We start from the raw sequence: 99,341 nt of genomic DNA, 5'->3' as shown, positions 1-99,341 counted from the left end.
GATGCTCGAACAGGTGAGCGGCTTGCTGGTCGATCTCGAAGGGCTCGATGTCATCGAGCGCTTCCAGGTCGAACGCTTCGCTCACACGCCAAGTGTATTACAGACGACTACGCACACAACTGCCGCGCTCCGGTCATGCAGTCCGACGCTCGGGATCAGTCGGTGGAGATCCGCGGTAGGTCTGGGTTGGTGCTCGCTCGAGTGTCTTCGACCCCGTGCTTATTTAGGCCGTCGAGCACTTCCTGGACTCGCCGCTCATGAGCTCGCGTTTTCGCAGCGGCGACGACGTCCTCGGCGACCTCCTGTGCCTGGGCCAGCCACTCCCGCAGCGCCCCGGTATGTGAGTCCGAGGACTGAGCGATCTCCCTCATCCGGGCCGCGACCCTAGGATCTTCTGCCACGCCACTGCTTCGTGCCGGTTCGAGTCGCTCATGCAACCTCGCCAACGCAGTGAGATGCAGGACCCACTCGTCATTGGACATCAAACTCTTGAACCCCCACGCATCGATCCCCCCATCTCCCACGACGACACCGGCAAGGAACTCACCCACCTCAGCCAGGACAGTCTCGGGTTCGGTGAGCCCGGCACTGCCTCGCGCAGGAGCCAGGAGTGTGACGGTCGGTTCCGCGACAGGTTGCCAGACCGGCTCAGCGACACTCCCGAACCGCATCCCGAAAGCCGCGCAATTCACGGCCCGGTGCAGATGGATACACACGCGACCATCGGGCGTCGGGTCGATGCGCAGAAGCGTCACGCTGTCCCTCGGGTCATCGATTAGGGGCAGAAAGAAGTAGTCGTTCACATAGTGGCGATCCGAGTGCTGCTCTCCCATTCCCCCACGATATGGCGCTGACACAAGGGACGCGCAGAGCCCTCGCGTCCGACCCGGACGGGCGCGCAATTGCCGCCGGTCGGCTGCTTCGGCGCTGGTGCAGAGCAAGCATCGCCCTGCAGGCAGTGCCGAGTCATGCTGAAATGTGGGTCTGCCGCCATCGGAGGAAAGCCGCGATGGCCCAGCAGAGGCCAGCGAGGACGAGAATGCTGCCCCCAACCACGCTGCGGGGCAGGGTGATGTCTCCCAGCACGAGAGCAATACCGACGAGCACCGCGGCCACCGCAATGAGCAAGCCCTGAGTCAGATCTACGTCCCGTGGGTTCATGGCAGACACGCATCCCCTCTAGCTAGATGATTCATAGCGGGCCTGGCCCGTCACATGCACACTAATGCTCGGAGCGGACCTGACAGGGGGCTTCCCAATCTCGCGCGCCCAGGCGGCCCACCCCACGATGCAGGACCTCTCGACCAGGCGTCTCGACAGTAGATCCGCCGTTGTGGGTGATGAAGCGACGTGGCAGAGTCATCAGCCCTTGGCTGATGATGCATGGGGCTCCATGATGGGTCGGGTGATGGATCCGGGGCGAGCGAGGTGCTTCACGTGCGGCGGTGTCGACTTTGAGCGCGTTGAGGACGTGTCGGCCCGTGGCGCGGTTCTCGAGGGAGGGTATTACGGGATGGTCGTCCGGCTTGAGTATCGATGCGCCGCGTGCGGTGAGCGAGCGAAATTGATCCCTCCCGGACGAGATGAACCCTTCCCGACCCGAGGCTAGTTTTCTGTGACCGGTCATCCGCTGGTGTGGCGTCGCGCCCCGTGTGGGTGGGCGGGCACGCCGTCTCCCAGGGTTAAGTGCATCGAGCCGTCAGCCATCAATTCCACCACCCCACTCGACGTCGGGGTCACGGTGAGCCAGGACGAGACCGCGATCCTCGGACCCACCTCCGCTCAAGTGCACCAGCAGAGAACGCACCGAGCGGGCCATATTGTGAGCCACCGCGTTCGTGGCCGCGGTCGAACTGTCCAGCGAGCCCAGGGCAGTCGCGACGCGAAGAGGTGGCCCGTCGAACATCCGCCTGGCAACTTGGCTTTGCCGGTCGACGCAGAGCCAGGCGTCACGAAGGCAGGATGGAAGATCGGCGGGCTTAAGGCGTACTGTCATGCCGCGTGGAGGACGGCTACGCTCGTCCGACTTTGCCGCGGTCAGATTGTGCTCCACCAGGGCAACTCAGCCCATCAGACCCCTTTGACGGGCGTTCCTGCGGCGGCGGTCCTGTGCGGGGTCAAGCAGCGAGGCAGGCTCCGAGTTCTCGGCGATCGACCCCATTCGTCGACCTTCCTGACGGCGCCACAACAGGACGATCAAGACCAGACTGACCAGGAACAGCCCGAGGGCTGGGACCGCGACGACGACTAGGACAATCGTTACAGGGTCCACACGGGCAACGTACCGCGTCGCAGCGCGCCGTGGGCAGCATCGTCGCCAGGGCCGCACACACGTCCGACTCTGCCGCGGGGGGGCTTCGTTCGGCCGGAAGTGCTGCGCCCGGGTGTCTGTGGGAAGGGCTAGACAGAACCTGCGTGAAGCCCTCTGATGTTCATCCGGCATAGGCTCGCGATATGCGCCCCCCAGCCAAGGCCTTGCTCGTCGTGGTGGCTGCGGGTGTGTGCGCGTCGTGCACCCCACGCGGGGTAGGTGCCACCGGTGTCGGTGTCACGGAGCACGGCCACCCGGTCGGTTTCCTGCACGTCTGCGACGAGAGCATCGACGGGGTGACCCTATACGCGCAGGACTACGAGGCCGAGGTCGAGGACGAGGCCATGGCCGAGGCCGGGTCCTGGGTCGCCCCGCACCCGGTCCACGGCACCGCTCAATGGCAACTCGACACGACGTCGGACTGGGACGATGCTGCCGAAGCGGTCACCCTGTCCGAAGACGAGGTGTACGCGATGTACGGGTGGACCGACACCAACTCGGCCTCCACAGACCACGTCACCTTCACCCAGGAGGACCTTCAGGACCTACGGCCGGAGCAGGTGCTCTGGGGAGACCCAGGCAGGGTCACATCGCTGAAGGAGTTCAATGATGAATCCTGCGACGGCCGCTGACAGTCACCGATTCTGCTGCGTGCCCTCCTGCTGTCGAGCCGACTCCCATACCGTGTCCGGCAACAGGGTGGTACGTGTTCTGGACTGCGGGGGATTCGATCGATGCAGCTGACAAGACGACAGGTTGGGGCCCTGCGGCGAGTGCAAGCTGAGCTTGCGGCTGAACCGGACGCCGAAGACCGGCCCGAGACTGACGACGCCCGCACCCGGGCGGCCCTCGATTCCTGGGTCGCCGGGGTCATCAGCAGCAAAGGTCGAATCGAGGACTCCAGCCTCGACGAACTGCTCTACCTCGGACGCGACGCTTCTGGGGACAGGAAGGGGGGAAGTTATGTCGCGCGAATGATCGACATCGTCATGCCCTACCGACAGGAACAGGTGCTCCGGGCACCGTTGGCGGCCGTTGTCGAACAACACTGCTCGCGGCGCGGATATCGCATCCGAACCCGGACACCGAACTACCCCGGAGGCCTCGCGTGGACTATCCAGGTGCCGCACCGTGAGGGCGAGGTCGACCTCTGCCTGGACGGGGAACTGTTCGAGCTGACCTTCCCCGGCGGCTACCTATGGATCGACTTCACCTACAGCCCCGAGGACGACAGCCAGGTCCTCGACGAACAACTACGCGTCCTGGACGCGTACGCCCACATCGATACCAGGGTCGTCACCGTCAAACGCGCGTTGCGCCGCCCTCGGACCGAACTGCACCTCAGCAACGGCACGAAGCTATGGCGCCGCGGACGGACGTTCGGGAGTTACTAAACCCCGCACCGCCCTCACCCACCCAACGCCACACCCGCAACCCGCACCCCATCAGGACCATCGGGAATCCGCACATGCCGCCTATGGGGTACGCGACGTCGGAGCGTGAGACCAAGACCCGCTGTCCGAGGTGCGGTTACTGAGATGTCGTCGTCACCTCGAGGACGCTCAGGGCGGCGGTTGTCGTGCTGCTGTCATCGTCCGTGCCGCCACCTCCATCGCGAGGCGAAAATAGCACCACGGCTGCCGCGATCACCAGCACGTAGAAGCCAGTTTGCAGCAAGGCGGAGCCGAGTGCTTGCATCTGCCGACGACGTGTGCGTGCCCGCAGAACCGCCGCATAGAGCTTGTCGATTCGAGTCAACAGCGCCTCAATGAACTCCCTGAACCATGACTGGCCAGCGACGGCACGCTCCCCCTCGCGCGGCATGAAGATTCCGACCAGCAGGATGACAAGGCCGACTGCCATGAGCGCACCGCCGATCCAGACCAGAAGTATGCCCACCGTACTTACCTCCTCCCACGTGCTCAGGCGATGCCTGAGTTTGCTCCTCGACGCGTAGTTTGCGCAAGGCAGCATCATCGACACAGTCAGGCGACACGCGATTACTCATTCATGTGTCCGCAACGGGTTCCCCGACGTCGTCTAAGGGGCGTCGCGTACGCACGCTCCTGCCGCGTCGGGGTAGTCTCTGGATCGCGGCCGGGCAGCCAGTAAGGCACCACACGGGTCGTCCCTCACGGGTTCGAGAAGGGCTGCAAGTAGACCCCGGTGGTGCGCCGCCAATCGCGCGCTTCTGCCGCCGATCTGGCCGCGCACCGACGCTGACGCCGCAGTCGCCGGTCGTTGCTAGTGGAGGAAGTAGGCGAGGATCTTCTCTTCGGAATCGAGGACGTCTTCCGAGGCGACGCCGACCTGCAGTGCTAGCTCGACCGATCCCAGGAGCGCGACACCGATGTCGGGAGAGAAGGCCCGTTGGAGTACGTCAACGTAGTGGGTCATGCTCGCTTCGAGGGTGTCGATGAGTCTCTGGTATTCGGCGGCGAGCTGCTTGTCGAGCGCGAGGTGTTCGTGCAGGTAGCGCTCGATCAGCGCCACTTCGCGCTTGGAAAGCGAGGAGGAACACGCCTTGTACATCACGATGCCGACGCTGTTGCCGATGACTGCGCCGAGGACGGGCACGGGGATGAGTGCCTGTCCGACGAAGGAGGACAGGGCGCTGACTGCAGCTTCGAGAGCGACGAGCTCAGCGTTTTCGATGAACCCCAGCTCGTTGATCTCACCGCGACGCAGTCGGTGCGCCTGTTCCGCGATGCCGAACGCTGCGGTGACGATCGAGCTGGCGACGGCTGCGGGCGTGGCCGTGCAGTTCGTGAGCGAGTAGATGCTGAGGCCGCGGACGCTGCCTTTGACGAAGCCGAAACCGGTGTCGCCGGCGATGTCGGCCCAGTCCTCGCTCGTGAATTTCGTTAGTGTCTTCCCTCCGCAGCGCTTTTCCACTACAGCCAGCACGAATGCGGTCCCGCCCTCGATGGCAGCGGCCGTAGACGTAGCCTTGGCGCCTTCGCGCGGCGTCGGATGGCTCTCCTGGTACGCGTTAGCCCGCAGGGACTGGTCGGTGGAGCGAAGCTTCTCCGTCTCCGCGCCCAGGGTTGAGCCGTAGGCTCCTCGCTGCACTTCGTGGTATCGCAGGTCTGAGGGTTCGAGAGACTCGAGGCCAACGGAGCCCTCGTCCAAGAAGGAGCGCACCCTCTCCCAGTCCCGGAGTGACGGGCCGCCCATGCCGCGTGTCAACTGCTTGCCCGCCTCCTCCAAGTCCATCGTGTGCAGTTTCTGGATCATCTCGAAGTGGTCCGCGGGGATCTGGTACCGTCCGCCGTTCTTGACGAAGTCGGGGTACTTGTGGACGTGTTCTGTGATCGCGCCAAGGCTGAAGCGACCTCCGGCTGCCACGAATTTCTGCTGGATCTCCACACCGCTGCGGACCAGGTCCACGGGTCCGTTGTCGTTCACCCACTCGTAGACGGTGCCCTCTCCGAGGACCTGGCTCCGAGCGTTACCCACGCCGACTTGGGCCACTTCGGCGATGAAGCCGTGCATGCCCTTGGCTCCGCCCCTGTTGGTAGTGACTACTTCGAGGTCAATCTCTCGGAGCGCCTCGTCAAGGCTGCTGAGCGCGCTCTGGAGGTTCTCGTCCTGGCGCGCGAAAGCTGCAAGCAGGTTGTCGAGCCGCAGCTGGTTGAGGTAGTTGACCCACGAAGCGACCGCTTGCTCTTGGTTGTTCTTGGCATGCCGCACAGTGTCACTCATTGGTTGCAGGTTGCTCGATGTGCTCGCTTAGCAGGGCACCGCAGGCCCTCGTGTTGTTAACCAATGCGGCGAGCTGAGACTGCTCCGTTGCGGACAACGTAGTGAAGTTCGCGCCCGACAGTTCCATGACTCCGCCGTAGCTCTTCATAAGGTGCTCGTTCAACGATGCGGTGCGCCAAAGTAGATGGTCGATCTGAGCTTCCAGACCTTTGACGAGCGCAATGTTCTGCTTCACAGCAGTCAGTTCCTCGTGCTTTGCTGCTCGGGTCTTGATCTTCTTCGTGGCGAAGAGCGTTACTGATGTGAAGAGCGTGACGCCGGCGACGGTCCAGCCAATGGGCCCCGCGAGTGCGAGTAGTGCACTGCCCGCGGCGGTGCCTCCGCCTCCAGCTGCCATGGCGCCGCCGCCGAGCCAGGCCAAGGCGGCGTTGGTCGCAGCGGCTCCGGAAAGGGTGGATATGGCGGTGCCGGTGGAGGCGGTGCCAAAGGTGGTGGCTGCTCACATGGCGGCGGTCGGGGTCATAGTCGCGATCGCGGCTCCTGCAGTGAGTCCGGCGCCCGCGCGGCCGGCCGACCTGCGCGCGGCCTCAAGGTCCTTGCGGGCGAACTCCTTCGCGTCGACGAACTTGGTCTTACGGGCGTCGATCTCCTTGAAGGCAGTCGCGAATGCCTTCGGTGTCTTGGCGATGCTGTTCACCAGTTGCTCCACCAATTCGATCAGATCCGTCGAGCGCTCACGCTCGCGGAGCAAAGACAGGCCCTTATCGTTCATGGCGGTGAAGGCGCCGTTGTACTCGGCTATCGCGTCCTGGTAGGGGTCTAGCTTCTTCGAGCTTCGCTTCCCGGAGGTGTTCACGGCGGTGCGCCGAACATCGCCAGCCCGCCCGACGATTTGGGCAGACCTGGCGCGCACGAACTTGTCGGTGCCATGGACCGCCCTGCCGAGGCCCTGCTTAGCCCTGCTCATCCCGAGCGGTCCGCCCATCGCGACTCCTAACTCCAGTGCTTTCCCGCCGCCGAGAGGGTATCGGTCATAGGGACAACGTGATTCAGCGGCCGCTGGTGTCCGCCACTCCCGGGCCTGGAGTCTGCGGCAAAATGCACAGGCGCCCGCATCTCACGAACCGGCTTCTGCATCGTTTCAGACGTGATCGCACTCTTCTGCCGCCCTCAGGGCTCGATGAGTTCCACTTGTTGTGGGGTGCTGCCGTCGGCGGGTGTCCAGTTCATCGGCGGCATCGGCTGGTGAGGCGTCAGGCCGGTCAGGGTCACCAGCTCGGCGTGGACCGGTTCTTCACCCACGAAGGACTGGCCCGATAGCGGCACCGTCTCGATGAGCTCCCACGCGTCACCGGCGCTCTCGCCGGGTGGCGGGTCAGGGTCGTCGAGCGACACCATGCCGGGCTTGGGTCCGACGACCAGCAGCTCGACCTGACCGTCGAGCGAGGTGTCGAACCGGACCGCGACCGGGTCGCCGTCGGCGTCAACGGGTCCGGTGACCTGCCCGAGCCGCATGAACCATAGGTTGCCGTCGGATTGCTGCCCGACCCACGACTGGGTGGCGCGGACCCCGGGAACAGCGTCCTGGTCTCGTGCCTCGGACGTCACGGAGCGGGGGGCGACGTGGTGGAGTCCGTCACGGCTGCGCCAGGTGGTGGCGATCTCCGTGGCCTCAGCGGCCGGCCCCTGGATCAGGTAGGTGACCATGTCGGTGCCGGGGACCGGCACGATCTCATCCTGCGGCACGGCGGTCACACCATCCGTGGTCAGGACCGCCAGCTGCTCGACGTTCGCCGTCGTCATTCGACCGATGACGGGCCGGTCACCGACCCGCAGGACGCCTTCGAGCCCGATCAACTGGTCGGAGGAGTCCGCGTCCGCACCTATCGCCGTCTGGACGTCGAGCTGCTCGGGCAGCGAGTCAGGCCCGGCCGTCGAGGTAGCGAACATCATGACGCCACCGCACCCCTGGACCTCAGCGGCGACCACGGTGCCGCCGCCCTCGACGGGGAAGCATCGCGCCGTCGACCTGGTCAGTAGCTATGGTGCCGGCGCCCATCTCGTCGCCGCTGCGGGTGATAGGGCAGGTCCAGGGCGAGGCCGGCAGCGCACTCTGCGCATCGCCCGGCAACCATCCCCCCGCCCAGGCGCCCGCGGTGAGCACGGCCAGCGACGCCATACCCCCCGCGAGGACCCGCCTGGTGCGGCGGCGCCCGTAGGAACGTGCCGAGAGACGGGTGACCTCGGCGGGGTCCAGCACCAGATCGACCGGGGTCGTCGCCTCAGCGAGACCCTGCCGGAGCTGCTGCTCGATGTCGGTGCTCATGGATGGACCTCCTGCATCACGAGGTGTTCCCGCAGGCGGGCGAGCCCGCGCTCTTCACGGCCCCGCTACATATTCCCAGCTCGTCGGCGCACTGCTGCTCGGACAAGTCGCAGTAGTAGCGGAGTACGACCACGGTCCGCTGCCTCAAGGGAAGCTGCCGCAACCCACGCACCAATCGGTCCTGCTCCCCGGCAGCGTCCGCATGGTCCGGCGCCGGCGCCAGCAGCTCTCCCGTGCGTTCGCCGAGGAGCACGCGCCCGGCTCCGCCGCGCCGCCATTCCTGACGGGACAGGTTGACCATGACCCTGCGCGTGTACGGCACTGCCCGTGGAGGATCGACCCGACGCCAGGCGCGGTACGTGCGCAGCAGCGCGCCCTGCACCAGGTCCTGGGCCGCGTGCACCTCACCGGTCAAGAACCACGCGAAACGCAACAGCTCAGGGCCCGCCTGCTCCACGAACGCCGTGAACTCGGCGTCGCGCTGCCGCCGTGCACCCGCACCCACCCAAACCTCCTCGTCGAACCCTCGTCTATGAACTACTAGCCGGACTCGTCCGAAAAGGTTGCCCCGTTCTCTACCCGCGATTCGGATAGGGGTGCCTATCCCCAGCATCGCAGTGCCGTGAGACATGGGGAGCAGCCGGCGTCACGCGAGGATCGGGTACCACCAAAACCTCCACGCAAGGCCTCCACCGTTGCCGTCTGACCCATCCAGTCGAATGCGCCGCTGGCCATCACCACGGACACCCTCAGCGTGACCCCACCCAGGAGCACGCCGCAAACATCCGCTCTCGCCACAACCGGGCTGTGCGCTCTCGCGCGCCCTGTCGATCGCGATGCTGGAGCAGGTGATCCTTGGCCTTCCTCCCTGGTAGCTTGTGCAGCATGGTATCTGGCGAGGGACTCATCCTGACCCAGCTGCGACGCGGTGCACTGGAGTACTGCGTCCTGGCGATGCTGCAGGGTGGGCGGCTCTATGGTCTCGATATCGCTCGGCGACTCGCGGCCGGGCAGGTCCTGATGTCCAGTGAGGGCACCTTGTACCCGCTGCTGGCCAGGCTGCGTAAGGCCGGCTTGGTCAGTACCACGTGGCAGGAGTCCACCGAGGGCCCCCCGCGCCGCTACTACGAGCTCACCGGTGCAGGTGTTGAGGCGCTTGCAGCATTTCGTCTGGCGTGGGTTCCGTTCCGGGACGCGGTGGACGCGGCCCTCAGAGATGGAGAGGCATGATGGCCACCGAGCACCCGCTGTGGATCAGCTACGAGCAGGACCTTCGCAATCTCCTGGGCGATCTCGACCCCGGAGAACGAGCCGAAGTGCTGGCCGGAGTCCGAGAACACGTCCACGCCTCGCTGGCAGGCAGAGCGGAACCCGGCACCGACGACATCCAGGCCGTGCTCGACGAACTGGGTCCGCCCGAGGCGGTGGCACAAGAGGCCTACGCAGACCACCGGCCAACCTCCGGCTCGCCCAGGCGCCGTGCCTCATCATCCCTGGCCCGCCCCTGGGTGCCCGTGGTGATCATCCTGCCCCAGATGTTGGGCCTACTCGCGCTCCTGCTCCTCTCATTCGCATGGGGTGCCTACACGGTCGTGGAGACCAGTGGTCCCTCTGGCGTCGTGAGTCGAACCATCAACTACGCCAGCTCCGCGCTGCCCCTTCTGATGGCCTCGATGATGAGCGTGCTGCCCATGTGGATACCCGTCTTCGTACTCGCCGTCATCAGTAACCTCTGGGGCCGACGACACACGCTCATGCACATCCTCTTGCTGCCCGCCGCAGCCGTGTTGCTCGCCGTGACCCCCGACGTCGCGTGGGTCCTGGGCGGTCGGGCCGGCCTACAGGCCGGGGCCTGGATCTCGATGGCCCTCGTCCTCCTCGGCTCTACATGGGTCCTGTGGCACCTCACCGCCCGGGGGCTCAAGCGGTCTCACGAACTGCGCACATGACATGGGGAGCCTGGCCTCAAGCTCAACGGACGAAGGTCCCGCTAGATCGAGGATGCCATCGCGTGGAGGTGCCCGATGGCCTCTGCAGTGCTCATGACGCGGGCGAACTCCCCGTCCAGGCTCGCGAGGGCAGTTCGGTGCATCGTCTCGGCGTCGAAGTCGGCCCGGGCGTGGGTGGCAGTCGCGTCTGCGACGAACCACGTCTCGAACCCGAGGTTGCTGGCCATACGCGCCGTGGTCGAGCAGCAGTGGTCGGTGGTCAATCCGACGATGACCACGTGCTCGGCCCCTGTGCTCCGCAGATGCTCAAGCAGGTCGGTGCCGATGAACGCGCTGTTGACCCGCTTGTCCAGGATCGTCTCGCCCGGCAGCGGTTGCGCCTCTGGCTTGAACTCGAATGCTGACGTGCCGCGGCGGAAGAGCCCAGTCGGCGAAGCGCTCTCGTGGCGTACGTGCACGAGGGGTGCGCCCAGCTCGCGCCATACGGCCAAGATCTCACCGACGTGGGCCTCGGCATCCTGGTTGTTGCGCTCTCCCCACGAGGAGTCGTCGAAGGCCCGCTGCATGTCAATCACGAGCAGAGTCGGAAGCGGCACACCCCTGATCGTACGTGGCGGGCATCCCGTTCAGAGCCGGTCCGGTCGCATCTGGCCATGCCGCTGACCCACCACGTGCCCGATGAGTTCACCTCGGACGGCGGGTCAACTATGCCGTGACGTAGTCAGACGAGCGGATCGAGGAGCTTGCCGTGAAATGGACACTGGAAGTTGTGGTCGTGCCGGTTGCCGATGTCGACCGGGCCAAGGCGTTCTACGCCGACAAGCTCGGCTTCGCTGTCGACCACGACACCGTGCTTGGCCAGGGTCAACGAGTCGTCCAGCTGACGCCGCCGGGCTCCGGCTGCTCGATCGTCATCGGCGAGGGCGTCGTTGCGCACATGCCTCCGGGCTCGCTCCAGGGTATGCAGCTGGTCGTCGCTGACGTCGCTCGGGCGCGCGCGCAGCTCGCCGAGCGCGGTGTGGCGGTCAGCGAGATCAACGTCGTGGGCGGCAACGCGGATGCGGTGCGGCAGGGTGGGACGGCGCTGGACAACGTCGGGTTCGTGTTCTTCCGCGACCCGGATGGCAATGGCTGGGCCGTGCAACAGATCTCTGCCCGTGCCTCAGCGTCGGCCTGAACGGGCCGCCGTCACGGCCTGAGGACCTTCCACATTCCTCGCATCTCGTGCTCCCGCCATCCCAGCTTCTGGTAGAGCGACTCGGCGTCGGCCGTGGAGAACAGACCGACGAAGCAGTGACCAGGCGCCTGGTGCGTGATCTGATCGACGAGCTCGTTCACGATGGTTCGTCCTAGTCCGCGGCCTTGGTGCTCTGGATGCACAGCCACGTCTTGGATGTAGAAGTAGAACGCCCCACCCCCGACCACCCGTCCCATCCCCACAAGATCGCCGCTGGCGTCCTCATGCACCACCACCCCGCAGATCGAGCCGAGAAGGGATGCGGGCATCGCCTCCCACCAGAAGGCGTCAGCCCAGCCCACAGCATCAGACAGCTGGCGGTGTTCCTCGGGGGTCGGTATGCGGCGCGCGACGGTGTAGGACATGGCGCATGAACCTAGCCTGAACCCCCGGGACCTCCCGAGACGCAGGCGGTCCCGGCGAGGAGGCACCGGCCTGTCGACCAGCCTCCTAGCGCTCGCTGCCGGGAATATCGAGCACGGCATGCACCTTGGTCCCTTGGTGAGACCAGCCCCCGTCGCAGCGCCCACCGCACCTTCTCAGACCAGCACCGAGCCCTCCCCGGTGGGCCGGCTGCTGCTCTTCGGGGCGCTTGTGGCGATCGGGCCGCTGACGATCGACATGTACCTCGCCGCCTTCCCGGCCGTCGTCGAGGACCTGTCCACGACCGAGGCCACGGTGCAGCTCACCCTCACCGCGACCCTGGTGGGGCTCGCTACCGGTCAACTCTTGATCGGGGCGCTGTCGGACTCCTTCGGCCGACGCCGACCCTTGATCGCGTCGCTGACTGTGTACGTCCTGGTGTCGGCGGCCATCGCGGTCTCCTCCTCGATCGAGGTGCTGCTGCTGCTGCGCTTCGTGCAGGGCTTGACCGGCGCGGCCGGCATGGTGCTGTCCCAGGCCATGGTCCGCGACCTCTACAGCGGCTCCCGGCTGGCGACCTTCATCTCCCGGCTCTTCCTGGTGGTCGGCGTGGCCCCCATCCTGGCGCCGACACTGGGCGCTCAGTTCCTGATCTTCGGCAGCTGGCGGACCATCTTCTGGGCACTGAGCGCTTTCGGGCTGCTGCTGGCGGTGCTGGCGCTGGTCCTCGTCAAGGAGACCCTGCCCCCGGAGCGACGGAGCCACTTCGGTCCGCGGACCCTGTGGGCCAGCTACAAGGTGCTGCTCTCAGACCGCCGCTACATCGGTCTGGTCCTGACCGCGTGCACCGCGATGGGCTGCCTGTTCGCCTACATCTCCAGCGCGACCTTCGTCTTCCAGGGGCTCTACGGGATGACCACGCAGCAGTATGCCTTCGTCTTCGCCGCCGGCGCAGGAGCGCTCACCGTCACCAGCCAGATCAACGGGTCTCTGGTGCGCACGGTGCACCCGGCCGCGGTGCTGCGGGTGGCGCTGCCCTCGATGCTCGCCATCGCCCTGGCCCTGCTCACCGCCGCGCTGGTGGATCTCAGCGTCTGGGCCATCGTCGGCGGCATCGTCCTGCTGATGGGGTCGGTGGGCTTCGTCATGCCCAACAGCCCGAGCATCGCGCTGGCCGATCACGGTGAGCGCGCCGGAGCGGCTGCCGCCCTCCTGGGGGCGTCGAACTTCGTCTTCGGCGCGCTCATCTCGCCGGTCAGCGGGCTGTTCGGTGTCGACTCAGCGGTGCCGATGGCGGCCATCATGGTCGCCTGCGCCACGGCCTCGTTGTTCTTCTACACCGTGCTGGCGCGCCCGCAAGACATCCTGCGGGACATGCCCTGGGAATGACCCTAGCCCCGCACCCCGGTCACCTGGCGAACGCGCGAAGACGTGACACCGCCTCATCCGCGGTCATGACCTCGGCGAACTCCCCGTCCAGGCTTGCGAGGGCAGTCCGGTGCATCGTCTCGGCGTCGAACCCCGCCCGGGCGTGGGTGGCCGTGGCGTCCGCGATGAACCATGTGTCGAACCCGAGGTTGCTCGCCATCCGCGCCGTCGTCGAGCAGCAATGATCGGTGGTCAGGCCGACGATGACGACGCAGTCGGCCCCGGTGGCCCGCAGATGCTCGTGCAGGTCGGTCCCGATGAACGCGCTGTTGACCCGCTTGTCGAGGACCACCTCGCCGGCTAGCGGCCGCGCCTCCGGCTTGAACTCGAAGGCCGTCGTGCCACGTCGGAACAGCCCCGTGGGCGAAGCGCTCTCGTGGCGGACGTGCACGACGGGTGCGCCGAGCTCACGCCACACGGCCAGGAGCTCACCGACGTTGGTCTCGGCATCCGGGTTGTTCCGCTCTCCCCACGCCGGGTCGTCGAAAGCTCGCTGCACGTCGATCACCAGCAGGGTCGGAAGCTGCACGCCGCCGATCGTACGCGGCGGCGGCCTCGGCGGGGGAGATCAGACGGGGGCCAGTGCGCGGGCTCGGCCAGACGGCTAGGTTGAGGAGGTGTGGACCCTCCTCTCGACTGGACTCGTCCATGAAGGTGACGTCCCCGAGCTTCGGGTGGGGCAGGTGCTGCACCGCACGGGAGTGTGCATGTCCTGCACCTCTCTCGGTCCGACGTCAGACGACGGCAACACCGTTCTGCGCGCCGTCGGTGAGGTCGTCGACGGTGACAACACCTACCGGCTGCAAGGGCAGGTGATCGCGACCTGGCGGCAGAGCGCAGTCATGGACACCAGCGTCGGCCTGCTGCTGCTCCAGCCCAGCACCAGCTGGCCGGTTCGCACTGTCGATGGTCACGAAGGACTCGAGAGGTACTCCCCTGACTTCGTCCAGGTCGACCTAGGAGCGGCATACGCAGCGGTAGGCCGCCCGGCTGTGGTGCGCCAGTATGAATGGGACGCGTTCTACCCCCTCGACCTACGCCGCGACTGGCGACTCACAAGCGCCCTGCTCGTAGATCGCCGGGGCGCACCGAGCACCCGACCGATCGAGCGGCTCGATGCACGCGACGACCGCGATCGCCACGTGCACTACCTGGTCGATCTGGAGGCCATCGACGCCCCCACGCCCGCCGCCGCACCAGAGTCGACGCGCCCGACGGACCACTCTGTCCCGGCCGTCGTGCGCAACTGGTTCCCCGACCAGGGGTGGGGCGTCGTGGACTCACCACACACACCAGGTGGTTGCTGGGTCCACTTCAGCTGCATCCAGTCGACAGGGCTACGAGAACTCGTGCCCGGAGAGACGGTGGGGCTCGAGTTCGAGCATGCAGACCAGCACGGGTTCCCCTATCGCGCCGTCACCGCACGACCCCGATAGCCAACCGGGACGTCGACACCACAGACGCCTGGGGTCAGGCCTCCGGTCGAGGATCGGTCAGGACGTCGCGCCACGAGTGCTGCGGCGCATACCCGAGGAGCTCGCGGGCCTTGGCGATGGAGTAGAAGGTCTCGTCCCGCCCCATCTGTCGGTTCAGCGTCACCCCGTCGTAGAAGCGGTCTTGAACCTCCTGCGCCGTCAGCGCGACGGACATGTCCGCGTTCGCGACGTTGAAGACCTCGTAGCCGAGCCCGTCGACGTCCAGACACCGCTGCACCATCTGGCCGAGGTCGCGGGTGTCGATGTAGGCGAAGATGTTGCGCCGCCTCAGCGACGGGTCGTCGAGGAAGTCGGGGAACATCTCGGCGTACTCGTGCGGCTCGATGACGTTGTTGATGCGCAGGCCGTACACGTTGGCACCGGTGCGCGCCTGGAAGGAGCGGGCCGTCACCTCGTTGGCCACCTTCGACATGGCGTAGGAGTCCTCCGGCACCGTCGGGTGGTCCTCGTCGACCGGCACGTACTGCGGTCGCCGCTCGCCTTGGGCGAAGCAGATGCCGTAGGTCGTCTCCGAGGACGCGAACACGACCTTGCGGACACCCAGCCGCGTCGCGGCCTCGAGCACGTTGTACGTGCTCAGGACGTTCGTCGCGTAGGTGCGCGCATCGGAGGCGATCAGGATCGCCGGCACCGCCGCGAAGTGGACGACAGCGTCGTAGGCAGGCTTCTTCTCCAGCTCCAGCTCGTCCATCGTCGCCGCCCCTGCCAGCGCCGAGTAGGTCTCGCCGGCGTCGGTGAGGTCGACCCGCAGGTCGGCGACGTCCGGATGGTTCAGGCGGACGAGGTCGGCGTTGGTGACCTGGTGACCCTGCTCGGCCAGGTAGGGCGCGACGTGCTTGCCGGCCTTGCCGCTGCCCCCGGTGAAGAAGATTCGCATGGGGCGATTACACCACCCGCCCGGTTCTGGCACTGCGCGGACCACCTCGCGCCACCCGTGGCCCGGCCGCACCACCGACCTGGTCGCGGTCGCGCCACCGGCGTGCTCATGGGGCATCCTCGAGGGATGGCGAAAATCAACGTCCTCGGCTACCCCAGCAGCGCGGCTGCCTACTGCGTCGGCGTCGAGCACGCGCCGGCCGCTCTGCGCGAGGGCGGTCTCGTGGCTGCGTTGGAGGCCGCCGGGCACCAGGTCGACGACCTGGGTGACCTCCCGGTCCACCTCTGGCAGCCGGACCAGCAGCGCCCGCGGGCCCAGAACCTCGACGAGGAGGTCGAGGCCCTCCGCGCGCTGGCCGACGCGGCGGCTCCTCTCGTCGCTCCCGACGCCCGCCTGCTGATCCTCGGCGGGAGCTGCACGGTGGCGCTCGGGCTGTGCGCGGCGGTGGCCGACGCCGGGATCGAGCCCCACCTCGTCTACGTGGACCGTCACCTCGACCTGAACACACCCGACTCGACCATCGAGGGGTCGCTCAGCTGGATGGGTATGGCGCACGCGCTCGGCATACCGGGTGCTGAGCAGTCGCTGGTCGCGCTGACCGGCCGGTCCCCGCTCCTGGATCCGTCGCACCTGAGCTACCTCGGAGTCGAACCCGCCGGCGAGGCCACCGAGTGGGAGCGCGAGCAGGTCGACCGGCTCGCGCTCCCGGTGACCACCCAGGAGGAGCTGGTGGCGGACCCCACGGCGGCCGCGCGCAAGGCCAGGGCCGCTCTGCCTGACGGGCCGTTCGTGGTCCACGTCGATGTCGATGTGCTGGACTTCCTCGACGCCCCCCTGGCCGAGAACGTCAACGGCCGCAACTCAGGCCCGACCGTGGAGCAGCTCGGCGAGGCCCTGAGCGCGCTCTGGCGCGAGCCCGGGTGTCTCGGTATGTCGATCGGTCAGCTGGTCCCCGCGCACGCCGCAGCCGACCCGACCTCCCTCGCGCGTTTCGTCGACGCGCTCACGCCGCCACGGGACACCTGACCCGCGGGCACACGGGGGCGAGTCGGCCCGGGGCGCCGTCCTCGCTCCGACCGGCCGAGCGACGAGCAAGCCGCCTCACGCGTCAGACGGGGCGCACGCTGCTATAGCGTGCGGTCTGTGACGGAGAACGACCTTCGCATCAAGGGGCTCCTGGGGGAACCAGACGTCGGTCCCTGGGGGATCGCCACGTTCACGGTCGAGCTGAACCGCTGGCCCTCCGCCGAGGAGACGCACGGGGTGCGTGCCCTGGCGCACCGGATGACCCGGGCAGATGTCGAGGTGCCCTCGGGCGACCGCACCGAGACGCCCCACCTCGTGGTCCACCGCGCGCAGTCGAGGAAGCTCGCCAAGGTGGTGGAGGACCTGCAGGACCTCCTGAACCGGGTGAACGCCGGCGAGCGGGGTCGCGGCCGCAGACCGCGCCGAGAACAGCGGCCGAGCGTGACGAGCGAGCTGCACCGGCTGCTCGGCTCGAACGAGCCACCGCCGCCGCCGACCTGATCCCACCGACCGGCCGGTCCTCGGTCCGCTCAGCGGTTGGCGGAGAAGTCCGGCACAGGGCGCTGCTCTGCTTCCTGCGGCGAGGTGACCGCGCCGTTCCTCTCGATGTCGTCCAAGAGCCACTTCATCTCGGCGATCTCGCGACGCTGCGCCTCGAGGATCTCGTCGGCCAGCTCCCGCACCCGGACGTCGTCGATGTCGGCGCGCTCGCTGGTGAGGATCGCGATCGAGTGGTGCGGGATCATCCCGGTCATGTAGGCCTGGTCGTCGACGAAGGTCTGCGAGCGGGAGAGCCACAGCGCGCTCACGCCCAGGACGAGGGCACCGGCGATGATCGCCAGGTTCACCCTCACGTTCCTGTACATCATTCCCCACATGAAGCCGAGCATGATGATAGCCATCGCCGAGCCCATGAGCAGCGCCATGTAGACGCGTTCCTCGCTGAACGTCATGTGCGCCCACGTCCAGGCATTGGTGTAGGTGAGCAGGAACATCGTCACCGTCGAGGTAGTGATCATCGCGGCGAAGATCAGGTACATCTTGCGCTCGTCGGTCTTGCTCTGCTCGGTGTGCTGGTCCCCGGTCGTGCTGCGACATGATGGCCCTTCCTCACAAGACGCCGATAGGTGGGCAGTGAGGCTAGTTGCTGGACCCGCAGCAGGCTCGTCGAGGAGCCGGGGTGGGACGCCGCCCGCCCTGCGGCAGCGGATGCTGGCCGTCAGGCAGGCAGGCTAGGAGGGGAAGACGCCGCTGGACAGGTAGCGGTCACCGCGGTCGCAGACCACGAAGACGATCGTCGCCCCCTCGACCTCCTCGGCGACCCGGAGGGCGCTCCAGCAGGCGCCGCCCGCGGAGGGACCACCGAAGATGCCCTCCTCGCGGGCCATCCGGCGGGCCGTCTCCTCGGCGTCCGCCTGGGCGACCTCGATGGTCTGGTCCACGCCTGAGGGGTCGAAGATCCGCGGCACGTACTCCGGCGGCCATGCGCGGATCCCGGGGATCCTCGAGCCCTCTGCCGGCTGTGCCCCGACGATCTGCACCGCGGGGTTGCGGGACTTCAGGAACCGCGAGACTCCGGTAATGGTGCCGGTCGTGCCCATCGCGGAGACGAAGTGCGTGATCCGGCCGCCGGTCTGGCGCCACAGCTCCGGGCCCGTTCCGTGCTCGTGGGCGCGAGGGTTGTCGGGGTTGCCGAACTGGTCCAGGACCCGGCCCCGCCCCTCCTGCTCCATCCGCGTCACGACGTCGCGGGCCTCCTCCATGCCACCCCCGGCCGGGGTGAGCACCAGCTCGGCTCCATAGGCCTTCATCGTCTGGATCCGCTCGGTGGACGCGTCCTCGGGCATCACGATGACCAGGGGATAGCCGCTGATCGCCGCCGCCATCGCCAGGCCGATCCCGGTGTTGCCGGAGGTGGCCTCCAGGAGGGTGTCGCCGGGTGCGATCTCCCCCCGCTCCTCAGCGCCCCGGATCATGCTGATCGCCGGCCGGTCCTTGACCGAGCCAGCAGGGTTGTTCCCCTCCAGCTTGGCGAGCAGCACGTTGCCGCGGCGTTCGTTCTCGGCGCCCGGGAGACGCTGCAGACGGACCAGCGGGGTGTCGCCGATGACGTCTTCCATGGTCAGGTACGGCGCAGGGGTGCTCACCTGTCGAGTCTACGGTGGCCTACTCCTGCTGACCGGGTGCGGGAGCGGCGGGCCCGCCCGCGAGGGTGGCGGACGGAGCTCCTAGCCGGGTGTCTGGGTCGAGGAGTGCTGGGTGCCCTCCGGGTCCTCGGTCCTCTCGAGCGACTCCTCGAGGATGGCCTCCGCCTGGTCGCGCGGAGCGTCGCTGCCTCCGGCCTGCTCCTCGGGGAGCAGCTGTGCGCGGGTCTCGACGTCGCGTTCGTCCGGGGTCTGCGTCATGGCTGTGACGTTACTCGCCGCGTTGAACGTCCTCCTCCCGCGTCTGCAGCGCTGTGATCATCGAAAACCCGACGGCGACCATGAGCACCAGGAACGTCACGAGCAGCGCGTAGGCCGGCACCAGCGTCCAGATCCCGGCCTCCTGCTCCGCCGACCAGGTCAGGGCGTAGAAGCCGACAAGACAGAATGCCGCGAGGACGCTCAGGTGACGGGCGCGAGCCCTCGCTCCGGTGGTCGACCCGCCAACCCCGATCCACCTGCCCGTGAGCCGCCGTCGCTGACGGAGAACGAGCACCAGATCGGCCGAGAAGAGTACAGCAGCGAGGAACAGCAACCATCGGCTTCGACCGCTCTCAGCAGCCAGAAGCAACCCCAGCACGCACAGAACAACACCCACCAGGGGCGCGATGAAGGCCCAGAGACCGGTCATGGACTCTTCCATGGTCTGCCGGTGCGCTGGCGTCACCCCGTCGGCCGACATCCGACGAACGACCATCAGACGCCCCGCCAGAAGTCCGATTGCCACCACGATCAAGAAAACCGGACTCACGGGTGACCCCTGTAGGTTGACGGACGACCTGGCGTCGACGTGATCAGTTCAGGCTGCGGTCCTTGACGCTGCCAGCGAGAGACATATGACGCGCTTCATGCTGAAACAGACAATAGGCCCCGGCCCGCGCTGCCGTGCAGACGGTCGACAACGCTGACGAGCCTCCCTAGGGTCACACTATGCGCCGCGCCGGGTCCATCGCCGTAGCAGTCCTTTTCGCGGGCGCCTGTGCTCCGGGAGACGAACCCGAAATGGTCGGCCGAACCGGCGTCACGTCCCTCGATGGCGACCTGATGGTCGTCTGGGACAGCTGCGGTGAGGACGACATCGCCACCGTCAGCATCCGGCAGGCCGAGGGCGACGGGGCCGCCGACCCTGACGCAGGCACCCTCGTCGGCGAGTGGGAGACGGGCCAGCGCAACCGCGAGGAGAAGGTGCTCGGCCCCTACGCCTCCGACGACCCACCAACTCTCGAGGAAGGCCGTGGCTACGTCGCGCTCGCCGAGCCCGCGGACTCCACCCAGCAGCTGTCCCCGGTGGAGTTCACCGTCGACGAGGTCGCTGATCTGAGCCGCGACGGGGTCCTCATCGGCGACCAAGACGACCGAGTCGTCGGGGACCTGCGGGACCTAGCGGACTGCTGACCACGGACGCGCCCGGCATACCTCTGCATCGACCCTCGTCGAGCACGACCACGTCGGGTCGGCTAGTGACCGCGCAGCCCGAAGCCGACGACCCACGAGATCACGAGCACCGACGTGAGGCTCAGAGCCACGACGCAGACGAAGACCGCCCTGAAGACCTGCGCCACCGAACCGTCGTCCCAGACCCAGGCTGCCGCACCCTGGCTGTCCGTCGTTCGGAGAGACCGGTAGGTCCACACCCCCATGCCCAGCATCAGCACCGGGACGACGACGAGGTAGAACACCTCCCCCACGACCCCTCCGATCCATCCATGACGACGGGCCCCGCGGCACGAACCCGTGGTGACGAGCGCCAGAGTAGTGCAGCCGGGGGGCAGGCTGGCGGACGAGCGAGTCCCTCACGTCCCTGACGACCGCCTCTCGATCTGGTGCAGCGTGACGTCGCTGAGCACGCCGTCCGCGACGGTGCAGGTCAGGTAGGTGCAGTACGGCTGTCGCCGCCGGTCGGTCGGTGACCCGGGGTTGAGCAGCCGCAGCCCCTCGTGCTCGGTGTCCCAGGGGATGTGGCTGTGCCCGAAGACCAGGACGTCCAGGTCCGGGTATGCCGCTCGCATCCGCTCCTCGCGACGCGCCTTCGCGCCGGTCTCGTGGACGACGCCCCACCGCACACCCTCCAGCTCGACCCGGGCCACCTCAGGAAGCCGACGCCGCAGCTCCGGCCCGTCGTTGTTGCCCCACACCGCGACGAGCCGGGCCGAGCGCTCCTCCAGCACGTCGAGCAGGTCCGGCTCGACCCAGTCTCCTGCGTGCACGACGACGTCGGCCGCCGCCACCTGCTCCCACACCTCGGCAGGCAGCTCCCTGGCCCGGTTGGGCACGTGGGTGTCGGCGAGGAGCAGGAGCCGCAGGCCCTGGCTCACTCCACCTCGGGGGTGCCGGTGCTGCCCTCGTCGTGGATGTCGTCGGCCATCTGGTCCAGCTCGTCGTCGTCGACCTGCACCTGCGCCTCGTCCATCCCCTCCTCCAGGTCCTCCCGGATCGTCTCGGGCTCGGCCCCCTCGTCCCAGCTCTCCACGCGCTTCACGACATACCCGGCCGCCTCCTGCCGGGCCTCGGACTCCTCGGGACCTGCGTTGCTGCTCTGCTGCTCGCTCATCCCGTCACGGTAGTAACTGCCCGCGTGACGCGCCTGCCGGGGCGGTCCGGCCGACGTGAGCTCGATCGGCTTGTGTCGTCGTGCAGAGCCGCCCGTTCGTGAGGTCGTACGGACAGATCCTGTGGGAGGGTGCGAGGACCATGACCCGGCCGAGGATGTCTTGCCTAGTGACCGCCCGCCGGCGGACGGTGGTCGGTGTGTCAGCGGCTGCACTGGTCCTCTCCGGGTGCGGGGTGTGGGCAGGCACGGCCGAACCTCCCACGGTGCAGCCAGGAGAGCTGGCGGCCGCGGACGGACGTCCTTGCCCGACGGACCTGCCCCTCGGGGAGGACCCTTCCGGGCTCGGCTTCGGCACAGAGCGCGCTGCAGCGCAGCTGCCGCACCTCCTCGAGCCGCAGGAGGCCTGGGTGTGCCAGTACGACTACGTCGACCCCACCGTCGACGCGGGCGTCACCGAGCGCGGGTGGCGGCTGACGGGGGACCCCCGGCCTGTCGCGGCGGAGGACCTGCCGGCCCTGCGTTCGGCGCTGGACAGCCTGGCCCTGGTCGACATGAACCAGGCCTGCACGTCGGACCTCGGCCCGCGCTGGATGGTCGCCTTCAGCCACGACGGCGACCTCACCGGCGTGGTCGTGGACGACTACGGCTGCAGGTCGGTCCGTCTCACCGACGACCCGCACGCCACGCCGCCCGGGGCCGACGACCAGGACGGCACGGTCGGCGGCGTCCTCGACGGTGGGAGCGCCGTTCTCGAGGCTGTGCAGCTCGGTCGCTGACGGTCTCCTCGCGCCGCCTGCCGCGTCGACGGCCTTCCACTGCCTATGCTGCACGGCATGGGTGGACGGGGAGGGGGTCGTGCCGCAGGTGTCGTGCTGGTGGCGGTCCTGGGGCTGACCGGGTGTGACGGGGGCGTCCTCAGCACCAAGGGTTCGTCGGCAGAGCCTGGGCCGAGCGGCGTATCGGAAGATGGGGATCTGGAGGTCAGCGACGAGCAGGTCGACGAGGCCCTGCTCGCGATGGACGACGCCCTCCAGTCCGGTGACGTCGAGGCATACCTGGCCTTCGTCGGTCCTGAGCTGCAGGATCAGCAGCGCGCCTGGTTCGACGGGGTGCGGACCGCGCCGCTGGAGATGCGCGAGCTGCGTCTGGACGGGGTGGTCTCCCGCACGCCGTCAGAGGGCACCGTGGCCCATGTGGGGCTGCGTCACCAGTTCACGGGCGCGGACCCCGTGCCGGTGCTGCAGCAGTACCGGTGGGTGTTCGCCGCGGCTGACGACGGGGCGCCCCTGCTCGTCGCGAGCGACGGGCGCAACGGCGAGTTCTTCGGGCACCCCCAGCTGTGGGACCTCGGCGAGGAGCTGGTCGTCCTCACGGGGCACAGCGTCCAGGTGCTCGCTCAGCAGTCACGTGCCGGGGATGCCGAGAGCCTCCTGGACCCTCTCGACCGCGCCGCGGAGGCGAGCCTGGCGACGCTGCCGCCGGTCGCAGAGGGCCGGGAGCGTCTCGTCGTGCAGATGGTCCCCGGCGAGACGGTCATCGAGCACGGGTGGTCGCAGAGCCCCGGGTCCGCGTCGATGCTGAAGGTCTCGCCGGACCCCCTGCCCCGCGAGCCCGGCCGGCTGACGGGGTTCCGGACCCCGGTGCAGAGCCACCTCTTCCTCGACCTCGACCTGGCCCTGGACGACCTGCAGGAGTACGGCCAGAGCCCGGGTGGCCAGACCGAGCTGCGCTACTTCGCCGCCTATGCCGGCCTGTGGGGTGAGGACCCGGACACCTGGCCGGAGGACTGGGTGCTGGAGGGTATGGCGTACTGGTGGAGCTCCGTGGACGACCCGGCCTACTCCGCCGGCTTCCTCAGCGAGGTCGGCGACCACTTCGCTGTCACGGGCCCCCCGACGGCGCTGCCCGCCCTGCCGCGGGACCCCGACGACCTGGACGGCTTCGAGAGCTACGTGCAGGAGTCGGTCGCCCTGGCCTACTACGTCGAGGAGACGTACGGACAGGAGGCGCTCATCGACCTGGCCGGGCGGTTGACCGACCTGGACCAGCGCCACGACGAGGACCAGATCGAGCAGGCCTACCGCGACACGATCGGGGTAGGCCGGGACGAGCTGCTGGACGGCTTCGCGCGGTGGACGCAGACCTCTCCTGCTCTCGACGTGGAAGCGCAGCAGTCTCTGTCGGGGTAAGGGTGGACAGCACGCGATGAGGGTCGGGGGTGCTACTCGGACAGGGAGATCCGTTGGCCAGCGTTGAAGCTCGCGACCTCTCCGTAGGCGTTCGTCGGGCAGTCGGCCAGCCTCTCGGCGAGGTCAGGCCCCAGGTCGGACAGGTAGGGATATCCGCCGCCCCCGCTCACCCGGTCACCCAGGGCGACGACACGGCCGTCCGACAGCCGGACGGCCCCCAGGTCGTCGTCCCACCTGGTGCCGTGCGGCCAGATGACCGGGAACTCGCCGACCATGAGACACCCCTCGGACAGCACCAAGGGCCCCTCGACCAGGGCCTCCATGCCACCACCGTCCCCGGCTTCACGATGCGCCACCACCGGGCCGGTCCCCATCCACTCAGCAGCGGCGTCGGTCTCCTCAGCCTCGCCACAGCCCGAGGCCGCAAATGTGAGGAGCCCGACGGCCATCAGGCCGGCCAGCGTCAGCGGTCTCATGGCTGGCGGGGCTTCGCAGGCATGATGGTCGGTCTTCTCTCGTTTTCCGGGCCGCCCCCCCGCGCGTCGAGCGGGACGGCCGGCAGCCGGACCTCGCTGCCGTCCCGCAGCGCGGCCACCAGCGACCAGGAGAGTCACGACGAGCTGCACCCACCGGCTCCGTGGCCCGCCCAGCATCCAGCGTTCTCGGTGCTCGTCCCGGCGGTGCGTCGGAGACATCAGCCGCTGCCACAGGCTCTGCCGTTCTGCGCTCACGACCACGTCACTCATCGGCGTCCTGATGGCCCGGTCCGAGACGTCATGGGGGTCAGTCCCGCAGCGGCGACCCGACGACGTCGAAGCGGAACCCGCCCATCTGGCCGGACAGCAGCGGGCGTGCCTCCTGGATGGCCGACTGCACGCTCTCCAGGCCCAACGAGGCCTGGTGCGCGTCGGCGGAGGCCTACAGCTCGACGACGAAGACGGTGTCCGGGTTGTCGTCGCTGACGCCGACCTCGTACATCAGGCAGCCGACCTGCTCGAGCTCGGGCGAACGGCGCACGAGGATCTCGACGAGCTCGTCCCGCTTGCCGGGGACCGCGTCGATCGTTCCGACGTTGGCGAAGGTCATGGGCCAGACGGTACCGGCGGATCGTCGAGTTGGGTGGGTGGAACGCTCTGCGGTGTCCGCGGTGACGTCAGGAGGCCTCGGCCGGTCCGTCGACCCTGGTCACCGTCGTGCCGTGGCGCAGCGCCCGCGGGATCTCCGCGACCTGCGTCACCCGCTCGAGGAGCGCGGCCTGGTCGGCGGCGGGGGCGGTCGAGTCGAGCTGCACGGCATACCTGACCCCGGTCGAGCGCCACTCCTCGTCGAAGCCGCCGTCGGCGGTGACGACGATGCCGTCCACCCTGGTGCCGAGGGCTTCGGCCTCGCGGTACGTGTCGTTGAGCACGCAGAGCGCCACCGACAGGTGCAGCAGCTGCGCCCCGTTGGTCGCCGGGCCCGCGACGACACCCTCGTCCGTCCACACGTGGGGCAGCACGACCCCCTCCGCAGCGCGCAGCGAGCCGGCCGTCGCACGAACCCCGAGGGGCGACAGGTCCACGGGGCGAATCTACTCCTGGGTCCTCGGCACCGGCGTGGAATGCGAGGGCAGCCTGCTGGCCCGCCCCTGCGAGGATGGGGGTATGCGGATCGCGATCCTGGCCGGGGGCAGCCGGGGTGACTACCAGCCGGTGCTCGCGGTGGGGCGGGAGCTGCGCTCGCGCGGGCACCAGGTGGGGGTCACGGCGTCCACCGACTACGCCCAGAGCATCCACGAGGCGGGGTTGGCCGTCGAGGAGGTCCGGGTCGACGCCATGCGGATCTACCGCGAGGGCACGGTCGCCCAGATCATGGCCGGCGCGGACATCGGTCAGCAGGTCGCGGCGCTGCGGCACCAGGCCGAGGCGATGGCCCCCGAGCTGGCGCGGGTGCTGCTCGACCTATGGCCCCGCTACGACGCGGTCGTCTCCACCGCGCTGACCTTCGGGTGGGCCGGGCAGCTCGCCGCCCGGGACCCGCGGCCCCACACCCTCATGCTCTTCGTCCCGGCGCTGCCCTCGACCTGGGGCGATGCCAGCATGTTCGCGTCCCGGCCCGGCCGGTCCGCACGCAACCTCGTCGACGGTCTGCGGGCGCTGCGCCCGGCCATGGCCATGGGCTCGCCGGTCTCCACCGCGCTGGCCGAGCACGGGGTGCCGCGCGCTTCTGGGGTGCGGGCGGCACGGCATACCCTCGGGGTGGAGACGTTCATCGCCCACACCCCGCAGCTCATCGCGCCGCGGCGGGTCAGCGGCCGGCGGATCGTGCTGACCGGCTACCCCTTCCACGACTCGCCGGCGGGCAGCGCGCTCGACGCGTCGATCGAGGACTTCCTGGCCGCGGGGGAGCCGCCGGTCTACGCCGGCTTCGGCAGCCAGAGCCTGCCCGAGACGCGCGAGGCGCTGCAGCACGCCGTCGAGGGCGCGCTCGCCGCGGGCCTGAGGGTCGTCGCCCTGCGCGGCACCGGGCTGGAGGAGAGGTATGACGACCGCGTCCTCTTCATCGACGGCGCGCCGCACGACCTCCTCTTCCCCCGCACGGCCGCGATCGTCCACCACGGGGGTGCGGGCACGACCGCCGAGGCGCTGCGCTCCGGGGTGCCTCAGGTCGTCGTGCCTTTCGCGCTGGACCAGCCGTTCTTCGGGCGCCGCGTGCACGAGGTGGGCGCAGGGGCGCAACCGGTCGCGGTGGGGCATACCTCGGTCGAGGCGCTGCGGCAGGCGTTCACCGCCGCCACCGGCTCCCAGCTGCAGCGCCAGGCCGCGGTGGTCGGCGCGCGCGTGCGGACCGAGCGGGGCGTCGAGCGCGCGGCCGACCGGATCGAGGCGGCCTTCGGGGTCTGACCGCGCGTCCGGTGTGGTCTGACGGCGCGTCCGGTGTGGTCTGACCGCGCGTCCGGTGTGGTCTGACCGCGCGTCCGGTGCGGCCCTAGCGCGCGTCCGGTGCGGGGGTGACGCGGAGGACCACGTCGCCCTCGCCGTTCGAGGTCGTCACCCAGAGCGCGCCGTCGTCGTCCAGGGTGAGCGAGCGCAGCCGGCCGTAGTCGCCCTCGAGCTCGGCCATCCGCGCCTCGCCGACCACCTGCTCGCCGTCGACCTGCAGCACCGTGACGCCCTCGTCCTTGAGCTCGGCCACCGCGAGCGCGCCCTCCCAGGCGCCCCACCCCTCGCCCTCGAGGAAGGCCGCGCCGCTGGTCGCGTGCGTCCGGTCGCCGGTGCTCCACGCCGGCTCGACCGCGTCGGGGAAGCGCTCGGTGTCGGTCATCGGCACCGACTCGTCGTAGCCCGGCCCCGGAGCCCACCCGTAGTTCGCCCCCGGCTCCAGCACGTTGACCTCGTCGTCGACCGACGAGCCGTGCTCCACCGACCAGATCGTCTGGCTGCCCGGCTGCGCGGCGAGCCCCTGCACGTTGCGGTGCCCGTAGGTGAGGATGCGCGGGTCGCCGTCGACGAAGGGCGCGTCCGGCAGCGGCTCCCCCTCGGGCGTCACCGCCAGCACCTTGCCGCCGAGGGAGTCCAGCGACTGCGGGTTGGCCTCGTCGGCCGCGTCGCCCGTGCCGACGTAGAGCGTGCCGTCCTCCAGCAGCAGCCGACACCCGCCGTGCCGCCCGGAGGTGATCGGCATGCCGTCCACGACGACGCCGTCCGCGCTCGCCCGGGTCGCGCCGTCGTCCAGCTGCCAGCGGGTGACCCGGACGTCCTGCGGCTGCCCGCCGGACTGCGTCGCGTGGCAGAGGTATGCCGTGTCGCCCTCCGGCGACAGCGCCATCCCCATCAGCCCGGACTCCGACCCGACGAAGAGGTCGGGGATGTCGATGGCCACCTCGCGGACCACGCCGTCGTCCAGCGCCAGCAGCCTGCCCCCGCGCTCGGTCACCAGGGCCGTGCCGTCGGGCAGCAGCTGCACGTCCCACGGCAGCGCGAGCCCCTCGGCGACGACCTCGACCTCCAACGCCGGGACGCCCTCGCCATCGACGTCGTCCCCGGACGAGCCGGCCTGCGCGGCTGACCCCTGCTCGGAACCACCCTGCCCGTCGTCCCCTGTCGGCGCATCCTCGTCGGCCCCGCCCGCGCACCCCGCCAGCACCAGCGCCAGCGACACCGCGGCGGCGAGCAGCGGACCACGGCCCCGGACAGCGTGTCGACCCATCCTTCGACGGTACCCGCGCGGGCCCGCCCCGGCCGGTCGAGCACCTGCGGCCTGGGAGCGGGTCGCCGGGCGCTGGGCGCGCCGGCGGGCACGGCATACCCTGAGGGGCGTGAGCACCCACATCGCCGCCGAGCCCGGCCAGATCGCCCCCCGTGTCCTGCTGCCCGGCGACCCGCTGCGCGCCCGCTGGATCGCCGAGAACTTCCTCGACGACGCCGTCTGCTACTCCGAGGTGCGCGGCATGCTCGGCTTCACCGGCACCTACCGCGGCGAGCGCGTGTCGGTCCAGGGCACCGGCATGGGCCAGCCGTCGGCGTCGATCTACGTCAACGAGCTGATCGACGAGTATGACGTGCAGCAGCTCGTCCGCGTCGGCTCCTGCGGGGCGCTCACCGAGCGGCTCGCGGTGCGCGACGTGGTCCTGGCGCAGGCGGCGGCGACGGACAGCTCGATGAACAGCCTGCGCTTCGGCGGCTACCACTACCCGGCGACGGCAGACTTCGGGCTGCTGCGGGCCGCGGTGGAGGCGGCCGAGGCGGCCGAGGCCCCGCACCTGGTGGGCACGGTCTTCTCCTCGGACAGCTTCTACCACTCCCGGCCAGAGCTCACCCAGAAGGTCGTGGAGTACGGCGTCGTGGCGGTCGAGATGGAGGCCGCCGAGATCTACACCCTCGCCGCGCAGCACGGCCGGCAGGCGCTGGCGGTGTGCACCGTCTCCGACCACATCGTCACCGGTGAGGAGACCAGCGCTCAGGAGCGCGAGCAGACCTTCGCCGACATGGTCACCATCGCCCTGGACGCCGCGCTGGCGACGCCGCTGCCCTCCTGACGAGGGGCATACCCCCGACCCCTAGCCGCCACGCTCTGGACACAGCTGCCCCCGCGTTCTGGACATCGGTTTCTGGGCGACGGGTCCCAGAAACCTATGTCCACACAGGCAGGTCAGCCCTGCAGGAAGGCCCGGACGTCCTGGGCGAAGCGCTCCGGGTGCTCCAGGTGGGGGCTGTGCCCGCAGTCCTCGTAGACCACCTCGGTGAACGCGCCCGCCCGCTCGAGCACCGCGCGCACCTGGCTCACCATCGGCTGCGTCGGGCAGACGTCCTCCCCCGGGTAGCCGGGCACCGCGCCGAGCTTGCCCAGCTGGGCGAGGTCGAACATCGAGGTGTCGGAGACGATCTGGTCGGCGTCGCCGCGGATCCACAGCACCGGTGGGGCGGGGTCGAGGTCGGCGAAGCCGGACTGGTCGAGGTACTTCGGGGACAGCGCGTTGTTCATCCCCGTCGTGCCGGGGGCCACGCCGGGCCAGTTCTCGCTGGTCGTCGTGTCGCCGGGGTAGACGTCGTCGCCGACGGAGGTCTGCAGCATCGCGTCCAGGTATGCCTCCTCCACGTCGGGCGCGAAGGTGAACCCGGGCTTGACGTAGAACGTGCGCAGCGTGGTCCGCGGGCTCGTCGGCTCCTCGCCGCGGTCCCCCGCCTGGAGCGCCTCGCAGAAGGCCGGGTTGGCGGTGCCGCCGCCGCTGCCGGCGAAGTCGTCGGCCACCGGGCGGCCGTCCAGCCCGGTGCTGCCGCCGAAGCCGAACGGGCTGCCCGGGGCCTCCAGCACGAGGCGGCGCACCCGGTGCGGGTGGTCCATCGCCAGCTGCAGCGCGACGTTGCCGCCGGCGGACCAGCCGAGCACGTCCACGGCGCCCTCGACGCCCAGGGTGTCGAGCAGCGCCGCGACGTCGTCGGAGAGGTCGGCCATCCCGCGGGTGGCGTCGATGGTCGCCCGCGCGGAGTCGCCATACCCCCGGTAGTCGGGCGCGATCACCCGGAAGTCGGCGGAGAGGTCCTCGATGAGCCGGTCGAAGAAGGCCGAGGACGAGACGTTGCCGTGGATGAGCAGCAGGGTCGGCGCGGCGGGGTCGCCCGCCTCGCGGACGGCGGTGGTGGTGCGGGCGGTCTGCACGGGACGCGCGGCGGTGGTCATGCGCGCATCCTGCCAGCCACCGGCCGCGACCGCACCCCTCAGATGGGAGACCGTCGTCGGGCCGCGTCGTCCTGACGCCGACCCGCGCGCCTGCTCAGACGGGCAGCCCGTCCTCCAGCTCGCCCGGGCCGTCGGCGAGCACCGAGTGCAGGTGCCGCGCGACGTAGGGCGCGACGTGCTGGTCGACGTCCTGCGGCCGCACCCAGTGGACCGCCCGGAGCTCGCTGCGCTGCAGCTGCGCGCGCTCCGCGAGGTCCGGGTGCGTGCCCAGGTCGTGCACGAGCAGCAGCGCGTCGTCCCACTGCTTGTAGGGCGGCAGCCAGTTGACCGTGAGCAGGTCGCCGACGGGCAGGTCCACGCCCAGCTCCTCGCGCAGCTCGCGCTGGATGGTGTGCCGCGGCGACTCGTGGGGGTCGACGACCCCGCCGGGCAGGTCCCAGTCGGTCTTGTAGGTCAGCTCGCAGAGCAGGACCCGGCCCTGGTCGTCGCGGATGAGGCCCTGCGCGATGAGCCTCTTGCGCGGCAGCGTGGCGTTGAGCATGCCGAGGAAGGCCCCCGGCTCGCCCGGCGCCGGGTCGTCGACGAGGCGCGCCAGGCGCAGCAGGTCGACCGGCACGCCGCTGCCGTTCGTGCCCCGCCCGCGGCTCACACCCTCGGGGCGCAGGCCCGCTCGCTGCAGGGTGCGCCGGGTGTCGACGTCGTCGGCCCGGACCTCCGCCTCCACCCGGTGCCGCCCGGCGGCGAACGCCTGCTCGACCAGGGCCAGCAGCGCGAGGACGGCCTCGTCGGGGTCCCGGCCGCGCAGCCCCGACAGGCCGGCGAGCATGACCACGCCGTCGGTGACGGCGCGCAGGCGGACCGCGGCCGGCTCGACCTCGACGCCCCCGTCGACGGACGGTGACGCGGAGGGGCGGTCGGCGGTCGGCATACCCTCAGGCCTCAGACGTGGCGCCGGCTGGTGATGACGCGGAACCGGTTGGAGACGAAGGCGGCGTCCGAGTAGGCGGCGTTGGCCGCCGGGTTGGCGCCGGTGCCGTGCAGGTCCGAGAACGCGGCCGTCTGGTTGACGAAGACCTGGCCCGTGAGGTTCTCCGAGAGCGCCACCCCGGCGTCGGCCGCGGCCTCGCGCGCGTCGTCCAGGACCTGCTCGTCGGTGGAGTAGACCGCTGCCGTCATCCCGCCGTGCTCGCTGACGGTCTGCGCGAAGCGGCCCAGCGACTCGCCCGTGTCCGCGGTGCGCACGACGAAGGCGACCGGGCCGAAGCACTCGTTGGTGTATGCCGCCTCGTTGCCGGCGTCGACCCCGATGAGGGCGGGGGTGCGCACGACGGCGTCGGGGTAGCTCGGGTGGGTGACCGCGCGGGAGTCCAGGACGACGTCGCCGCCGAGCTGCTCGGCCAGGGCCGGGATGTCGGTGACCCGGCCGCGGACCTCGTCGTTGACCGTCGCGCCGAGGATCTCGACCGCCTTGGCGTCGTCACCGTTGAACCGGCTGATCGCCTCGCCGAGGCGGCCGGCGAACTCCTCGGCGCTCAGCTCGCCCTCGTCGGTGCGCACCGTCGGAGGGACGTAGACGTTCTGCGGGGCGGTGCACATCTGGCCGGAGTAGAGCGAGAAGGAGAAGGCGAGGTTGCCGAGCATGCCGCGCAGGTCGTCGGTGGAGTCGACGACGACCGTGTTGAGGCCGGCCTTCTCGGTGTAGACGAGCTTGCCGGCGCCGGCCGCCTCGGTCTCCAGCCAGTGGCCGAAGCCGGGCCCGCCGGTGTAGTCGATGATCTTCACCGCGGGGTGCAGGGCGAGGTCCTTGGCCAGGGTGCCGCCGTCGTCCTCGGCGGCCAGCTGGACCAGGGCCGGGTCGAAGCCGGCCTCGGCGAGCACCTCGCGGGCGATCTGCACGGTGAGCGCGAGGGGCAGGATCGCCTGCGGGTGCGGCTTGACGACCACCGGGTTGCCGGTGGCCAGCGAGGCGAAGATGCCGGGATAGGCGTTCCACGTGGGGAAGGTGTTGCAGCCGATGACGAGACCCACGCCGCGGGGGACGACGCGATAGTCCTTCTGCATGCGGATGGGCTCGCCCTTGGCCGGCTTCTCCCAGGTCACCGACGCCGGGACCCGCTCCTGCTCCTCCAGCGCCACGACGACCGCCTCGAGCGCGCGGTCCTGGGCGTGCGGGCCGCCGGCCTGGAAGGACATGACGAACGGCTGGCCGGAGGTGTGCATGACCGCGTGCGCCATCTCGTGCGAGCGCGCGTTGATCCGCTCGATGACCTCGGTGAGCACGGCCGCGCGGACCTGCGCGCCGGCGTCCCGCCAGGCGGGCACTGCCTGCTGGGCCGCCTCCATCGCGGCATCGACGTCGAGCTCGGGGTAGCGCACGCCCAGCGTCGGGCCGTACGGGCTCCTCTCCGAGCCGACGCTGCGGCCGGTCGTGGGCTGCTCCGCGAGGCCCTCGAAGTCCTTGTTGAGCGCCTCCTGGTGGGCGAGCTGACCGCGCTCCGGCGCGTCCTCGCCATACACCCGGGGGCTCGGGGACTCGGGGTAGCGGCTGAAGTAGCTGCGCTCGCGCCACGCCCGGGTGGCGGCCTCCAGGGTCTCGCGGTGGGTGTCGAGCAGCGGGTGCGCGGAAGACGTCGTCGCGGTCTCAGCCATGATCCTCAGCGTAACGACGAGGACGACGCGGTCGCACGGCGGCGTGGCAGCAAGGTCGCGGGGCTGCCATGCGGTGGGTTGCCACCGTCCCCGCGTCGTCCGGAAGGTGGGCCGGGCGCGACTGGGTCGCCCGACAGGTGGGCTGACGAGACCGGCTCGCTCGGCAGGCGGGCGGACGGAGGCTTGCTGCAGGTCAGGTGACCCGACCACAGCTCACGCCGCCCATCCTCCACCTCGGAGTGCGGCGTCGATCTGATCGAGGAAGACCTCGGGCTGCAGACGCCAGCCCAGGACCGGGATCTGCAGGCTGACGACACCCCGATCCGCCACCGCGACCGCGTTGCCGCGCACCGCGTCGTCCACCCCGTTGAGGCCCCACAGGTGATGGGCGCCCTGGACCTCCGCGTGCACGTCGTAGTCGTCCCAGAACAGGTCGAGATAGACCGTGCCCCCGGAGATCGACCGCACCTGCTGCCGCGAGGGCTCAGGCAGCCCGCGCCGACGACAGGCCCGCACGACGTCGAGCTCGTTGATGGAGTGAGCGCCGTCGCAGACGTCACGGATCACCGTGTCGAGCAGCGCCCGCCGCCTCGAGCGCCTGGTCTGCGACCAGCGCTCCAGCACGGAGCCAGGAGCGACCAGGCGCTGCTGCACCGTCATGGCGACCAGGGTGGTAGCGGCGCGGTCGGACGTGGCCCACTCCGCCGCGCGGATCACGGCCACCTGGGCTCTCGTGCGGCGTAGCCCGACGGGGATGACAAGGCCGATGTCTCTCAGGTGGTGGTGACGCACGCCCGGCACGTCGGTGACCGTGGCGTTGCGGGGCATCGACACGTGGACGAGCGGCTCCTCCCAGTGCGCGAGCCCGGCAGCGATCAGGGCGCTCGGGCCGTCAAGGAATCCCCGTGGGCCGGACTCCCACACCGCGCGCCACAGCAGCCCCTCGCCCTGAGGCTGCTCGGTGCCGACGCAGATCGTGTGCCGGCCCGCGTCGTGCCACACCCCGCGGTCCACCTCGGCACGGATGTCGTGGTCGGTGAGGCCGGCGGCGAGCAGGTCCGCTCGCCGGACGACCCCGGCATACCTGCGGGCCAACTGTCTCCCCACCCCCTGGCGCCACGCCCGCCGCTGCGCAGCGACGGACCTCTTCTGTCCTCTCACGCGTCCCCTCCGTGCCCTCGCGCCCTCGTGGGTCACCCTCTCCGTGCCCTCGAAGCAGCAGGCGCTCACGCCAGCCGGCCGTCCCCGGGCAGCTCCCAGCCTGGCACCCCATCCGCTGGCCATCGCCGCGCTGTCCACAGCCGAAGAAGGTCCCGTGGACGTCGGCACCCTGCCCGACTCCCACGGGACGCTTTTCCAGCGCGCCGGACCCCAAAGCCCCGATGGTCGCCACGAGCACCGGCCCCGACCTCCGGGCGGTGAGCGAGGGAGGGCGCGCCGTCGCTTTCCCGCAGTGGATAGCGGGAGCGCGCGGCTGCTCAGGCGACCGGCTGCTGCAGGTCCACCGACCAGCCGGCGCCCGCACCGTCGAAGGGCGTGACGTCGTACACCTCCCGGCTCGTGCCCGTCGGCGTGAGGCCGCGCACCTCCATCTCGGCGACGAGCCCTTGCCACGCCTGCTGGATGCCGGACAGGTCCCGGCCGGTGTAGCGCACGGTGAGCGCCCGCGGGGCCGGCGGGACGGTGGCGGCCTCGAGGCCCTCGGGTGTGGGCGCGTCACCGATCTGCTCCGCGGCGGCGGCGACCATGCCGTCGCCGTCCAGGGTGTAGGTGGCGACGCCGGGCCCGCTGCGGGGCAGCGCCCCGACCGCCTCGTTGACCCGCTGGAACATGCCGCTGATCTCCTCCTCGATCTGCGCCATCTCCTCGATGTGCACGGACAGCTGCACGAGGCTGAGCCCGGGCAGCGACGTCTCGACGTAGTCGGACATGGGGTTCTCCTTCTCGATCGATCGGAGCCTCGCCTCGATGGCCGCGAGCCGCTGCTCGTCGGCCGCGATCTGCCCGCGGAGCTCGTCGCGGCGGGCGCGCATCAGCGCGACGACCTCGACCTCGCTCAGCCGGCCGTCCAGCAGCACCCCGACCTGCTCGAGGGTGAACCCGAGCTCCTTGAGGCCGACGAGCTGGTTGGCGCGGCCCAGCTGGGCGGCGGCGTACGAGCGGTAGCCGGTGAACGCGTCGACCCGCTGCGGGCGCAGCAGCCCCAGCCGGTCGTAGTGGCGCAGCATCCGCACCGAGACCCCGGCCAGACGGGCGAACTCTCCGATACTCAACATGACAACCCCACTCCAGAGCCTGACACCGTGTCAGGGTCAAGCCCTCCGTCTCAGCCCTGCCTCAGCGGCCGAGCAGCCGGTCGAGGAGACCTCTGCGTCGGCCCGTCCGGCCCGACGGCGCCGCGCGCCCCACCCGAGGCTCCGGACGGCCCGGCGCCGGGGGCGCGGTCTGCCTGAGCCCGCCGCCGTCATCGTCCTGGCCCGGACCGCCCGTGGCCAGCACCTGCCAGTCCTCCCGAGCGAACACGTCCCAGACGTCCACCCCCGTGACCTCGGCAGCGAGCCCCAGGGTGGTGTCCTCGGTCAGCCGCTCGACCCCGGCCTCCGCGGGCAGCGCGGCCCCCTCGTCCACCACCCGCTCGCCGGAGGAGTCGACCACATGCCGACGGGTGCCGTCCGGATCGCAACGGGCGAAGGAGAAGGTGTCGCTGGTGCCGCCGAGCATGGCCGCCACCACCTGTCGGTCGAGTCCCCGGGCGATCATCTCGTCCTCGAAGCCGATGAGCAGCTCCGGCCCGACCAGCAGGAGCCAGTCGCCGGAGGCCCGGGCCACGACGAGATCACGGTCCGCCGAGACCGACGCCACGTCCGCGCTCGTCCGCTCCCCGGTCGGGACCAGCCCGATCGCGGCGAGGTCCTGGATCGCGGCACCACGGACATACACCAACCCCATGTCGAGTCCCATGCCGCCCGAGTATGTCAGCGCACGTCCCGGGAGTCGGCTGTCTCCCCGCCCACCGGTGACCTCTCGACGAGACCTCGCGGCGCACGGCCGCCTGCGTCGGTCCTCGTCCGCAGCCCGCAGGAGGGCTGGCACCATGGGTGCCGTGATCGACGTCGACGCACCCGAGCCGCACCGCGACAGCGCCGCCCCGTCGGCCGAGGGCACCGCCGCCCCACCGGCCGAGGGCACCGCCGCCCCACCGGCCGACTCCACGGCCGCGCCGGCCGACTCCGCCTCACCGCACCCTCTCCTCGACCCGCCCGACCAGGTCGCGGTCGCCGTCGTCGGCGCGGGGGCGATGGGCGCCGGCATCGCGCAGGTCGCGGCCCAGGCCGGGCACCCGGTGGTCCTCGTGGACGCCCAGCCCGGCGCGGCCGAGGCCGCGGTGGACCGGCTGGGCCGGACCTTCGACCGGCTCGTGGCCAAGGGCAAGGTCACCGAGGACGACGCCCGGGCCACCCTGGGCCGGGTCACCCCGCACACGACGTCGGACATGACGACCGTGCCCGGCGTCCGCCTCGTCATCGAGGCGGTCGTCGAGCACCTCGACGTCAAGCGGGCGATCTTCCGGCAGCTGGAGAGCGCCCAGGACCCGCGCACCGTGCTGGCCAGCAACACCTCCTCGCTGTCCATCGACGACATCGTCGGGCGGGCGACCACCGGCCACGACGCGGCGATGCACGGCGGCACGTCGCCCGCCCTGACCCACCCCGGGCGGGTCGTGGGGCTGCACTTCTTCAACCCGCCACCGCTGATGAGGCTGGTCGAGGTCATCACCGGGCGCGCCTCGGACGCCGCAGTCCTCGACGCCGCGTCCGAGCTGATGCGCCGGTGGGGCAAGGTGCCGGTCCGCTGCACCTCCACCCCCGGCTTCATCGTCAACCGGGTCGCCCGCCCGTTCTACGGCGAGGCGCAGCGCATGGTGGAGGAGGGCGTCGCCGACCCGGCCACCATCGACCTGGCGCTGCGGGACGCCGGCTTCCGCATGGGCCCGTTCGAGCTCACCGACCTCATCGGCCAGGACGTCAACTTCGCCGTCGGCGAGTCCGTCTGGCGGCAGACGGGCGAGGACCCGCGCTACGAGCCCACCGACTGGCAGCGCCGGCTGGTGCGCGAGGGCCGGCTGGGGCGCAAGAGCGGGCAGGGCGTCTTCACGTATGCCGACGGCGCGGCGGTCGACGCCGAGCCCGACGCGCGGCGCGCGTCCGAGCTCGTCGGCGGGCCGCTGCGCACCGACCCGGTCGCCCGGACCCTGGCCATGCTCGTCAACGAGGGTGTCGACCTCGTCCACCGCGGCGAGGCGACCGCCGAGGACGTCGACACCGCGATGACGCTGGGCACCAACTACCCGTGCGGGCCGCACCAGTGGCTCGACCAGATCGGCGCCGAGACCGTGCGGGCCCAGCTCGTCGAGCTGGACCGGCTCTACCCCGGTGGCCGCTACCGACCGAGCGAGGCGCTGTGAGCCCCGCCCGCACCCTCACCGAGGGCTGTGCCTCGTGACGGCCCCTGACCTCACCCACGTCCGGCGCATGTGGGAGCAGGACAAGGCGTCGGCGGCGCTCGGCATCGAGCTGCTGGACCTCGACGTGGAGACGACGGGCTCCGGGCGGCGCCTGGGCCGCGCCCGCACCCGGATGACCGTCACCGACGTCATGGTCAACGGTCACGCCATCGCCCACGGCGGCTACGTCTTCGCCCTCGCCGACTCCACCTTCGCGCTGGCCTGCAACGCCACCGGGCGCACCACGGTCGCCGCCAGCTGCGACATCACCTATCTCCTCCCCTCCCACCTCGGCGACGTCCTCGTCGCCACGGCCGTCGAGCGCGTCACCTACGGCCGCAGCGGCATCACGGACGTCACGGTATGCCGCGCCACCGACAACGCCGTCGTCGCCGAGTTCCGCGGGCACTCCCGCGCGGTGCGCCCTCAGCCGGGGCGCTGACCGCCGCGCCGGGCGGCATACGGACCACCACGAGCGACGGTCCGTCGCGCGAGAGACGTCCACCGGCGACGCCCGGTGGGAGCGGGTCGCAGCGACGGCATACCCTGCCGTCATGGCGTCGCCGCAGCTGCCCGAGATCGCACCCCGACCCGACCTGCACGACGAGGCGGAGACCTGGTCGGTCGACCAGCTCCGCGCGACCCAGCTGACCCGGCTGCAGGAGTGCGTCCGGCGTGCCTACGACGGGGTGCCGCACTACCGCCGGCGGCTCGACGAGCGCGGTGTGCACCCCGACGACATCCGCAGCCTCGACGACGTGCGCCTGCTCCCCTTCACCACCAAGGCCGACCTGCGGGAGAACTACCCGTTCGGGATGTTCGCGGTGCCCCGCGAGCGCTGCGTCCGGGTGCACGCCAGCTCGGGCACCACCGGCCGCCCGACCGTCGTGGGCTACACCCAGGGCGACATCGACACCTGGGCCGGCCTCGTCGCCCGGTCGCTGCGCGCGGCCGGCACCCGCCCGGGCGACCTCGTCCACGTCGCCTACGGCTACGGCCTGTTCACCGGCGGACTGGGCGCCCACTACGGCGCCGAGCGGCTGGGCTGCACCGTCGTCCCGATGAGCGGCGGGCAGACCGAGAAGCAGCTGCAGCTCATCGAGGACTTCGGGCCCCGCGTCATCATGGTCACGCCGTCCTACTTCCTCGCCCTCGTCGACGCGATGACCGAGCGCGGCGTCGACCCGGCCAGCACCTCGCTGGAGGTCGGCGTCTTCGGGGCCGAGCCGTGGACGGAGGCCATGCGCGCCGAGATCGAGCAGCGCTGCGGCATGCACGCGACCGACATCTTCGGGCTCTCCGAGATGATGGGGCCCGGCGTCGCGCAGGAGTGCGTCGAGACCAAGGACGGGCTCACGCTGTGGGAGGACCACTTCTACCCCGAGATCGTCGACCCGCTGACCGACGAGCCCGTCCCGGACGGCGAGGAGGGCGAGCTCGTCCTCACCGCGATGACCCGTGAGGCGATGCCGGTGCTGCGCTACCGCACGCGCGACCTCACCCGGCTGCTCCCCGGCACCGCCCGGCCCGGTATGCGGCGGCTCGCCAAGATCACCGGCCGCAGCGACGACCTCATGATCGTCCGCGGGGTCAACGTCTTCCCCACGCAGATCGAGGAGCTGGTGCTCGCGCTGCCCGGGCTGACGCCGCACTTCCAGTGCGTCCTGTCCCGACCAGGACGGATGGACCAGCTCACCATCAACGTGGAGGGCGAGCCGGGGCTGGGCAGCGAGGAGCGTGAGCGCCTGGGCCGCGAGCTCGCGGCCCAGGTGAAGTCGCGCATCGGCACCAGCGCGCAGGTGGTCGTGCTCGCCGAGGGCGGGGTCGAGCGCTCGGTCGGCAAGGCGCGCCGCATCGTGGACCAGCGTCAGGGCTGACCCCCGGCCGACATGACGGCCGGTGTAGGTCGTCCTCGCGTGGCCGCCTAGGGTCCACGGGTATGACGTGGGCGAGCTTCGCGAGGGCGCGGGCACGGTCCTCCCTGGGGCTGGTGCTCACGCTGCTCGCGCTCGTGACCGTCACGACGGCGATCATCGCGGGGACGGTCGGCTACTCCGCCGCCGCGGCCAGCACCGCCGCCCGCGGCGCGCTGACCGAGGGCGAGCCCACCGAGACCGGGGTGCAGGTGCAGACCCGGCTCGCCGAGAACCCGGGGCGCCAGGACGAGCAGGCGCGGCGCACCATCACGCAGGCCTTCGCCCCTGCCCCGGTCACCGTCGGCCGGCTCGTGGTGACCGAGCCACGCCCGGCCGCCGTCGACGGCGCGGAGGTGGACGGCGAGCTCGTGCTCGTCGGCGGCCCGGAGCTGGCGCCGGGTGAGGCACCCGGCGACCTGGTCACGGTCCTGGAGGGGACCTGGCCCGTGGGGGACGAGGGTGGCGGCGAGGACGCCGCGGCGCCGGGCGCCCTGCACGTCGGGGCCGCGCGGGCGCTGGACGTGTCGGTCGGCGACACCCTCACCGTGGACGACCGCACCGTCGAGGTCACCGCGCTCTGGCAGCCGGTCGACCCCGCCGACGCCTTCTGGTTCGGCGACGAGCTGGTCCGCGCCGGGGCGGCCGACGACGGGGCCGTCCTCGGTCCGCTCGTGGTGGACGAGGCGCTGGCGCAGCAGCTGGGGTCGCCCTTCGTGCGCTGGCCGGTGCGGCCCGACGTCGACCGCATCACCCCCGACGACCTCGGCGTCCTCGCGACCGGCGCCGCGAGCCTGCGCTCGGACCTGCGGGACGCCGACGGGGTGGCCGTCCGGGGGGTGCAGGTCGAGGGCGACCTCGCCCCCACCGCCGGCCAGGCGTCGACCAACCTCGCCACCGCCCGGGCCCTGGGGGTCATCCCGCTGTCGGTGCTCGTGCTCGTCACCGGGCTCGCGGTCACCCAGCTGGCCCGGCTGCTGGCCGCCACCCGGGAGCCGCAGGCCCAGCTGCTCGTCGCGCGCGGGGCCTCCCGCCGGCAGGTCCTGCTGACCGGTCTGGTCGAGTCGGTGCTCGTCGCGGTGCTCGGCGCCGTGCTCGGCACCCTCACCGCCTGGGCGGCGATGCAGGTCGTGCCCGGTGGCGAGGGGCTGCTGGGGCGGCTCGTCGTCGCCGCCCTCCTGACGCTGGGCGGCATCACCCTGACCCTGTGGCTCATCGCGGCGCTGCAGGCGCGTCGCCTCTCCGGCGGCGCGGCGGTGGCCGACCGGTCCGGTCGGGTCCGGGCCGCGACCACGGTCGCCGCCGTCACCCTCGTCCTCGGCGCGGCCGCGCTCAGCTGGTGGCAGCTGCGCCGCGCGGGGTCTCCGCTCACCCGCACCGCGGACGGCTCCCTGGGCACCGACCTGGTGGCCGGGGCCGCCCCGGCGCTGCTCCTCGCCGCCAGCGCCGTGCTCGCCACCGCCCTCCTGGGCCCGCTCACCCGGCTGCTCGAGCTGGGCACCCGGCCCGCCCGGGCCGCCGCGCAGCACCTCGCGGCCGCGCAGGTCAGCCGCCGGCTCCAGGTGTATGCCGTGCCCGTCGTCCTCGTCGTGCTCGCCGCGGGCGCGACCACCCTGGCGGCGCTCTTCTCCGGCACGAGCGCGCAGCTGCGGGACGACCTCGCGGCCGTGCGGGAGGGCGCGCCGCTGCGGGCCGACCTGGTCCGCCCGCCCGCCACCGTCGCACCGGGCGTCGTGCCCGAGCCGCCCCCGGACCTCTCCGCGCTGCCGGAGGTCGACGCGGCAGCCCTCGTCTGGTCCGACCCGGACGCCCGCATCGGCGACGTCGACGTGCCCCTCACCCTGGCCCCCACCGGCACCGCCGGTGGCGGGCTCGGCGCGGTCTCGAACGTGCCCCAGGGCATACCGGGTGGTCTGGTGCCTACCGGGCTGGACCGGGCGGTGGGCGTCGACGGGGAGCCCCTGGCCGACTCGGCCGTCACCGTGCCCGAGGACGCCGACGAGATCACCGCCGAGCTCGTCGTCGAGCGGGGGACGGACGCGTGGGAGCTGGCCCGGCTCGAGCAGCTCCCGGACACGCAGGAGAGCCTCGTCCAGGGCCTGGCCGCCGTCGGCTGGGACCCGGCGCAGACCGAGGCGGCCGGGGGGTCCTTCATCTACGCCCTCGACGACTCCCGGGCCGCGATCCGCCAGACGCTCGACAGCGAGGTGGCCGCCGCCGCGGTGCCGGTCGAGCTCCGCGTGACGCTGCTGGTCGAGGATGTCGCCACCGGCCTGACGTCGTCCGTCACCTCCGAGGCGGTCCGGGCCGACGGCCCGCAGCTGTCCTACGACCCGCAGGCGCTGGGCGGCTGGACCTCCACCCCCGCCCGGACGACCGCCGACCTGCGTTTCGCGCTCCCCGAGGGGCGCGGGCACCGGATCCGCTCGGTGACCGTCAGCACGCCGGGGACGGCCGAGGACGTGCCGCCCGACCTCTTCTCCGGCTACAGCTCGACCACCCTCGACCTCGACCTCGGACTGACCGCCGGGGGTGAGGAGCTGCTCACGGGGACGGACGCGTGGGGCAGCTCGTCCGCGGCGAGCCGTGACCAGGTCGCCCCGCTGCTCGAGGAGGCCGCGGCGGTCGAGGACCCGTCCTTCGAGACGACGATCGAGGTCGTGGAGCGCTCCCGGGGCACGGGCCTGCCGTTCATCGACCCCGAGGTGACCACCGACGAGGTCGACGTCCCGCCCTGGGTGGACACCACCGCCGCCACCTGGCACCTGCAGGTCCCAGACCTGCGGCAGGACCCGCTCGAGGTCGCCGTGGCACCGGACGTGACCTACCGCGCCGCCCCGGTGCTCGGGCAGGACGCCGGGACGACCACCCCCGAGGACGATCCACCGGCCGCCACCGTCCCCTTGGCGCTGACCCGGCAGGCCGCCGACGCGGCCGACCTGGGCGTCGGCGACCCGGTGGCCCTGCGCCTCGTCGGCACCACCGTGCCGGCGGTGGTCGCCCAGGTCGTGCCCGCACTCCCCGGCCAGCAGGGCGAGACCGCCGCCCTCGCGGACTCCCGGGTCGCGACCCGCGTCCTCGCCGAGAAGCAGCGCAGCCTCACCTGGCCGGACGAGGTCTGGGCCGCCCCCTCCGCCGGGGCTGAGCCCGCCGTCGAGGCCCTCGCCGCCCGCGAGGACCTGCGCGCCGTCACCGGGCCGGGGACGGTCCCGGTGACGGACGCGACGAGCGCGGCCCGCCTGGTCTTCTGGGTCGCCTCGGCCGGCGCGGTCCTGCTGGCGCTGACCGGGGTCGCGGCCGTGGCGGCCACCCTGCTCTCCGCACGCCGCGCGGAGGTCGCGGTGCTCCGCGCGCTGGGGATGCCGCCCGCCGCCCAGGCGCGCTCGCGCGCCCTCGAGCTGGCCGGGGTGGTGCTGGTCGCGGCGGTCTTCGGCCTGGTCGCCGGCTGGCTCGTGGGCGGGGCGGTGGTGCCGGAGCTGGCCTCGTCGACCACGGCCCCCGGCCGGCTCCGGCTCCCCGCGGCGCTCCGGCTGGAGGCGCTGCCGTGGGCGGTGCTGCTGGCCGTCACCCTGGTCAGCGCCGGTGTCCTCACGCTCCTGGTCGCGCGGCGCGTCCGGGCTCAGGCCCTGGACCGCGGCTACCGGGAGGAGATCCGGTGAGCCCGCGGCACCGCATACCCCGGGCCCCGGGCGCGGGCCGGCTGGCCCGGCGCCAGTTCGCCGCCGACCCCTGGGTGTCGGTCGGCCTGGCCCTCCTCATCGGCCTGGTGGCCCTGCTGCTCACGGCGGCGCCGCGCGGCCTCGTCGACGTGCAGGGCCGACAGCTCGAGCAGGAGATCGGCGCCCTGTCCGCGGCGCAGCGCGACCTGCGCGGCGACTGGCAGCGCACCGTCTTCTTCGGCAGCGCCGAGGACCTGACCGGCGACCCCGGCGCCGACGGGTGGGCGCCCCTGGTCGAGGGTGCGGAGCGGGTCCGGAGCGAGCAGCCCGCACCGCTGCGCGACGTGCTGGGCCCGCCGCAGTTCCTGGCCCGGCTGCAGTCGGAGGTGCCCTTCACCCCGGACATCGAGTCCGGCTACTACACCGCGACCCTCAGCCTCGCCGTCGACCCCGACCTGCGCGAGCACGTGGAGCTCGTCGAGGGTGACTGGCCCGAGCTGGTCGTCGGGCCGTCACCGCTGGTGGGAGCGGGAGAGCCGGCGGACGATCCGCCGCCTCCGGACGGACCGCAGGAGCCCGAGGACGCCCCGGAGGTGCCGGTCGTGCTCCTCGAGGAGACGGCGCAGGAGCTGCACCTCGGGGTGGGCGACACGGTGCCGCAGACCGACCTCGTCGTCAGCGGCACCTACGTCCCCCGCGACCCCGACGACCCCCGGTGGCAGCACGTCGACAACGCCGCGGTCATGGGCACGCTCTACGACCCCAACCGGGGCGAGGCCGCGTTCCTCACCGGCTTCCTCTCCCCGGACAACCGCGGCAGCACCGGTCCGCCGGCCACCGTCGCGATGCGCGTCTGGTACCCCGTCGACCCCTCCGCGATCACCGGCACCACCGGCCAGGTCGAGGCGCTGACCGCGCAGGTCAACGGCTTCCTGGCGGCCCAGCACCCGCTCGCCACGGCCGACCAGCTGGGCGATGCGCGGGCCGCCCAGCTCCCCCTCTTCACCACCGACCTCACCGAGGCCCTCGACCGCATCGCCGGCCAGCAGCGGGCGACCAGCTCGATGCTGGCGGTCGTGGCGGCCGGCCCACTCGGGGTCGCCCTGGCCGTCGCGGCGCTGGGCGCCCGGCTCGTGGTGCAGCGGCGTCAGCAGAGCCTGGCGATGACCCTCGCCCGGGGCGCCTCCCCGGCCCAGCTGCGCCGGCTCATCGCCGCCGAGGGTGTGCTGCTCGGGGTGCCGGCCGCCGCGCTCGGGCACCTCGCCGCGATGCTGCTCGTGCCCGGGCCGACCCCCTGGTGGCAGTGGGTGGTCTCGGGGGTGGTCGCGCTCGTCCCGTCGCTCGCGCTGGCCGTCTCGGTCGACGACGCCTCGCTGCTGACGCGGCGCCAGGACCTCGCCAGTCGCAGCCGGAGCCGGTGGCGCTGGGTGGTGGAGATCGCCGTCGTCGCGCTGGCCGGGGTCGCGACCTGGCGGCTGCTGGGGCGCGGGGCGCGCGGGGACGATGCTGCCGCGACGGGCATCGACCTGCTGGCCGCGGCCACCCCGGTGCTGCTCGCGCTCGCCGCGTGCCTCCTCACCCTGCGCCTCTACCCCCTCCCCCTGGCCGCGCTGACGAGGGTGCTGCGCGGCCGGCCCTCGCTCACCCCGTTCCTGGGGTCGGCCCGCGCCCTGCGCGACCCGGCCGGTGGCCTCGTCCCGACCCTGGCCGTCGTCCTCGGCACCGCCGTCGCGCTCGTCAGCGCGGTGCTGCTGTCGACCGTGACCCGGGGCGCCCAGGTCGCCGCATGGCAGGAGAACGGCGCCCCGGTGCGGCTCACCGGTCCCGTCCTCACCGACGAGCTGCGCGCCGAGATCGGGGCCGTCCCCGGGGTCGGGGCCGTCGGGGGCGTCGCCGACAGCGGCGCGACCCAGGACCTGGTCGTCGACGGTGAACGGGAGGCCGTCCGCGTCTGGGTGGTCGAGCCGCAGGTGGAGCAGGTGTATGCCTCCTCCGACCTCGTCGACGGCCCGCCGTCCGCGTTCTGGTCGGGCGACGGCATACCTGGGGTGATGACGCTGCGCTCGGCGGACGACGTGGTCCCCGACGCCGCGACCGAGGTCGCCGTCTCGGGCCTCGGGCAGGTCGAGGTGCTCGGCCACCTCGACGAGGTCCCGGGCGTGCGGGTCACCGGAGCCGGGGTGCTCGTCGACGGGGACCGGTGGGTCGCGGCCGGGGGGAGCTTGCCCAGCGTGTCGACGACGCTCATCGGGGTCGAGGACGGCGCCGACCCGGAGGCGGTCGCCGAGGCGGTCCGGGAGGTCGTCGGCACCGGTGGCGTGGTGACGACGGTGTCGTCCCGGCTGGAGACCTTCACCGAGGCACCGGTGACGACCGGGCTGCGGCAGCTGTTCGTCGGGGCGACCGCGGTCTCCGCGCTGCTGACCGTCCTGGCGGTGGTCGTGGTGCAGCTCACGGGGTCCGGCGCGCGGACTCGGCTGCTCGCGACCCTGCGCACCCTCGGGCTGGCCCCGGGGCAGACCCGGGCGCTCACGGCCTGGGAGCTCGCCCCGCTGCTGGTGACCTCGCTCGTCGTCGGGTCGCTGCTCGGGCTCGCCGTGCCGTGGGTGCTGCTGCGCGGCCTCGACCTCACCGGGCTGACCGGCGGCACCGCCCAGCCCGCCCTCCACCTCGACCTGCCGCTGCTGGCCGCCGTGCTCGGCGCGGTGGTCCTGACCGTCCTGACCGCCGTCACCACCAGCGCCTGGCTCGCCGGGCGCACCAACCTCGCGCAGGCCCTGCGCGTCGGGGAGGACCGATGAGCACGACCCCTCAGACCCACGACGACCGCGCGCCGGAGGATCGCGACGCCCCCACGACGGGGGACGACGACGCCACGCCCGCGACGGCGTCCGACCGTCCCGCGCTCGGGACGGTGCGCGAGCACCAGGGCCCGGACATCTGGTGCGAGGACCTGGTGCGCATCTACTCCACCGAGGGGGTCGAGGTGCAGGCCCTCCAGGGGCTCAACCTCGTCGTCGACCCCGGCGACGTCGTCGCGCTCGTCGGGGCCAGCGGCTCCGGCAAGTCGACCCTGCTCGGCATCCTCTCCGGGCTCGACCGGCCGACCGGCGGCCGCGCCCGGGTGGCGGGGGTGGACCTGCTGTCCATGAGCCGCGCGCAGCGGGTGGACTACCAGCGGCACACCGTCGGCTTCGTCTGGCAGCAGACCTCCCGCAACCTGCTGCCCTTCCTCACCGCGGCCGAGAACGTCGCCCTCCCCATGGTCATCTCCGGGCGGCGCGAGCGGGCCCGCCGGGTCGCGGACCTGCTCGACCTGCTCGGCATCGCCGACTGCGCCGCGCGGCGCCCGACCGAGCTGTCCGGCGGGCAGCAGCAGCGGGTCGCGATCGCGACCGCCCTCGCGAACTCCCCGGCGGTGCTCCTCGCGGACGAGCCGACCGGCGAGCTCGACGACGCCGCCTCCGCCCAGGTGCTGGAGGTCATGCGGGAGGCCGCCGGCAGCCTCGGCACCACCGTGCTCGTCGTCACCCACGACCCGACCGTCTCCGACCACGTGCGCCGCACGGTCGCCATCCGCGACGGCCGCACCTCGACCGAGGTGCTCCGGTATGTCGTGACCGACGAGTCGGGCGAGCAGCGGCAGGTCGCGCGGGAGTACACCGTCATCGACCGGGCCGGGCGGATCCAGCTGCCGAAGGCGCACGTCGAGGGGCTGGGCCTGCGCGACCGGGTGCGGCTGGAGCAGGAGGACACCCACGTGCAGGTCTGGCCGGACGACGAGGAGCACCAGACGGGGCAGGGGTCGCAGTCGCCGGACGACGGCGGCGCGACGCCGGCGCCCCGCACCGGGCGCGCGGTCGACACGCAGGAGGACGACGATGAGTGAGCCGACGGCATACCGGACGGACGAGGAGGTCGAGGGGCCGCGCGCGGTCCTGGTCGGGGCCGGGCTGCGCCGGACCTTCGGGAGCGGCGCCACCCAGGTCCACGCCGTCGCGGGGGTCGACCTGGACGTGCCCGCCGGGCGGCTGACCGTGGTGCGCGGCCCGTCCGGGTCGGGCAAGACGACCCTGCTCAACCTGCTGGGAGGGCTCGACCGGCCGGACGCCGGGCAGGTGCTGCTCGACGACGGGAGGGTGCTGTCCGAGCTGCCGGAGAAGGAGGTCCTGGCGGTGCGCCGGGAGCGGATCGGCTACGTCTTCCAGAGCTTCGGGCTGGTGCCCGTGCTGTCGGCGGCCGAGAACGTCGAGGTGCCGCTGCGGCTACGGCGGACCGCGGTGGGCGAGCGGGCCCGCCGGGTCGAGGAGGCGCTGGAGCTCGTCGGGCTGGCCCGGCACAGCAGGCAGCGGCCGTACGAACTGTCCGGCGGCCAGCAGCAGCGCGTCGGGATCGCGCGGGCCCTCGTCGGCGAGCCGGACATCCTCGTCGCCGACGAGCCGACCGGGCAGCTGGACTCCGACACCGGCGCGATGATCATGGACCTGCTGGTCCGGCTGACCCACGAGCGCGGCATCGCGTCCGTGGTGTCCACCCACGACCCGGTGCTCATCGAGCGGGCCGACCAGGTCGTCGAGCTGCACGACGGCCGGCGGGTCTGAGCCGACCGGCGGTGGACCGGCGGATCGTCGCCGGGGCGGCACTCCCACGGTCGACCTGCCTCCGTTCCTGCGGTCGACGGCGCCCCGGACCCGAACTACGGTCGTGACCAAGGGCGATGCCCGAGCCGGGGCGAGGAGTGATGATGCCGGGAGAGGAGCACCCGTCGGACCAGCCGCAGGGCGAGAGTCTTCTCGGGCCGAGGCCGGGCGGGGCGAGCAGCCGCACGCCGCCCTCGCGTCTGCTCGGGGTGGGCTGTGCGGCCCTGGCGGTCGTGGTGCTGGTCGTCGGATTCCTGACCAACTGGTCGCTCTCGGCCATCGGTCTGGCCGTGGTCGCGTCAGTCGGGCTCGTCCTGCTCGCCGTGCTGATCCGACGGCCGCCGCCCACCCGTCTCGAGACACGGGAGAAGAACAGGACGCGCCGAGACCGGTGGTGACCCCCACGTCCAGCCGACCGGCGAACCGTCGCCCGGGCAGCACTCCCACGGTCAGCAGCGCCGAGCCCCCCACGCCCGACCGGCACATCCTCGCCGGGGCAGCACTCCCCCGGTCAGTGGCGCGGACCGAGGACGCGCGTCACGGCATACCCGTCAGGACCCGGCCTTGCGGGCGTGCAGCGCCCGGACCCGCTCGGCGAGCTCCTCGTCCGGGCCGGCGACGACGGCGTCCGGGACGAGGGTGGTGATGGGCAGCGGCGCGACCGGGCCCGGCTGCCGCCCCAGCTCGGCGCCCCACCTCGTCAGCTGCTCGGTGGAGGAGGCGTAGACGATGCGGCCCAGGCCCACCCAGCCGTGCGCGGCGGCGCACATCGGGCAGTGCTCGCCAGAGGTGTAGACCGTACTCGCCGCGCGCTCCTGCGGCGAGAGGTGCTGCGCCGCCCACCGGGCGATCGCGAGCTCCGGGTGCTGGGTGTGGTCGCCGCCGGACACGTGGTTGTGGTCCTCGAGGAGCACCTCGCCGTCAGCCGACACGAGCAGCGAGCCGAAGGGCTCGTCGCCGGCGTCGACCGCGGCCTCGGCCAGCTCGACGGCCCGGAGGAGGTGGGTCCGGTCGGTCTCGGAGATGCTCGTGCGCTCGGCCATGTCCGTCAGGGTATGCCGCTGCCACCACCCCGAGCAGGGTCCAGGGAGCCGTTCTATCCTCGACCTCACCCCCGAGGAGGCGTCGCATGAGCTGGTCACCCCCACCGCCACCCGACCACGGCCGGGCCGACGGCCCCACCGACGCCGCGCCGTGGGACTCCGCCCCGCCGCTGCCCCCCTACGTCCCCGGTGCCGCCAGCGCGGCGGGCCCGCAGGACGTGGCCCCCGCACCGCCGCCTCCCCCGCGGCTGCGCTACGCCGACTGGGGGGAGCGGGTGGCGGCCACCACGATCGACGGCGTCGTCGCGTTCGCGCTGCTCATGGTTCTGGCCGTGCTGTCGGACGTCGTCGCGCCGCTCGAGCACCTCGCCGGGTTGGTGTGGTTCGGGGCGGTCGGCTACCTGGGCTGGCTCAACGGGTCGAGGGGCCAGTCGCCCGGCAAGGCGGTGCTGGGGCTGAAGGTGCTGCGCGACGAGGACGGCACCTGTCTCGGCGGCGTGGTGGGGGTGCTGCGCACGGGGACGCTGTGGTTCCTCGCCGTCCTGACCGGCTTCCTCTTCCTCCTGGTCAACAGCCTCTGGCCGCTGCGCGACCACCAGCGCCGGGCGGTGCACGACCTGATGTTCGGCTCCGTCGTGGTCTCGGGCTACCCCAAGGCGCGCCCCGGGCTCCGTCTGCTGCGTCCCTGACCCGTCCGCCGCGGGCGGAACCACGGACCGGGTGAGTCACGGCATACCCGCTGGGCGGTCTGACACGATGACGCCATGCGCGTTCTCGTCACCGGCGGCGCCGGCTACATCGGGTCCCACACCGTCATCGCCCTGGCCCGCGCCGGGCACGAGGTCGTCGTCGTCGACGACTTCTCCAACAGCAAGCCCTCGGTGACCCCGCGCCTCGAGGAGCTGGCCGGCATCCCCGTGCCGGTGCACGCCTTCGACCTCGCCGACGGCGACAAGCTCGACTCGCTGCTGGCGCAGGAGTCCTTCGACGCGGTGATCCACTTCGCCGCGTTCAAGGCGGTGGGTGAGTCGGTCGAGAAGCCGATCGACTACTACCGCAACAACATCGGCGCCACGCTGCGCCTCGTCGAGGCGATGGTCGACCGCGGTGTCCCCCACCTGGTCTTCTCCTCGAGCGCCACCGTCTACGGCGAGGACGCGCCGGTCCCGATGACCGAGGGGCTGCCGACCTCGGCGACTAACCCCTACGGCTGGACCAAGGTCATGAACGAGCAGATCCTGCGCGACGTGACGCACGCCTACCCGCAGCTCAAGGTGGCGCTGCTGCGCTACTTCAACCCGGTCGGCGCGCACCCCTCGGGGCGGATCGGCGAAGACCCGAGCGACATCCCCAACAACCTCATGCCGTTCATCGCGCAGGTCGCCGTCGGGCGGCGAGAGCGGCTCTCGGTCTTCGGCGACGACTACGACACCGTCGACGGGACCGGCGTGCGCGACTACATCCACGTCGAGGACCTCGCCGAGGGCCACGTCGCGGCGCTGGAGTGGATCAGCACGCACGACCGGCCGCTGTCGGTGTGGAACCTCGGCACCGGACGCGGCACCTCCGTGCTCGAGCTCGTGTCGGCGTTCGAGCGGGCCAGCGGCCGGGAGATCCCGTACGACGTCGTCGCGCGCCGGCCGGGTGACATCGCCAGCTCGTATGCCGACCCCTCGCTCGCGGAGTCCGAGCTGGGCTGGCGGGCGACCCGGTCGGTGGAGGACATGTGCGCCGACACGTGGCGGTGGCAGCAGGCGAACCCGCAGGGCTACCCCGACTGACGGCATACCGGTGCGACCGGCCCGAGCACGCGTCCGGTGCGACCTGACCACGCGTCCTGTGCGGCCCGAGCACGCGTCCTGTGCGGCCTGAGCACGCGTCCTGTGCGGCCTGAGCACGCGTCCGGTGCGGGAACGAGGGGCGACTCCCAGGGAGGGGGCGTAAACTCGCGAGCATGCCCCTTCGCAGTTCCTCCCTCGGCGACCTGGAGCGCGCCGTCATGGAGATCCTCTGGTCCGACGACTCCGGCCTGTCGGTCCGGGACGTCCTGGACCAGCTGGAGCGGCGGGAGCACCACAAGGAGCTGGCCTACACGACCATCATGACCGTGCTGGACCGGCTGGCCAAGAAGGGCATCGCCGAGCGGACCCGCGAGGGGCGGGCATGGCAGTACTCCGCCGCCGCCAGCCGCGAGCAGCTCGCCGCGACCGCGCTGCGCTCCGCCCTCGACACCGTCAAGGCGGACCGCACGGCCGCCATGCTGCACTTCCTGGACGACGCCAGCGCCGGCGAGCTCGACGACCTGCGGGCCGCGCTCGCCGAGGTCGAGCGTCGACGCGGCGCCTGAGCCGACCACCCCGCAGCCATGGGCGGCCCGCTGCTGACCGCCGCGGTCGTCGCCCTCGCCCTCGTCCTGGTCCTCCTCGCCCCCCGTGTGCTGCCCTCGTGGACCGCGCTGCGCCGCATGCCCGGGCCGGGTCTGCTGCTCTGGCAGTCCATCAGCGTGGCCGGTGCCCTCTGCGCGCTGCTGGCCGCACCGACGGCCGTGCTCACCACCGGCCTGTCCCAGCCGCTGCTCCTGGGCCTGGCGCTCGTCGTGTCCGGCGTCATGCTCGTGCGGCTGCTCACCGCGGGGCACCGGGTCGGCACCGACCTGCGCCGCCGCCGCGCCCAGCACCGGGAGCTCATCGACCTCGTCGGGGACCACCTCGACGACACCCTGGCCCGTGACGCCGCCGGCATCGCCCGGCCCGACGTCACGGTCCTGGCGCTGGGCAACCCCAGCGCCTACTGCCTCCCGGGGCGCGGGAACCGCATCATCCTGACCCGTGCCGCCCTCGACCGCCTCGGGACCGTCGAGCTGCGCGCCGTCCTCGCGCACGAGCAGGGCCACCTCGACGCCCGCCACGACCTGCTGCTCGAGCTGTTCACGGTGCTGCACGAGGCGGTGCCCTCCGGCCTGCGGGTGCCCGCCGCCCTGACCGAGGTGCAGCTGCTGACCGAGGCGCTCGCGGACCGCATCGCCGAGCAGCGCACCGGGCACACCGACCTCGCGCGGGCCCTCGTGGCCATGGCCCCGGCCGCCACCCCCGAGATCACCGCCCGGGTCCGGCTGCTCAGCCGGCCGCCGGCGCCACGGCATACCCGGATCGGCGTCACCCTCCTGGCCGCCGGCGTGCTCGCCCTCCCCGTCGCCACCACCGTGACCCTTCTCACGCTCTCCTGGTGACCGCGCCCGCTACGACGAGGAGTAGCATCTACGACGTCACGTAGTTCGACGTCCGCGCAGACTGGAGGCGCCCGTGGAGGCACTCGACCTGGCCCGGTGGCAGTTCGGCATCACGACCGTCTACCACTACTTCTTCGTGCCGATCACGATCGGGCTCAGCCTGCTCGTCGCCATCATGCAGACGCAGTGGATGCGCACCCGGGACCCGCGGTGGCTGCGGCTGACGAAGTTCTACGGCAAGCTCTTCACCATCAACTTCGCGCTGGGCCTGGTCACCGGCATCGTCCAGGAGTTCCAGTTCGGGATGAACTGGTCGGACTACTCGCGCTTCGTCGGTGACATCTTCGGCGCCCCGCTCGCCATCGAGGCGCTGCTGGCCTTCTTCCTCGAGTCGACCTTCCTCGGCCTGTGGATCTTTGGGTGGGGCCGGATCCCGGAGAAGCTGCACGCCGCCGCGATCTGGCTGGTGCACATCGGGACGCTGCTGTCGGCCTACTTCATCCTGGCGGCCAACTCCTTCATGCAGAACCCGGTCGGCTACGAGCTCAACCCGGAGACCGGCCGCGCCGAGCTCACCGACTTCCTGGCCGTGCTCAACAACCCGGTGCAGCTCGTCGCCTACCCGCACGTCGTCACCGCCGCCTACATGACCGGTGGCGCCTTCGTCCTCACCTTCGCGATGTGGCACCTGGCCCGGAAGGCGACCCCGGCGACGGACAAGCCGATGTACCGCAAGGCCGCCAAGCTCGGCGCGGTCACCGTCCTCGTCGCCTCACTCGGCGTCATCGTCACCGGCGACGTGCAGGGCAAGGTGATGACCGAGGTGCAGCCGATGAAGATGGCCGCCGCCGAGGCGCTCTACGAGGACGTCCCGGAGGGTGAGGGCGCCCCCTTCTCGATCATCACCGTCGGCACCCTCGACGGGAGCGAGGAGGTCTGGGCGCTCACCGTGCCGAAGCTGCTGTCCTACCTGGCCACCGGCAGCCTCGAGGGCGCCGTCGAGGGCATCGACCATATCCAGGACCGCTACGAGCTCACCTACGCCGGGTCCGAGCTGACCGCCGCCGAGGACTACCGCCCGGTCATCCCGGTCACCTACTGGAGCTTCCGGCTCATGATGGGCCTGGGCTTCGCCGCCATGGCGATCGCGGCCGCCGTCCTGTGGGTGCTGCGCGGGCGGGGCAGCGAGACCGAGGAGACCCGGATGAGCCACCCGCTGTGGGCCTGGGCCGGGCTCGCGGTGCTGCTGCTGCCGCTGCTCGCCAACACCTTCGGGTGGGTGTTCACCGAGATGGGCCGCCAGCCCTGGCTGGTCATGGGGCTCATGACGACGCAGACCGGCGTCTCCCCGGGCACCACCGCGGGCGAGGTGCTGACCTCGATGACCGTCTTCACCCTCCTCTACGGCGCACTCGCCGTCGTCGAGGTCGGTCTCCTGCTCCGCTACGGCCGGGCCGGCGCCGAGCAGGTCCCCGAGGACGCCTCCTACGACCCACGCCACCGCGACGACGACGACGCCTTCGTCTTCACCTACTGAGACCGCGAGAAGGACTGCCATGGAACTCACCACGATCTGGTTCATCCTCATCGCCGTCCTGTGGATCGGCTACTTCTGCCTCGAGGGCTTCGACTACGGGGTCGGCATGCTGCTGCCGGTCCTGGGCCGCGACGAGACCGAGGGCGAGACCCCGCACACCGGCGAGACGCGCAAGCGGCAGATGCTCTCGGCCATCGGCCCGTTCTGGGACGGCAACGAGGTCTGGCTGCTCACCGCGGGCGGGGCGATCTTCGCGGCCTTCCCGCACTGGTACGCCACCCTCTTCTCCGGGTTCTACCTGCCGCTGCTGCTCATCCTCGTCGGGCTCATCCTGCGCGGGGTCGGGCTGGAGTACCGCGGCAAGGTCGACTCCCCCGCCTGGCGGGCCCGGATGGACGCCATGGTCGTCGTCGGGTCGTTCGTCCCGGCGCTGCTGTGGGGCGTCGCCTTCACCAACATCGTGCTCGGGGTGCCGATCGACGCCGACATGGAGTACGTCGGCGGCTTCTGGAACCTCCTCGGACCGGTGGCCCTGCTGGGCGGGCTGACCACGCTCACCCTCTTCCTCACCCACGGCGCCCTCTTCGTCGCGCTCAAGACCGACGGGCAGCTGCGCCACGACGCCCGCGCGCTGGCGCTGCGGCTCGGGGCCGCGAGCGCCGTGCTGGCGGTCCTGTGGCTGGGCATCCTGCACCTGCGGACCGGGACGACCGCCTCCTGGCTGGTCGCCGGGGTGGCCGCGGCCGGCCTGGTCGGGGGCCTGCTCATGGCGGCCCGGGGCCGCGAGGGCTGGGCCTTCACCGGCACCTTCGTCGCCATCGGGCTGGCGACCGCCTCGCTCTTCCTCGCGCTCTTCCCCGACGTCATGCCCTCCAGCCTCGACCCGGCCTGGTCGCTCACCGCGGAGAACGCCAGCTCCAGCCAGAAGACGCTCGGCATCATGACGGTCGTGGCGCTGGTCTTCACGCCGATCATGCTGCTCTACACCGCCTGGAGCTACTGGGCGTTCCGCAAGCGGGTGTCCGGCCACCACATCCCGACCGAGGTCCACCACGCGGCGGTCGTCGACAACGGCGACCGGGCCGGGGCGGGTCGCTGACGTGGGCGCCCAGGAACGCTGAGCCGCGTGCGGCCCTTCGACCCCGCCCTGCTGCGGGCCCTCCCGGCGACCCGCGGCCCGGTGGCCTCGCTGTCCGTGGTCGGCGTCCTCTCGGGGGTCGTCGCGATCGCGCAGGCGGTGACCCTCGCCCTCGTCGTCGGCGCGGTGGTGCGGGGCGAGCGCGAGGAGCTCACGGCATACCTCGCCTGGCTGGTCGCGCTGCTGGTGATGCGCGGGCTGCTCGCCGGCGCGGGCGAGCTCGTGGCCCGACGCGCCGGGCTGCGCGTGGTCGGGATCGTGCGGGAGGCGTTGCTGCGGCACTGGCTGGCACGGCCGGTGGAGGGGCGGCCGGGCACCGAGGTCGCGCTGACCCGCGCCACCGACGGGGTCTCCGCCCTCGAGCCGTATGTCGCCCGCTACCTCCCCGCGCTCGTCACCGCGGCCGTGGTGCCGGCGCTGGCGCTGGTCGCCCTCCTGGTGGTGGACCCGTGGAGCGCGCTCATCGTCGTGCTGACGCTGCCGCTGCTGCCGGTCTTCGCGGCGCTCATCGGCATGCACACGCGTGACGAGACGGCGCGGCGGTGGGGTGCGATGGAGCTGCTGGCCGGGCACTTCCTCGACGTGATGCGGGGCCTGCCGACGCTGGTGGCCTACGGGCGGGCGCGGGCGCAGGTGGACGTGGTGCGCGAGGTCGGGGAGCGGCACCGGCGGGCGAGCGTCGCCACGCTGCGGACGGCCTTCCTGTCGACGGCCGCACTGGAGCTGCTGGCGACGATCTCGGTGGCGATGGTGGCGGTGGCGGTCGGGCTGCGGCTGGCGCACGGCGGGATGGACCTCGTCGTCGGGCTCACCGCGATCCTGCTGGCGCCCGAGGCGTACTGGCCGGTCCGCCGGGTCGGCGCCGAGTTCCACAACGCCGCCGACGGGGCGCAGGTGCTGCAGGAACTGGCCGACGACGGGGTGCTGGGGGAGGCCCGTGGTGCCCGTGGTGCCCGTCCGGCGACACCGGCCGGGGGGTCGATCGGCCTCGGCGGGGTGTCCTACGCCCACCCCGGCCGGGTCCGCACCCTGGACGGGCTCACCCTCGCGACGTCGTCCGAGCCCGGCCTGACCGTGCTGACCGGGCCCAGCGGGGCCGGCAAGACGACGGTGCTGGAGCTGCTCGCCGGGCTGCGCACCCCCGCGTCCGGGACGGTCAGCGCCCCCGCGGCGCACCTGGCGACGCAGCGGCCGCTGCTGCTGCCGGGCACCGTGCGCGACAACCTCGCGACCGCCGCCCCGGACGCGACCGACTCCGCGATGACCGCGGCGCTGACCGAGGTCGGGCTGTGGGCGCAGCTGGCCGACCGGCACGGGCTGGACACCCGGCTCGGGGACGACGGGTTCGGCCTGTCGGCCGGTCAGCGGGCCCGGCTCGCCCTCGCCCGCGCCACCCTCTCCCCGGCGCCGCTGCTCCTGCTGGACGAGCCGACGGCCAACGTGGCGGTGGACGGCATACCCGTCCTGCACCAGGTCATCACCGGGCTCGCCCACACCCGGCGGCTCGTCGTCGTGACCCACGACTGCTACCTGGCCGCGCTCGCCGACGACCGGTGGCGCCTCGACGCCGCAGCGACGCCGGCTCAGCAGGCCGGCCATCGGGGTGGGCCGACCGTTGCGACCCCGGCTCCGCAGGAGGGCCGTCCGACCGACCCGGTCGCGGCACCCCACCCGACCGGGGCTGACCAGGAGCCGACGAACGGTCACCGCCCCGGCGAGGTCGCGCCCCTGCGCACCCCGCGCGGCCGCCGCGGGCTCGCGCTGGCCTGCCTCCTCGGCGGTGCGTCGGTCGGCTGCGGGGTGGCGCTGACCGCGACCTCGGGGTGGCTCATCGTGCAGGCCTCGACCATGCCCGTCGTGCTGACCCTGCTCGTGGCGATCGTCGGGGTGCGCGCGTTCGGCATCTTCCGGCCGGTGTTCCGCTACGCCGAGCGGGTGGTCAGCCACGACGTGGCCCTCGACGACCTGTCCCGGCGGCGGGCCGACCTCTACGCCGCGCTCACCCCGCTCACCCCCGCCCGGCTGGGGCGACGCAGCCGGGGGCAGGTGCTCACCGCCGCCGCCCGCGACCTCGAGGACGTCGTCGACGAGCACGTGCGGGTGAGCGTGCCCGCCTGGTCCACCCTCCTCGCCACCCTCGTCGGGGCGGTCATCGCGGGCTGGCACCTGCCGGCCGCCGGTCTGGTCGTGGCCGCCGGTGGTCTGGTCGTCGCCCTCCTCGCCGTCCTCGGGTATGCCGTGGAGCGCCCCGCGCAGGACGCCGCCGTGGCGCAGCGCGGCGAGGTCCGGGACCGGGTCACCGCCCTGGTGGCGAACCTGCTCGCGGTCCAGGCCGTCGCCGGGACCGCCGGTGGGCACCGTCAGCTGCTCACCCCGGTCCTGCGGGCGGAGGGGGCGCAGCGACGCAGCGAGGCCCGGCTCACCCGGGCCCGGGCCGCCGGGCTCGCCGCCACGTGGGTGGTCGTGGCCGCCACCGCGACGCTCGTGGGCCTGCTCGTCTGGGGTGCGCGGGCGGAGGGGACGCTGAGCGGGCCCTACGCCGCGCTCGTCGCGCTGGTGCCGCTCGCGCTGGCCGACGCCCGGGCCGGCCTGCCGGAGGTGGAGGGTGCCCGCGCCCGCGCCCGGTCGGCGGCGGCACGCCTGGACGCGCTCGTCGGTCAGGAGCCGGCCGTCGCCGGCCGGGGCACCGCCCCGGTGCCGGCCGCACCGCCCGTGCTGGAGCTGCGCGAGGCGTCGGCCCGCTGGGTGCCGGGCGCTGGCGTGCCCGACCTGCACCTGCTGGACCTCGTCGTGGAGCCGGGCGACCGCATCCGCCTCAGCGGACCCAACGGCGCCGGCAAGTCGACCGCGCTCGCCGTGCTCGCGCGCCACCTCGACCCGAGTGGCGGGGACTACCTGCTGGCCGGCGTGGACGCGGATCAAGGGTGCCGGTGCGGCTCGGACGTGCGCGCCCTGGACGTGGAGCAGACCCGAGCGCTGATGGCCGTCGTCGACGACGAGCCGCACGCCTTCGCCGGGTCGGTGCGCGCCAACCTCGCCCTCGCGGCACCGGGCGCCACCGACGAGCAGCTGCTGGACGCCGTCGAGGCGGTCGACCTGGGCGGGTGGTTCGGCACGCTGCCGCAGGGCCTCGACACCCCGCTGACCGGGCTGTCCGGCGGCGAGCGGAGCCGGCTCGCGCTGGCCCGGGCGCTGCTCTCGGGGCGGCCGGTCGTCCTGCTCGACGAGCCGGCGGCGCACCTCGACGACGCGACGGCGCAGCGGGCCCTGGGCGGCCTGTTGGACCGGGTGGGCGGTGGCCGGGCGGTCGTGCTCGTCAGCCATACCGAGCCGGTGACCGGGCGCTGGACCGAGCACCGGGTCGGCCGCGGCGCCGCGGACGCAGCGGACGGCCGAGCGGTCCCGCACTACATCGGCTAGGTTTCCGGTCATGGACACCTCGACCATCGTCTGGATCGTCGTCATCGCCGTCGTCGTGGTGGCGGCGCTGGCCGTCTGGGCGGTGATGGCCCGCAACAAGCGGCTGGCGGCCGCCCGCGAGGAGGCGGCGGGGCTGCGCGAGAAGGCGCAGTCGGGCGAGTCGTACGCCCAGAGCGCGGAGGATCGGGCGCGCGAGCTGCAGGCCAAGGCGCGCGAGGCTCAGCAGCACGCCGACAAGCTGCACCAGGAGGCCGAGGAGGCCACCCGCATCGCCCGCGAGCACCGCGACCGCGTCACCGGCGACTACGTGAGCGCCGACGAGATCGACCCGGACGCCAAGAAGCGCTGACCGCGCCGCCGGCGGCTCAGGTGGGGTCGCCCACCGGCCGCCCGGTGTCCCGCACGAGATAGAGCCAGGGGAACGCTCGGGCCCCCACCTGCCACCCGTCGACGAGGTAGCTCGAGGTGGTGCGCGTCCACAGCACCCGCCGGTGCTCCCAGCAGGTGGGGGTCCGCACCATCCGGTGCCGGAACATGCCGGCCTCGACGGTGTGCCAACCGAGCTGGCCGGCCAGCTCCAGCTCGCCCAGCTCGTCGACGGCGGTGACCGGACCGAGCCACCGCTCGTCCCGACGCTCCGGCGACTCGGTGTCGGTGTCGGCGTCGGCGTCGGCGTCGTCGGCGGCCGTGGTCCGACGCCCGGCTCCACCGAAACGCTGCTGGGCGCCCTGCCTGCTCAGCCCCAGCTCCTGACCGAGGGTGGCCCAGCTCTGGCCGCCGGCGCGGGCGGCGGTCACCGCCTGCTGCAGGAGCTCGCCGCTGACCTCGTGGGCCAGCGCGGCGCGGCGCACCAGGCGGAGGTGGTCGTCGGCGTCCAGCGTGTGTCCGACAGGCCCGTGTCCCTCGTCGAGGATGATGTGCCCGATCTGGGCGGCGAGGTCGCCCTCGGCGTGCGCCTGTTTCACCGCGGGCCCCGGTGCTCGGCGGCGGGCCCGTCGCCGGCGCCGTCGCGGCTGGGCAGCCAGTGCCGGTCGTCCTCGACCTGGCCCCGGCTGCGTCGGTGCCACACCGCGGCCCCGACCAGGTAGGCGCCCGCGACCATGAGCGCCAGCGTGGCGCCCTGCAAGAAGCCGTGCACGAAGCCGGAGTCGACGACGCGGCTGAGCCAGAAGGTGACGAAACCGACGGCGATGGCGCTCAGGCCGGCGGTGAGGCGGACCTGAGCCATGGCCGTGGCGGTGCTGGAGGTCATGCGTCAACAATATGTTGACATCACCGTCTTGTCAACGTCGTGTTGACAGGACACCGGTGTGCCGCACCGTTCGGCGTCCTGCCGGTCCCCTGCCAAGATGGGCGTATGCCGCTCCCCGCTGCCCGCACGCCGCTCGCCGAGCTCTCCCCCAGCATCGCCCTGGGTGCCCTGGACGGGAGGTACCGCGGGGCGGTCGCGCCGCTCGTCGACCACCTCTCCGAGGCGGCGCTGAACCGGGCGCGGCTGCACGTCGAGGTGGAGTGGCTGCTGCACCTGGTGGAGCACGAGGTGGTGCCCGGCGCCCCTGGCCTCTCGGCGCAGGAGCAGGAGGCCCTGCGGGCGCTGGTCGTCGACTTCGACGCCGACTCGATCGGCGAGCTGAAGGTCATCGAGGCCGAGACCGTGCACGACGTGAAGGCCATCGAGTACTTCCTGCGCGGTCGGCTCACCGACCTGCTGGCCGGGGCGGACGCCGGGAGCGAGGGCGGCGGCGGGAGCGCCGAGGGGACCGCCAGGGCCGACGCGCTGGGGCAGCTTATCCACTTCGCCTGCACCAGCGAGGACATCAACAACACGTCGTACGCGCTCATGGTGCAGGGCGCGGTGCAGGAGGTGTGGCTGCCGCGGGCGCGCGCGCTGGTCGACCAGCTGTCGGCCATGGCGCGCGAGCTCGCCGAGGTCCCGCTGCTCGCGCACACGCACGGGCAGCCGGCCACGCCGACGACGATGGGCAAGGAGCTGGCGGTGCTGGCGCACCGGCTGACGCGACAGCTGCGCCGGGTCGACGGGGCGGCATACCTGGGCAAGCTCAACGGGGCGACCGGCACCTACGGGGCGCACGTCGAGGCGGTCCCGGGCGCGGACTGGCAGCAGATCAGCCGTTCCTTCGTCGAGCACCTCGGTCTGGAGTGGAACCCGCTCACCACCCAGATCGAGAGCCACGACTGGCAGGCCGAGCTGTACGCCGACGTCGCGCGCTTCCAGCGCATCCTGCACAACCTGGCGACGGACATGTGGACCTACATCTCCATGGGCTACTTCGCGCAGGTCCGCGGTCAGGGGACGGTCGGCTCGAGCACGATGCCGCACAAGGTCAACCCGATCCGGTTCGAGAACGCCGAGGCCAACCTGGAGGTCAGCAACGCCCTGCTCGACGTGCTGGCCACGACCCTGGTCACCAGCCGGCTGCAGCGCGACCTCACCGACTCCTCCATGCAGCGCAACATCGGCTCCGCCCTCGGGCACGGGCTTCTGGCGCTGGACAACGTGAGCCGCGGTCTCGCCGGGCTGGACGCCGTCCCGGAGGCCATGACCGCCGACCTCGACGCCAACTGGGAGGTGCTCGCCGAGCCGGTCCAGTCGGTCATGCGGGCGCTGGCGGCCCGGGGTGTGGAGGGGATGAGCAACCCCTACGAGCGGCTCAAGGAGCTCACCCGCGGGCGCCGGATCGGGCAGGACGAGCTGGTGGAGTTCGTGCGGGGGCTGGGGCTGCCGGCGCAGGAGGAGGAGCGGCTGGTGGCGCTGACCCCGGCGACCTACGTCGGGCTGGCGCCGCAGCTGGTGGAGCACCTGGGGGACGCGTGATCATCCTCCCGGCGGAGCGTCTCGAGGACGCCCAGGGGCACTTCGCCCAGTCGGGGTATGCCGTCACCGAGGCCACCACACCCCGCGGCGGTGGGCTGCGGGAGACGCAGGCGCAGCTCTGCGCGGCCCTGCGGCTGCCCGAGCCGGCGTCCACCAACCTGGACGCCATGGCCGACGCGCTGCGGGACCTGCGCGAGCTGTGGGACGGGCGCGACGTAGCGCTGCTGTGGAGAGAGGCCGGTGCGCTGGCGGCCCGCGACGGCCGGGCGTGGTGGATCCTGTCGGAGATCCTCGACGACGCCGAGGCGCTGGCCGTCGTGGCGCTCGGACCGGCCCGGGACACCGACCAGCCGTGAGCCGGTCGCAGGCGCTCTCCGCCCTGGCCCTGGCCCTGCTGGCCGCCCTGGTGCTGTGGCTCGTCGTCGGCGAGCAGGGCGGTGGGGGCATGCCCGCGGGCGGAGCGTCCTCGCCGACGGGCTCTGCCGCACCCTCGGGACCCACGCCGGCGTCCGGGGCCGCGGAGGGCGCTCGCGGTGCCGACACCCGCGACTGGGACGACGTCGACGCCTGCGACGACAGCGCCCTGCCCCGGGAGCTGGACCCGGTCGTCGACGACATCGAGGACGACGGGCCCTACGCATACCCGGACCGGGACGGGTCGACCTTCGACAACCGCGAGGACCTCCTGCCGCAGGAGGACCGCGGGTACTACCGGGAGTTCACCGTGCAGACCCCCGGCCTGGCGACCCGCGGCGCCCGGCGCGTCGTCACCGGGGGCGAGGTCGACCCTGAGGTCTGGTACTTCACGGACGACCACTACCAGAGCTTCTGCGAGTTCGCCCCGGCCGGCTGACGCGTCCTGCTGGTTGGATGGGAGGGTGGCACGCCGCGCGACGTGGTCGCAGTACAGGGAGTCCATCGGGGACCGGTCCGAGCTGTTCGCCGCCATCGCCGACCTGGTCCAGGTCGACCACGCCCTCTATCCCGGCAGCTACGTCGACCTCTCGCCGTCCACCGCCTTCGCATCGGTCACCTACGTGGACACCGACGACCGTGCGGCCAGGTTCTTCGCCGATCGCGACCTCGTCGAGCAGGAGCTCGCGGGCCGCACACGCCAGGGCGCGGGGAGGCAGGTGGAGTTCCTGCCGGCCGACTACACCGCGCCGCTCGATCTGGAGGTCGCGAGCACCGACCTGCTCATCTCGCTCTACGCCGGGCCTGTCTCGGACCACACCCGTTCCTACCTGCGCCCGGGTGGGTGGCTGCTGGCCAACACCAGCCACGGTGACGCCAGCCTCGCCGCACTGGACCCGGCGTGGGAGCTCGTGGCCCTCGTGCACCACCGCGACCGTCGCTACCGCGTCACCACCGACGGGCTGGACCAGCATCTCGTCCCGAGGCGCCCCGAGCTCGCGGACCCCCGCCGCATCCGCGCCACGGGTCGGGGGATCGCCTACACGCGAGAGGCCTTCGCCTACCTCTTCCAGCTGCGATGACGCCGACGGAGGGGCGTCAACCCGCGGCGGTGTCGCGCGCCCGCCACGCGGCATACGCGAGCGCGAGGGTGGTGGGCGTCCAGATCGTCCGCTCCAGCCGAGAGCGCGAGATGGCATTCGGGACGGCAGCCACCGACATCAGCCCGGCCACCGCGGTGAGGACGCCGCGCCGCACCTGTGGTGACGTCCGCTCGCTCGCGACGGTGACCGCCAGCGCGGCGTAGGCCACCACGGCCCCGGCGCTGACCATCCTGAGCCTCTGCGGCAGCACCCCCTCGTGCTGGCCGCCGTAGCTCGCCCGGCCCCACGGCGCACCCAGCGCGAGCGCCAGCTGGAACGCCGCCACCCCACCAAGACCCACTGCGGTGACCGTCCTCGCAGGTGTCGACATCGCCTCTCCTCTCGACGTGGTCCTCGATGCTCGACCGGGTGGCGCCGGACACCGTGATCCGCGCCCATGACTGACGCCCACGCCCTCTGCTTCTCGTCACTGTAGTGCCCCGCCCGGACCTCTGGCCTGCCTCTGCCTGGCCCGCCCGCCTGGCCACCCCACACAGGTTCGCGAGCACCTGCCCCTGCCGTGACTCGCCCTCGGTCCGACGACCGGTGCCGGCTCTCGTCCGGGACCCGGGGCGGCAGCACGACCGTCCGGAGACGTGACATTGAGTCACCCACCGAATCAGCCCGCCCCTGAGTCTGTGCTCGACTCACCGCGCGGCTGAGTCACCACCCGACTCAGTCCGCCGCTGAGTCACCCGGCGCATCAACGGCGGACTGATTCAGTCGGTGACTCAGTGTGACGTGTCCGGGGGTTGAGGGACGAGATCGCGCTCCGGTCCTGGCCGGGGCTGGGCGCCTGCGCCGGGCCGTCCCGTCGCTGAGCCACCGTCAGTGGCGCGTGGCGTAGCGGGTCATCAGGACGCCGCCGGGGAAGGTCCTGGTCTCGACGAGGTCCAGCTGCACCCACCCGTCCAGGGCCGCGAAGAAGGGTCGTCCCCCACCCACCAGGACCGGCACGGTGACCAGGACGAACTCGTCGACGAGGCCTGCTCGCATGGCGGCGCCGGCCAGGGTGGCGCCACCGATGTCCATCGGCCCGCCGTCCTCACCCTTGAGCCGCCGGATCTCGCTCACCGCGTCCCCCGTGACCAACCTGGTGTTCCCGTCGACCGGGAGGCTCGTCGACGAGAAGACGACCTTGGGCATGGCGCGCCAGCGGCGCGCGTACTCGCGGTGCGTTGGGGTGACACCGGGCTGCTGGTCGGCGGTGGGCCAGTGGGAGCTCATGTCCTCCCACAGCCGGCGCCCGTAGAGGGACAGCTCCGTGGCCCCCACCCGGTCGGACCACCACTGGAACAGCTCGTCGCTCGGTGCGCTCCAGCCGAGGTCTCCGTCGGGCGTGGCGACGTAGCCGTCCAGGCTGACGTTCATCGCGAAGGTCAGGGTGCGCACAGTGGTCCACTCTCCTCGGGCCGGTTCTCTGGTGGTCGGACCGCGCCCGCCCGCCATCCTCATCGCCCGGCCCCGCCGCTCGGTGCGGCCTCCGCCGACCCGGCCACCATCGACCATCTCCGCGCACCGATGAGTCGCGCCCCATGGCGAGGTCACAGGAGACGCACCCCCGGGTATGTCGACTCCGAGGCCCCCACTCGGCGGTCCGCCCCCTGACGAGGAGAACCCATGCTGCAGCAGGTCACCGATGACGTCCTGGTCCACCAGAGTGAGCTGCTCCGCAACAACACCGTGGTGGTGCGCGGCCTCTCCGGGGTGCTGATCGTCGACCCCGGCATCACCGACGCCGAGCTGCGCTCTCTCGCCCGGGACCTGCGCGACCTCGGCGACCCGGTGGTGGCCGGCTTCGCGACCCACCCCGACTGGGACCACGCGCTGTGGCACCCCGAGCTCGGCGACGCGCCGCGGTTCGGCACCGCCCGGTGCGCCGCCTTCCTGCGCGACCTGCGCGCGCAGCCCGACTGGCAGGCCCAGGTCGTCGAGGGCCTGCCGCCCGAGATCGCCGACGAGGTGCCGGTCGAGCCGTTCGGCCTCATCACCGGGCTGCCCGAGGGCACGACCCACCTGCCGTGGCAGGGGCCGACGGTCACGGTCCACGAGCACCGGGCGCACTCCGTCGGCCACGCGGCGCTCGTCGTCGTCGACAGCCGCGTCCTCGTCGCCGGCGACATGCTGTCCGACCTCTTCGTCCCCATGCTCGACCATGCCCGGGAGGGCAGCGACCCGGTCGAGGACTACCTCGCCGGGCTGCGCGTGCTCGAGTCCGTCGCGGACCGGGTCGACGCCGTCGTCCCCGGCCACGGGTCGGTCGCCCGGGGGCCCGAGGTGCGCGCCCGGATCGAGCGGGACCGCGCCTACCTCCACGCCCTGCGCGACGGGGTGGAGCCCGACGACCCGCGGCTCGGCCCCGACGTGCCCGAGGGCTGGGAGTGGGTCCGCGACATCCACGCCGCGCAGGCGCGGGGCGTGGCGCAGCGACGCGCCGCCGCCGAGCCCGAGAGCCACGAGCGCACCGCCGAGCCAGCAGTCCACGGAGACGTCCGGTCCGCCCGCTAGGGGCCGGGCCGCACCGAGGGCGTCAGCCCGGCAGCTGCTCGCGCAGTGCGACGACCTCGTGCGCCACGGCCGCCGGATCGACGAGCAGGTGCAGGTGGCCACCGGGGATCTCCCGGTGCGGCCACCCCCAGCCGCGCGCCGCGGCGAGCTCGTCGGCATACGTCGTCCCGAACGCCAGGTATGCCGACGGCTCGCCCACCCAGCCGCGCGGCGGCGTCAGCTCGGTGTGGAAGTAGCCCACCGGCAGCCGCGGGCACTCACGGTCGAGCTCGGTGAGACGGCCGGCGGGGAGGATCTCCTCCAGCGCCTCCCGGGGCCACCAGCGGGTCCACGGGGGCAGCACGCCGTCGGCGTCCGCGAGGCCGGCGAGGTGCTCCCGGAAGCGCGGCGGGGCCAGCGGGGCCGGTCCGGACTCCGGCGGCAGGGCGGCGTCCACGAAGACCACCCCGCCGACGTGACGGCCCGCGGTCGTCGCCGCGGCCCTGACGGCGGGCGCGAGGTAGCCGGAGTTGCTGTGCGCGACGAGGGTCGCCCCCGGTTCGACCAGCGCAGCCCACGCCTCGACGAGCTCGTGCGGGTCCAGGTCGGGCCCGGCCTCGACCGGGGCCACCCGCGCCGACGCCCCCAGCCGCCCGAGGGCACCGGCCAGGTCCGAGTACGCCGCCGCCGGCAGCAGGGGGCTCGGCAGCAGCACGAAGGTCGGCACGCTCCGACCCTACGGCGCGCGACGCCTGGGACGATGGCACAGGTGGCCCGGCTTCTGAAATACCCTCAGGGGGTATGCTGTTGGCATGGCTGTGAACGGGTACACCGGGTCCAAGGAGGACTACCTCAAGCGGCTGCGCCGCATCGAGGGCCAGGTCCGCGGCATCGCGCGGATGGTCGAGGACGACACCTACTGCATCGACGTGCTCACCCAGGTGAGCGCGGCCACCAAGGCGCTGCAGTCGGTGAGCCTCGGCCTGCTCGAGGACCACATCAGCCACTGCGTCGTCGACGCCGCCGCGGAGTCCGAGGAGGCCAAGGACGAGAAGGTCCGCGAGGCCTCCGCGGCCATCGCCCGGCTCGTCCGCAGCTGACCCAGCACCCACCCAGGCGCGCGTCCTAGCGTGCCGGCGCACCGCATACCGAGGAGAGCACCATGACCGACACCCCGCTGCAGAACCAGACCACCAAGGTCGTCGTCTCCGGCATGACCTGCGAGCACTGCGTGGCCTCGGTCACCGAGGAGCTCCAGGAGATCGACAACGTCCTCGAGGTCCGTGTCGAGGACCTCGTCAAGGGCGGCGAGACCGACGTGTTCGTCGTCTCCGACGGCCCCCTCGACCTCGGGGCCGCCCAGTCGGCGGTCGAGGAGGCCGGCTACACCGCCAGCGTCTGACCCTGCCCCACCCCCGCTCCAGGAGGAGCCGATGAGCACCACCGAGACCGCCACCCAGCACGTCGACCTCGCCATCACCGGCATGACGTGCGCCTCCTGCTCGGCCCGCATCGAGCGCAAGCTCGGCAAGCTGGAGGGTGTCGAGGCCAGCGTCAACCTCGCCACCGAGAAGGCCAGCGTCACCTTCCCGTCCGAGCTGTCGGTGGCCGACATCGTCGCGACCGTGGAGAAGACGGGGTACGGCGCCACCCCCCTGGCCGACGGCGCGTCCGGGCCGGGGCGGGGACCGGCGATGACCCACGACGTCGTCGGCCACGACTCGCTGCGGCAGCGGATGGTCGTGGCCAGCGCGCTGGCCCTCGTCGTCGCGGTGCTGCACATGGTGCCGCCGGCGCGGGAGGCCCTGGGGGCGGTCGGGCACTGGCTGCAGCTGGTGCTCACGCTGCCGGTCTACCTGTGGGCGGCCTGGCCGTTCCACCGGGCGGCCGCGATCAACGCGCGGCACGGGGCCTCGACGATGGACACCCTGGTGTCGGTCGGCACCACGGCGGCGATGGGCTGGTCGGTCGTCGCGCTGCTCACCGGCTTCACCCACGACCTGTACTTCGAGGTCGTGGCGGTGGTCACCGCGTTCCTGCTCATCGGGCGCTACATCGAGGCGCGCGCCAAGGCCCAGGGCCGTTCCGCGCTGACCTCGCTGCTGGAGCTCGGCGCGAAGGACGTCGCCGTCCTGCGCGAGGACGCCGGCAAGGGCGGTGCCCTGTCCACCACGGAGCACCGGGTGCCGGTCGAGGAGCTCGTGGTCGGCGACCGGTTCGTCGTGCGTCCCGGCGAGAAGATCGCCACCGACGGCGTCGTCCTCTCCGGCCGGTCGACCATCGACGCGTCCATGGTGACCGGCGAGTCCATGCCGGTCGAGGTCGGCCCCGACGACCAGGTCACGGGCGCCACCGTCAACGGCCACGGCCGGCTCATCGTCAGGGCCAGCCGGGTCGGCGCCGAGACGACGCTCGCGCGGATCACCCAGCTCGTCGAGCAGGCGCAGACCGGCAAGGCCCCCGTCCAGCGGCTGGCCGACCGGATCTCCGCGGTGTTCGTGCCGGCGGTGCTCGTCGTCGCCGGCCTCACCCTGCTGCTGTGGCTGGCCACCGGCAACCCCTTCACCGATGGCCTGGCGGCCGCCGTCGCGGTGCTCATCATCGCCTGCCCGTGCGCGCTCGGGCTGGCCACGCCGACGGCCCTGCTCACCGGCACCGGCCGGGGGGCCCAGCTCGGCATCCTCATCAAGGGCCCCCAGATCCTGGAGTCCACCCGGGCCGTCGACACCGTCGTGCTCGACAAGACCGGCACCCTGACCACCGGGCGCCCGGTGCTCACCGACGTCCGCGTCGCCGGGTCGCTGCCCGCCGACGCCGCCCTCAAGGCGGCCGCCAGCGTCGAGGCCGGCAGCGAGCACCCGGTGGCCCAGGCGGTCGTCGCCGGGGCCCGTGAGCGCGGCGTGCGCCTCGCCCCGGCCCAGGAGTTCGTCAACCTGCCCGGCGAGGGCGTGCGCGCCGACGTCAACGGCATGGTCGTGACGGTCGGCCGCCCGAGCCTCTTCGACGTCGTCCCCGAGGTCCTGCACGAGGCGCTGGCCCGCGCCGAGGGCACCGTCGTCCTCGTCGGCTGGGAGGGCACCGCCCGGGCCGCGATCACCGTCGCCGACACCCCGCGGGAGACCAGCGCCGCGGCCGTGGAGCGGCTGCGCGGGCTCGGCCTCACGCCATACCTGCTGACCGGCGACAACGAGCGCACCGCCGCCGCGGTCGCCGAGCAGGTGGGGATCGACCCGGAGCACGTCACCGCCGGCGTGCTGCCGCAGCACAAGTTCGACCACGTCCGGGCGCTGCAGGAGCAGGGGTATGTCGTCGCGATGGTCGGCGACGGCGTCAACGACGCCGCGGCGCTGGCCCAGGCGGACCTCGGGATGGCCATGGGCTCGGGCACCGACGTGGCCGCCGAGTCCGCCGACATCGTGCTCATGCGCCCGGACGTGCAGACCGTGGCCGACGCGATCGGGCTGTCCCGGCACACGCTGCGCATCATCAAGCAGAACCTGGTGTGGGCGTTCGGGTACAACACCCTGGCCATCCCGCTGGCCGCCTTCGGGCTGCTGACGCCGGTCATCGCCGGCGGCGCGATGGCGATGAGCTCGGTGCTGGTCGTGCTCAACAGCCTGCGGCTGAAGGGCTACACCCGCGGGTGACCCGCCGGGTCGCAGCCGACCCTGGCCGGTGACCGACGACGGCCGCGGCTGAGCCGCGCGTCGCGTCGGCCCGCGGGGGTGGAGCCGCGAAGGCTCAGATGGTGACCGGCCCCTGGGGCGTCTCGAAGGAGACCTCGACGAGGCAGGGGCAGTCGTCGTCCTCGAGGAAGCCGAACTCGATGTCGCTCTCGAAGGACCCCTGCGGCTCGCCGGTCAGACCGAGCCACTCGCGCACCTCGGGGACGTCCCCGCCGATGGTGAGGCCGGTGAGCCGGGTCGCCGACTCCGCCAGCCGGGAGGGGTGGTGGTCCGCGTCGGAGTCCCAGTGGACGAAGAACGGGCGGTTGCCGTGGTCGATGACGTTCTTGACCCCGATCTGACGCCACCTCAGCTGGATGCCCTCCGGCGTGTGACGGTGCCCCTCGACCGCCGGCCGCCCCAGCCGCTCCTCGACCGGGCCGAGGTCGTCGACCGCGACGACCCAGGCCATCCAGCCCCCGCCGGCGGCAGAACGGGCGCGCACGGCCTGGCCGAACGGCGCCTTGTCCGAGGCGGGGTGGTCGAGCACCTCGACGACCTCGACGTAGCGCTCCTGCGCGAGCGGGAGGACGACGTTGCGGGTGCCGAACCGAGGGTGGACCCCGCCGTCGTGCGGCGTGACCCCGAGCTGCGCCGCGAGGCGCTCCGCCGTGGCCGTGAGCCCCTCCGGCCCGGCCGCATAACTCACGTGGTCGATACGCATGGCGCTCATCGTGACACACCCGTGTTTCGGGGAGGTCATCGACCTCGACCCCGCTGCCGGACCGCCTCGTAGACGATGATCGCGGCCGACGTCGCGACGTTGAGGGAGTTGACGCGGCCGGCCATGGGGATGCGCACCCGGTGGGCGGCGCGCTCCAGGACCAGGTCGGTGAGACCGGTCTTCTCGGTGCCGACGGCGACCGCGACCGGGCCGCGGTAGTCCACCGACGTGTGCAGCAGCTCGGTGTCGGGGGTGGCCGCGACGAGCGGTATGCCGTGCCCGTCCAGCCAGTCCAGGGTCGCCGCGGTGCCGTCCGCGGCGACCGGCACCGAGAAGACGGTGCCCTTGGAGGCCCGGACCGTGTTGGGGTTGCCCCAGTCGGTCACCGGGTCGGCCGCCACCACCGCGTCCACCCCGGCGGCGTCAGCGGTCCGCAGCACGGCGCCGAGGTTGCCCGGCTTCTCCACCCCCTCGCAGACCAGCACCAGCGCGTCGGGCGGCAGGGTGAGCTCGGCGGGCCGGCGCCGCGTGGTCGGCACCACGGCGAGCACCCCGTCCGGCCCCTCGCGGTAGGCCGCCTTCTCGAAGGCCGCCCGCGAGGCCTCCACCGTCTCCACCCCCAGCGCGCCGGCCCGGGCCAGCACGTCCTCCAGCACGCCGTCGGCCATGAGCTCGGGGCAGACGAGCAGCAGCTCGGGGACGACCCCCGCCTCGAGCGCCAGGCTGAGCTCCTCGTGGCCCTCCACGACGGTGCGCCGCTCCAGGTCCCGGGCCCGGCGTCGGCGGAGGCCGGCGACCGCCTTGATCCGGGGGTTCGCGGGCGAGGTGACGATCATGGTCAGGCCAGCTCGGCCAGGACCTCGTCGAGGGCGTCGGCCAGACCGTCCTCCTCGACCGCCCCGGTGGTGCGGTCCGCCACGCGGATCACCTCGTCGGGGGCCTGGCCCATGGCATACCCGACGGCCGCCCAGTGCAGCATCTCGAGGTCGTTGCGCTGGTCGCCGACGGCGACCGTCCGGTGCGGCTCGACGCCGAGCCGTCGCCGCACCAGCTCCAGCGCCGACGCCTTGGAGACGCCCTCCGGGGCGAGGTCCAGCCAGGCGCTGTAGCCCACGGCGTAGGACACCCCGTGCAGCCCCATCCGCTCCACCAGCGCGGTGAAGTCCGTCGAACTGAGGGTCGGCTCGCGGAAGGTCACCCGGGTGGCGGGGCGGGCGCTCAGCTCCTCGACCGGCACGACCCGCTCCTCGCCCCACAGCTCCCCCGGGGGGAACGGGGTGCTGACCTTGAACCCGACCCCGATCTCCTCCACCGCGACGAGCGCTGAGGGCAGGTGGGTGTGCACCAGGGCGATGGCCGGGGCCGGGTCGAAGGTGACGATGTCGACCAGCTCGTAGCCCTCCGCCACGTCCGGGGCCGCGCTGATCGTCACCGCACCGTTGGAGCACACCGCCGGCCGGCCCGGGGTGGTCAGCCCGAGCTCGTCCATGACCGGCAGCGTCGAGAGCACCGAGCGTCCGGTGGCGATCATCACGGTCACGTGCGGGAGCGCCGCGAGCGCCTGGACCGCCTCCCGCACCCGGGGCGCCAGGTAGCCGTCGTGGTGGACGATCGTGCCGTCGACGTCCAGGGCCACGAGCAGCGGCGACGCGGAGGCGGAGGCGGGGTCGAACGGGTCGGGGTCGCTCACGCCGGCCAGCCTAGCCACCGGCCCCGCGCCCGCTCCGCGCAGGCTCAGTCCTTCGACAGCTGCATGGCCTTGCGCCACGACAGGCTGCCCGAGGTGTGCAGCAGGGCCCGCTCGTAGAGCCGCGACCCCAGGACGATGGTCAGGGCGCAGAACACCACGACCAGCGCCAGCGCCAGCACGGGCTCCCACAGCTGCGTGTCGCCCTCGAGGATGCGCATGGGCATGACCAGCGTCGAGGCCACGGGGACGAAGGAGAAGACCTGCCGGGCGACGCCGTCGAGGTTGATCCCGACGATGAAGAGCACGACGAGGACCATCGTGAGCGGCATCGTCGTCTGCTGCAGGTCCTCGGTCCGCGAGGCCAGCGCCCCGGCGGCCGCCCAGACGCAGGCCAGGGCCAGGAAGCCCAGCAGGAAGAACGGGAGGTACCACGCGATGGCCCCGGCGATGCCCGGCAGCGCGACGTCGAGGTCGACGAAGGTCATCCCGACGAGGCTGACCGCGGCGATGAGCGCGAGCTGGCCGAAGGCGAGGACGGTGTTGCCCAGGACTTTGCCCAGCAGCAGCTGGCGGGTGGGGATCTTGGCGGCCAGGATCTCGATGATCCGGGACTGCTTCTCCTCCACCACGCTGTTGGCGATCTGCATCCCGAACATGATGGCGGCGAAGTAGAACAGCGCCGCGAAGGCGAAGCCCAGCACGTAGGCGAGCACCGGCGGCATACCGCCCTCCTGCTCGGCGACGTCGACGACCCCGACCTCGGCGCCGGCGGTGAGCTCCTCGACCGTCGTGCCGGCCGTGCGGGCGTTGTCGGCGAGCGCGTCGGCCCGCACCTGCTCGGTGAGCAGCGGCTGCAGCTCGCCCAGGTCGGGCCCGTCGGAGAGCAGCTCCCACCGGTCGTCGCCGGCGACCAGGCCGGCGTCCACGTCACCTTCCAGGACCGCGGTCTCCGCGGCGTCCCGGTCGGCCACCCGCACCGCGGTCGCCGAGCTCTCCTCGTCCTGCTCCCGCAGGGTGGCGTCGACCTCCCCCACGACGGCGGCCCCGCGGTCGTCGGTCACCGCGACGTCGTAGTCGGCCGACGACGACCCGAGGAAGCTGGGCACGACCAGCACGGCCAGCAGCAGCAAGATGGTGAGCCCGGTGCCGATGAGGAAGTTCTTGTCGGTGAGCTTGACCTGGATCTCGCGGGCGGCGACCAGGGTCCAGGGGGCGCGGGTGCTCATGCGGCCACCTCTCGGTAGATCTCGGACAGGGTGGGGCGGATGCGGCTGAACTCCCGGACCCCGCCGCGGGCGACGGCGTCGGCGAGCAGCCGCTCGGCGGTCTGCTCGTCCTCGGGCTGCACGAGCGCGGTGGGCCCGTCCAGGTCGATGACGTCGACCCCGGTGCTGCCGCGCACCCACCCGGTGTCGCCGGTCATGACGAGGCGGTAGCGCAGCGGGGCGCTGGCCCGCAGGCCCTCCGAGGTGCCCTCGGCCACGACCCGGCCCCCGTGCAGGACCACGATGGAGTCGCAGAGCCGGTCGACGAGGTCGAGCTGGTGTGAGGAGAAGAGGACCGGGGTGCCGGCGGCGGTGTGCTCGCGCAGGAGCTCGCTCATCTGGTCCACGGCCGCGGGGTCGAGGCCGCTGAACGGCTCGTCCAGCACGAGCATCTTGGGCTCGCCGAGCACCGAGGCGATGATCTGGGCGCGCTGCTGGTTGCCCAGCGAGAGGGTCTCCACCTTGCTGGTGAGCCGCTCGCCGAGCCCGAACCGGGTGAGCAGCTCCTCGGAGCGCTGCCGGGCGCTCGACTGCGTCATGCCGTGCAGCTGCCCGAGGTAGGTGAGCTGGGCCAGGACCGGCTGCTTGGGGTAGAGGCCGCGCTCCTCGGGCATGTAGCCGAAGCGCACCCGGTCGGCCCGGGTGACCGGCTCGCCGTCCCACCGCACCTGACCGGCGCTGGGGGCCAGCACGCCCATGATCATCCGCATCGTCGTGGTCTTGCCGGCGCCGTTGCCGCCGACGAAGCCCACCATCCGGCCGGCGGGGACGGTGAAGCTCACCTCGTCCACGGCGAGGTGGTCGCCATACCTCCGGCTCAGTCCGTCCAGCTCCAGCACGTGCTCCCCTTTCGTCGGCCGCGACCCGGTGGGGCAGCGGCTGGTATGCCGCTCACGCTAGTCCGCGCCGCGGCGCCGGGGATCGGTCGCGCCGCCGATCCTGGGCTCCTCCTCAGGACGGAGACGACTCCCCGGGCCGGACCAGGCCGGCCTCGTAGGCGGCGACGACGGCCTGCACCCGGTCCCGGACGAGCAGCTTGGCCAGGACGTTCGACACGTGGGTCTTCACGGTGGCCTCGCTGACGAAGGCCTCGGCCGCGATCTCGGCGTTGGACAACCCGCGGGCCATCATCCGCAGCACCTCGCGCTCGCGGTCGGTGAGCTGCGGGAGCGCCGTCGCCGGGTCGGGCGCGGCCCCGGTGCCGTCGGCACGCGGGCCGGTGGTCATCCGGTCGATGACCCGCATCGTCACCTCGGGAGCGAGCAGGGCGTGACCGTCGGCCGCCGCCCGCACGGCGTCGACGAGGTCGTCCGCCTCGGCGTTCTTGAGCAGGAAGCCGCTGGCGCCCGCCTCCAGCGCGTCGAAGAGGTAGTCGTCGCGGTCGAAGGTGGTGAGGATGACGACCTTGACCTGCGGGTGCTCGGCCACGATGCGCCGCGTCGCCTCGATGCCGTCCAGCACCGGCATCTGCACGTCCATGAGCACGACGTCCGGCCGCTGGGCGGCCACCGACGCGATGGCCTCCAGTCCGTTGCCGGCCCGGCCGACCACCTCGACGTCGGGCTCGGTGGACAGGATCATCGAGAAGCCCTGCAGGAGCAGCGGCTGGTCGTCGACGAGCAGGACCCGCAGCCGGGTGCCGGTCACCGGGGCATCCCCGCGGAGGTGTCGACGGGGGCGGTGCGGTCGGCGTTGCCTGCCTGGGCGGCGGTGCCCCCGGAGGCGGCGGTGCCGGTGGCAGCGGTGCCCGCGGGGACCGGGCGACGCCCGTCCAGCGGCAGCCACACCCGCACCCGCCAGCCCTGGCCGCCGGCCCGGGGCCCCGCCTCGACCCCACCACCCAGGTAGGCGGCCCGCTCGCGCATCCCCTGCAGCCCGAGCCCGGTGCCGGACGTGCCGACCCGGGGGGACCCGTCGTCGACGACCTCCACCTCGACCGTCTGGGCGTCCTCGTCGACCCGGACGGTGGCGCGGGCGGTCCGGGCCGTGGAGTGACGACGCACGTTGGCCAGCGCCTCCTGCACGATCCGGTAGGCGGACAGCTGCAGCGGCGGCGGGACCCGGCCGGCCGCGCCCGGTGCCGACTCGACCACCTGGCCGGTGACCTGGCACAGCGGGGTGCTGGCCTGCTCGACGAGGTCGGGCAGGGTCGCCAGCGTCGGCTGCGGTGCCCGGTCGGCACCCTCCTGGGCAGCAGCGCCCGCCCCGGCGCCGGCGTCACCGTCGGCGACCCGCAGCGTGCCCAGGAGGTCGCGCATCTGGCCCACCCCGTCGCGGGCGGCCCGCTCGATCGCGGTGAGCGAGTCGCGCGCGGCCTCGGGGTCGCGCTCCATGACCCGCCGGGCGGCGGCCGCCTGCACCCCCATGACCGAGACGTGGTGGGCGACGACGTCGTGCAGCTCGCGCGCGATCCGCAGCCGCTCGGCCACCACCGCCTGGTCGGTCAGCTGCGCCGTCTGGGCCCGGATGGTGGCCGCCTGCTCCTCCACCTGGGCCTGGCGCATCGCCCCGCGCCAGGCCACCTGGCCCAGCCCGATGGCGAAGCCGAAGAAGATGGTGTTGCCGAGGACCGAGAAGAGCACCACCGCGAGCACGGTCGGCAGCGGCCCCACCTGCTCGACGTCCGACTCGCCGAGGTTGCGGCGGATGTCCTCGATGCCGGAGCCGAGGGCATACGTCCAGGCGAAGAGCAGGACCAGCAGCACGAGCACGACGGCCACCGCGCCGGCGAGCGCCCGCCGGTTCCGCGCCCAGGCCATCCCGGAGAAGATGAGCAGGAAGTAGGCCATCTGGGTGGGCAGCTGCATCATCGTCATGGGCATGACCAGGGACATGACGATCATGTGGATGCCCGCCGTGAGCGTGACGAGCACCGGGAGCCGGCGCCGCACGACGACCATGGCGCAGAGGGTGAGGATGCCGGCGTACTGCCACACCGGCCCGTAGCGCTCGTCCTGCAGCAGCCCGATCGACCGGGTGAGCTCCTGCGACGCGACGATCGTCAGCAGCGCCACCAGGGCCCACCGGACGTCGGTGCGCAGCTCGCCGGGGCCGGGGGCCGGGCGCACCCAGCGCTCGTCGACCCCGAACCAGACCTCCACCGCCCGGATCACGGCCGTCCCGTCCCTCGCTCGTGCTTCACCACGGCACCAGCCTAGGCAGGCGCGTCGCTGCCGCGCCTCCGCCGCACGGCGGAGATCCTGGTCGGGCCCGGGTCGAGGTCACCCGCGTGGGGTGAGCGACTCCATACCGCCGAGGAACGGGCGCAGCGCCTCGGGCACCCGGACGCTGCCGTCGGCCTGCTGGTGGTTCTCGAGGAGGGCGACGATCGGGCGGGTGCTCGTGGCGACCGTGCCGTTGAGGGTCGCGACGGCACGGGTCCCCGAGCCGTGCGGGTCGCGCTCGCGGGTGCCGAGGCGGCGCGCCTGGAAGGTCGTGCAGTTGGAGGTGGAGGTGAGCTCGCGGTAGCGCTCCTGCGTCGGCACCCACGCCTCGCAGTCGAACTTGCGCGCCGCCGGACCGCCCAGGTCCCCGGCCGCCACGTCGATGACGCGGTAGGGCAGCTCGAGCGCGTCCAGCAGGCGACGCTCGATGCGCAGCAGGTCCTGGTGCTGGGCCTCGGCGTCCTCGACGCGGCAGTAGACGAACATCTCGGTCTTGGTGAACTGGTGCACCCGGAAGATGCCCTTGGTGTCCTTGCCGTAGGAGCCGGCCTCGCGGCGGTAGCAGGTGGAGGTCGCGACGTAGCGCAGCGGGCCGTCGCTCAGGTCCAGGATCTCGTCGGCGTGCAGCCCGGCCAGGGCGACCTCGGAGGTGCCGGTGAGGTAGAGGTCGTCGGCCTCCAGCCGGTAGACCTCGTCGGCGTGCGCGTCGAGGAAGCCGGCGCCGGCCATGGTCTCCGGACGGACGAGGTTGGGGACGATCGCCGGCACGAAGCCCTCCTCCTGGGCGATCTGCTGGGCCAGCCCCATGAGCGCCTGCTCGAGCCGGGCGCCGTCACCGAGCAGGTAGTAGAAGCGGGCGCCGGCGACCTTGGCCCCACGCGCCATGTCGATCGCGCCCAGGCCCTCGCCCAGCTCGAGGTGGTCGCGGGGCTCGAAGCCCTCGGCGGCGAAGTCCCGCCTCGTGCCGACCTCCTCGAGCGTGACGAAGTCGTCCTCGCCGCCGACCGGGACGCCGTCGATGATGACGTTGCCGATGCGGCGCATCGCCGCGTCCCGCGCGGTGGCGGCCTCACCCGCCTCCGCGTCCAGGGCCTTCACGCGGGCCGCGAGGTCCTTCACCTCGGCGAGCAGCGCCTGCTTCTCCTCGCCCTGCGCCTGGGCGACCTTCTTGCCGAAGGCCTTCTGCTCGGCCCGGGCCTGCTCGAACCCGGCGAGGGCGCGGCGGTGGGTCTCGTCCGCGGACAGCACCTGGTCGACGACGGAGGGGTCCTCACCACGGGCCTGCTGGCTGGTGCGGACACGGTCGGGGTCGGTGCGCAGGTCGCGGAGGTCGATCATGCGGCAAGCCTAATGGCGGGTCTGTAGGGTCGCGGCATGGATTCTGCAGGCCGCGCGGCCGTCATCGTCAATCCCACGAAGTTCGGGGACGTGACCCGCGTGCGCCGCCGGGTGGAGGAGGTGTGCCGTCGGCACGGCTACGCCGAACCGCTCTGGCTGGAGACCACGGCGGAGGACCCGGGGCCCGGCCAGACCGCAGAGGCGCTGGACGCCGGGGTCGACGTCGTCTGCCCGCTCGGCGGGGACGGGACGGTCCGGGCCGTCGGCGCGGCGATGGCCGACTCGGGGGTGCCGGTGGGGCTGCTGCCCGGGGGCACCGGCAACCTGCTCGCCCGCAACCTCGAGCTGCCGGTCGAGTCGCTCGACCGAGCCCTGGAGATCGCCCTCACCGGGCGCACCGCCCCCATCGACACCTGCCGGCTCGAGCTCGTCCGGCCGACGACGCCCCAGCTGGAGGCGAGGCTGCGCGACGAGGAGGGCCAGCCCTCCAAGAGCGTGGACCTCGACGACGCCGTCGACGACCGGACCAGCCCGGACGTGCGCGAGGAGCACCGGTTCCTCGTCATGGCCGGGCTGGGGTTCGACGCCGAGGTCATGGCTGCCGCACCGGAGAAGCTCAAGGCCAGGGTGGGCTGGCTGGCCTACCTCGTCACCGGGCTGCAGCACCTCAAGGGCCCGCAGTTCACCGTCGACCTGCGCATGCCGGACTCCGCCCCGGTGCGCCGCCGGGTCCGCTCGGTCATGGTCGGCAACGTCGGCAAGCTGCAGGGCGGGATGGAGCTGCTGCCCGACGCGCTCGCCGACGACGGCACCATGGACGCGGTGCTGCTCTCCCCTGAGGGCGTCGTCGGCTGGGCGGCGACCGTCGCCCAGCTCACCACCCGCCGGCGGGTCGGGCACAAGCGGGTGGAGCACTTCCAGGCCCCCGAGGTGCGCATCGTGTCGGACAAGCCGGTGGAGCTGGAGATCGACGGCGACACCATCGGCTCGGTGTCCGCCATCCGGATCCAGGTCGACCCCGGGAGCCTGCTGGTCCGCCTCCCCCAGGAGTCCCGCACCCGCCGCCACGACCTGCGCTCCCTCGGCCGCGAGCTCCGCCACGCCACCAGCGGCTCCGGCTCCTCCGCACCGGACGCGCGCTAGGCATACACCGGACGCGTCCTCAGCACACACAGAACGCGTCCTCAGCACACACCGGACGCGTCCTCGGCACACACAGAACGCGTCCTCGGCACACACCGAGGCACCCTGGGCGGTTCTCTGCGGCCAGACGGCGCGTCCGGTGCGGCCAGACGGCGCGTCCGGTGCGGCCAGACGGCGCGTCCGGTGCGGCCCGACGGCGCGTCCTGTGCGGCCAGACGGCGCGTCCGGTGCGGCCAGACGGCGCGTCCGGTGCGGGGGCTGTCAGGTGTCCTGGCCGGTCCGGGCGGCGTCGAGGGCCTGTCGCTCCTCCGGGGTGAGGACGATCTCGGAGTCGCCGCCGACGATGCCCTTGGCGTAGGTGCGGCTCTCCCCGCGGGCGTGGATCGAGCTGATGACCATGCCGTCGCCCGTGTCGTCGACCACCGCCGCCGAGAAGCTCATGCGCCCGCCCATGTCGCCGAAGGCGTCGTAGCGCACCACCGCCACGTGCCTCAGCGCCTGCGCGAGGTCACCCCGGACCCCGGCCAGCTCCCCCTCCAGCGCCTCGATCCGGGCGCGCTCGGGCGTGGTGGGCGCGCCCGCCTCGACCAGCTGGGCGAGCCGTCGGTCGACCACCCGCAGACGCCGCCAGACCACGGCCGTGACCAGCAGCGCGAGGAGCGCGACCGCGGTCGCGGTCCAGGCGACGAGCTCGGGGTCCAGGCGTGCGGCATCCACGCGCTCAGGGTATGCGGTCGCGTCCCGCCCACCCGCCGCGCACGCCCTGCCGCGCCGCCGCGCACGCTGGTGCGTCTCCTCGCGACCCAGACGTGCCCGGGAGAACGCCCGGGTCACGACCTCCTGCACGACACGATGCACGAGGATGCTCCAGGACGGCTCTCAGAGGCCCGGGTGGTGCCCGTGGGACCATGCAGCCGGGAGGTGCACCATGGGAGACGTCGGGCGGCCCGAGCCGGGTGACGCGCCGCAGCCGCGCGCCACGGCACAGGGCGTCGCGAGGCATCGTGCCGACGACCCGCTGAACCGGGACGCCGAGGAGCAGGCTTCGGACGCCCCGCCGCGCCCGGACGCCGGGGAGCACGGTGCGGGCGGCCGCCTGCGCGGGGTCACGTGGGGGCTGGTCGTGGCCGTGCTCGGGTCGTGGTGCCTCGCCGCGGCCGCCGTGGTGGCGGGCGTCGCTCCCGCCCACGCCCCCGCCACGAGGCCGCTGCCGACGGCGACGGACCCGCAGGTGGTGGTCGTCGGCATACCGGGGCTGACGTGGGACCTCGTGGACGACGACACCCCCACCCTGCAGGCGCTGGCGCGGACCGGGGGCACCGCGGCGCTCGTGGCGCGCGGGCCGGACGAGGTGACCTGCGCCCCCGACGCGTGGCTGACGCTGGGCACCGGCACCCGCACCGACCGGGACGCCCTGGGCTGCGGCCCGGACGCCACACCTCCCTGGGGGAGGGAGGACGCCACCGAGCCCGACCTGGGCGCCCTGACCGGGCCGCTCGAGGAGGCCGGGGGGTGCGTGGCGACGTACGGCCTCACCGCGGCCCCCGACGCGAGCGGTCGCCCGCAGCTCGACACCGAGGCTGCGGGGCTGCTCGCCGGGCCGGCCCTCGACCCCGCCTGCACCGTCCACCTCGTGGCCGCGCCGGCCGTCCTCGAGGGTGACCGCTCGGACGTGCTGGAGGCCGCCGACGCCGCACTCGCCGAGCTCGTCGCCGACCTCCCTCCCGGCAGCACGCTCGTAGTCAGCGGTATGGGGCAGACCGCCGGCCGGGCGGAGGCGCAGGCGCTCGTCGTCCACGGCCCGACCGGCCAGGAGTCCGCGGCGCCCGCCCAGCTGACCTCGGGCTCCACCCGGCAGACCGGGCTGGTGCAGCTGCTCGACCTCACCCCGACCGTGCTGTCCCTGGCGGGGGTGGCCGGCGGCGCCGGCAGCACCGCCGACCTCCCCGGCTCACCGGTCACGGTGGTGCGCACCTCCGCGGCCGCCCCGGCGCAGGAGTCCGCGGACCTGGCCGCCGCGGTGAGCGAGGCGAAGAGACTCGCGCCGTGGACCCTGGGGGCCCTCGCCGCCGTGCTGCTGCCGCTGCTCGGCCTCGCGGGGCTGCTCGGCAGCCGTCGACTGCTCGTCGGGACCACCGCGACGGTCATGGCGGTGCCCGTCGCCACCTTCCTCGCCGGTCTCGTGCCGTGGTGGCGGGCGGGGCAGCCGTGGCCGGCCCTCACCGTCACGGTCCTCGCGGTCGCGGCGGTGGTCGCCGCTCTGGCGGTCGCCCTCACCCATCGGGTCGACCCGTCGGCGGTCGGCCGCCGACGCCGCTCGCTGCTCCTGCCCGCGGTCCTCGCCGCCGCCACGATGGTGGTGCTCGGGGTCGACACCCTCTGGTCCTCTCGACTGGGTCTCGTCGGCGTGCTGGGCCTGCAGCCGGTGACGGCGGGTCGGTTCTACGGGCAGGGCAACGTCGGCTTCGGCATCCTGCTGGGTGCCCTGGTCGTCCTGCTGGCCGCCGTCCTGAGCTGGCTCCCCCGATGGTCCGCCACCCTCGCGGTCGCCCTGCTCGGTGGCGGGACGCTGCTGCTGGGGGCCGCTCCCGGAGCCGGTGCCGACTTCGGCAGCGTCCCGGCCACCGCGGTGGTGAGCGGGATGCTGCTCCTCGCCGCCCTGCGGGTCCGGTGGACCTGGCGCTCGCTGCTCCTGGTGGCCGGTGGCGCGGTCGTCCTCGCGCTGCTGGCGATGGTGCTGGACTGGCTGCGCGGACCGGACCGTCGCACCCATCTCGGCGCCTTCGTGCAGTCGGCGCTGGACGGCGAGGCGTGGGGCGTCGTCGCCCGCAAGCTCGACCAGAGCCTGGGCATCCTGGTGGGCTACCCCCTCTCGTGGCTCGCGGTCCTCGCTCTCGCGGGGCTGGCCTGGGTGGCGCTCCGTCGCCCGGCGTGGAGCGCGCCGCTGTGGCGCGAGCCGGGCGTCGGGCCCGCCGCGGCCGCGGCCCTGGTCGGTATGACCCTCGCCTGGCTCCTCAACGACTCCGGGATCGCGGCGCTCGCCCTGTGCCTGACCATGCTGCTCGCGACGGGCATCATCGTGCTGGCCCCCGAGGGGGAGGTGGAGGCCCGCTAGCTCCGGTGCCCGACACCGCCGGGGCGGCGCAGGAGACCGCTGCCGGGCTGGTGCTGGGCCGCACGCGGTCGGTCAGGCACGACGAGCCGGAGCCGGCTCAGGCGTCCGGCCGCCTCCGGGCACGCTCCTCGTAGGCCGCCCTCGCCCGGTCGAGCAGCGGGCGTCCGTGTCGCTGCACCTGCTCGCCCACCTGGCTGGCGGTCCGCCGCGCCAGCGGCACGCCGCGCTCCCGCGCCGTCTGGGCGAGCCTCGCCCCCTGCTCCCGGGCGATGCGGCTGCCCTCGATGCCGCCCTCGCGGACCTTGTCAGGCACCCCGGAGCGCTCGGCCAGGGCCAGCGAGACGTCGGCCAGCTGCCGGGCCCGGTGGGCCTGCGAGGACAGGTCCCGCCCGGTGGCGCGGTGCCGCACCTCGCAGGGGATCTCGAGCACCCGCCGACCGGACCGGATGACGTCGATGGTCAGGCCGACCTCGGCGCCCCACCCGCGGGCCAGCGGCATCGCGTCGAGCAGCGCCTCCCGGGTGAGGCAGCGCTGACCGGACAGCGGCTGCGTCGGCTCCCAGCCGGTGAGCCGGCGGATGCCGGAGGCGGCGGTCCGCACCACCAGCCCGAGCCCGGCCGCCCCGGTCTGCGGGGGCAGGACCGCGATGGTCATGTCGGCCTGGCCGACGAGCACGGGCGTGATGATCGGGCCCAGCTCGGCGGCCGAGTCCTCCAGGTCGGCGTCCACGAAGAGCACCGGGGCGCCGGGCCGCAGCTCCTGCGCCCGCGCGGCACCGGTCGTCATGGCGGCGGCCTTGCCACGGTTGCGCTCGTGCCGGACCACCTCGACCCGGCCGGCCCACTCGGCGACGTGCGCCGTCTGGTCGGTCGAGCCGTCGTCGACGACGACCACCGACCCCACCAGCGGCAGCCGCTGCAGCGCCGCGACGGTGGCGCCGATGCGCGCCTCCTCGTCCTTGGCGGGCACGACGGCCACGACGAGCTCCTGCGGAACCCCCTCCAGCGGCTGCGGCGCGCTCATGGCGGTCAGCGCAGCGTGACCTGGCGCGAGACCAGGGCGTTCCTGGCCCGGCGCTCGGGCTCGGTGAGCGGCGCGTCCTGGCCGAGGGCGGCGGCATACCGCTCGTGCAGCGCGGTCAGCGCCTCGGCGTGGTCCTCGGCGGTGCTGTCGGCGGGCACCTCGAGGACGGGCACGAGCACCCCGCAGGCGCGGAAGGCGCCGATGAGGTCGGTGCCCTCCCCGAGGGTGTGCTCGTGGGCGGCCTGCAACCGCGCCAGCGCCTGCAGCGCGGTGTCCTCGTCCTCGTCGAGGATCCACCGGATGTAGGAGCGTCCCGACATGTGGCACCAGAACGCGGTCGGCACCCCCTCGACCCGGGCCATGGGCACGGCCGACTCGTTCATCTGCTCGAGGGCGGCCGTCATCTCCTCGCTGGCGTCCTCGCCCAGCCAGAAGCCGAAGTCCTCGTGGACCTCGACGTCCAGCTGCTGGCCGTCGGCGAGCACGTCCTGCAGCCGCGGGGTGTCGGTGGTCGCGGGGCGGACGGAGTTGACCGACGTGCCCGCCTCGCTGGCGAGCGCCGTGAACGCCGCGGCGACCACGTCGCGGGAGGCGTCACCGCTGCTGGTCCGCGACTGCAGCGCGACGAGCACCTCGCCGTTGTCCCGGTGGATCGCGGGCATGGCCGCCGGCAGGACGGTGACGAGGGTGACCTCGTGCTCGCCGGCGGGCACCTCGCGACCGGAGACCGTCGTGCCCTCCGGCACGGTGAGCGTCACCGGCGCCGAAGCGGCCGGGAGGATCTCCCGCATCGCCACCCACTCGCTCTCGCCCTCGAGCCCCTCGAACGGCCGGGAGACGAAGGGCGCCGGACGAGCCGACCCCTGCGCCTGCGTGCCGCCGGCCTGCCGCTTCCTGCGTGATGCCTTACCCATAGCGGGCGAGTCTACGTGCGTCGTGAGAGCCTGCCAGCATGCGCGACGACGCCCCCCTGACCTGGCAGCCGGCCGAGGGCCACGGCGACGGGGTGGTGTATGCCGTCGACGGCCCGCTGGGCCGGGTGCGGCTCGACCGGCCCCGCGCCATCAACGCGCTGGACCGGGCCAGCGTCGACTCGCTGCTGCACCAGCTGCGGGCCTGGGCCGACGACGACCGGATCCACGCCGTGGTGCTCGACGGAGCCGGGGAGCGCGGGCTCTGCGCCGGCGGTGACGTCCGCGCCCTGCGCGAGGCGGTCCTCGCCGGCCGGCAGCAGGAGGCGCTCGACTACTGGGAGGCGGAGTATGCGGTGGACGCCCTCGTCGCGGCCTACCCCAAGCCCTACGTCGCCTGGATGGACGGCATCGTCATGGGCGGCGGCGTCGGCATCTCGGCGCACGGGTCGGTGCGCCTGGTGACCGAGCGCACCCGGCTCGCCATGCCCGAGGTCGTCATCGGCTTCTTCCCCGACGTCGCCGGTCTGCACCCGTTGTCCCGCGCGCCCGGGGAGACCGGCACGCACGTGGCGCTGACCGGGGCGCCGGTCGGCGGCGCGGACGCGGTGCTGCTCGGCATGGCCGACGCGGTGGTGCCCAGCGGCGAGGCGTCCCAGGAGCGCGTCCTGGCCGCGCTGCGCGAGGACCCGACCCGGGACGCCACCGCCCTGGCCGCGGTCGCGGCGGGACGCTCCGCCACGGGCGGCAGCGAGCCGCCCACCGAGCCCTCCCCCGCGGACGAGGCCGCGTCGGTCCAGGCCTCCTGGCTCGGGCAGCAGCGGCACTGGATCGACGAGTGCTACCGCGGGGACGACGCCGGGGAGATCCTGCGCCGGCTGCGCGAGCACCCCGAGCCGGCCGCCCAGGAGGCGGCCGAGCTGGTGGGCTCGCGCTCCCCGCACTCGGTGGCGGTCACCCTCGAGGCGCTGCGCCGGGCCGGCTCCATGACCGTGCCCGAGGTGCTCGCCCAGGACCTGCGGCTGGGTCCGGTCTTCGCCGCGCACCCCGACTTCGTCGAGGGCGTCCGCGCCCAGCTCGTCGACAAGGACCGCCAGCCCCGCTGGCAGCACGCCTCGCTGGCCGACGTCACCCGGGCCGAGGTGCTCGCCGCCTTCGGCACCTGAGCCGTCCCGCGTCCGCCGGCCCCGCCGCCGCGGCGGACGCGCTCCGACCCGGCGACGGGCGGCATACCCAGGCCCACCCGATATCGTCTCGGGCGTGCCGACCCTGACCGACCTCGCCCTGCTGGCCGCGAGCGCGTCCGGCGACGACTCGCCGCTGCGCTGGGAGGACCTGGGGCTGTCCCAGGGCATCGAGCTCGGGCCCTTCACCCTGCGCTACTACGCGCTGGCCTACCTCCTCGGCATCCTGCTCGGCTACTGGCACTTCGTGCGCATGGCCAAGGCGCCGGGCAGCCCGATCACGCCGCGCCAGGTCGACGACCTCATGATCGGGGTGACCTTCGGCATCATCATCGGGGGACGGCTCGGCTACGCCACCTTCTACAACCCGTCGCTGTGGACGTCGTGGGAGCTCCTGCAGCCGTGGAACGGGGGCATGAGCTTCCACGGCGGCCTCATCGGGGTGCTCGTCGCGATGGCGTGGTTCACCTGGCGCCACCACCTCAGCCCGCTGCGGGTCACGGACTACATCGCGGTCAACGTGCCCATCGGCATGATGCTCGGGCGCATCGCCAACTTCATCAACGGCGAGCTGTGGGGGCGGCCCGGCGACGTGCCGTGGGCGATGGTCTTCCCCGGGGCGGGCGAGCAGCCCCGCCACCCCAGCCAGCTCTACGAGGCGGCGCTCGAGGGGGCGCTGCTCATCCTCGTGCTCTTCTGGCTCTTCTGGCGGACCCGCGCACGGTGGCGGCCCGGCCTGCTGGCGGGCGTCTTCGCCATCGGCATCGGGCTGTCCCGCTTCGTCGTGGAGTTCTTCCGGGAGCCGGATGCGCAGCTGTCCGAGTTCGCCGAGGCGACCGGGCTCAACATGGGTCAGTGGCTGACCATCCCGCTCGTCGTGGCCGGCGCCGTGCTCGTCGTCCGCGCCCTGCGCCGGCCCGAGGTGGAGACCGCCGAGCCGGTCGAGGAGCCGGCTAGCTGACCCGCGCGTCGCGCCGCGCCGCCAGGGCGCGGCGGGCCTCGTCGACCTCGTCCCAGGGCACCAGCTCGGTGCCGCGCTCCATCGTCTCCTCCGGCCCCTTGCCGGCGAGCACGACGGTGTCGTCCGCGGCGGCCTCGCGGACGGCATACCTGATCGCCTCGGTGCGGTCGCCGATCGAGACGAAGTTGTCGCGGCCTGCCTCCCGGGCGCCGCGCTCCATCTCCTCGAGGATGTCCTGCAGCGGGGTGGTGCGGTGGTCCTCCTCGGTGAGGACGACGTGGTCGGCGAGCTGGGTGGCCACCCGACCGAGGGGCGCCCGCTTGGAGGGGTCGCGCGGACCGCCGGCCGATCCGAGCACGACCCACAGCCGGCCCCGCGTGGTCACCCGCACCGTCTCCAACGCCTTCTCCAGGCTCGGCGGGGTGTGGGCGAAGTCGACGATGACCCGCGGGTCGCCCTCCCCGCGCTCCACCATCTCCATCCGCCCGGCGACGCCGCCGAAGGTCGCCAGCCCGGCGACCAGCTGGTCCAGCGGCACCCCCGTGGCGGCGACCCCGGCCATGGCGGCCAGCGCGTTGGCGACGTTGAAGCGGCCGATCATCGGCAGCCGCGCCGCGGCCTCACCACCGGGTGCGTGGACGGTGAAGGTGATGGCCTCGGCCCCCTCGACCACGTCGGTGGCGCGCCAGTCGGCCGGGCTCCCCTCCGCGGAGTAGGTGCTCACCCCGTGCCCGTCGGCGGTCGCCATCGGCAGCAGCTGCTCGACCCAGGGCCGGTCGTCGACGTTGAGGACGCTGTGCCGGGCACGCTGCACGAGGCGGGCCTTGTCGGCGAAGTACTGCTCCATCGTGCCGTGGAAGTCCAGGTGCTCGCCGGTGAGGTTGGTCCACACCGCGACGTCGTAGTCGACGCCGCGGACCCGGTCCAGCGCCAGCGCGTGGCTGGAGCTCTCGACGACGGCGTCGGTGGCCTCGGCGTCGACGAGGTCGCGCAGGATCTGCTGCACCTGGGGGGCCTCGGGGGTGGTGAAGTGCGACGGCGGCTGGCGCAGCACCCCGTCGGGCAGCTGGTAGCCGATCGTCGAGAGCAGCCCGGTGGGGCGGCCCGCCTCCCGCAGCAGGTGCAGCGCCAGGCAGGAGGTGGTGGTCTTGCCGTCGGTGCCGGTGACCCCGATGACCCGCAGCCGGTCGCTGGGGCGCCCCGCGAGCGCGGTCGCGGCGTCGGCCAGGGCCGGTCGCACCGCCGCGACGCGCAGGTAGGGGACGGGGCAGGCCGCTCCGTCCGGCAGGCCCTCGCCGATGACGGCGACCGCACCGGCCTCGACGGCCTGGTCGATGAAGGTATGCCCGTCGAAGCGGGCACCGCGGATGGCCACGAACGCGTCCCCCGGCCGGACCCAGTCGGCCTGGTGGCTCACGCCGGTGACGAGGACGCCGTCGGCGCCGGGGGCCGGGTCGGGGGTGGCCCCGAGGGTCGCGGCGAGGTCGCTCAGCTGCATGCCGCCACCCTATGTCCGGTGCGTCGCAGACCCCACGAGCTCACCGGGCACACGCCGGGGTGGGACGCCGACCGCCCGTCGCGACAGGGATGGGGCGAGGGCGGCCGGCGTCGGGACCGCGCAGGGGATCGCGGTCGTCAGCGGCCGAGGAGGCGCGTGAGCAGACCCCCGGCGGGCTGGGCGGCACCCTCGTGCCCGCCGCACCACTGCCCCGCCGGCACCCCGCGCCGGACCTGGTCGACGTGCTGGCCGCAGCCGGCCCAGGTGGTCCTTCCGCAGGTCTGGCAGGTGACGGCTCGGCACACGGTGGCTCCTCGGTCGGTCGGCGGACGCCGGGGTGGCGTCCCACGCTCCACCCTAGATACCCCCGGGGGTATATGTCAAGAACGGACGAGCCACACCGGCTGGTAGGTGGACAGGTAGACCGACCCGTCCGCCGTCAGGCTCGGCGGGTAGCCGTTGAGCGCGTCGACCGTCCGGTCGACGGACAGCCCCAGCTCACGCACCCACCACCCGGGCACGGTCCGCGGCTCGGCGGTGAGGTTGTAGAGCTGCACCATGACCCCGACCGGGTGGCGGCGCACGACCACGAAGACCGCGGCGTCCGGGGCCGCGACGACCTGGGCCCCCACGCTGGCGTGCAGGTGCGGCAGCGACGCACGGGTGCGGGCGAGGTGCTGCATGCCCCGCAGCACCCGGCCCGGTGCCGAGGTGGGGTCGGCCAGCGCGTCGGCCACCTCGGCCGGGTCCAGCCGCGGGCGGTGGACCCAGCGGTTGTCGGCGGCGTGCTCGGGCACGGAGGCCCAGTCGGGGTCGCCGAGGCTGGCGACCTCGTCACCGGACCACACCACCGGGATGCCGCCGAAGCCGTAGACCACGGCATACCCCAGCAGCAGCCGGGCCACCGCCTCGTCGACCGCGCGCTCGGCCTCACCGGCGGCCTCCTCGTCGACCGCGCTGTCGACCAGCTCGAGGGCGCGCTCGAGCCCCGTGAGGGCGGCGGCCGACCCGGAGATGCGCCGGTCGCCGGTCGCGGGGTTGTGCTGGAAGACCAGCCCGCTCGCCCCCGAGCCGGGGAAGACCCCGGAGTAGTAGTCGGACAGGAACGAGCGGTGGGCGTGGCCGTCGACCATGACCGAGCGCGCGTCGTCGTCGTCGATGGCCCAGCCGATGTCGTCGTGGCAGCGCAGGTAGGTGATCCAGGCGGTGCTGGACGGCACCACCGGGAAGCGGCCGAGCGCGTGCGTGGCCAGCCGGGCGTCCCCGGCGGCGAGCATCGACCAGATCTGCACCATGAGGCTGTTGTGGTAGGCGAGGTCGGAGACCTTGCCGTGGTGCTGACCCTGGCCGAGGTAGTGCACCACCTCGTTGGGGCCGACGATGGCCTCCGCCTTGAACACCAGGGCCGGGGCGACCATCCGGGCGAGCGCTCGCAGCGCCTGGGTGAGCTGGTGGACCTCGGGCTCGTTCTGGCACTGGGTCCCCATGCGCTTCCAGAGGAAGGCGATGGCGTCCAGCCGCAGGATCTCCACACCCTGGTTGGCGAGGAAGAGGATGACGTCGGCGAGCTCGGCGAAGACGTCGGGGTTGTCCCAGGCCAGGTCCCACTGGTAGTCGTTGAACGTCGTCCAGACCCAGCCGTCGAGGTCCTCGTCCCAGGTGAAGTTGCCGGGCGCGAAGTCGGGGAAGACCTCCAGCAGCGAGCGCTCGTAGGCGTCGGGCACCTCCCGGTCGGGGTAGACGTGGAAGTAGCGCCGGTAGTGCTCGTCGCCCTCCCGCGCGGCCCGCGCCCACGCGTGCTCCCGGGCGACGTGGTTGAGGACGAGGTCGAGGCAGACGCTGATGCCGCGCTCGCGCAGCCGGGCGGTGAGCTCGCGCAGGTCGTCCATGGACCCGAGGTCCGAGCGCACCGACCGGTAGTCGGCGACGGCGTACCCCCCGTCGTTGGGCGCCGGGCGGGGCTGCAGCAGCGGCATGAGGTGCAGGTAGCGCACCCCGAGCCCGGTGAGGTGGTCGGCCAGCCCGGCGAGCGCCGTGAGGGTGCCCTCCTCGGTGAGCCGCTCGGCGTAGCCCGCGTAGCCCACGACGTCCGGGCGCTGGAACCAGTCCGGCTCCAGGGAACGGCGCTGGTCCAGCAGGTGCAGCTCGTCGTCGCGGTCGCGGTATGCCGTCGCCGCCAGCTCCAGCGCCCGCGCCGCCACGGCCTCGGGGTCGGGGTAGGGCGCCAGCCCGTCGACGAGGTCGTCCCACCACCGGGCGACACGCAGGGCGAAGGTGGTGCGGCGGTGCTCGGGCAGCGGGGCCAGGACGGCCTCGGTGCGGGCACGGGCCTCCTGCGGCAGTGCCACGGGCCAGGGCAGTTCACGTGTCACGGGTCACATCCAATCATCGGGCCGGGAGGCGGGACCACCCACGGCGCCCCGGACAGCCCCTCCTCGCCGTGGGCGGCCGGGACGTGACGAGCGGGCGGGAGCCCCAGGAGGAGGGGGCTCCCGCCCGCTCGTCGGTGAGCCGGGCCGGGGAGGTCAGCCCTTGACGGCGCCGCTCGTCATGCCGCGGACCAGGAAGTTCTGGAGCGCGAAGAAGACGATCATCGGCAGCACCATGGAGATGAAGGCGCCCGCGGTCAGCAGCTCGGCGCCCTGGCCCTGGGTGCCCAGCAGCTGCTGGAGCTTGACGATCACCGTGGTGTTGTCGTTGCTGAGGAACAGCTTGGCGATGAGCAGGTCGTTCCACACCCAGAGGAACTGCAGGGTGGCGAAGGCCGCCATCGCCGGCATGGCCATCGGCGCCACCAGCTTCCAGAAGATCTGGAAGTTCGAGCAGCCGTCGATCCGGGCGGACTCCACCACGCTGTAGGGCAGCGAGGACATGTAGTTGCGCAGCACGTAGATGCACAGCGGCATGCCGAACCCGGTGTGGAGCAGCCACACCGCGAGGTACTGGCCCGCGATGCCCAGGCCGTTGGGGCCGAAGAGGTTCAGCAACGGCTGGAAGGCCACGTGGATGGGGACCACCATGACCGCCACGATGATGATGAACAGCGTCTCCTTGAACCGGAACTGCAGGAAGGTGAACGCGTAGGCGGCGAAGGCGGCGAACATGATGGGGATGATCGTCGCCGGGACCGCCACCACGATGCCGTTGAGGAAGGCGTTGCCCATGTCCGCCCGCTCGAAGACCTCGGTGTAGTTGCTGAAGGTCCACGAGGTGCCGAAGGGGTTGACGATCGCCGACCACCAGCCGCTGTTGAGGGCGTCGTCGCGGCTGCGGAAGCTGGTGACGAGCAGGCCCAGGGTCGGCAGCGTCCACAGCAGGGCCAGCAGCAGCATGGTCACCATCGAGACGGGGCTGCGCTGGCGCCCGTCCTTGAGCCGTCCGGCGTTCATCGCATGGCCTCCTGCTTGCGGAAGTCCCTGACCTGGTAGATCAGGATGGGGATGATGGCGACGAGCAGGACGACGATGAGGGCCGTCGCCCGACCGGCGTCGCGGTTGGTGAACATCTCCCGGAAGAACATGTTGGCGATGACATCGGTGTTGTTGCGCCCGTTGGTGAGCACGTAGACGATGTCGAAGACCTTCATCACCAGGATGAGCACCGTGATGAAGACGGTGACGATGGTGCCCCAGATCTGCGGGATGGTGACCTGCCAGAAGATCTGCCACTCGGACGCGCCGTCGATCCGGGCCGCCTCGAGGGTGTCCTCGGGGACGCCCTTGATCGCCGAGCTCAGCAGCACCATGGCGAAGCCCGTCTGCAGCCAGATGAGGATCACCATGAGCAGGATGCTGTTGAGGCGGGCGGTGTCGATGTCCAGCCAGCTGGCCGGGTCCTGGCCGAACCAGTTGACCCAGATGGCGTTGAGCGCCGCGGTCTGCGGCTCACCCGGGGGACGGTAGCCGTAGACCGTCGTCAGCCAGATCGCCGAGGCGGCGACGAAGCTGATGGCCATCGGCATGAAGATGAAGCTCTTCGACCACTTCTCGCTGGCCGACGAGAGCTTGTCGGCCAGCACCGCGACGACCACGCCGAGGGACACCGTGACCGCGGGCACGATGGCGATCCACAGCAGGTTGTTGAACATCGCCGACCAGAAGTCGCCGCTGCGGAACAGGCTGGTGAAGTTCGCCCAGATGGGGTCGACGTAGGCGGTGGAGTCCCGGTTGGCGAAGCTGTAGTGGATCGTCTGCACCGTGGGGAACAGCAGCATGAGCCCGATGAGGGAGAAGCCCGGCAGCAGGAAGGCGTAGGGCATGACCCCGTGCTCCAGCCGCCGCGGCAGCGCCTCGATCGCCATGTTGAGGAACCAGAACAGTAGGGCGGCACCACCCACGCCCACGACCAGGCCCAGGACACCCATGAGGATCTTGCTGTCGAAGAACCACTGCGGGTACCACGCGAACGCGAGGAACAGGTTGCCGATCAGCCAGACCGAGACGGCGATGCCGAGCACGCCGAGGACGAGCCTGGCCGGCTGGAGCCCGGCGTCGGAGGGTCCGACGTTGCCCGCCCCGCCCGGGCCCTCGTCCGAGGGCGCCTGGGGTACCTCCTCCCCGACGGGAGGGGTCGATGACGTCGTGCTCACTGGTCCTCGCCCTCCTCGCTCGCGTCGGCCGACTCCGGCCAGCCTTCCTCGATGTCGTCCGCGACCTCCTGGGGGGTCTTCTCCCCGCTCTGGAACTCGACCATGCCGGTCCAGAAGGAGCCCGAGCCCACCTCACGGGGCATGACGTCCGAGCCGTCGTAGCGGAACACGTCCGAGGTGTAGCCGAACTCGGCGATCCGCCGGGTGACCTCGTCGGGGTAGAGGTCCATGTCGAAGCTGGTGTGCGGGCTGAGCCACCCACCGGCCTCCGCCCACGGGCCGCCGAACTCGTCGGAGGAGAGGAACTCCATCACCGCGGCCACGTCGGTGTCGTAGGTGAACGCCGCCGCGAGGTCGCCGCCGCCCAGGATGGGCTGGCCGTCGTAGCCGTCCGCCGCCGGCGGGAAGACGAAGATGCCGACCTCCTCGTCGAGGTTGTCCTGGACGTCCTGGGGGAAGAACGTGGTGGCGAAGTTGCCCTGCCGCATGAGGTAGCAGCCGGGGTCGTCGTTGAAGGCGGGGTTCATCGCCTCGGCGAACGGGGTGTTGAGGATGCCCCGGGAGCCGCCGAGGACGTTGCCCTCCTCGTTGGCGAGCTGGCCGTAGGCCTCGATCGCCTCGACGACCCGCTCGTCGTTGAACGGGATGCGGTGGTAGATCCAGTCGTCGTAGACGTCCGGGCCGTGCAGGCGGAGCATGTACTCCTCGACCCAGTCGGTCCCGACCCACCCGGTCGCCTGGTCGGACTGCCACCCGATGCACCAGGGCGGGGTGTCGGCGTCGGTCCGGATCTGGTCGGCGACCTGGTCCAGCTCGTCGAGGTTCGCCGGCTCGGTGTTCCAGCCGCCCTCCTCGTAGGCGCCCTTGGGGTACCAGACGATGGACTTGACGGCCATCCGCATCGGGGCGGCGTAGACGCGGCCGTCGAACCGGGCGGAGTCGAGGAACCCGTTGACCAGGGTGCGGTCGATCTCGTCGTAGTCGAGCATCGCGTCGATCGGCACCAGCTCTCCTCGCTCGGCGAGGTTTAGCACACCGCCGGGCTGCGGGAAGAGCCCGATGTCCGGCTTGTCACCGGCGTCGACCCGGACCTGGATGGTGTTGGTGAAGTCCTGGTCGGAGACGTAGTCGATGCTGATGCCCGACTCCTGCTCGAACTCCTCGAGGGAGGCGTTGAACAGCTCCTCCTCGGCGCCGCCGAAGGCGCCCAGGATGCTCACGCTCCCGTCACCCTCCTCGGGCTCGGCACCCACCGCCCCGACTGCACCCCCCGACCCGGCCTCGGGGTTCTGCAGACATCCCGTCAGGGTCAGGCCGAGCGCTGCTGCGAGCGCTGGGATCGTGGCATGTCGCCACCTCGTCGTCGCCACCATTGGCTCCTCTCTCCATCAGCGCCCACGGCCACCGCCTGACGGAACAGGGGTGCATCACATGAGCAACTCACTGGCAAACTAGCGCAGACACAGGGAGCATTCAGCCCGGGAGAGGTCACGCTTTGGTCACGGACCGGACCGTCGGACGCCCCCGTGGAACGTCCCACCTGCCGCTACGTCAACCGCTCGAGCTGCCGCATCACCGCCCGCACCTGCGGGCCGAGCTCGTGGTCGTCCACGGTGCGCCCGTCGAGCCGCCACCGGATGACCCGCTCGAGCGTCGGGACCCCGCGGCAGCGCGTGCAGACCAGCACCCGGGTCGGCCGTCGGTGCCGCTGGACCACGTGCCCGGCGGCGCACCGGCCCTCCCAGCGGCCCGGCACGGCCGGCCCCTCCGCCCCCACGGCGTAGCACCGCTCGCCGCTCGCCCCGAGGGACCGGGCGCGGGCGCGCCAGACCGCGTCGTGGCCGTGGCCGGGGCCGACGAGCGCGTGCGCGACCTCGTGCAGCACGGTCTCGCGGACCTGACCCTCGTCGTGCACCGCCGTGATCGCCCGGCTCAGGGTGATCCGCCGGTCGGTCCAGTGGCACGCCCCCGCCCGGACCTTGGCCCGGTCGAAGCCGAACCCCCAGCCGGCCAGCCCGTGCCGGCGCATCAACCCCCGGGCCAGCGCCCCCGCCTCCTCGAGTTCCATGCCCGTCATCCTAGAAAGCAGCGCCGACAGACCCGCGGCGTTATCGTCGTGGCTGTGAACCTTGAGAAAGTCGTCTTCGGCTTCTTCGTCCTGCTGGCGGCGACCCTGAACTTCGGGTACGTCCTCGGCGACATCGACAACCCCAAGCTCCACAACGTCTACGAGCTGTACGCCGCGGTCGTGGTCAACATCATCGCGACCATCCTCAAGTTCGGCGACCGCACGCAGATCGGTGCCGTCCACCTGGCCACCTCGCTGGTGGCGAGCATCCAGCTCATCGTCGCCGCGCTGGTGTGGATCTGGGCCCGCCACGTCGACCCGGGCGGCCTCACCGGGCAGCACATGAGCAGCGTCGTCTCCATCGCGGCCGGTGCCCTCCTGGCCAACATCGTCTCCATCGTGCTGCTCGTGATCGAGACGGTCTCCTACCGCCGCCGCTGAGCGGCCGCCCCACGATGGCCAACCTCCTTCAGCTCCTGGCGCGCGGCAAGCCCGCCCGCCCGCGCCCGGACTCGCTGCGGCGCTACCGCGTCGACGTGCCGGCGGACCTCCCGACGACCGACGCCGTCTTCCTCGTGCTGCGCCGGATGCGGACGCCGCTGGTCGTCATCGTCAGCGTCTTCGCCGTCATGACCTTCGGGCTGAGCATGATGCCGGGCACCGAGGAGAACCCGGAGCGGCTGGCCGTCTTCGACAGCTTCTACGTCATCAGCTACACGGGCCTCACCATCGGCTACGGCGAGGTGCCGCACGAGTTCAGCTACGCGCAGCGCATGTGGGTCACCGCCACCATCTACGCCTGCGTCATCGCCTGGTCCTACAGCATCGGCGCCCTGCTGTCGCTGTCGCAGGAGCAGACCTTCCGCCAGGCCATCCGGCTGCAGCGCTTCGGCCGCAAGGTGCGCGGCATCCAGAACCCCTTCGTCCTCGTCGTCGGCTACGGCCAGGCCGGCGAGGCGGTCTGCCGGGCGCTGGAGGACCAGGGCCGCGACTTCGTCATCCTCGACGAGGACCCGGAGCGGGTCCAGCAGCTCGCGCTCGACGGCTACTCCAGCGACCACCCCGGCTTCGCCGCCAGCGGGCGCGACCCGCGCATGCTCGGCCTGGCCGGGCTGGGGCACGACCACTGCGAGGCGGTGCTCGCGCTCACCGACAGCGACGAGACCAACCTGTCGGTCGTCATGTCCGTCAACCTGCTCCGGCCCGAGCTCATGGTCATCGCCCGCTGCAGCGACCGCGAGCACGCCCAGCAGATGCACGACTTCGCCGCCGACGTCATCATCAACCCCTTCGACCGCTACGGCGCCTACCTCGTCATGGCGCTGCGCCGCCCCGCCGGCTTCCGCCTGGCCTCCTGGCTGATGAGCAAGCGCGGCTCCAACCTGCCGCACCGGCTCTCGCACCTCACCGACGGGCAGTGGGTGGTCTGCGCCGACGGCACCTTCGGCTTCGAGGTGACCCGTGACCTCGAGAGCGCCGGGCTGGACGTCATCCTCGTCGACCCCGCGGACGGACGCCCCGACGTCTCGGACGCGGTGGGGTTCATCGCCGGCGCCGAGTCCGACATCGTCAACATGGCCAACGCCGCCCACGCCCGCATCGAGAACGACCAGCTCTTCATCGCCGTGCGGCAGAACTCCGCGGTCAACGCCGCGCCGCTGCAGGCCTTCGACGCCGACTCGGTCTTCATCCCGACCGAGCTGCTGGCCCGGGAGGCCGTCGCCCGCATCACCTCCCCGAACTACTGGAGCTTCATCGACCACGTCCTGCACGAGGACGACGAGTGGGACCGACGGGTCATGGACGAGATCGTCGCCGTCGTGGGCGACGAGACCCCGATCTCGACCCGGCTGGACCTCGACTTCACAAGCGCCCCGGCCGTGGTGCGCTGGCTGGCCGAGCACGAGCTGACCCTCGGGGACCTGCTGCGCGACCCGGACGAGCGCGACGTCCGGCTCGCGGTCTACCCGGCCGTGCTCGTGCGCTCCGGGCGGCGCGTCTTCACCCCGGGCATGGACGAGACCCTCAAGGAGGGCGACACGCTCCTGCTGCTGGGCCGGGAGCTGGACCTCGCGGTCGTGCGCTCCACCGTCTTCCACGACTCGGCGGTGGAGTACGTCGCGACCGGGCGGGAGGTCGCCACGGCCTGGGTCTTCCGCCAGCTGCAGAAGGTCACCGGCCGGCCCCAGGACCCGGCCTCGCGGGGGCCGGTGCCGCCCCCGGACGCGGACTGAGGCACCGGGACCGGGGGGTCAGCGGCTGCGCACCTCGACGATGTGCCCCACGACCTGGGGGACCCACCCCCGCTCGCGCCGCATCCAGCGGACGGCGACGAGGTTGCCGGGGACCACGACGAAGTCCCCCGCGGCCACCGCGAGGTCGGTCCCGAAGACGTCGGTGACGACCTCCCAGGCCAGGTCGGTGTGGCGGTGCAGGTGCTCGCCGACGGCCACGGCATACCGCTCCACGATCTCGTCGTGGTGCTCGTCGGCGCCCTTGCTGGCGAGCCAGGCGACGAGCGCCCGGTCCAACCCGGCCCCGATGGAGGCCAGGTCGTCGATGTCGACCCCGTCCTGCTGCACCGCGGCCACACCGGCGTCGATCCGGGCCCGCTCCTCCTCCCCGATCTTGCGCGACTCGGGGGTGAGCGGCAGCTCGGCGACCGAGCTCTCCCCCGGGTCCGGGAGGGTGCGCACCCGGGGCTCGTCCCGCTCCGACCGCGACCGGCCCAGCAGGGTGCGGACCTTGTCGAGGCCCGCGGAGACACGGCGTCCACGTTCGCTCATCGGGGAAGCGTAGCGCCCGGCGTAGGATCCACGGGGACCACGACGATGCGGGGGCACGGCTCGATGCGCGCAGATATCCAGACCCTCCGGGCGGTCGCGGTGGCGCTGGTGCTGCTGTGGCACGCGGGCCTCCCGGGGCTGGCCGGGGGGTATGTCGGGGTCGACGTCTTCCTGGTCGTCTCCGGCTTCCTCATGACCCGGATCCTGCTGGCCGAGATCACCGAGCACGGCCGGCTCGACCTCCCGCGGTTCTACCTGCGACGCGCCCGGCGGCTGCTGCCCGCCGCCGGGGCGACGGTCCTCGGCGTCGTGCTGATCACCCTCACGCTGCTGCCCAGCACCCGGTGGCGGGACGTCGCGGGCGACATCGCCGCGAGCGCGGTCTACCTCGTCAACTGGCGGTTCGCCGAGCGCTCGGTGGACTACCTCGCCGCGGACGCGGCACCCTCGCCGCTGCAGCACTTCTGGTCCCTGGCGGTGGAGGAGCAGTTCTACCTCGTGTGGCCCGTGGTGCTGGCCCTGGCGGTGGTGTCACCGGTGCGGCGGGGGCGCGGGTCGGCGGCGGCCCGGGTGGCCCTCGTCGCCGGGGTGGCCGGGACGCTCTCGCTGGCATGGTCGGCGTGGCTGTCGCAGGCGGACCCGGGTCGCGCCTACCTCGTCACGACCACCCGCGTCTGGGAGCTCGCGCTGGGTGCCGTCCTCGCGGCCCTCTGGCCGCGGTGGGTGGCCCGGCGCCCGGGCCCGCGGGCGGCCGCCGTGCTCGTGCTCGCCGGGCTCGCCGCCGTCCTCGGCTCCGCCGTGGTCCTCGACGCGCAGACGGCGTTCCCGGGCACCGCGGCCCTGGTGCCGACGCTCGGCACGGTGGGCGTCCTGCTCGGCGGCCCCTTCGTCCGCCCCGGCGGCGTGGTCGAGCGCGGCCTGGACCTGCGGCCGGCCCGGTGGCTGGGGGACGTGTCCTACTCGCTCTACCTCTGGCACTGGCCGCTGCTCGTCGCGGCCACCGCGGTGGTCGGCGCCGAGACCCTCCCGTGGGCCGTGGGCCTGCTGGTCCTGACCCTCACCCTCCCGGTGGCATGGTTGTCCTACCGCTTCGTCGAGGCCCCGTTCGGCGGCCGCGTCGCGAGGGCCCCCGTGCGGGCGACGGCGCGGGCGCTGCTGCGCCCCGTGACCGGGTATGCCGTGAGCTGCGCCGCGGGGGTCGGCGCGGTGCTCGTGGCGCTGGGCACGCTCGCACCGGGAGGGGTCGCGTCCAGGGTCCCGGCGCAGGCGCAGCAGGTCAGCCCGGCCCCCGAGGTGGCGCGGGACGACGTCTACGCCCCCTTCTACGACGGCTGCGCGGGGCTGGCGGGCACCGAGCGGGCCACGGTCTGCGTGGACGGGGACGTCGACGGCGACACCCGGGTGGTCCTCGTGGGCGACTCGCACGCGGTGATGTGGATGCCGGCGCTGGCCGCCGCCGGTGCGCAGCGCGGGTGGCGGGTCGAGCTCGTGGCGCGGACGTCCTGCCCGGCCGCGGACGTCATACCCATGGCCGGGACGGACCCCCGGGAGGACTGCCTTGACTGGCTGGGGGAGGTCACCGAGGCGCTCGCCGCCGACCCTCCCGACGCGGTGGTGACGGCGCAGGTGCCCATCCCCCGGCTGTGGGTCGACGGCGAGGTGGTCCGGTCGGACGACGGCCACCCGCTCATGGCGGCCGGGATGGTGCGGACCTGGGAGCGGCTGGGCGCCGCCGGTGCGCCGGTCCTGACCGTCGCCCCCACGCCGCGCATGGGAGCGGACCCGCCCGAGTGCGTGGCCGAGCACCGCGACGACCCGGTGTCCTGCGGCGAGCCGCTCGAGGAGGCGCTGGCGCGGACGTGGGCCCCCGTGGGGCTGGCCCTCGAGCAGGCGCCCGAGGTCGGGCTGCTCGACCTCACCGACGAGCTGTGCCCGGACGGCTGGTGCCCGGCGGTGGACGGGTCCACCCTGGTGTGGGCCGACGGCAACCACCTCAGCCGGACCCGGTCCCTGGAGCTCGCGTCGCCGCTGGGCGAGGCCCTCTCCGCGTCCCTCCCCGGTCGGCGCTGAGGGGCGATCGGTTGGTCACGACCGGCCACCCGCCCCTATGGTCAGGGGTATGCCTGCACAGACCGAGTCCGTCTGGGACTACCCGCGACCCCCGGCGGTCGACACCTCCGGCGGTGAGCACGTGGTGATCCGGGTGGGCGGGCAGACGGTGGCCGAGACGGTGGCGGCCATCCGGGTGCTGGAGACGTCGCACCCGCCGACCTACTACCTGCCGCTCGGCGCCTTCGTCACGGGGGTGCTCCAGCCGGCCCGGGACAACCGACGCACGACGTGCGAGTTCAAGGGCTCGGCCACCTACTTCGACCTGGTCGTCGACCAGACCCGGTTGAGCCGGGCGGCGTGGACCTACCCCGACCCCACCCCCGCGTTCCGGGAGATCGCCGACTACGCCGCGGTCATGCCCAGCGCCATCGACGGTGCGATCGACCCCGAGGACGGCTGCTACGTCGACGGCGAGCGGGTCCGACCGCAGGAGGGCGGGTTCTACGGCGGGTGGATCACCTCCCGGGTGCAGGGCCCGTTCAAGGGCGCCGAGGGCACGCAGGGCTGGTAGCCCCGAGCTGCCCGACCCCGGCCACGGCTCCGCCGGGACCGTGAGGCAGGATGGAGGTCCGCGCGTGACGGTGCCTGGGGGGCGCCGTGGCGGGCGGCTCGTGCCGTCCAGGTCGGACGGCGACCATCCACCCAAGGAGGAATGACCTGATGCGACGTGCCCTGACCATGGCCACCGTGATGAGCCTGGCGATCCTGACCGCCGCGTGCTCGGCCGAGGACGAGGACGCGGGCAGCACCGCCGAGACCGCCTCCGAGCAGGAGGACACCCAGGACCAGGAGATGGAGTCCGGCGAGGAGGGTATGGCCGTCGCCGACGACCCCGCCTGCCAGGGCTTCTTCGCCGGCCAGGGGACCCCGCTGAGCGAGCGCGCGGCGACGCAGCGCGACGTCGTGGGCTCCGGCGACGACCTCGACCCGGTCGCGTTCTCCGAGGTCACCCTGCTCTCCGGCCGGATCATGACGCTGGCCGAGGAGGCGGACGAGGACCGGGCGACCCTGCTGGAGCGCATCAACGCCCCGTTCGAGGAGGTCAACGACGCGGTCGTCGAGGAGGGGACGCGCACCGAGGACGTCATCCCGATCCCCGACGTCGACGTGAGCGACTCCGAGGCGGCACAGACCGAGCTCGAGGAGGCCTGCGCGGCCTGACCTCAGGCCCGGACAGACTGGTGGCCCGGGTCCCGACCTCCTCGCACGAGGGGTCGGGACCCGGGCCACGGTGCGTCCGTCAGTGGATCGACAGGGTCTGGCCCGTGATGATCAGGTCCGGGTCGTCCAGGTCGTTGGCCTGCGCCAGGGTGTGCACGTCGGTGCCGTGCTGTGCGGCGATCTCCGACAGCGTGTCACCGTGCTGCACGGTGTAGCTCTGCGCGGCCGTAGGAGCGCCGCCCGCCGGCACGAGCATGACGTCGCCGGCGTAGATCAGCGCACCGCCGTGGGCGAGGTCGTTGATCCCGACCAGCTCGCCGACCGTGGTGCCGTGGTGGCGCGCGATCTTCGCGGTGGTCTCGCCGCTCGCGATGACGTGCTCGGCCAGGTCGGCCGCCGGAGCCTGCTGCGGCGCGGCCTGCTGCACCGGCTCCTGCGGGGCGGCCTGCTGCACCGGCTCCTGCGGGGCGGCCTGCTGCGCGGGCTCCGGCTGCGCGGGGGCCGCCGGGGCC

General features: G+C 72.6%; 102 protein-coding genes. 47 read left to right on the top strand and 55 right to left on the bottom strand.

All coding sequences use genetic code 11. The features are described 5' to 3' along the window. Positions 1-155: 155 nt before the first annotated feature. The gene (locus EUS26_RS12795) at positions 156-833 is read right to left on the bottom strand and encodes a hypothetical protein (RefSeq protein ID WP_130014212.1); all 678 of its coding nucleotides are present in this window, start codon (positions 831-833) and stop codon (positions 156-158) included. Positions 834-2,454: 1,621 nt separating this feature from the next. Here EUS26_RS12795 and EUS26_RS12790 point away from each other — a divergent pair. Both EUS26_RS12790 and EUS26_RS12785 read left to right on the top strand, forming a co-directional pair. Then, positions 2,455-2,943: a hypothetical protein gene (locus EUS26_RS12790; protein WP_130014211.1), complete on the top strand. Its 489-nt coding sequence runs from the start codon at positions 2,455-2,457 to the stop codon at positions 2,941-2,943. Positions 2,944-3,045: 102 nt separating this feature from the next. Then, the gene (locus tag EUS26_RS12785; protein ID WP_130014210.1) at positions 3,046-3,705 is read left to right on the top strand and encodes a hypothetical protein; all 660 of its coding nucleotides are present in this window, start codon (positions 3,046-3,048) and stop codon (positions 3,703-3,705) included. A 136-nt stretch (positions 3,706-3,841) separates the two neighbouring features. Here the strand turns inward: EUS26_RS12785 and EUS26_RS12780 are convergent, their stop codons facing one another. From EUS26_RS12780 to EUS26_RS12755, 7 genes are all read right to left on the bottom strand, one after another. Continuing rightward, positions 3,842-4,210 carry a hypothetical protein gene (locus EUS26_RS12780; protein WP_130014209.1) on the bottom strand — a complete coding sequence of 123 codons (369 nt, stop codon included), beginning with the start codon at positions 4,208-4,210 and terminating at the stop codon, positions 3,842-3,844. A 345-nt stretch (positions 4,211-4,555) separates the two neighbouring features. After that, positions 4,556-6,016 (bottom strand): hypothetical protein, encoded by a 1,461-nt coding sequence (locus EUS26_RS12775; RefSeq protein WP_130014208.1) that lies wholly within the window; start codon positions 6,014-6,016, stop codon positions 4,556-4,558. Further along, positions 6,009-6,437, bottom strand: a complete 429-nt coding sequence (locus tag EUS26_RS17145; RefSeq protein WP_202865145.1) for a hypothetical protein — start codon at positions 6,435-6,437, stop codon at positions 6,009-6,011. The genes EUS26_RS12775 and EUS26_RS17145 overlap by 8 nt, the downstream gene beginning before the upstream one ends. 78 nt (positions 6,438-6,515) lie before the next feature. Then, positions 6,516-7,001: a hypothetical protein gene (locus EUS26_RS17140; protein ID WP_202865144.1), complete on the bottom strand. Its 486-nt coding sequence runs from the start codon at positions 6,999-7,001 to the stop codon at positions 6,516-6,518. 185 nt (positions 7,002-7,186) lie between these two features. Continuing rightward, complete coding sequence (locus EUS26_RS12765; RefSeq protein ID WP_130014207.1) at positions 7,187-7,969, bottom strand: hypothetical protein; 783 nt, start codon at positions 7,967-7,969, stop codon at positions 7,187-7,189. 22 nt (positions 7,970-7,991) lie between these two features. Beyond that, the gene (locus EUS26_RS12760; protein WP_130014206.1) at positions 7,992-8,342 is read right to left on the bottom strand and encodes a hypothetical protein; all 351 of its coding nucleotides are present in this window, start codon (positions 8,340-8,342) and stop codon (positions 7,992-7,994) included. Between the two features lie 16 nt (positions 8,343-8,358). Beyond that, a complete protein-coding gene (locus tag EUS26_RS12755) occupies positions 8,359-8,847 on the bottom strand; it encodes a SigE family RNA polymerase sigma factor (RefSeq protein WP_238148973.1) in 489 nt (162 codons plus the stop codon). A 380-nt stretch (positions 8,848-9,227) separates the two neighbouring features. Here EUS26_RS12755 and EUS26_RS12750 point away from each other — a divergent pair, with 380 nt between their 5' ends. Both EUS26_RS12750 and EUS26_RS12745 read left to right on the top strand, forming a co-directional pair. Next, positions 9,228-9,572: a PadR family transcriptional regulator gene (locus EUS26_RS12750; RefSeq protein WP_130014205.1), complete on the top strand. Its 345-nt coding sequence runs from the start codon at positions 9,228-9,230 to the stop codon at positions 9,570-9,572. Then, complete coding sequence (locus tag EUS26_RS12745) at positions 9,569-10,291, top strand: HAAS signaling domain-containing protein (RefSeq protein ID WP_130014204.1); 723 nt, start codon at positions 9,569-9,571, stop codon at positions 10,289-10,291. Before EUS26_RS12750 ends, EUS26_RS12745 begins: the two co-directional genes overlap by 4 nt. Positions 10,292-10,332: 41 nt before the next feature. Here EUS26_RS12745 and EUS26_RS12740 read toward each other — a convergent pair whose 3' ends face one another. Beyond that, positions 10,333-10,887 carry a cysteine hydrolase family protein gene (locus tag EUS26_RS12740; RefSeq protein WP_202865143.1) on the bottom strand — a complete coding sequence of 185 codons (555 nt, stop codon included), beginning with the start codon at positions 10,885-10,887 and terminating at the stop codon, positions 10,333-10,335. 152 nt (positions 10,888-11,039) lie between these two features. Between EUS26_RS12740 and EUS26_RS12735 the strand changes: the two genes are divergently transcribed. Then, a complete protein-coding gene (locus EUS26_RS12735; RefSeq protein WP_130014202.1) occupies positions 11,040-11,468 on the top strand; it encodes a VOC family protein in 429 nt (142 codons plus the stop codon). An 11-nt stretch (positions 11,469-11,479) separates the two neighbouring features. Here the strand turns inward: EUS26_RS12735 and EUS26_RS12730 are convergent, their stop codons facing one another. Then, positions 11,480-11,893: a GNAT family N-acetyltransferase gene (locus EUS26_RS12730; protein WP_165368611.1), complete on the bottom strand. Its 414-nt coding sequence runs from the start codon at positions 11,891-11,893 to the stop codon at positions 11,480-11,482. 136 nt (positions 11,894-12,029) lie between these two features. Between EUS26_RS12730 and EUS26_RS12725 the strand changes: the two genes are divergently transcribed. Next, on the top strand, positions 12,030-13,280 hold the full coding sequence (locus EUS26_RS12725) for a multidrug effflux MFS transporter (RefSeq protein WP_165368610.1): 1,251 nt from the start codon (positions 12,030-12,032) through the stop codon (positions 13,278-13,280). Positions 13,281-13,299: 19 nt separating this feature from the next. On the opposite strand, the gene EUS26_RS12720 is transcribed toward EUS26_RS12725, so the two are convergent. Further along, the gene (locus tag EUS26_RS12720; RefSeq protein ID WP_202865142.1) at positions 13,300-13,848 is read right to left on the bottom strand and encodes a cysteine hydrolase family protein; all 549 of its coding nucleotides are present in this window, start codon (positions 13,846-13,848) and stop codon (positions 13,300-13,302) included. An 88-nt stretch (positions 13,849-13,936) separates the two neighbouring features. Between EUS26_RS12720 and EUS26_RS17135 the strand changes: the two genes are divergently transcribed. Next, positions 13,937-14,755 carry a S1 domain-containing protein gene (locus EUS26_RS17135; protein ID WP_202865141.1) on the top strand — a complete coding sequence of 273 codons (819 nt, stop codon included), beginning with the start codon at positions 13,937-13,939 and terminating at the stop codon, positions 14,753-14,755. Positions 14,756-14,789: 34 nt separating this feature from the next. Here EUS26_RS17135 and EUS26_RS12710 read toward each other — a convergent pair whose 3' ends face one another. Continuing rightward, complete coding sequence (locus EUS26_RS12710; protein ID WP_130014198.1) at positions 14,790-15,692, bottom strand: NAD-dependent epimerase/dehydratase family protein; 903 nt, start codon at positions 15,690-15,692, stop codon at positions 14,790-14,792. Between the two features lie 126 nt (positions 15,693-15,818). Here EUS26_RS12710 and EUS26_RS12705 point away from each other — a divergent pair, with 126 nt between their 5' ends. Beyond that, the gene (locus EUS26_RS12705) at positions 15,819-16,718 is read left to right on the top strand and encodes an arginase family protein (protein WP_130014197.1); all 900 of its coding nucleotides are present in this window, start codon (positions 15,819-15,821) and stop codon (positions 16,716-16,718) included. Between the two features lie 117 nt (positions 16,719-16,835). Then, entirely contained in the window at positions 16,836-17,219 is a 384-nt protein-coding gene (locus tag EUS26_RS12700) for a hypothetical protein (protein ID WP_130014196.1), read from the top strand. Positions 17,220-17,248: 29 nt separating this feature from the next. On the opposite strand, the gene EUS26_RS12695 is transcribed toward EUS26_RS12700, so the two are convergent. The 4 genes from EUS26_RS12695 to EUS26_RS12685 form a co-directional block, all read right to left on the bottom strand. Further along, a complete protein-coding gene (locus EUS26_RS12695; RefSeq protein ID WP_130014195.1) occupies positions 17,249-17,758 on the bottom strand; it encodes a DUF305 domain-containing protein in 510 nt (169 codons plus the stop codon). A 192-nt stretch (positions 17,759-17,950) separates the two neighbouring features. Further along, positions 17,951-18,865, bottom strand: coding sequence for a cysteine synthase CysM (gene cysM / locus EUS26_RS12690; protein WP_202865140.1), 915 nt, complete (start codon positions 18,863-18,865; stop codon positions 17,951-17,953). 81 nt (positions 18,866-18,946) lie between these two features. Then, the gene (locus EUS26_RS16990; RefSeq protein WP_165368609.1) at positions 18,947-19,123 is read right to left on the bottom strand and encodes a hypothetical protein; all 177 of its coding nucleotides are present in this window, start codon (positions 19,121-19,123) and stop codon (positions 18,947-18,949) included. 10 nt (positions 19,124-19,133) lie between these two features. Then, entirely contained in the window at positions 19,134-19,673 is a 540-nt protein-coding gene (locus EUS26_RS12685; protein ID WP_130014194.1) for a hypothetical protein, read from the bottom strand. 251 nt (positions 19,674-19,924) lie between these two features. On the opposite strand from EUS26_RS12685, the gene EUS26_RS12680 reads away from it, so the two are divergent. Then, positions 19,925-20,317, top strand: coding sequence for a hypothetical protein (locus tag EUS26_RS12680; protein WP_130014193.1), 393 nt, complete (start codon positions 19,925-19,927; stop codon positions 20,315-20,317). Positions 20,318-20,379: 62 nt separating this feature from the next. On the opposite strand, the gene EUS26_RS12675 is transcribed toward EUS26_RS12680, so the two are convergent. The 3 genes from EUS26_RS12675 to EUS26_RS12665 form a co-directional block, all read right to left on the bottom strand. Next, positions 20,380-20,610 carry a hypothetical protein gene (locus tag EUS26_RS12675; protein ID WP_130014192.1) on the bottom strand — a complete coding sequence of 77 codons (231 nt, stop codon included), beginning with the start codon at positions 20,608-20,610 and terminating at the stop codon, positions 20,380-20,382. 105 nt (positions 20,611-20,715) lie between these two features. Further along, a complete protein-coding gene (locus tag EUS26_RS12670; protein ID WP_238148972.1) occupies positions 20,716-21,237 on the bottom strand; it encodes a metallophosphoesterase family protein in 522 nt (173 codons plus the stop codon). Then, positions 21,234-21,473 (bottom strand): hypothetical protein, encoded by a 240-nt coding sequence (locus tag EUS26_RS12665; protein WP_130014191.1) that lies wholly within the window; start codon positions 21,471-21,473, stop codon positions 21,234-21,236. The genes EUS26_RS12670 and EUS26_RS12665 overlap by 4 nt, the downstream gene beginning before the upstream one ends. 197 nt (positions 21,474-21,670) lie before the next feature. Here EUS26_RS12665 and EUS26_RS12660 point away from each other — a divergent pair, with 197 nt between their 5' ends. Together EUS26_RS12660 and EUS26_RS12655 are read left to right on the top strand one after the other, a co-directional pair. After that, positions 21,671-22,249: a hypothetical protein gene (locus EUS26_RS12660; protein ID WP_130014190.1), complete on the top strand. Its 579-nt coding sequence runs from the start codon at positions 21,671-21,673 to the stop codon at positions 22,247-22,249. Between the two features lie 57 nt (positions 22,250-22,306). Further along, on the top strand, positions 22,307-23,662 hold the full coding sequence (locus EUS26_RS12655) for a hypothetical protein (protein WP_130014189.1): 1,356 nt from the start codon (positions 22,307-22,309) through the stop codon (positions 23,660-23,662). A gap of 32 nt (positions 23,663-23,694) precedes the next feature. Here EUS26_RS12655 and EUS26_RS12650 read toward each other — a convergent pair whose 3' ends face one another. From EUS26_RS12650 to EUS26_RS12640, 3 genes are all read right to left on the bottom strand, one after another. Further along, positions 23,695-23,985: a hypothetical protein gene (locus EUS26_RS12650; RefSeq protein WP_130014188.1), complete on the bottom strand. Its 291-nt coding sequence runs from the start codon at positions 23,983-23,985 to the stop codon at positions 23,695-23,697. Positions 23,986-24,580: 595 nt separating this feature from the next. Further along, the gene (locus EUS26_RS17630) at positions 24,581-24,748 is read right to left on the bottom strand and encodes an antibiotic biosynthesis monooxygenase family protein (RefSeq protein WP_337590222.1); all 168 of its coding nucleotides are present in this window, start codon (positions 24,746-24,748) and stop codon (positions 24,581-24,583) included. 67 nt (positions 24,749-24,815) lie between these two features. Next, a complete protein-coding gene (locus tag EUS26_RS12640; RefSeq protein ID WP_130014187.1) occupies positions 24,816-25,223 on the bottom strand; it encodes an OsmC family protein in 408 nt (135 codons plus the stop codon). Between the two features lie 82 nt (positions 25,224-25,305). On the opposite strand from EUS26_RS12640, the gene EUS26_RS12635 reads away from it, so the two are divergent. Further along, positions 25,306-26,544, top strand: a complete 1,239-nt coding sequence (locus EUS26_RS12635; protein WP_130014186.1) for a glycosyltransferase — start codon at positions 25,306-25,308, stop codon at positions 26,542-26,544. A gap of 85 nt (positions 26,545-26,629) precedes the next feature. Here EUS26_RS12635 and EUS26_RS12630 read toward each other — a convergent pair whose 3' ends face one another. Further along, positions 26,630-27,850 (bottom strand): PQQ-dependent sugar dehydrogenase, encoded by a 1,221-nt coding sequence (locus EUS26_RS12630; protein WP_130014185.1) that lies wholly within the window; start codon positions 27,848-27,850, stop codon positions 26,630-26,632. Between the two features lie 109 nt (positions 27,851-27,959). Here EUS26_RS12630 and deoD point away from each other — a divergent pair, with 109 nt between their 5' ends. Further along, positions 27,960-28,679, top strand: coding sequence for a purine-nucleoside phosphorylase (gene deoD / locus EUS26_RS12625; RefSeq protein ID WP_130014184.1), 720 nt, complete (start codon positions 27,960-27,962; stop codon positions 28,677-28,679). 113 nt (positions 28,680-28,792) lie between these two features. Here deoD and EUS26_RS12620 read toward each other — a convergent pair whose 3' ends face one another. The 6 genes from EUS26_RS12620 to EUS26_RS12595 all read right to left on the bottom strand — a co-directional run bounded on the left by EUS26_RS12620 (position 28,793) and on the right by EUS26_RS12595 (position 35,431). Beyond that, a complete protein-coding gene (locus EUS26_RS12620; RefSeq protein WP_130014183.1) occupies positions 28,793-29,821 on the bottom strand; it encodes an alpha/beta fold hydrolase in 1,029 nt (342 codons plus the stop codon). 94 nt (positions 29,822-29,915) lie between these two features. Continuing rightward, a complete protein-coding gene (locus tag EUS26_RS17365; RefSeq protein WP_238148971.1) occupies positions 29,916-30,749 on the bottom strand; it encodes an NUDIX hydrolase in 834 nt (277 codons plus the stop codon). Positions 30,750-30,760: 11 nt separating this feature from the next. Further along, on the bottom strand, positions 30,761-32,470 hold the full coding sequence (gene paaN, locus EUS26_RS12610; protein WP_130014182.1) for a phenylacetic acid degradation protein PaaN: 1,710 nt from the start codon (positions 32,468-32,470) through the stop codon (positions 30,761-30,763). Positions 32,471-32,683: 213 nt separating this feature from the next. Beyond that, complete coding sequence (locus EUS26_RS12605) at positions 32,684-33,565, bottom strand: hypothetical protein (protein WP_130014181.1); 882 nt, start codon at positions 33,563-33,565, stop codon at positions 32,684-32,686. A 383-nt stretch (positions 33,566-33,948) separates the two neighbouring features. Then, complete coding sequence (locus EUS26_RS12600; RefSeq protein WP_130014180.1) at positions 33,949-34,746, bottom strand: MerR family transcriptional regulator; 798 nt, start codon at positions 34,744-34,746, stop codon at positions 33,949-33,951. Between the two features lie 61 nt (positions 34,747-34,807). Further along, on the bottom strand, positions 34,808-35,431 hold the full coding sequence (locus EUS26_RS12595; RefSeq protein WP_130014179.1) for a hypothetical protein: 624 nt from the start codon (positions 35,429-35,431) through the stop codon (positions 34,808-34,810). Positions 35,432-35,564: 133 nt separating this feature from the next. Between EUS26_RS12595 and EUS26_RS12590 the strand changes: the two genes are divergently transcribed. The 8 genes from EUS26_RS12590 (at position 35,565) to EUS26_RS12555 (ending at position 47,584) form a co-directional block, all read left to right on the top strand. Beyond that, on the top strand, positions 35,565-36,935 hold the full coding sequence (locus EUS26_RS12590; protein WP_130014178.1) for a 3-hydroxyacyl-CoA dehydrogenase NAD-binding domain-containing protein: 1,371 nt from the start codon (positions 35,565-35,567) through the stop codon (positions 36,933-36,935). A 34-nt stretch (positions 36,936-36,969) separates the two neighbouring features. Continuing rightward, positions 36,970-37,416 carry a hydroxyphenylacetyl-CoA thioesterase PaaI gene (gene paaI / locus EUS26_RS12585; RefSeq protein ID WP_238148970.1) on the top strand — a complete coding sequence of 149 codons (447 nt, stop codon included), beginning with the start codon at positions 36,970-36,972 and terminating at the stop codon, positions 37,414-37,416. 112 nt (positions 37,417-37,528) lie between these two features. Then, a complete protein-coding gene (paaK, locus tag EUS26_RS12580; RefSeq protein ID WP_202865139.1) occupies positions 37,529-38,851 on the top strand; it encodes a phenylacetate--CoA ligase PaaK in 1,323 nt (440 codons plus the stop codon). Between the two features lie 62 nt (positions 38,852-38,913). After that, entirely contained in the window at positions 38,914-42,546 is a 3,633-nt protein-coding gene (locus tag EUS26_RS12575; protein WP_130014177.1) for an FtsX-like permease family protein, read from the top strand. Beyond that, positions 42,543-45,347, top strand: a complete 2,805-nt coding sequence (locus EUS26_RS12570) for an FtsX-like permease family protein (protein ID WP_130014176.1) — start codon at positions 42,543-42,545, stop codon at positions 45,345-45,347. The genes EUS26_RS12575 and EUS26_RS12570 overlap by 4 nt, the downstream gene beginning before the upstream one ends. A 113-nt stretch (positions 45,348-45,460) precedes the next feature. Next, entirely contained in the window at positions 45,461-46,435 is a 975-nt protein-coding gene (locus tag EUS26_RS12565) for an ABC transporter ATP-binding protein (protein ID WP_420330013.1), read from the top strand. After that, on the top strand, positions 46,428-47,147 hold the full coding sequence (locus tag EUS26_RS12560; protein WP_130014174.1) for an ABC transporter ATP-binding protein: 720 nt from the start codon (positions 46,428-46,430) through the stop codon (positions 47,145-47,147). The genes EUS26_RS12565 and EUS26_RS12560 overlap by 8 nt, the downstream gene beginning before the upstream one ends. Positions 47,148-47,263: 116 nt before the next feature. Continuing rightward, positions 47,264-47,584, top strand: a complete 321-nt coding sequence (locus tag EUS26_RS12555) for a hypothetical protein (RefSeq protein ID WP_165368608.1) — start codon at positions 47,264-47,266, stop codon at positions 47,582-47,584. A gap of 153 nt (positions 47,585-47,737) precedes the next feature. Here EUS26_RS12555 and EUS26_RS12550 read toward each other — a convergent pair whose 3' ends face one another. Further along, entirely contained in the window at positions 47,738-48,229 is a 492-nt protein-coding gene (locus EUS26_RS12550; protein ID WP_130014172.1) for a nucleoside deaminase, read from the bottom strand. Between the two features lie 86 nt (positions 48,230-48,315). On the opposite strand from EUS26_RS12550, the gene EUS26_RS12545 reads away from it, so the two are divergent. From EUS26_RS12545 to EUS26_RS12510, 8 genes are all read left to right on the top strand, one after another. Then, positions 48,316-48,918 (top strand): RDD family protein, encoded by a 603-nt coding sequence (locus tag EUS26_RS12545; protein ID WP_130014171.1) that lies wholly within the window; start codon positions 48,316-48,318, stop codon positions 48,916-48,918. A 75-nt stretch (positions 48,919-48,993) separates the two neighbouring features. After that, the gene (galE, locus tag EUS26_RS12540) at positions 48,994-50,010 is read left to right on the top strand and encodes a UDP-glucose 4-epimerase GalE (protein WP_130014170.1); all 1,017 of its coding nucleotides are present in this window, start codon (positions 48,994-48,996) and stop codon (positions 50,008-50,010) included. 173 nt (positions 50,011-50,183) lie between these two features. Then, the gene (locus tag EUS26_RS12535; protein ID WP_130014169.1) at positions 50,184-50,576 is read left to right on the top strand and encodes a BlaI/MecI/CopY family transcriptional regulator; all 393 of its coding nucleotides are present in this window, start codon (positions 50,184-50,186) and stop codon (positions 50,574-50,576) included. An 18-nt stretch (positions 50,577-50,594) separates the two neighbouring features. Further along, entirely contained in the window at positions 50,595-51,458 is an 864-nt protein-coding gene (locus tag EUS26_RS12530; protein ID WP_130014168.1) for a M56 family metallopeptidase, read from the top strand. A 73-nt stretch (positions 51,459-51,531) separates the two neighbouring features. Further along, entirely contained in the window at positions 51,532-52,995 is a 1,464-nt protein-coding gene (locus tag EUS26_RS12525; protein ID WP_130014167.1) for a cytochrome ubiquinol oxidase subunit I, read from the top strand. Between the two features lie 19 nt (positions 52,996-53,014). Continuing rightward, positions 53,015-54,094 (top strand): cytochrome d ubiquinol oxidase subunit II, encoded by a 1,080-nt coding sequence (cydB, locus tag EUS26_RS12520; protein WP_130014166.1) that lies wholly within the window; start codon positions 53,015-53,017, stop codon positions 54,092-54,094. Positions 54,095-54,121: 27 nt separating this feature from the next. After that, on the top strand, positions 54,122-57,553 hold the full coding sequence (gene cydC, locus EUS26_RS12515) for a thiol reductant ABC exporter subunit CydC (RefSeq protein WP_130014165.1): 3,432 nt from the start codon (positions 54,122-54,124) through the stop codon (positions 57,551-57,553). A 10-nt stretch (positions 57,554-57,563) separates the two neighbouring features. Next, a complete protein-coding gene (locus tag EUS26_RS12510; RefSeq protein ID WP_130014164.1) occupies positions 57,564-57,902 on the top strand; it encodes a hypothetical protein in 339 nt (112 codons plus the stop codon). A gap of 16 nt (positions 57,903-57,918) precedes the next feature. Here the strand turns inward: EUS26_RS12510 and EUS26_RS12505 are convergent, their stop codons facing one another. Both EUS26_RS12505 and EUS26_RS12500 read right to left on the bottom strand, forming a co-directional pair. Next, a complete protein-coding gene (locus EUS26_RS12505) occupies positions 57,919-58,518 on the bottom strand; it encodes a hypothetical protein (RefSeq protein ID WP_130014163.1) in 600 nt (199 codons plus the stop codon). Beyond that, positions 58,515-58,805 carry a hypothetical protein gene (locus tag EUS26_RS12500; protein WP_130014162.1) on the bottom strand — a complete coding sequence of 97 codons (291 nt, stop codon included), beginning with the start codon at positions 58,803-58,805 and terminating at the stop codon, positions 58,515-58,517. Before EUS26_RS12500 ends, EUS26_RS12505 begins: the two co-directional genes overlap by 4 nt. A gap of 105 nt (positions 58,806-58,910) precedes the next feature. Between EUS26_RS12500 and purB the strand changes: the two genes are divergently transcribed. Genes purB through EUS26_RS12480 form a run of 4 tightly spaced genes read left to right on the top strand, consistent with a single transcriptional unit; the run spans position 58,911 to position 61,885 of the window. After that, the gene (purB, locus tag EUS26_RS12495; RefSeq protein ID WP_130014161.1) at positions 58,911-60,389 is read left to right on the top strand and encodes an adenylosuccinate lyase; all 1,479 of its coding nucleotides are present in this window, start codon (positions 58,911-58,913) and stop codon (positions 60,387-60,389) included. Then, on the top strand, positions 60,386-60,745 hold the full coding sequence (locus tag EUS26_RS12490; RefSeq protein WP_130014160.1) for a barstar family protein: 360 nt from the start codon (positions 60,386-60,388) through the stop codon (positions 60,743-60,745). Before purB ends, EUS26_RS12490 begins: the two co-directional genes overlap by 4 nt. Further along, positions 60,742-61,242, top strand: coding sequence for a guanyl-specific ribonuclease (locus EUS26_RS12485; protein WP_238148969.1), 501 nt, complete (start codon positions 60,742-60,744; stop codon positions 61,240-61,242). The genes EUS26_RS12490 and EUS26_RS12485 overlap by 4 nt, the downstream gene beginning before the upstream one ends. Before the next feature lie 25 nt (positions 61,243-61,267). After that, positions 61,268-61,885, top strand: coding sequence for a hypothetical protein (locus EUS26_RS12480; RefSeq protein WP_202865138.1), 618 nt, complete (start codon positions 61,268-61,270; stop codon positions 61,883-61,885). Positions 61,886-61,901: 16 nt separating this feature from the next. Here EUS26_RS12480 and EUS26_RS12475 read toward each other — a convergent pair whose 3' ends face one another. Together EUS26_RS12475 and EUS26_RS12470 are read right to left on the bottom strand one after the other, a co-directional pair. Further along, complete coding sequence (locus tag EUS26_RS12475; RefSeq protein WP_130014158.1) at positions 61,902-62,276, bottom strand: hypothetical protein; 375 nt, start codon at positions 62,274-62,276, stop codon at positions 61,902-61,904. Between the two features lie 497 nt (positions 62,277-62,773). Continuing rightward, positions 62,774-63,337: a dihydrofolate reductase family protein gene (locus EUS26_RS12470; RefSeq protein ID WP_130014157.1), complete on the bottom strand. Its 564-nt coding sequence runs from the start codon at positions 63,335-63,337 to the stop codon at positions 62,774-62,776. A gap of 228 nt (positions 63,338-63,565) precedes the next feature. Between EUS26_RS12470 and EUS26_RS12465 the strand changes: the two genes are divergently transcribed. Continuing rightward, a complete protein-coding gene (locus tag EUS26_RS12465) occupies positions 63,566-64,453 on the top strand; it encodes an MBL fold metallo-hydrolase (protein ID WP_130014156.1) in 888 nt (295 codons plus the stop codon). A 22-nt stretch (positions 64,454-64,475) separates the two neighbouring features. On the opposite strand, the gene EUS26_RS12460 is transcribed toward EUS26_RS12465, so the two are convergent. After that, positions 64,476-65,159: a hypothetical protein gene (locus EUS26_RS12460; RefSeq protein ID WP_130014155.1), complete on the bottom strand. Its 684-nt coding sequence runs from the start codon at positions 65,157-65,159 to the stop codon at positions 64,476-64,478. Positions 65,160-65,250: 91 nt separating this feature from the next. Between EUS26_RS12460 and EUS26_RS12455 the strand changes: the two genes are divergently transcribed. From EUS26_RS12455 to EUS26_RS12445, 3 genes are all read left to right on the top strand, one after another. Further along, positions 65,251-65,532: a metal-sensitive transcriptional regulator gene (locus tag EUS26_RS12455; protein ID WP_130014214.1), complete on the top strand. Its 282-nt coding sequence runs from the start codon at positions 65,251-65,253 to the stop codon at positions 65,530-65,532. Positions 65,533-65,594: 62 nt separating this feature from the next. Beyond that, positions 65,595-65,834, top strand: coding sequence for a heavy-metal-associated domain-containing protein (locus EUS26_RS12450; protein ID WP_130014154.1), 240 nt, complete (start codon positions 65,595-65,597; stop codon positions 65,832-65,834). 31 nt (positions 65,835-65,865) lie between these two features. After that, positions 65,866-68,079 (top strand): heavy metal translocating P-type ATPase, encoded by a 2,214-nt coding sequence (locus tag EUS26_RS12445; protein WP_130014153.1) that lies wholly within the window; start codon positions 65,866-65,868, stop codon positions 68,077-68,079. Between the two features lie 94 nt (positions 68,080-68,173). Here the strand turns inward: EUS26_RS12445 and EUS26_RS12440 are convergent, their stop codons facing one another. The 8 genes from EUS26_RS12440 to serS form a co-directional block, all read right to left on the bottom strand. Further along, positions 68,174-68,821 carry a VOC family protein gene (locus tag EUS26_RS12440; RefSeq protein ID WP_130014152.1) on the bottom strand — a complete coding sequence of 216 codons (648 nt, stop codon included), beginning with the start codon at positions 68,819-68,821 and terminating at the stop codon, positions 68,174-68,176. 35 nt (positions 68,822-68,856) lie between these two features. Continuing rightward, positions 68,857-69,657, bottom strand: coding sequence for a TrmH family RNA methyltransferase (locus EUS26_RS12435; protein ID WP_130014151.1), 801 nt, complete (start codon positions 69,655-69,657; stop codon positions 68,857-68,859). A 2-nt stretch (positions 69,658-69,659) separates the two neighbouring features. Beyond that, a complete protein-coding gene (locus EUS26_RS12430; protein ID WP_130014150.1) occupies positions 69,660-70,511 on the bottom strand; it encodes an HAD family hydrolase in 852 nt (283 codons plus the stop codon). Positions 70,512-70,555: 44 nt separating this feature from the next. After that, positions 70,556-71,737, bottom strand: a complete 1,182-nt coding sequence (locus EUS26_RS12425) for an ABC transporter permease (RefSeq protein ID WP_130014149.1) — start codon at positions 71,735-71,737, stop codon at positions 70,556-70,558. Continuing rightward, entirely contained in the window at positions 71,734-72,615 is an 882-nt protein-coding gene (locus EUS26_RS12420; protein ID WP_130014148.1) for an ABC transporter ATP-binding protein, read from the bottom strand. The genes EUS26_RS12425 and EUS26_RS12420 overlap by 4 nt, the downstream gene beginning before the upstream one ends. 112 nt (positions 72,616-72,727) lie before the next feature. Next, positions 72,728-73,423, bottom strand: a complete 696-nt coding sequence (locus EUS26_RS12415) for a response regulator transcription factor (protein WP_130014147.1) — start codon at positions 73,421-73,423, stop codon at positions 72,728-72,730. Next, positions 73,420-74,889, bottom strand: a complete 1,470-nt coding sequence (locus tag EUS26_RS17560) for a sensor histidine kinase (protein ID WP_130014146.1) — start codon at positions 74,887-74,889, stop codon at positions 73,420-73,422. Before EUS26_RS17560 ends, EUS26_RS12415 begins: the two co-directional genes overlap by 4 nt. 108 nt (positions 74,890-74,997) lie before the next feature. Then, entirely contained in the window at positions 74,998-76,278 is a 1,281-nt protein-coding gene (gene serS / locus EUS26_RS12405) for a serine--tRNA ligase (RefSeq protein ID WP_130014145.1), read from the bottom strand. Between the two features lie 36 nt (positions 76,279-76,314). Between serS and EUS26_RS12400 the strand changes: the two genes are divergently transcribed. After that, entirely contained in the window at positions 76,315-77,421 is a 1,107-nt protein-coding gene (locus tag EUS26_RS12400; protein ID WP_130014144.1) for a diacylglycerol/lipid kinase family protein, read from the top strand. Between the two features lie 261 nt (positions 77,422-77,682). Here EUS26_RS12400 and EUS26_RS12395 read toward each other — a convergent pair whose 3' ends face one another. Beyond that, entirely contained in the window at positions 77,683-78,138 is a 456-nt protein-coding gene (locus EUS26_RS12395) for a DUF4446 family protein (protein WP_130014143.1), read from the bottom strand. 211 nt (positions 78,139-78,349) lie between these two features. On the opposite strand from EUS26_RS12395, the gene EUS26_RS12390 reads away from it, so the two are divergent. Beyond that, a complete protein-coding gene (locus EUS26_RS12390) occupies positions 78,350-80,536 on the top strand; it encodes a hypothetical protein (protein ID WP_130014142.1) in 2,187 nt (728 codons plus the stop codon). 97 nt (positions 80,537-80,633) lie between these two features. Here the strand turns inward: EUS26_RS12390 and EUS26_RS12385 are convergent, their stop codons facing one another. Both EUS26_RS12385 and EUS26_RS12380 read right to left on the bottom strand, forming a co-directional pair. Beyond that, on the bottom strand, positions 80,634-81,560 hold the full coding sequence (locus tag EUS26_RS12385; RefSeq protein ID WP_130014141.1) for a glycosyltransferase: 927 nt from the start codon (positions 81,558-81,560) through the stop codon (positions 80,634-80,636). A gap of 5 nt (positions 81,561-81,565) precedes the next feature. Further along, positions 81,566-82,474 carry a DUF5926 family protein gene (locus EUS26_RS12380; protein WP_130014140.1) on the bottom strand — a complete coding sequence of 303 codons (909 nt, stop codon included), beginning with the start codon at positions 82,472-82,474 and terminating at the stop codon, positions 81,566-81,568. A 38-nt stretch (positions 82,475-82,512) separates the two neighbouring features. On the opposite strand from EUS26_RS12380, the gene EUS26_RS12375 reads away from it, so the two are divergent. Both EUS26_RS12375 and lgt read left to right on the top strand, forming a co-directional pair. Continuing rightward, positions 82,513-83,637 carry an enoyl-CoA hydratase/isomerase family protein gene (locus tag EUS26_RS12375; RefSeq protein WP_130014139.1) on the top strand — a complete coding sequence of 375 codons (1,125 nt, stop codon included), beginning with the start codon at positions 82,513-82,515 and terminating at the stop codon, positions 83,635-83,637. A 94-nt stretch (positions 83,638-83,731) separates the two neighbouring features. Then, on the top strand, positions 83,732-84,616 hold the full coding sequence (gene lgt / locus EUS26_RS12370; protein ID WP_130014138.1) for a prolipoprotein diacylglyceryl transferase: 885 nt from the start codon (positions 83,732-83,734) through the stop codon (positions 84,614-84,616). Here lgt and EUS26_RS12365 read toward each other — a convergent pair. The 7 genes from EUS26_RS12365 to EUS26_RS12340 all read right to left on the bottom strand — a co-directional run bounded on the left by EUS26_RS12365 (position 84,609) and on the right by EUS26_RS12340 (position 92,770). Then, positions 84,609-86,114, bottom strand: coding sequence for a UDP-N-acetylmuramoyl-L-alanyl-D-glutamate--2,6-diaminopimelate ligase (locus tag EUS26_RS12365; RefSeq protein WP_130014137.1), 1,506 nt, complete (start codon positions 86,112-86,114; stop codon positions 84,609-84,611). The two genes, lgt and EUS26_RS12365, sit on opposite strands and share 8 nt — an antisense overlap. 137 nt (positions 86,115-86,251) lie before the next feature. Next, complete coding sequence (locus EUS26_RS16985; RefSeq protein WP_165368607.1) at positions 86,252-86,419, bottom strand: hypothetical protein; 168 nt, start codon at positions 86,417-86,419, stop codon at positions 86,252-86,254. A gap of 75 nt (positions 86,420-86,494) precedes the next feature. Then, complete coding sequence (locus EUS26_RS12360; RefSeq protein ID WP_238148968.1) at positions 86,495-88,486, bottom strand: alpha-amylase family protein; 1,992 nt, start codon at positions 88,484-88,486, stop codon at positions 86,495-86,497. 153 nt (positions 88,487-88,639) lie between these two features. Continuing rightward, positions 88,640-89,503 carry a carbohydrate ABC transporter permease gene (locus EUS26_RS12355; RefSeq protein WP_130014136.1) on the bottom strand — a complete coding sequence of 288 codons (864 nt, stop codon included), beginning with the start codon at positions 89,501-89,503 and terminating at the stop codon, positions 88,640-88,642. Continuing rightward, positions 89,500-90,702: a carbohydrate ABC transporter permease gene (locus EUS26_RS12350; protein ID WP_130014135.1), complete on the bottom strand. Its 1,203-nt coding sequence runs from the start codon at positions 90,700-90,702 to the stop codon at positions 89,500-89,502. The genes EUS26_RS12355 and EUS26_RS12350 overlap by 4 nt, the downstream gene beginning before the upstream one ends. Further along, positions 90,699-91,955, bottom strand: a complete 1,257-nt coding sequence (locus tag EUS26_RS12345; protein WP_337590221.1) for an ABC transporter substrate-binding protein — start codon at positions 91,953-91,955, stop codon at positions 90,699-90,701. Before EUS26_RS12345 ends, EUS26_RS12350 begins: the two co-directional genes overlap by 4 nt. Positions 91,956-92,248: 293 nt before the next feature. Further along, the gene (locus tag EUS26_RS12340; RefSeq protein WP_130014133.1) at positions 92,249-92,770 is read right to left on the bottom strand and encodes a SprT-like domain-containing protein; all 522 of its coding nucleotides are present in this window, start codon (positions 92,768-92,770) and stop codon (positions 92,249-92,251) included. Between the two features lie 54 nt (positions 92,771-92,824). Between EUS26_RS12340 and EUS26_RS12335 the strand changes: the two genes are divergently transcribed. Both EUS26_RS12335 and EUS26_RS12330 read left to right on the top strand, forming a co-directional pair. Beyond that, positions 92,825-93,211: a DUF6394 family protein gene (locus tag EUS26_RS12335; RefSeq protein WP_130014132.1), complete on the top strand. Its 387-nt coding sequence runs from the start codon at positions 92,825-92,827 to the stop codon at positions 93,209-93,211. A 14-nt stretch (positions 93,212-93,225) separates the two neighbouring features. Continuing rightward, the gene (locus EUS26_RS12330; protein ID WP_130014131.1) at positions 93,226-95,004 is read left to right on the top strand and encodes a potassium channel protein; all 1,779 of its coding nucleotides are present in this window, start codon (positions 93,226-93,228) and stop codon (positions 95,002-95,004) included. An 18-nt stretch (positions 95,005-95,022) separates the two neighbouring features. On the opposite strand, the gene EUS26_RS12325 is transcribed toward EUS26_RS12330, so the two are convergent. Beyond that, the gene (locus EUS26_RS12325) at positions 95,023-95,556 is read right to left on the bottom strand and encodes a DUF3806 domain-containing protein (RefSeq protein WP_130014130.1); all 534 of its coding nucleotides are present in this window, start codon (positions 95,554-95,556) and stop codon (positions 95,023-95,025) included. A gap of 63 nt (positions 95,557-95,619) precedes the next feature. On the opposite strand from EUS26_RS12325, the gene EUS26_RS12320 reads away from it, so the two are divergent. From EUS26_RS12320 to EUS26_RS12310, 3 genes are all read left to right on the top strand, one after another. Further along, complete coding sequence (locus tag EUS26_RS12320; RefSeq protein WP_165368606.1) at positions 95,620-97,626, top strand: acyltransferase family protein; 2,007 nt, start codon at positions 95,620-95,622, stop codon at positions 97,624-97,626. Between the two features lie 49 nt (positions 97,627-97,675). Then, positions 97,676-98,179, top strand: coding sequence for a DUF427 domain-containing protein (locus tag EUS26_RS12315; RefSeq protein WP_130014128.1), 504 nt, complete (start codon positions 97,676-97,678; stop codon positions 98,177-98,179). 149 nt (positions 98,180-98,328) lie between these two features. Then, positions 98,329-98,829 carry a hypothetical protein gene (locus EUS26_RS12310; protein WP_130014127.1) on the top strand — a complete coding sequence of 167 codons (501 nt, stop codon included), beginning with the start codon at positions 98,329-98,331 and terminating at the stop codon, positions 98,827-98,829. 79 nt (positions 98,830-98,908) lie between these two features. Here EUS26_RS12310 and EUS26_RS12305 read toward each other — a convergent pair. After that, the coding region (locus EUS26_RS12305; RefSeq protein WP_130014126.1) for a LysM peptidoglycan-binding domain-containing protein at positions 98,909-99,341 on the bottom strand (433 nt) is incomplete at its 5' end.

The organism is Serinicoccus sediminis (assembly GCF_004153545.1).
GTDB classification, from domain to species: Bacteria; Actinomycetota; Actinomycetes; order Actinomycetales; family Dermatophilaceae; genus Ornithinicoccus; species Ornithinicoccus sediminis_A.
The sequence above is the reverse complement of the archived record's forward strand: the minus strand, read 5'-3'. Positions and strand labels throughout refer to the sequence as shown.

Coding starts and splice junctions, on each gene's coding strand:
- EUS26_RS12665 (WP_130014191.1), bottom strand. CDS start 21,473: ATGAGCGAGCAGCAGAGCAGCAACGCAGGTCCCGAGGAGTCCGAGGCC.
- EUS26_RS12365 (WP_130014137.1), bottom strand. CDS start 86,114: ATGCAGCTGAGCGACCTCGCCGCGACCCTCGGGGCCACCCCCGACCCG.
- EUS26_RS12450 (WP_130014154.1), top strand. CDS start 65,595: ATGACCGACACCCCGCTGCAGAACCAGACCACCAAGGTCGTCGTCTCC.
- EUS26_RS12620 (WP_130014183.1), bottom strand. CDS start 29,821: ATGACCACCGCCGCGCGTCCCGTGCAGACCGCCCGCACCACCACCGCC.
- EUS26_RS12315 (WP_130014128.1), top strand. CDS start 97,676: ATGCCTGCACAGACCGAGTCCGTCTGGGACTACCCGCGACCCCCGGCG.
- EUS26_RS17365 (WP_238148971.1), bottom strand. CDS start 30,749: ATGCCGACCGCCGACCGCCCCTCCGCGTCACCGTCCGTCGACGGGGGC.
- paaN (WP_130014182.1), bottom strand. CDS start 32,470: ATGGCTGAGACCGCGACGACGTCTTCCGCGCACCCGCTGCTCGACACC.
- EUS26_RS12710 (WP_130014198.1), bottom strand. CDS start 15,692: ATGCGAATCTTCTTCACCGGGGGCAGCGGCAAGGCCGGCAAGCACGTC.
- EUS26_RS12545 (WP_130014171.1), top strand. CDS start 48,316: ATGAGCTGGTCACCCCCACCGCCACCCGACCACGGCCGGGCCGACGGC.
- EUS26_RS12390 (WP_130014142.1), top strand. CDS start 78,350: ATGGGAGACGTCGGGCGGCCCGAGCCGGGTGACGCGCCGCAGCCGCGC.
- EUS26_RS17630 (WP_337590222.1), bottom strand. CDS start 24,748: ATGACCTTCGCCAACGTCGGAACGATCGACGCGGTCCCCGGCAAGCGG.
- EUS26_RS12590 (WP_130014178.1), top strand. CDS start 35,565: ATGGGTGCCGTGATCGACGTCGACGCACCCGAGCCGCACCGCGACAGC.
- EUS26_RS12355 (WP_130014136.1), bottom strand. CDS start 89,503: ATGAACGCCGGACGGCTCAAGGACGGGCGCCAGCGCAGCCCCGTCTCG.
- EUS26_RS17140 (WP_202865144.1), bottom strand. CDS start 7,001: ATGGGCGGACCGCTCGGGATGAGCAGGGCTAAGCAGGGCCTCGGCAGG.
- EUS26_RS12785 (WP_130014210.1), top strand. CDS start 3,046: ATGCAGCTGACAAGACGACAGGTTGGGGCCCTGCGGCGAGTGCAAGCT.
- EUS26_RS12425 (WP_130014149.1), bottom strand. CDS start 71,737: ATGAGCACCCGCGCCCCCTGGACCCTGGTCGCCGCCCGCGAGATCCAG.
- EUS26_RS12795 (WP_130014212.1), bottom strand. CDS start 833: ATGGGAGAGCAGCACTCGGATCGCCACTATGTGAACGACTACTTCTTT.
- cydB (WP_130014166.1), top strand. CDS start 53,015: ATGGAACTCACCACGATCTGGTTCATCCTCATCGCCGTCCTGTGGATC.
- EUS26_RS12535 (WP_130014169.1), top strand. CDS start 50,184: ATGCCCCTTCGCAGTTCCTCCCTCGGCGACCTGGAGCGCGCCGTCATG.
- EUS26_RS12380 (WP_130014140.1), bottom strand. CDS start 82,474: ATGGGTAAGGCATCACGCAGGAAGCGGCAGGCCGGCGGCACGCAGGCG.
- EUS26_RS12650 (WP_130014188.1), bottom strand. CDS start 23,985: ATGGAGGCCCTGGTCGAGGGGCCCTTGGTGCTGTCCGAGGGGTGTCTC.
- EUS26_RS12680 (WP_130014193.1), top strand. CDS start 19,925: ATGGTCGGCCGAACCGGCGTCACGTCCCTCGATGGCGACCTGATGGTC.
- EUS26_RS12635 (WP_130014186.1), top strand. CDS start 25,306: ATGCGGATCGCGATCCTGGCCGGGGGCAGCCGGGGTGACTACCAGCCG.
- EUS26_RS12385 (WP_130014141.1), bottom strand. CDS start 81,560: ATGAGCGCGCCGCAGCCGCTGGAGGGGGTTCCGCAGGAGCTCGTCGTG.
- EUS26_RS12575 (WP_130014177.1), top strand. CDS start 38,914: ATGACGTGGGCGAGCTTCGCGAGGGCGCGGGCACGGTCCTCCCTGGGG.
- purB (WP_130014161.1), top strand. CDS start 58,911: ATGCCGCTCCCCGCTGCCCGCACGCCGCTCGCCGAGCTCTCCCCCAGC.
- EUS26_RS12630 (WP_130014185.1), bottom strand. CDS start 27,850: ATGGGTCGACACGCTGTCCGGGGCCGTGGTCCGCTGCTCGCCGCCGCG.
- EUS26_RS12765 (WP_130014207.1), bottom strand. CDS start 7,969: ATGATGTTCGCTACCTCGACGGCCGGGCCTGACTCGCTGCCCGAGCAG.
- EUS26_RS12705 (WP_130014197.1), top strand. CDS start 15,819: ATGGCGAAAATCAACGTCCTCGGCTACCCCAGCAGCGCGGCTGCCTAC.
- EUS26_RS12745 (WP_130014204.1), top strand. CDS start 9,569: ATGATGGCCACCGAGCACCCGCTGTGGATCAGCTACGAGCAGGACCTT.
- EUS26_RS12560 (WP_130014174.1), top strand. CDS start 46,428: ATGAGTGAGCCGACGGCATACCGGACGGACGAGGAGGTCGAGGGGCCG.
- EUS26_RS12600 (WP_130014180.1), bottom strand. CDS start 34,746: ATGTTGAGTATCGGAGAGTTCGCCCGTCTGGCCGGGGTCTCGGTGCGG.
- paaK (WP_202865139.1), top strand. CDS start 37,529: ATGGCGTCGCCGCAGCTGCCCGAGATCGCACCCCGACCCGACCTGCAC.
- EUS26_RS12310 (WP_130014127.1), top strand. CDS start 98,329: ATGCGACGTGCCCTGACCATGGCCACCGTGATGAGCCTGGCGATCCTG.
- EUS26_RS12465 (WP_130014156.1), top strand. CDS start 63,566: ATGCTGCAGCAGGTCACCGATGACGTCCTGGTCCACCAGAGTGAGCTG.
- EUS26_RS12325 (WP_130014130.1), bottom strand. CDS start 95,556: ATGAGCGAACGTGGACGCCGTGTCTCCGCGGGCCTCGACAAGGTCCGC.
- EUS26_RS12375 (WP_130014139.1), top strand. CDS start 82,513: ATGCGCGACGACGCCCCCCTGACCTGGCAGCCGGCCGAGGGCCACGGC.
- EUS26_RS12320 (WP_165368606.1), top strand. CDS start 95,620: ATGCGCGCAGATATCCAGACCCTCCGGGCGGTCGCGGTGGCGCTGGTG.
- EUS26_RS12595 (WP_130014179.1), bottom strand. CDS start 35,431: ATGGGACTCGACATGGGGTTGGTGTATGTCCGTGGTGCCGCGATCCAG.
- EUS26_RS12475 (WP_130014158.1), bottom strand. CDS start 62,276: ATGTCGACACCTGCGAGGACGGTCACCGCAGTGGGTCTTGGTGGGGTG.
- EUS26_RS12555 (WP_165368608.1), top strand. CDS start 47,264: ATGCCCGAGCCGGGGCGAGGAGTGATGATGCCGGGAGAGGAGCACCCG.
- EUS26_RS12790 (WP_130014211.1), top strand. CDS start 2,455: ATGCGCCCCCCAGCCAAGGCCTTGCTCGTCGTGGTGGCTGCGGGTGTG.
- EUS26_RS12330 (WP_130014131.1), top strand. CDS start 93,226: ATGGCCAACCTCCTTCAGCTCCTGGCGCGCGGCAAGCCCGCCCGCCCG.
- EUS26_RS12400 (WP_130014144.1), top strand. CDS start 76,315: ATGGATTCTGCAGGCCGCGCGGCCGTCATCGTCAATCCCACGAAGTTC.
- EUS26_RS12510 (WP_130014164.1), top strand. CDS start 57,564: ATGGACACCTCGACCATCGTCTGGATCGTCGTCATCGCCGTCGTCGTG.
- EUS26_RS12340 (WP_130014133.1), bottom strand. CDS start 92,770: ATGGAACTCGAGGAGGCGGGGGCGCTGGCCCGGGGGTTGATGCGCCGG.
- EUS26_RS12530 (WP_130014168.1), top strand. CDS start 50,595: ATGGGCGGCCCGCTGCTGACCGCCGCGGTCGTCGCCCTCGCCCTCGTC.
- EUS26_RS12445 (WP_130014153.1), top strand. CDS start 65,866: ATGAGCACCACCGAGACCGCCACCCAGCACGTCGACCTCGCCATCACC.
- EUS26_RS12775 (WP_130014208.1), bottom strand. CDS start 6,016: ATGAGTGACACTGTGCGGCATGCCAAGAACAACCAAGAGCAAGCGGTC.
- EUS26_RS12750 (WP_130014205.1), top strand. CDS start 9,228: ATGGTATCTGGCGAGGGACTCATCCTGACCCAGCTGCGACGCGGTGCA.
- EUS26_RS12695 (WP_130014195.1), bottom strand. CDS start 17,758: ATGTACCTGATCTTCGCCGCGATGATCACTACCTCGACGGTGACGATG.
- EUS26_RS12655 (WP_130014189.1), top strand. CDS start 22,307: ATGGGTGGACGGGGAGGGGGTCGTGCCGCAGGTGTCGTGCTGGTGGCG.
- EUS26_RS12435 (WP_130014151.1), bottom strand. CDS start 69,657: ATGATCGTCACCTCGCCCGCGAACCCCCGGATCAAGGCGGTCGCCGGC.
- EUS26_RS12500 (WP_130014162.1), bottom strand. CDS start 58,805: ATGACCTCCAGCACCGCCACGGCCATGGCTCAGGTCCGCCTCACCGCC.
- EUS26_RS12760 (WP_130014206.1), bottom strand. CDS start 8,342: ATGAGCACCGACATCGAGCAGCAGCTCCGGCAGGGTCTCGCTGAGGCG.
- EUS26_RS16990 (WP_165368609.1), bottom strand. CDS start 19,123: ATGACGCAGACCCCGGACGAACGCGACGTCGAGACCCGCGCACAGCTG.
- EUS26_RS12440 (WP_130014152.1), bottom strand. CDS start 68,821: ATGCGTATCGACCACGTGAGTTATGCGGCCGGGCCGGAGGGGCTCACG.
- EUS26_RS12550 (WP_130014172.1), bottom strand. CDS start 48,229: ATGGCCGAGCGCACGAGCATCTCCGAGACCGACCGGACCCACCTCCTC.
- serS (WP_130014145.1), bottom strand. CDS start 76,278: ATGATCGACCTCCGCGACCTGCGCACCGACCCCGACCGTGTCCGCACC.
- EUS26_RS12730 (WP_165368611.1), bottom strand. CDS start 11,893: ATGTCCTACACCGTCGCGCGCCGCATACCGACCCCCGAGGAACACCGC.
- galE (WP_130014170.1), top strand. CDS start 48,994: ATGCGCGTTCTCGTCACCGGCGGCGCCGGCTACATCGGGTCCCACACC.